At 59.1% G+C, this 115343-nt stretch carries 100 protein-coding genes and 2 pseudogenes (1 of these 102 cut by a window edge); 58 read left to right on the forward strand and 44 right to left on the reverse strand.

Features of this window, described 5'->3' with window-relative positions:
- Positions 1–316 precede the first annotated feature (316 nt).
- The 9 genes from bglX to BLR16_RS06110 all read left to right on the forward strand — a co-directional run bounded on the left by bglX (position 317) and on the right by BLR16_RS06110 (position 15002).
- Positions 317–2614, forward strand: a complete 2298-nt coding sequence (gene bglX / locus BLR16_RS06065; protein ID WP_074804958.1) for a beta-glucosidase BglX — start codon at positions 317–319, stop codon at positions 2612–2614.
- 69 nt (positions 2615–2683) lie between these two features.
- Positions 2684–4441, forward strand: a complete 1758-nt coding sequence (locus BLR16_RS06070) for an ATP-binding protein (RefSeq protein ID WP_060708218.1) — start codon at positions 2684–2686, stop codon at positions 4439–4441.
- A gap of 6 nt (positions 4442–4447) precedes the next feature.
- Entirely contained in the window at positions 4448–5782 is a 1335-nt protein-coding gene (locus BLR16_RS06075) for a sigma-54-dependent transcriptional regulator (protein ID WP_044308889.1), read from the forward strand.
- Positions 5783–6005: 223 nt separating this feature from the next.
- Complete coding sequence (locus BLR16_RS06080; protein WP_074804961.1) at positions 6006–8381, forward strand: PAS domain-containing protein; 2376 nt, start codon at positions 6006–6008, stop codon at positions 8379–8381.
- Between the two features lie 166 nt (positions 8382–8547).
- The gene (locus BLR16_RS06085) at positions 8548–10242 is read left to right on the forward strand and encodes a molecular chaperone HscC (protein ID WP_074804964.1); all 1695 of its coding nucleotides are present in this window, start codon (positions 8548–8550) and stop codon (positions 10240–10242) included.
- Positions 10239–11786 (forward strand): J domain-containing protein, encoded by a 1548-nt coding sequence (locus tag BLR16_RS06090; RefSeq protein WP_074804966.1) that lies wholly within the window; start codon positions 10239–10241, stop codon positions 11784–11786. Before BLR16_RS06085 ends, BLR16_RS06090 begins: the two co-directional genes overlap by 4 nt.
- Positions 11787–12001: 215 nt before the next feature.
- On the forward strand, positions 12002–13327 hold the full coding sequence (locus BLR16_RS06095) for an MFS transporter (RefSeq protein WP_003363806.1): 1326 nt from the start codon (positions 12002–12004) through the stop codon (positions 13325–13327).
- A gap of 590 nt (positions 13328–13917) precedes the next feature.
- Complete coding sequence (locus tag BLR16_RS06105) at positions 13918–14235, forward strand: hypothetical protein (protein WP_003363807.1); 318 nt, start codon at positions 13918–13920, stop codon at positions 14233–14235.
- 143 nt (positions 14236–14378) lie between these two features.
- Positions 14379–15002 (forward strand): flavin reductase family protein, encoded by a 624-nt coding sequence (locus BLR16_RS06110; protein ID WP_003406312.1) that lies wholly within the window; start codon positions 14379–14381, stop codon positions 15000–15002.
- Here BLR16_RS06110 and BLR16_RS06115 read toward each other — a convergent pair whose 3' ends face one another.
- Positions 15003–15242, reverse strand: coding sequence for a hypothetical protein (locus BLR16_RS06115; RefSeq protein WP_003406313.1), 240 nt, complete (start codon positions 15240–15242; stop codon positions 15003–15005).
- Between the two features lie 165 nt (positions 15243–15407).
- On the opposite strand from BLR16_RS06115, the gene BLR16_RS28530 reads away from it, so the two are divergent.
- Complete coding sequence (locus tag BLR16_RS28530) at positions 15408–15578, forward strand: hypothetical protein (RefSeq protein ID WP_164989056.1); 171 nt, start codon at positions 15408–15410, stop codon at positions 15576–15578.
- 109 nt (positions 15579–15687) lie between these two features.
- Positions 15688–17202, forward strand: coding sequence for an MDR family MFS transporter (locus BLR16_RS06120; protein ID WP_371123818.1), 1515 nt, complete (start codon positions 15688–15690; stop codon positions 17200–17202).
- Between the two features lie 14 nt (positions 17203–17216).
- Here the strand turns inward: BLR16_RS06120 and BLR16_RS06125 are convergent, their stop codons facing one another.
- The 3 genes from BLR16_RS06125 to BLR16_RS06135 form a co-directional block, all read right to left on the reverse strand.
- Positions 17217–18350 carry a DUF3396 domain-containing protein gene (locus BLR16_RS06125; protein ID WP_074804976.1) on the reverse strand — a complete coding sequence of 378 codons (1134 nt, stop codon included), beginning with the start codon at positions 18348–18350 and terminating at the stop codon, positions 17217–17219.
- A complete protein-coding gene (locus tag BLR16_RS06130; RefSeq protein ID WP_003363818.1) occupies positions 18331–18534 on the reverse strand; it encodes a hypothetical protein in 204 nt (67 codons plus the stop codon). The genes BLR16_RS06125 and BLR16_RS06130 overlap by 20 nt, the downstream gene beginning before the upstream one ends.
- Positions 18535–18826: 292 nt before the next feature.
- Complete coding sequence (locus BLR16_RS06135) at positions 18827–19486, reverse strand: auxin-lysine conjugate-binding transcriptional regulator PmeR (protein WP_003363819.1); 660 nt, start codon at positions 19484–19486, stop codon at positions 18827–18829.
- 254 nt (positions 19487–19740) lie between these two features.
- Between BLR16_RS06135 and BLR16_RS06140 the strand changes: the two genes are divergently transcribed.
- From BLR16_RS06140 to BLR16_RS06150, 3 genes are read left to right on the forward strand one after another with little or no spacing between them, the layout of a single operon-like run.
- Complete coding sequence (locus BLR16_RS06140) at positions 19741–20901, forward strand: efflux RND transporter periplasmic adaptor subunit (RefSeq protein ID WP_003363822.1); 1161 nt, start codon at positions 19741–19743, stop codon at positions 20899–20901.
- A gap of 3 nt (positions 20902–20904) precedes the next feature.
- Positions 20905–24039: an efflux RND transporter permease subunit gene (locus tag BLR16_RS06145; RefSeq protein WP_044308897.1), complete on the forward strand. Its 3135-nt coding sequence runs from the start codon at positions 20905–20907 to the stop codon at positions 24037–24039.
- Positions 24036–25496, forward strand: a complete 1461-nt coding sequence (locus tag BLR16_RS06150; RefSeq protein ID WP_058396743.1) for an AdeC/AdeK/OprM family multidrug efflux complex outer membrane factor — start codon at positions 24036–24038, stop codon at positions 25494–25496. The genes BLR16_RS06145 and BLR16_RS06150 overlap by 4 nt, the downstream gene beginning before the upstream one ends.
- 67 nt (positions 25497–25563) lie before the next feature.
- On the opposite strand, the gene BLR16_RS06155 is transcribed toward BLR16_RS06150, so the two are convergent.
- The 5 genes from BLR16_RS06155 to pcaR all read right to left on the reverse strand — a co-directional run bounded on the left by BLR16_RS06155 (position 25564) and on the right by pcaR (position 30912).
- The gene (locus BLR16_RS06155; protein WP_003431380.1) at positions 25564–26865 is read right to left on the reverse strand and encodes an MFS family transporter; all 1302 of its coding nucleotides are present in this window, start codon (positions 26863–26865) and stop codon (positions 25564–25566) included.
- Positions 26866–27077: 212 nt separating this feature from the next.
- Complete coding sequence (pcaF, locus tag BLR16_RS06160) at positions 27078–28280, reverse strand: 3-oxoadipyl-CoA thiolase (protein WP_170846024.1); 1203 nt, start codon at positions 28278–28280, stop codon at positions 27078–27080.
- Positions 28277–29059 carry a CoA-transferase subunit beta gene (locus tag BLR16_RS06165; protein ID WP_170846028.1) on the reverse strand — a complete coding sequence of 261 codons (783 nt, stop codon included), beginning with the start codon at positions 29057–29059 and terminating at the stop codon, positions 28277–28279. Before BLR16_RS06165 ends, pcaF begins: the two co-directional genes overlap by 4 nt.
- On the reverse strand, positions 29056–29913 hold the full coding sequence (locus tag BLR16_RS06170; protein WP_003363839.1) for a CoA transferase subunit A: 858 nt from the start codon (positions 29911–29913) through the stop codon (positions 29056–29058). The genes BLR16_RS06165 and BLR16_RS06170 overlap by 4 nt, the downstream gene beginning before the upstream one ends.
- A gap of 156 nt (positions 29914–30069) precedes the next feature.
- Positions 30070–30912, reverse strand: a complete 843-nt coding sequence (gene pcaR, locus BLR16_RS06175; protein ID WP_003363842.1) for a pca regulon transcriptional regulator PcaR — start codon at positions 30910–30912, stop codon at positions 30070–30072.
- A gap of 857 nt (positions 30913–31769) precedes the next feature.
- Here pcaR and BLR16_RS06180 point away from each other — a divergent pair.
- Both BLR16_RS06180 and BLR16_RS06185 read left to right on the forward strand, forming a co-directional pair.
- The gene (locus tag BLR16_RS06180) at positions 31770–31967 is read left to right on the forward strand and encodes a hypothetical protein (protein WP_002554967.1); all 198 of its coding nucleotides are present in this window, start codon (positions 31770–31772) and stop codon (positions 31965–31967) included.
- Between the two features lie 205 nt (positions 31968–32172).
- Positions 32173–33645 carry an inorganic phosphate transporter gene (locus BLR16_RS06185; RefSeq protein WP_092194166.1) on the forward strand — a complete coding sequence of 491 codons (1473 nt, stop codon included), beginning with the start codon at positions 32173–32175 and terminating at the stop codon, positions 33643–33645.
- Positions 33646–33694: 49 nt separating this feature from the next.
- Here the strand turns inward: BLR16_RS06185 and BLR16_RS06190 are convergent, their stop codons facing one another.
- Together BLR16_RS06190 and purU are read right to left on the reverse strand one after the other, a co-directional pair.
- Positions 33695–33895, reverse strand: a complete 201-nt coding sequence (locus tag BLR16_RS06190; RefSeq protein WP_003363849.1) for a hypothetical protein — start codon at positions 33893–33895, stop codon at positions 33695–33697.
- A gap of 76 nt (positions 33896–33971) precedes the next feature.
- Entirely contained in the window at positions 33972–34823 is an 852-nt protein-coding gene (gene purU / locus BLR16_RS06195) for a formyltetrahydrofolate deformylase (protein WP_003363851.1), read from the reverse strand.
- A 358-nt stretch (positions 34824–35181) separates the two neighbouring features.
- Between purU and mvaT the strand changes: the two genes are divergently transcribed.
- Entirely contained in the window at positions 35182–35562 is a 381-nt protein-coding gene (mvaT, locus tag BLR16_RS06200) for a histone-like nucleoid-structuring protein MvaT (RefSeq protein ID WP_002554971.1), read from the forward strand.
- A gap of 73 nt (positions 35563–35635) precedes the next feature.
- Here mvaT and sbcB read toward each other — a convergent pair whose 3' ends face one another.
- Positions 35636–37066, reverse strand: a complete 1431-nt coding sequence (sbcB, locus tag BLR16_RS06205; RefSeq protein WP_054082079.1) for an exodeoxyribonuclease I — start codon at positions 37064–37066, stop codon at positions 35636–35638.
- A 180-nt stretch (positions 37067–37246) separates the two neighbouring features.
- On the opposite strand from sbcB, the gene BLR16_RS06215 reads away from it, so the two are divergent.
- The 4 genes from BLR16_RS06215 to BLR16_RS06230 are packed head-to-tail and all read left to right on the forward strand — an operon-like array spanning position 37247 to position 41739.
- Entirely contained in the window at positions 37247–37972 is a 726-nt protein-coding gene (locus BLR16_RS06215; protein ID WP_074804984.1) for an RDD family protein, read from the forward strand.
- The gene (locus tag BLR16_RS06220) at positions 37969–38949 is read left to right on the forward strand and encodes a stage II sporulation protein M (protein WP_058396746.1); all 981 of its coding nucleotides are present in this window, start codon (positions 37969–37971) and stop codon (positions 38947–38949) included. The genes BLR16_RS06215 and BLR16_RS06220 overlap by 4 nt, the downstream gene beginning before the upstream one ends.
- Entirely contained in the window at positions 38936–40525 is a 1590-nt protein-coding gene (locus tag BLR16_RS06225; RefSeq protein ID WP_074804987.1) for a DUF4129 domain-containing protein, read from the forward strand. Before BLR16_RS06220 ends, BLR16_RS06225 begins: the two co-directional genes overlap by 14 nt.
- Entirely contained in the window at positions 40522–41739 is a 1218-nt protein-coding gene (locus BLR16_RS06230) for a DUF4350 domain-containing protein (RefSeq protein WP_074804989.1), read from the forward strand. Before BLR16_RS06225 ends, BLR16_RS06230 begins: the two co-directional genes overlap by 4 nt.
- A gap of 154 nt (positions 41740–41893) precedes the next feature.
- Here the strand turns inward: BLR16_RS06230 and BLR16_RS06235 are convergent, their stop codons facing one another.
- The 8 genes from BLR16_RS06235 to speB form a co-directional block, all read right to left on the reverse strand.
- The gene (locus tag BLR16_RS06235) at positions 41894–43321 is read right to left on the reverse strand and encodes an aldehyde dehydrogenase family protein (protein WP_074804992.1); all 1428 of its coding nucleotides are present in this window, start codon (positions 43319–43321) and stop codon (positions 41894–41896) included.
- Positions 43322–43452: 131 nt separating this feature from the next.
- The gene (locus BLR16_RS06240) at positions 43453–45054 is read right to left on the reverse strand and encodes a 5-guanidino-2-oxopentanoate decarboxylase (protein WP_058416570.1); all 1602 of its coding nucleotides are present in this window, start codon (positions 45052–45054) and stop codon (positions 43453–43455) included.
- On the reverse strand, positions 45051–46568 hold the full coding sequence (locus BLR16_RS06245; RefSeq protein ID WP_074804995.1) for an amino acid ABC transporter permease/ATP-binding protein: 1518 nt from the start codon (positions 46566–46568) through the stop codon (positions 45051–45053). The genes BLR16_RS06240 and BLR16_RS06245 overlap by 4 nt, the downstream gene beginning before the upstream one ends.
- A gap of 174 nt (positions 46569–46742) precedes the next feature.
- Positions 46743–47537, reverse strand: a complete 795-nt coding sequence (locus tag BLR16_RS06250; RefSeq protein WP_003363874.1) for a transporter substrate-binding domain-containing protein — start codon at positions 47535–47537, stop codon at positions 46743–46745.
- Between the two features lie 35 nt (positions 47538–47572).
- A complete protein-coding gene (locus BLR16_RS06255; RefSeq protein ID WP_054082073.1) occupies positions 47573–48607 on the reverse strand; it encodes an isopenicillin N synthase family dioxygenase in 1035 nt (344 codons plus the stop codon).
- Complete coding sequence (locus BLR16_RS06260) at positions 48604–49464, reverse strand: sugar phosphate isomerase/epimerase family protein (RefSeq protein WP_074804998.1); 861 nt, start codon at positions 49462–49464, stop codon at positions 48604–48606. Before BLR16_RS06260 ends, BLR16_RS06255 begins: the two co-directional genes overlap by 4 nt.
- A gap of 42 nt (positions 49465–49506) precedes the next feature.
- Complete coding sequence (locus BLR16_RS06265) at positions 49507–51009, reverse strand: purine-cytosine permease family protein (RefSeq protein ID WP_092194168.1); 1503 nt, start codon at positions 51007–51009, stop codon at positions 49507–49509.
- A gap of 369 nt (positions 51010–51378) precedes the next feature.
- Positions 51379–52338 carry an agmatinase gene (gene speB / locus BLR16_RS06270; protein ID WP_044308907.1) on the reverse strand — a complete coding sequence of 320 codons (960 nt, stop codon included), beginning with the start codon at positions 52336–52338 and terminating at the stop codon, positions 51379–51381.
- A gap of 281 nt (positions 52339–52619) precedes the next feature.
- Between speB and BLR16_RS06275 the strand changes: the two genes are divergently transcribed.
- The 3 genes from BLR16_RS06275 to BLR16_RS06285 all read left to right on the forward strand — a co-directional run bounded on the left by BLR16_RS06275 (position 52620) and on the right by BLR16_RS06285 (position 56097).
- Positions 52620–53513, forward strand: coding sequence for a LysR family transcriptional regulator (locus tag BLR16_RS06275; protein ID WP_003363886.1), 894 nt, complete (start codon positions 52620–52622; stop codon positions 53511–53513).
- Between the two features lie 185 nt (positions 53514–53698).
- Complete coding sequence (locus tag BLR16_RS06280; RefSeq protein WP_074805005.1) at positions 53699–54757, forward strand: AAA family ATPase; 1059 nt, start codon at positions 53699–53701, stop codon at positions 54755–54757.
- Entirely contained in the window at positions 54754–56097 is a 1344-nt protein-coding gene (locus tag BLR16_RS06285; protein ID WP_054082068.1) for a DUF58 domain-containing protein, read from the forward strand. Before BLR16_RS06280 ends, BLR16_RS06285 begins: the two co-directional genes overlap by 4 nt.
- A 28-nt stretch (positions 56098–56125) precedes the next feature.
- Here BLR16_RS06285 and BLR16_RS06290 read toward each other — a convergent pair whose 3' ends face one another.
- Together BLR16_RS06290 and BLR16_RS06295 are read right to left on the reverse strand one after the other, a co-directional pair.
- Positions 56126–56485 carry a PilZ domain-containing protein gene (locus BLR16_RS06290; protein WP_054082067.1) on the reverse strand — a complete coding sequence of 120 codons (360 nt, stop codon included), beginning with the start codon at positions 56483–56485 and terminating at the stop codon, positions 56126–56128.
- 203 nt (positions 56486–56688) lie between these two features.
- A complete protein-coding gene (locus tag BLR16_RS06295; RefSeq protein WP_003363891.1) occupies positions 56689–57084 on the reverse strand; it encodes a tetratricopeptide repeat protein in 396 nt (131 codons plus the stop codon).
- A gap of 176 nt (positions 57085–57260) precedes the next feature.
- On the opposite strand from BLR16_RS06295, the gene pyk reads away from it, so the two are divergent.
- On the forward strand, positions 57261–58712 hold the full coding sequence (gene pyk, locus BLR16_RS06300) for a pyruvate kinase (RefSeq protein ID WP_074805011.1): 1452 nt from the start codon (positions 57261–57263) through the stop codon (positions 58710–58712).
- A 147-nt stretch (positions 58713–58859) separates the two neighbouring features.
- On the opposite strand, the gene BLR16_RS06305 is transcribed toward pyk, so the two are convergent.
- Complete coding sequence (locus BLR16_RS06305; RefSeq protein WP_003431401.1) at positions 58860–59798, reverse strand: iron-sulfur-binding ferredoxin reductase; 939 nt, start codon at positions 59796–59798, stop codon at positions 58860–58862.
- 179 nt (positions 59799–59977) lie between these two features.
- Here BLR16_RS06305 and BLR16_RS06310 point away from each other — a divergent pair, with 179 nt between their 5' ends.
- The 3 genes from BLR16_RS06310 to BLR16_RS06320 all read left to right on the forward strand — a co-directional run bounded on the left by BLR16_RS06310 (position 59978) and on the right by BLR16_RS06320 (position 62807).
- The gene (locus BLR16_RS06310) at positions 59978–61501 is read left to right on the forward strand and encodes a fumarate hydratase (RefSeq protein ID WP_003363897.1); all 1524 of its coding nucleotides are present in this window, start codon (positions 59978–59980) and stop codon (positions 61499–61501) included.
- A gap of 402 nt (positions 61502–61903) precedes the next feature.
- Positions 61904–62344: a type VI secretion system amidase immunity protein Tai4 gene (locus BLR16_RS06315; RefSeq protein ID WP_003431402.1), complete on the forward strand. Its 441-nt coding sequence runs from the start codon at positions 61904–61906 to the stop codon at positions 62342–62344.
- A gap of 22 nt (positions 62345–62366) precedes the next feature.
- The gene (locus BLR16_RS06320; RefSeq protein ID WP_058416564.1) at positions 62367–62807 is read left to right on the forward strand and encodes a type VI secretion system amidase immunity protein Tai4; all 441 of its coding nucleotides are present in this window, start codon (positions 62367–62369) and stop codon (positions 62805–62807) included.
- 76 nt (positions 62808–62883) lie between these two features.
- Here BLR16_RS06320 and BLR16_RS06325 read toward each other — a convergent pair whose 3' ends face one another.
- The gene (locus tag BLR16_RS06325; RefSeq protein ID WP_003431403.1) at positions 62884–63369 is read right to left on the reverse strand and encodes a hypothetical protein; all 486 of its coding nucleotides are present in this window, start codon (positions 63367–63369) and stop codon (positions 62884–62886) included.
- A 432-nt stretch (positions 63370–63801) separates the two neighbouring features.
- Between BLR16_RS06325 and BLR16_RS06330 the strand changes: the two genes are divergently transcribed.
- Positions 63802–64035, forward strand: a complete 234-nt coding sequence (locus tag BLR16_RS06330) for a DUF6124 family protein (protein WP_003313478.1) — start codon at positions 63802–63804, stop codon at positions 64033–64035.
- Positions 64036–64076: 41 nt separating this feature from the next.
- On the opposite strand, the gene BLR16_RS06335 is transcribed toward BLR16_RS06330, so the two are convergent.
- The 4 genes from BLR16_RS06335 to BLR16_RS06350 form a co-directional block, all read right to left on the reverse strand.
- On the reverse strand, positions 64077–65234 hold the full coding sequence (locus BLR16_RS06335; RefSeq protein ID WP_046719033.1) for a phospholipase D-like domain-containing protein: 1158 nt from the start codon (positions 65232–65234) through the stop codon (positions 64077–64079).
- 1 nt (position 65235) lies between these two features.
- A complete protein-coding gene (locus BLR16_RS06340; protein WP_011268811.1) occupies positions 65236–65817 on the reverse strand; it encodes a YceI family protein in 582 nt (193 codons plus the stop codon).
- 89 nt (positions 65818–65906) lie between these two features.
- Positions 65907–66236, reverse strand: a complete 330-nt coding sequence (locus tag BLR16_RS06345; RefSeq protein WP_003363909.1) for a hypothetical protein — start codon at positions 66234–66236, stop codon at positions 65907–65909.
- A complete protein-coding gene (locus BLR16_RS06350) occupies positions 66233–67339 on the reverse strand; it encodes a serine hydrolase domain-containing protein (protein WP_003363911.1) in 1107 nt (368 codons plus the stop codon). The genes BLR16_RS06345 and BLR16_RS06350 overlap by 4 nt, the downstream gene beginning before the upstream one ends.
- Positions 67340–67572: 233 nt before the next feature.
- On the opposite strand from BLR16_RS06350, the gene olsB reads away from it, so the two are divergent.
- A complete protein-coding gene (gene olsB / locus BLR16_RS06355) occupies positions 67573–68328 on the forward strand; it encodes an L-ornithine N(alpha)-acyltransferase (protein ID WP_003363913.1) in 756 nt (251 codons plus the stop codon).
- Positions 68328–69122 carry a lysophospholipid acyltransferase family protein gene (locus BLR16_RS06360; RefSeq protein WP_046719031.1) on the forward strand — a complete coding sequence of 265 codons (795 nt, stop codon included), beginning with the start codon at positions 68328–68330 and terminating at the stop codon, positions 69120–69122. Before olsB ends, BLR16_RS06360 begins: the two co-directional genes overlap by 1 nt.
- On the opposite strand, the gene BLR16_RS06365 is transcribed toward BLR16_RS06360, so the two are convergent.
- Positions 69080–69679, reverse strand: a complete 600-nt coding sequence (locus BLR16_RS06365) for an acyl carrier protein phosphodiesterase (RefSeq protein ID WP_003363917.1) — start codon at positions 69677–69679, stop codon at positions 69080–69082. The two genes, BLR16_RS06360 and BLR16_RS06365, sit on opposite strands and share 43 nt — an antisense overlap.
- A gap of 164 nt (positions 69680–69843) precedes the next feature.
- Between BLR16_RS06365 and BLR16_RS06370 the strand changes: the two genes are divergently transcribed.
- The 4 genes and pseudogenes from BLR16_RS06370 to BLR16_RS06385 all read left to right on the forward strand — a co-directional run.
- Entirely contained in the window at positions 69844–70158 is a 315-nt protein-coding gene (locus BLR16_RS06370) for an ArsR/SmtB family transcription factor (RefSeq protein WP_003363918.1), read from the forward strand.
- Between the two features lie 28 nt (positions 70159–70186).
- A complete protein-coding gene (locus BLR16_RS06375; protein WP_003431415.1) occupies positions 70187–71353 on the forward strand; it encodes an MFS transporter in 1167 nt (388 codons plus the stop codon).
- Between the two features lie 80 nt (positions 71354–71433).
- Positions 71434–71796 (forward strand): annotated as a pseudogene (locus BLR16_RS28795) (alkene reductase); the annotation flags it as partial.
- A gap of 55 nt (positions 71797–71851) precedes the next feature.
- A pseudogene (locus BLR16_RS06385) lies at positions 71852–72811 on the forward strand (alkene reductase); the annotation flags it as partial.
- Between the two features lie 126 nt (positions 72812–72937).
- On the opposite strand, the gene BLR16_RS06390 reads toward BLR16_RS06385, so the two are convergent.
- From BLR16_RS06390 to BLR16_RS06400, 3 genes are all read right to left on the reverse strand, one after another.
- Entirely contained in the window at positions 72938–73789 is an 852-nt protein-coding gene (locus tag BLR16_RS06390) for a hypothetical protein (RefSeq protein ID WP_003363925.1), read from the reverse strand.
- 98 nt (positions 73790–73887) lie between these two features.
- Positions 73888–74880 (reverse strand): NAD-dependent epimerase/dehydratase family protein, encoded by a 993-nt coding sequence (locus BLR16_RS06395; RefSeq protein WP_003363927.1) that lies wholly within the window; start codon positions 74878–74880, stop codon positions 73888–73890.
- A gap of 74 nt (positions 74881–74954) precedes the next feature.
- Positions 74955–75854 (reverse strand): LysR family transcriptional regulator ArgP, encoded by a 900-nt coding sequence (locus BLR16_RS06400; RefSeq protein WP_003431419.1) that lies wholly within the window; start codon positions 75852–75854, stop codon positions 74955–74957.
- 94 nt (positions 75855–75948) lie between these two features.
- On the opposite strand from BLR16_RS06400, the gene BLR16_RS06405 reads away from it, so the two are divergent.
- From BLR16_RS06405 to BLR16_RS28800, 7 genes are all read left to right on the forward strand, one after another.
- Positions 75949–76551: a LysE/ArgO family amino acid transporter gene (locus tag BLR16_RS06405; RefSeq protein ID WP_074805018.1), complete on the forward strand. Its 603-nt coding sequence runs from the start codon at positions 75949–75951 to the stop codon at positions 76549–76551.
- A 192-nt stretch (positions 76552–76743) separates the two neighbouring features.
- On the forward strand, positions 76744–77325 hold the full coding sequence (gene sodB / locus BLR16_RS06410; protein ID WP_003313497.1) for a superoxide dismutase [Fe]: 582 nt from the start codon (positions 76744–76746) through the stop codon (positions 77323–77325).
- A gap of 403 nt (positions 77326–77728) precedes the next feature.
- On the forward strand, positions 77729–79777 hold the full coding sequence (locus tag BLR16_RS06415) for a putative bifunctional diguanylate cyclase/phosphodiesterase (RefSeq protein WP_092194170.1): 2049 nt from the start codon (positions 77729–77731) through the stop codon (positions 79775–79777).
- Between the two features lie 179 nt (positions 79778–79956).
- Positions 79957–81315 carry an imelysin family protein gene (locus BLR16_RS06420; protein WP_003431423.1) on the forward strand — a complete coding sequence of 453 codons (1359 nt, stop codon included), beginning with the start codon at positions 79957–79959 and terminating at the stop codon, positions 81313–81315.
- A 192-nt stretch (positions 81316–81507) separates the two neighbouring features.
- Positions 81508–82395, forward strand: coding sequence for a DUF4123 domain-containing protein (locus BLR16_RS06425; protein ID WP_003431424.1), 888 nt, complete (start codon positions 81508–81510; stop codon positions 82393–82395).
- Positions 82392–85862 (forward strand): toxin VasX, encoded by a 3471-nt coding sequence (locus tag BLR16_RS06430; protein ID WP_092194172.1) that lies wholly within the window; start codon positions 82392–82394, stop codon positions 85860–85862. Before BLR16_RS06425 ends, BLR16_RS06430 begins: the two co-directional genes overlap by 4 nt.
- A 151-nt stretch (positions 85863–86013) precedes the next feature.
- Complete coding sequence (locus BLR16_RS28800) at positions 86014–86901, forward strand: DUF6708 domain-containing protein (RefSeq protein WP_332874507.1); 888 nt, start codon at positions 86014–86016, stop codon at positions 86899–86901.
- Between the two features lie 43 nt (positions 86902–86944).
- On the opposite strand, the gene BLR16_RS06440 is transcribed toward BLR16_RS28800, so the two are convergent.
- Positions 86945–87574 (reverse strand): pyridoxamine 5'-phosphate oxidase family protein, encoded by a 630-nt coding sequence (locus BLR16_RS06440; protein WP_065350489.1) that lies wholly within the window; start codon positions 87572–87574, stop codon positions 86945–86947.
- Between the two features lie 208 nt (positions 87575–87782).
- Between BLR16_RS06440 and BLR16_RS06445 the strand changes: the two genes are divergently transcribed.
- From BLR16_RS06445 to BLR16_RS06455, 3 genes are all read left to right on the forward strand, one after another.
- Positions 87783–89210 carry a di-heme oxidoreductase family protein gene (locus tag BLR16_RS06445; RefSeq protein ID WP_074805026.1) on the forward strand — a complete coding sequence of 476 codons (1428 nt, stop codon included), beginning with the start codon at positions 87783–87785 and terminating at the stop codon, positions 89208–89210.
- 61 nt (positions 89211–89271) lie between these two features.
- On the forward strand, positions 89272–90336 hold the full coding sequence (locus BLR16_RS06450; protein ID WP_003431429.1) for an imelysin family protein: 1065 nt from the start codon (positions 89272–89274) through the stop codon (positions 90334–90336).
- 16 nt (positions 90337–90352) lie between these two features.
- Positions 90353–91459 carry a DUF1513 domain-containing protein gene (locus tag BLR16_RS06455; RefSeq protein ID WP_074805030.1) on the forward strand — a complete coding sequence of 369 codons (1107 nt, stop codon included), beginning with the start codon at positions 90353–90355 and terminating at the stop codon, positions 91457–91459.
- A gap of 20 nt (positions 91460–91479) precedes the next feature.
- Here the strand turns inward: BLR16_RS06455 and BLR16_RS06460 are convergent, their stop codons facing one another.
- From BLR16_RS06460 to colR, 5 genes are all read right to left on the reverse strand, one after another.
- Positions 91480–91707, reverse strand: a complete 228-nt coding sequence (locus BLR16_RS06460; protein ID WP_003363953.1) for a hypothetical protein — start codon at positions 91705–91707, stop codon at positions 91480–91482.
- Positions 91704–92426, reverse strand: a complete 723-nt coding sequence (locus BLR16_RS06465; protein WP_003363955.1) for a lipopolysaccharide kinase InaA family protein — start codon at positions 92424–92426, stop codon at positions 91704–91706. The genes BLR16_RS06460 and BLR16_RS06465 overlap by 4 nt, the downstream gene beginning before the upstream one ends.
- Before the next feature lie 4 nt (positions 92427–92430).
- The gene (locus tag BLR16_RS06470) at positions 92431–93111 is read right to left on the reverse strand and encodes a class I SAM-dependent methyltransferase (RefSeq protein WP_003405955.1); all 681 of its coding nucleotides are present in this window, start codon (positions 93109–93111) and stop codon (positions 92431–92433) included.
- A gap of 200 nt (positions 93112–93311) precedes the next feature.
- Positions 93312–94601 carry a sensor histidine kinase gene (locus tag BLR16_RS06475; protein ID WP_003431432.1) on the reverse strand — a complete coding sequence of 430 codons (1290 nt, stop codon included), beginning with the start codon at positions 94599–94601 and terminating at the stop codon, positions 93312–93314.
- Positions 94591–95274 carry a two-component system response regulator ColR gene (gene colR / locus BLR16_RS06480; protein ID WP_002555020.1) on the reverse strand — a complete coding sequence of 228 codons (684 nt, stop codon included), beginning with the start codon at positions 95272–95274 and terminating at the stop codon, positions 94591–94593. Before colR ends, BLR16_RS06475 begins: the two co-directional genes overlap by 11 nt.
- 177 nt (positions 95275–95451) lie before the next feature.
- On the opposite strand from colR, the gene BLR16_RS06485 reads away from it, so the two are divergent.
- Positions 95452–96192: a phosphatase PAP2 family protein gene (locus BLR16_RS06485; RefSeq protein ID WP_003363961.1), complete on the forward strand. Its 741-nt coding sequence runs from the start codon at positions 95452–95454 to the stop codon at positions 96190–96192.
- 82 nt (positions 96193–96274) lie between these two features.
- Here BLR16_RS06485 and groL read toward each other — a convergent pair whose 3' ends face one another.
- From groL to BLR16_RS06500, 3 genes are all read right to left on the reverse strand, one after another.
- Positions 96275–97918 carry a chaperonin GroEL gene (gene groL / locus BLR16_RS06490; protein WP_002555022.1) on the reverse strand — a complete coding sequence of 548 codons (1644 nt, stop codon included), beginning with the start codon at positions 97916–97918 and terminating at the stop codon, positions 96275–96277.
- Between the two features lie 49 nt (positions 97919–97967).
- Entirely contained in the window at positions 97968–98261 is a 294-nt protein-coding gene (locus BLR16_RS06495) for a co-chaperone GroES (protein ID WP_003304675.1), read from the reverse strand.
- A gap of 256 nt (positions 98262–98517) precedes the next feature.
- A complete protein-coding gene (locus BLR16_RS06500) occupies positions 98518–99012 on the reverse strand; it encodes an FxsA family protein (protein ID WP_092194174.1) in 495 nt (164 codons plus the stop codon).
- A 278-nt stretch (positions 99013–99290) separates the two neighbouring features.
- Here BLR16_RS06500 and BLR16_RS06505 point away from each other — a divergent pair, with 278 nt between their 5' ends.
- A complete protein-coding gene (locus tag BLR16_RS06505; RefSeq protein ID WP_003413327.1) occupies positions 99291–100049 on the forward strand; it encodes an SDR family oxidoreductase in 759 nt (252 codons plus the stop codon).
- Positions 100050–100103: 54 nt separating this feature from the next.
- Here BLR16_RS06505 and BLR16_RS06510 read toward each other — a convergent pair whose 3' ends face one another.
- Positions 100104–101111: a DUF481 domain-containing protein gene (locus tag BLR16_RS06510; RefSeq protein WP_003431433.1), complete on the reverse strand. Its 1008-nt coding sequence runs from the start codon at positions 101109–101111 to the stop codon at positions 100104–100106.
- Positions 101112–101270: 159 nt separating this feature from the next.
- Here BLR16_RS06510 and BLR16_RS06515 point away from each other — a divergent pair, with 159 nt between their 5' ends.
- The 10 genes from BLR16_RS06515 (at position 101271) to BLR16_RS06560 (ending at position 112936) form a co-directional block, all read left to right on the forward strand.
- On the forward strand, positions 101271–101627 hold the full coding sequence (locus BLR16_RS06515; protein ID WP_003363976.1) for an MGMT family protein: 357 nt from the start codon (positions 101271–101273) through the stop codon (positions 101625–101627).
- Between the two features lie 54 nt (positions 101628–101681).
- Positions 101682–103232 (forward strand): AmpG family muropeptide MFS transporter, encoded by a 1551-nt coding sequence (locus BLR16_RS06520; protein WP_003363979.1) that lies wholly within the window; start codon positions 101682–101684, stop codon positions 103230–103232.
- A 28-nt stretch (positions 103233–103260) separates the two neighbouring features.
- Positions 103261–103593 (forward strand): hypothetical protein, encoded by a 333-nt coding sequence (locus tag BLR16_RS06525; protein WP_003363981.1) that lies wholly within the window; start codon positions 103261–103263, stop codon positions 103591–103593.
- Positions 103594–103905: 312 nt separating this feature from the next.
- Positions 103906–106467 carry a type VI secretion system Vgr family protein gene (locus BLR16_RS06530; protein ID WP_058396762.1) on the forward strand — a complete coding sequence of 854 codons (2562 nt, stop codon included), beginning with the start codon at positions 103906–103908 and terminating at the stop codon, positions 106465–106467.
- The gene (locus tag BLR16_RS06535; RefSeq protein WP_074805033.1) at positions 106464–108524 is read left to right on the forward strand and encodes a T6SS effector phospholipase Tle3 domain-containing protein; all 2061 of its coding nucleotides are present in this window, start codon (positions 106464–106466) and stop codon (positions 108522–108524) included. The genes BLR16_RS06530 and BLR16_RS06535 overlap by 4 nt, the downstream gene beginning before the upstream one ends.
- Positions 108521–110200 (forward strand): type VI lipase adapter Tla3 domain-containing protein, encoded by a 1680-nt coding sequence (locus BLR16_RS06540; RefSeq protein WP_161458412.1) that lies wholly within the window; start codon positions 108521–108523, stop codon positions 110198–110200. The genes BLR16_RS06535 and BLR16_RS06540 overlap by 4 nt, the downstream gene beginning before the upstream one ends.
- Positions 110197–110466, forward strand: a complete 270-nt coding sequence (locus BLR16_RS06545; protein WP_003350919.1) for a PAAR domain-containing protein — start codon at positions 110197–110199, stop codon at positions 110464–110466. Before BLR16_RS06540 ends, BLR16_RS06545 begins: the two co-directional genes overlap by 4 nt.
- 45 nt (positions 110467–110511) lie before the next feature.
- Complete coding sequence (locus BLR16_RS06550) at positions 110512–112074, forward strand: type VI lipase adapter Tla3 domain-containing protein (RefSeq protein ID WP_074805039.1); 1563 nt, start codon at positions 110512–110514, stop codon at positions 112072–112074.
- On the forward strand, positions 112071–112340 hold the full coding sequence (locus BLR16_RS06555; RefSeq protein ID WP_060708245.1) for a PAAR domain-containing protein: 270 nt from the start codon (positions 112071–112073) through the stop codon (positions 112338–112340). Before BLR16_RS06550 ends, BLR16_RS06555 begins: the two co-directional genes overlap by 4 nt.
- 80 nt (positions 112341–112420) lie before the next feature.
- Positions 112421–112936 (forward strand): hypothetical protein, encoded by a 516-nt coding sequence (locus tag BLR16_RS06560; RefSeq protein WP_060708942.1) that lies wholly within the window; start codon positions 112421–112423, stop codon positions 112934–112936.
- A 175-nt stretch (positions 112937–113111) separates the two neighbouring features.
- Here the strand turns inward: BLR16_RS06560 and BLR16_RS06565 are convergent, their stop codons facing one another.
- Both BLR16_RS06565 and BLR16_RS06570 read right to left on the reverse strand, forming a co-directional pair.
- The gene (locus BLR16_RS06565; RefSeq protein ID WP_003363993.1) at positions 113112–113942 is read right to left on the reverse strand and encodes a mechanosensitive ion channel family protein; all 831 of its coding nucleotides are present in this window, start codon (positions 113940–113942) and stop codon (positions 113112–113114) included.
- Positions 113943–114063: 121 nt separating this feature from the next.
- Positions 114064–114543, reverse strand: a complete 480-nt coding sequence (locus tag BLR16_RS06570) for a YajQ family cyclic di-GMP-binding protein (protein WP_003304827.1) — start codon at positions 114541–114543, stop codon at positions 114064–114066.
- A 168-nt stretch (positions 114544–114711) separates the two neighbouring features.
- Between BLR16_RS06570 and BLR16_RS06575 the strand changes: the two genes are divergently transcribed.
- Positions 114712–115343: the 5' portion of a putative 2-dehydropantoate 2-reductase gene (locus tag BLR16_RS06575; protein ID WP_074805042.1), read on the forward strand. Its footprint extends 289 nt past the window's final position; only the first 632 of its 921 coding nucleotides appear in the window; it begins with the start codon at positions 114712–114714; its stop codon lies off the right edge, out of view.

Here is a 115343-nt window from a genome sequence, read left to right on the forward strand (position 1 = left end):
TGTGAAACAGACTTCAAAATCCAGACCTCCGGTGTTTTTTTGAATCCATTGAAACGACACGCCTTAGCCAAAACACAAGTTCCCCGGCATAATCCACCGCCAACACCTGATGCGGTCACTATTTGATCGACAGGGTCTGTACAAAAATCAATCAAACCGCCATTTTCGTACACACCTTGGGGAGACTTCGTACAGTGAAGCGGATAGCAACTATCCTTGCATCCCGTGCGAACCATAACGCCAAAGGTCCATAACCCAAAAACTGGCTGTCGGACATTAAACGCGAGTTACTGACAAAAGCCTTGAGAAATCATTCATGAATAAGCTGTGTTTATTAGGTTTGCTGGTCGGTATGGCCAGTCAGTCGGTGATGGCCCAGACCGTTTCCGCCACGGACAATACAACGCTTCAAGCCAAGAATGCCTTCATCGGCAAACTCATGAAACAAATGACTCTGGACGAAAAGATCGGTCAGTTACGACTCATCAGTATCAGTTCGGAAATGCCACAGCCGCAAATTCTCAAGGAAATTGCCGCCGGAAGAATCGGCGGAACGTTCAACTCCATTACCCGTTCGGAAAATCGTCCGCTGCAGGAAGCCGCAGTCGCCAAAAGCCGTCTGAAAATTCCGATGTTCTTTGCCTACGACGTGGTTCACGGTCATCGCACGATTTTCCCGATCAGCCTGGGCATGGCCGCCAGCTGGGACATGGACGCCATCGCACTGATGGCCCGGGTCTCGGCCAAAGAAGCCAGTGCCGACAGCATCGACATGACTTTCGCCCCCATGGTGGATATTTCCCGCGACCCTCGCTGGGGCCGCAGCTCCGAGGGCTTCGGTGAAGACACTTACCTGGTGTCACGCATTTCCGACGTGATGGTCAGGTCCTTCCAGGGCAAGAACGTCGCAGCCAATGACAGCATCATGGCTGCCGTCAAACACTTCGCCCTGTATGGCGCAGTAGAAGGCGGACGCGACTACAACACCGTGGACATGAGCATGACGCGCATGTACCAGGACTACCTGCCGCCCTACAAGGCCGGCATCGATGCCGGCGCCGGCGGCATCATGGTCGCACTCAACTCGATCAACGGCGTGCCGTCGACCTCCAACAAATGGCTGATGCAGGACCTGTTGCGCAAGGACTGGGGCTTCAAGGGCGTGACCATCAGCGACCACGGTGCGCTCAAGGAACTGATCGACCACGGCGTGGCCAAGGATTTCCGCGAGGCCGCCAAGCTGGCGATCAAGGCGGGCGTCGACCTGAGCATGAACGACGCGGCCTATGGCGAGCAATTGCCTGGCCTGGTGAAAGACGGCGAAGTTTCCATGAAGGAAATCGACAACGCCGTGCGTGAAGTGCTGGGTGCCAAGTACGACATGGGTCTGTTCGCCTCGCCTTACGGCCGCATCGGCGTCGCTGCCGATGACCCTGCCGATACCTATTCCGATGACCGCCTGCACCGTGCCGAAGCTCGCGATGTGGCGCGCAAGACACTGGTACTGTTGAAAAACCAGAACGAGACACTGCCGCTGAAGAAACAAGGCACCATCGCAGTGATTGGCGGACTGGCACAAAGTCACCTCGACATGCTCGGCAGCTGGTCGGCAGCGGGTCGTCCCAACCAGTCGGTGACGGTGTATGAAGGGCTGGCCAACGCGGTCGGCGACAAGGCCAAGCTGGTTTATGCGCGCGGTGCCAACGTCAGTGACAACGAACACGTCCTCAACTACCTGAACTTCATCGAGAAGGAAGTAGAGGTCGATCCGCGCCCGGCGCAGGAAATGATCGACGAAGCGGTCAAGGTCGCCGAGCAGGCCGATGTGATCGTTGCCGTGGTCGGCGAGTCGCGCGGCATGTCGCATGAGTCGGCCAGCCGCAGCAGCCTGGACATTCCGGGCAAACAGCGCGACCTGATCAAGGCGCTCAAGGCCACTGGCAAACCACTGGTGCTGGTGCTGATGAATGGCCGTCCGCTGGTTCTGGTCGACGAACAGGAACAGGCTGACGCCATGCTCGAAACCTGGTTCCCGGGCACCGAAGGCGGCAACGCAGTGGCTGATGTGCTATTCGGCGACTACAACCCGTCGGGCAAGCTGGCCATGTCGTTTCCACGCTCGATCGGTCAACTGCCGGTCTACTATGCGCACTTGAACACCGGCCGTCCGTATCACGAAGGCAAGCCAGGCAACTACACCTCGCACTACTTCGAGGAGCCCAATGGCCCGCTGTTTCCGTTCGGTTACGGCCTGAGCTACACCCAGTTCGACGTCTCGGACATCAAGTTGTCGGACGCCAGCATGACGCGCAAAGGCAAGGTGACTGCCAGCGTGACCGTGAAGAATACCGGCAAGGTGGCCGGTGCAACCGTTGTGCAGTTGTATCTGCATGACGTGGCAGCGTCGATCAGCCGTCCGGTAAAAGAACTGAAGAACTTCGAAAAGGTAATGCTTGAGCCCGGAGAAGAAAAAGTCGTGACCTTCACCCTCAGTGAAGACGATCTGAAGTTCTACAACAGCGAGCTCAAGCACGTGGCGGAACCTGGCGAATTCAAGGTCATGATCGGTCTGGACTCGCAAGCAGTGAAAGAAGCGACCTTCAATCTGTTGTAAACCCTGCGCGTGGCGCGTTCGTGAGCATTCGCTCGGGAACGCGCCGACAGGGTCCGATCAGGCTGCGACATGACGCTCAAGCATCGCTACTGGCGCATTACCCTGTACGTGCTGCTGATCCTGGCCGGTGCGGCCCTGTGCGCCGGGCTAGCGATGCGTCAGGCGCAGCGTCACGCCATGTCGGAAGATGCCGCGCGTGCCGAAGGACAGCTGGCACTGTATGCCAATACCCTGCACACCCTGATCGAGCGCTATCGCGCCCTGCCCTCCGTTCTGGCGCTGGACCCGGAAATTCGTGCCGCGCTGAGCGGCCCGGTGACCGGTGAGGTGCAGAACGCCCTCAACCTCAAGCTGGAAAAGATCAACAGCGCGGCTCATTCGTCGACGCTGGAGTTGCTCGACCGGCAGGGTCTGGCGATTGGCGCGAGCAACTGGCGCACGCCCAATAGCTATGTCGGCCACAACTACGCTTTTCGACCCTACTTCCTGCAAACCCGCGCCAAGGGCACCGGGCGTTTCTATGCGGTCGGTGTGACCACCGGAATTCCAGGGTACTTTCTGTCCAGTGCGGTATTGAACGATACCGGCGGGTTCATGGGGGCGATGGTCGTGAAGCTGGAGTTCCCGAGCCTTGAGCAGGAGTGGGATCAGGGTGAGGACCTGCTGCTGGTCAGCGATGAGAAAGGCATCGTGTTCATCGCCAATCAACCAGGCTGGCGCTATCGCGAGCTGCTGCCAATCTCGGTGGAAGATCGTGCCAGCCTGTTGCGCACCCGCCAGTACGACAAGAAGGTATTGTCACCGCTACGCAGCCGGGTCCTCGACAGCTTCAGCGAAAACAGTCATTTGAGCCGTGTCGAAGGCCCGGACGGCACCACGGATTATCTCTGGCAGTCGCTGCCCCTTGCGGATGAGAACTGGACTCTGCATCTGCTGCGCAAGCCGCCCGCGGCCAGTGAGGACGTTCGCAATGCAGGACTGGCCGCCGCGGGTATCTGGCTGGCGCTGGTATTTCTGAGTCTGTTTCTCTATCAGCGCTGGCGACTGGCGCGACTGAGAGAGCGCAACCGGGATGAACTGGAGCGCCTGGTGCAAGAACGCACGCGTGATCTGCAAACCGCGCAGGACGGTCTGGTGCAGTCGGCCAAACTGGCGGCGCTGGGGCAGATGTCGGCAGCGCTGGCCCACGAAATCAACCAGCCGTTGACCGCCCAGCGCATGCAACTGGCGACCCTGCGGCTGCTGCTCGATCAGGGCCGAATCGATGAAGCCTGCAAAGCACTGGTTCCCGTCGATCAGCAACTGACACGAATGGCCGCCTTGACCAGCCACCTGAAGACCTTCGCACGCAAGAGCCCCAGCGGACTGCGCGAACGGCTGGACCTGGCCACGGTGGTCGATCAGGCCTTGTTGCTGCTCGACCCGCGCCTGCGCGAGGAGCACGTCGACTGCGTTCTGCATGTGTCACGTCCGGCATGGGTGCGCGGCGACGCCATCCGCCTGGAACAGGTACTGATAAACCTGCTGCGCAATGCGCTGGACGCCATGCGCGAGTGCCGCTCCAGGCGCCTTGAAGTGCGTGTCGACGCCGTGGACAACCAGTGGCGGCTCAGCGTCAGGGACAACGGAAGCGGGATCGCTGCGAAGGATCTGCCGAGCATTTTCGATCCGTTCTTCACCACCAAACCGGTAGGCGACGGCCTGGGCCTTGGCCTGGCTGTGTCGTACGCCATCATTCATGAACTGGGCGGACAACTGACGGCGCAAAACCATGCGGACGGCGCCGAGTTCTGGTTCAGCTTGCCCAATGACTTTCTGGAGGCCTGACCCGGCATGTTGAATTCGGTCATCGTGGTAGACGACGAGGCGCCCATTCGGCAAGCCGTCGAGCAATGGCTGACGCTGTCGGGGTTCGAGGTGCAGGTCTTCGCCCGCGCCGAAGAGTGCCTGGACCGTATACCGGAGCACTTCCCCGGCGTCGTGCTGACCGATGTGCGCATGCCGGGCATGAGCGGCCTGGAGTTGCTGACCCGGCTGCAAGGCGCAGACCGCGACCTGCCAGTCATCCTCCTGACCGGCCATGGCGACGTGCCGATGGCTGTGGAGGCGATGCGCGAAGGGGCCTATGACTTTCTGGAAAAACCCTTCAGCCCGGAAACCCTGATCAGCAACCTGCGGCGCGCCCTCGAGAAACGCCAACTGGTGCTGGAAAACCGCCGCCTGCATGAGCAGGCAGATGCCAGAACCCGCCTGGACGCCACGTTGCTCGGCGTATCGCCCGGTATGCAGACCCTGCGTCGCCAGGTGCTGGAACTGGCGCAACTGCCGGTCAACGTGATCATCCGCGGGGAGACCGGCAGCGGCAAGGAGCTGGTCGCTCGCTGCCTGCATGATTTTGGGCCGCGCGCCGCCAAACCTTTTGTCGCACTCAACTGCGCGGCCATCCCGGAGCACCTGTTCGAAGCCGAGCTGTTCGGCCACGAGAGCGGCGCCTTCACCGGCGCACAGGGCAAGCGCGTCGGTCGCCTGGAATATGCCCACGGCGGCACGGTGTTCCTTGATGAAATCGAGAGCATGCCGATGGCGCAACAGGTCAAGCTGCTGCGCGTTCTACAGGACAAGCGCCTTGAGCGGCTGGGCTCGAATCAGAGTATCGACGTCGACCTGCGAATCATCGCGGCGACCAAGCCTGATCTTCTCGAAGAAGCGCGTGCCGGGCGCTTCCGCGAAGACCTGGCCTACCGCCTCAACGTTGCCGAGCTGCGCCTGCCGCCGCTGCGCGAGCGCCTTGAAGACATCGCGCAACTGTTCAGCCACTTCGCCCGCGCCGCCGCCGAACGTGTAGGCCGGGAAGCGCCAGCGCTGGATGCCGCACATCTAGGTCAGTTGCTCGGCCATGACTGGCCAGGCAACGTGCGCGAGCTGGCCAATGCCGCCGAGCGCCAGGCCCTGGGGCTGGAGCAAGCCCTGCCGCAACCTGATACGCAATGGCCGGGGCACTCGCTGGCGGCGCGTCAGGAGGCCTTCGAAGCACAATGCCTGCGCGCCTCGCTGGCCCGTCACAAAGGCGACATCAAGGCGGTGCTCAATGAATTGCAACTGCCTCGAAGGACGCTGAACGAGAAGATGCAGCGCCATGCTCTGGTACGCGAAACGTTCCTCGAATGAGGGCTGCGCATATTCCGTACAGCTTGTTCCGGCGATAACCGAACATTTCCCGCAGCGCCGGGTCTGCATACTGTCACGGCCATGTGCGGTCGTGATGGCTGGATACTGGCAAGGCATAATGACATCATACCCGCCTGGCTATTCAGCTCATTTTGACAGTCCGAAAGATGGGGCATTTTCTACCGTGAATACTCCCCTCGACCTCCCATTGGGAGGCGGCGAAATGGGTCGGTTTATCCGAGAGACGGACTGGTCTACGTCCGCGCTTGGACCGAAGCAAGCATGGCCCGCAGCGCTACTGTCTTCAATGAACCTGATGCTCAGTTGCCCGGATAGCATGTACCTGCTCTGGGGCCCTGACTACATTCTGTTCTTCAATGACGCTTACTCTCAGGTGCTGCCCATTGCGGCACGACAGGCGCAGGGCCAACCCATTGCCTCGGTGTGGGGCGATGCCTGGGACGCCGTGCGGCCACTCGCCGAGCACGCGCTGGCCGGACAAAGCCGCCGATCCGACAATATTCAGCGCACCATCGTCCGTAATGGCAAGCCCGAGCAGACCTGGTGGTCGCTGTCCTATTCTCCACTGTACGGCGATAGCGGCCTGATCGAGGGGGTATTCTGCCGGGTCAACGAAACCACTTCGCAGGTCATGGCTGAAGCCCGTCAGTCGGAGAACGAAGCGTTCACGGACCGTGTGCTGTCGAGCATCAACGACTGCATCAAGGTGCTGGACCTCGACTCGCGCCTGACCTTCATGAGCGAAGGCGGCCAGCGGATCATGGAAGTCAGCGATTTCAACGCGATTCGCGGCTGCCCCTGGCCCGACTTCTGGCAGGACCAGGGCAATCTGGACGCCATCGCTGCGGTCGAAGCGGCCAGATCGGGTCAAAACGCCAGCTTCACCGGCTCGGCGCAGACCATGGCCGGTACCACCAAGTGGTGGCATGTGCAGGTCAGCCCGATTTTCGGCAAGGATGGCAAACCGGAAAAGATTCTGTGTGTTTCCCGAGACATGACCCAGCTCAGAGACGCTGAAGAAGCGTTGCTGTCGCTCAACGAGACACTCGAGCAGCGCGTGATCGAACGCACCCAGGACCGTGATCGTATCTGGCGGCTGTCGACCGACCTGATGCTGGTGGCGCAGTTCGACGGGATCGTCTCGGCGGTCAATCCGGCCTGGAATCAGGCTCTGGGCTGGTCGGAAGAGCAACTGCTCAACAGCCAGTTCCTGGCACTGGTGCACCCTGAAGACGTGGAAAGTACGCTGGCCGCCATGAGCGGGCTGGAGAACGGCCGCACTATTCCTCACTTCAAGAACCGCTATCGCCATCTGGACGGGTCGTACCGGACCATCTCCTGGACTGCCGTGCCGGACAAACAATTCATCCATGCCGTCGGCCGTGACATTCAGGCCGAGGAAGAGGCCAATGAAGCGTTGCGGCTTTCGCAGGACGCCCTGCACCAGGCGCAGAAGCTGGAAGCCATCGGTCAACTGACCGGCGGCGTGGCGCATGATTTCAATAACCTGTTGACGGTGATCCGCTCCTGCAGCGACCTGTTGAAATCGCCTAACCTCGAAGAGTCCCGTCGCGTTAAGTATGTCGAGGCCATTTCCAGCACGGTAGACCGAGCTGCTCGCCTGACCGGACAGTTGCTGGCGTTTGCCCGCCGCCAGGCCTTGCAGCCGGAAGTGTTCGATGTCTGCAAGAGTGTGGCGCGCATTGGCGAGATGATGGACACACTTACCGGCGCACGTATTCAGGTCAGCATCGACCTGCCTGCCGAGCCGTGCTTCATCTTTGCCGACGGCAGCCAGTTCGACACAGCGCTGGTCAACATGGTGGTCAACGCCCGCGATGCCATGTCCGGCGCGGGTAAGTTGGTCATAAAGGTTGATTGCGCTGCCTGTGCTGCCGACGATCAACCCGCTTCACTCGGTGAGGGTGATTATGTAAGGGTATCGCTGACCGATACCGGCGCAGGTATCGCCAAGGAGAAGCTGGGGCTGATCTTCGAACCGTTCTATACCACCAAGAGTGTCGGCCAGGGCACGGGGCTGGGGTTGTCGCAGGTATTCGGTTTTGCCAAACAGTCGGGCGGTGAAGTTCTGGTTGAAAGCGAGCTGGGCAAGGGCAGCCGCTTCACGCTGTGCCTGCCCAGCGCACAACGCCACGAAGTGATCCAGGAAGATAATCACCATATCCTCCCCCCATTGCCAGGGATGTGCGTGCTGATGGTCGAGGACAATCAGGACATCGGCACCTATACACGCCCGATGCTTGAGCAATTGGGCTTTCAGGTGCTCTGGGTGAGCAGTGCCGCCGAGGCGCTGAAAGAGCTCTCCGGCAACCCGGAAAACTTTCATGTGGTGTTCTCGGACATCGCCATGCCGGGCATGAGCGGACTGGAGCTGTACGCCGAAATCGAAGCGCGCTATCCGTGGATGCCGGTGGTTCTTACCACCGGGTACAGCACCGAGTTCGCGACGATCGCTCAGGACGAAACACACCGCTTCGACCTGATGCAGAAACCCTATTCCAAAGATGATCTGGCGGCGATTCTGCACAAGGCCGTGAGTCGTACCGGCGAGCACTGATGGTGTGAATTGGTCTGAATCCATCATGCCAGCGGATTCACTGATGCCTGATACGCATGAGTGAACCCCGGCACTTCCCACGCATAAAACCAAGACAACACCGGTTGCCTTGATTCAGAATCACGCAAAACATCGCAACACTCTTAGAGCAGGGAGCATTTTCGAGATGATCGTTGGTATTGATCTGGGGACTACCAACAGCCTGGTGGCTGTATGGCGCGACGGCAGCAGTGAACTGGTGACCAACGCACTGGGTGAAACTCTCACCCCCAGCGTTGTCGGGCTGGACGATGACGGGCAGATTCTGGTCGGCAAGGCGGCCCGCGAACGACTGCAGACTCACCCGGAAAAAACCACGGCCCTGTTCAAACGCTACATGGGCAGTGCCCAGGAAATTCGACTGGGCTCTGCTACTTACCGCCCGGAAGAGTTGTCCTCGCTGGTCCTCAAAAGCCTGAAAGCCGATGTCGAGCGCGCGTTTGGCGAGCCTGTCACGGAAGCGGTGATCAGCGTTCCGGCCTATTTCAGCGACGCTCAGCGTAAAGCCACGCGTATTGCCGGAGAGCTGGCGGGGCTCAAGGTCGAGAAGCTCATCAACGAGCCGACAGCGGCGGCACTCGCGTATGGCCTTCACCAGAAGGAAGGCGAAACTTCGTTTCTGGTCTTCGATCTGGGTGGTGGTACGTTCGACATCTCGATCCTCGAACTCTTCGACGGCGTGATGGAAGTGCGTGCCAGTGCGGGCGACAACTTTCTGGGGGGTGAAGATTTCGACCAGGTCATGGTCGAGCACTTCGTGAACCTGCACCGCGATGAGCCGGACTTCCCGTCAACGGAGCTGATTGCCCCGGCCTTGCGGCGCGAAGCCGAGCGAGTGCGCAGGGCTTTGGGTCAGGACGGAAGTGCCGACTTCGTATTGCGTCACGCCGAGAGGGAATGGCGCAAGACCATTACTCAAGAGCAGATGAGCGATTTTTATGCGCCCCTGCTTAACCGCCTGCGCGCTCCGGCCGAGCGTGCGCTTCGAGACGCGAGGATACGCGTCGCCGATCTGGATGAGATTCTGCTGGTGGGCGGCACAACGCGGATGCCACTGATCCGCAAGCTTGCCGCGAGCCTGTTCGGGCGCTTCCCTTCCATTGCACTCAACCCTGATGAAATCGTCGCACAGGGCGCCGCGGTGCAAGCGGCGCTCAAGCAGCGGGACGCAGCGCTGGAGGAGATTGTCCTCACCGACGTATGCCCTTACACGCTGGGAATCGAGACCATCGCGCAAATTGCCAATCGCTATGAAAGCGGTCATTACCTGCCCATTATCGAACGCAACAGCGTCGTACCGGTCAGCCGGGTAAAAACAGTTCAGACCGTCAGTGATGATCAGGAACACGTCATGGTGCGGATCTTTCAGGGCGAAAGTCGCATGGTCAAGGACAACATTGCGCTGGGTGAGCTCATCATTCCGATCCCCAAAGCCAAGGCCGGCGAAGTAGCGCTGGATGTGCGCTTTACCTATGACAACAACGGCCTGCTGGAGGCCGATGTGATGACACAGCTGACCGGGGAACGTCACAAGCTGGTTATCGAAAACAACCCTGGCGTGATGACGCCTGATGAAATACAGGAACGCCTTCAGGTACTCGAAGCGCTCAAAGTCCATCCACGCGAACAGCAGGCCAACACTCACCTGATCGCCAGACTTGAACGCCTGTACCAGGAATGCCTGGGCAGTGATCGAGAACTTATCGGTCATTGGACCAGCCAGTTTCAGCATGTGCTGGAGACACAGGACGAGCGGCAGATCAGCGAAATTCGCAGGCAACTCAAACAGGAAGTCGACACGTTCGAGCAGGGCGCAAGATGATCGACTGTTGGTCCGTACTTGAGCTGAATAACGATGCCGACGAGCGCAGCATCAAACGACAATATGCCCGGTTATTGAAGGTCAACCGTCCTGATGAAGACCCGGCAGCTTTCCAGAATCTGCGTGATGCCTATGAAGAGGCGCTGCAGCTGGCACGATCACGCGCGGACGAAGATGACCCGCCCGTCATGCTGCGCCAGCCTTTGCCTGAGCCCTCGCCTGCCCCCCTCCTGACAACGACTGTTATCGAGCAGCCCGATGGCATGGACTGGCTTCAACAGGTCAGGCAGACCACTGCGCAGAATCTGCCCGAGCAACAGCAGATCGCCATGGAGCACGGACAGGCGGAGCGCTTTCAACAACTGTTGCTGCTGGAGTGCCTGAACGACTCGGCGCGCCGTGTCGAGTTGATCAAAGCTGCATTTCAGCATTTGCGCTGGCTGACGGTATGGCAAAGCATTCATATCAGCAGCTACCAGCAGCACGCCTTGGCAGAGGCGATATTGCGCGAGGCGTTCGAAGCGTTCAGCGCACTCATCGAGAACGGGCAGCATGCGCGCTTCATTGAAGAACTTCGGGCGCTGGAACAACAGCCTTGGCTGACAGAACTGGAGCGTCGCGAGCATTTGCAATGCAGGTGCATGGTCTTGCTGATTGCCAGCCATCCTGTGACCTCCGACCTGCTGGAACACACGCGCGCGGTATTTGGCTGGAACCTGCAGCAAAACCTCCACCCCGGTCCCGAAGACCTCTGGCAGGCGCTGCGCCAGCGATACGAAGAAGTGGAATATGCCGAGCATCTGCAACGCCTGCTCGATGCCAAACCGAGCACTGCCGAAGGCAAGGCCGCGCACTTGATGTTCAAGCCGCCACGTCTGGCCGCGCGGAGCCGTACCGCAGTCAAGCAAGACGCTTCGGTGTGGAACGCCTGCGCGCATATTCAGGAGCAGTTAACCGTTCACTACCCCGACGTCCTCAAGCGCTACCCCGAAGCGGACCTGAGCGCCTGGAAACTCATGCGTGAGCAGAGCGACTTCACGCCGCTCATCTGGGTCTACATAGGCGCGTTTCTGCTGGCGTTGCTGGCACCCCCGCTGGCGCCTGAAGGTGTGGAGTACGATCCGGGAACGCGGGTCCTCGTGCTATTCCTGTCACCGCTCTGGACAACCGTCGGCTTCTTCATCTTCATCTGCATATGGCGTCCGCTGATGGTTCTGGCAGAGCCAGCCGATGCGTGGCTGAGCAGCAAGTTACTGCCCAAGGTGCTGAGCTGGCCCGGTGCCCAGGCGCTGGTCTTGCGGCATGGCCTCCCCTTTTTGTTTCTGGGCCTTGTCCAGGTGCTCGACGGCCCGCGGACACTTCTGGCTTATCTGGTGCTGGCGGTGCTGTGGGTCGCCCTGTCGCCTTATCGCTACCTGTTTCAAACAGCGCCTATCCGGCAAAGGATTCGGCAGTTTTATGCAAGGCACACGATCATGGTGATCATCGGCACGCTGAGCATCGTCATGGCGGCGCTGTTGCTCTCCTCCAAACTGAGCGCTTGAGCGGTCTTCTGTCGGCAATCGACCAGAACGCCCTGCTGCGAGCGCCCCCATCGGCAAGAATCCGCTTACCTCAACCGGGCAGATAAGCGGATTCTTGCTCATCAAAGATTCCCGACGGCTCTAGAACAAGCCCTCATGGTGTGGCACAGCTCCTGCTATGTAACAGGTAGGGCACCCAATGCCTCCTTCCAAAAATAATGAAAACAAGGAACATCATGGAAACCTCCAATCCCGCCTCCCATGGGTCGGCTGCTACTGCTGCTGGCCAGAAAACCACCTCCAGCCGTCTCAAATCGATTTTCAGTGGCTCGGTCGGCAACATGGTCGAGTGGTACGACTGGTACGTCTACGCCGCCTTCTCGCTGTACTTCGCCAAAGCCTTCTTTCCCAAGGGCGACACCACCGCGCAGCTGCTTAACACCGCCGCGATCTTCGCCGTCGGCTTTCTGATGCGGCCCATCGGTGGCTGGCTGATGGGGCTTTACGCCGACTACAAAGGGCGCAAGGCTGCGCTGATGGCCTCGGTGCTGCTGATGTGCTTCGGCTCGCTGATCATTGCCCTGACACCAGGCTATGAAAGCATCGGCGTCGGTGCTCCGATCCTGCTGGTGTTCGCCCGCTTGCTGCAGGGGCTGTCTGTCGGCGGTGAATACGGCACGTCCGCCACCTACCTGAGCGAAATGGCCACCAAGGAACGTCGCGGCTTTTTCTCCAGCTTTCAGTACGTGACGCTGATTTCCGGCCAGCTCATCGCACTGGGCGTGCTGATCGTGCTGCAACAGACGCTGACCACCGAGCAACTGTATGCCTGGGGCTGGCGCATCCCGTTCGTCATCGGTGCCCTGTGCGCAATCGTCGCGCTGTTCCTGCGTCGTGGCATGGAAGAAACCGAATCGTTCACGCGCAAGAAGAAGGAAAAGCCCAAGGAAAGCCTGATGCGCACGCTGATGCGTCATCCCAAGGAACTGATGACCGTCGTCGGTCTGACCATGGGCGGGACACTGGCTTTCTACACCTACACCACTTACATGCAGAAGTATCTGGTCAACACCGTCGGCATGAGCATCACCGACTCGACGTCGATATCAGCGGCAACACTGTTTCTGTTCATGCTGTTGCAACCGGTCGTCGGCGCGCTGTCCGACAAGGTCGGGCGTCGTCCGATCCTCATTGCGTTCGGCGTGTTGGGAACGCTGTGTACCGTACCGATCCTGACCACGCTGCATACCATTCAGACATGGTGGGGTGCGTTCTTCCTGATCATGGCGGCGCTGATCATCGTCAGCGGTTATACCTCGATCAACGCAGTGGTGAAGGCCGAGCTGTTTCCGACCGAGATCCGCGCGCTGGGCGTCGGCCTGCCTTACGCCCTGACGGTATCGATCTTCGGCGGTACTGCGGAATACATCGCGCTGTGGTTCAAGAGCATCGGTATGGAAACCGGTTACTACTGGTACGTCACTGCCTGTATCGCCTGCTCGCTGCTGGTGTATGTGTTCATGAAAGACACCCGCAAGCACTCGCGCATCGAAACTGACTGATCGGATTGCGACGATTCTCGTGCCCAGGCTCCGCTCTCATCGTTATATATAAATCTCGTAGGAGCGAGCTTGCTCGCGAAGAGGCCGGTACAACCTCCAGAAATAGAGCGTTATGACTGACTCTTCGTGAGCAATGGGATCGCCGCCCCGTTCACTCCATTTTTCGGGCTTATCGAGACCTGTGTATAACGCTGAGGACTCTGCCAAGGCACGAGAGTCATCAAGCTCGCTTACAACGATCAATATCATCGTCCGCATCGATACATCAGCCGCTACAAAACAATCAATTACATCCATGACCTGCAACAGAGTGTTACAGGGCGGTGCATCATTTAGCTAACTTTCAGTAATAACCACTTGAATTAGCTGTACTTTTAATTTGTCAAGGGCATTTATTACAAGACTTTTCAAGAATTGCACCACAATAATGCAACCCCGCCTGAAAGGCCCGAAACCAGAGCATTACAGCCAACTATCATTTTCAGCGATGATCGCTAGCAATCCTATTAACTTCTTAATAATCCGCTGGCGCGTAGCATTGCCTCCATACCGGGATGACAACTCACCCGACACTCATTGGAGACATCATCATGAAAACCAACACATTGATCTTTGGCCTGGCTATCTCTGTTCTGGCTTCCAGCGCATTTGCACTTCCAGTCACCCACGTTCAAAGCGACCTGTCCAGCGCCACCCTCGTTGCTGAAGGCGGTACCAAACATACCAACGTCGGCTCGATCCGCGTATCTGCTGACGGCGCCGATCACGTCGGTGCCAATCGTCTGGCCGCTGATGGTGCAGATCGCGTCGGTGCCAACCGTCAGGCTGCCGATGGTGCAGACCACGTCGGTGCCAATCGTCTTGCGGCAGACGGTGCAGATCGCGTAGGCGCCAATCGTCTGGGCTGATCGCTCACGCAACATCCCAAGCCCGGCCAATGTCGGGCTTCTTCATGTCTGGCTCAGAGTGAAACACGCGAACTGCTCTGGCATCCTCTGCAAATGCGCAGCACTATGCTGACATCCATTATTGAGCCCATCAGGAACCGAGCATGTCAGACGCTATTCACTCCTACGAGCCTTCCAAGGGTCACGGCCTGCCGCACGACCCGTTCAACGCGATTGTAGGCCCACGCCCGATTGGCTGGATTTCGTCGCAGGATGCCAACGGCAAACTCAACCTGGCACCTTACAGCTTCTTCAATGCGTTCAACTACGTGCCGCCGATCATCGGGTTCTGCAGCGTGGGTCGCAAGGACAGTCTCAATAATATCGAGCAGACCGGCGAGTTCGTCTGGAACCTGGCGACCCGCTCGCTGGCCGAAGCCATGAACCAGAGCTGCGCACCGGTAGCGCCGGATGTCAGCGAATTCGAGCTGGCAAACCTGACACCACTGGCCTCGCAGATCGTCTCGGTGCCGCGTGTACTCGAAACGCCGGTGTCGTTCGAGTGCAAGGTCACGCAGATCATTCAGTTGCAACGCGCCGACAAGGAACTGGTGCCCAGCTGGTTGATTCTGGGCGAGGTCGTGGCGGTGCACATCGACAAGTCACTGCTCAAGGACGGCGTTTACGACACTGCCGCCGCCGAGCCGATTCTGCGCGGCGGCGGCCCGGCGGATTACTTCCAGCTTGGCCCGGAAGCGCTGTTCAAGATGTTCCGCCCAGGCGCCTGATCAGGCGTCAGCCCAGACCGGTTCGCCCTCTGCATCAATATCGACCAGCCGCTGCAGCTCTTGCACAGCGGCCAGGTCGGCATCATCGGCGGTCTTGAATTTCTGGTCCGGCAGCAGCGCATGGAAGCGCGGTGCGCCGCCGGCACCCAGCGCCTTTACGGCAATCGCCGCGTTATAACCCTGCTCGGACGGCATCACTGCCGAGACCACTTCAAACCCGTTGTATTCCTTGCGTGCCATGTGTCTCAACCCTGCCAATACGTCAAAGCGCGAATTCTAGCGCGTCTTCCGGTTCGTCCGACATGCGGCATTCAGCGATAACGGCAGCCGACGCAAAACCCAACCTTGTCCTACACTCTAATCAGTTCTTTCAAACTGCTCTGTAGCCGAGGTAAGGAGTGCGTCATGAAAGCAATAACAAGAAAATGCATGGTTGTCGCAGGAGCTCTGGCGGTATTGGCCGTCTACACCGCCGGCGCCTATCGTAACGAACTGGCGCGCCAGGCCCCTTATGTCTCCAGCTGTACGTTTGGCCATTGCGTGCCAACCGATGCCACCTTCAGCGCCTTGCGATGAGGCTCGCACAGCGTGAATTGCATCGCCATTCCGCAAAGGCACCTATCGATTAGCAAGCTATCGGATTAGACTGGCCAGACTCTCCTGCCACACTTGCGGCGGGTCAACACTGCCATCAGGTTTTGCCTTGACCAGTCTTACTCATACGCCTCCGGCCATTCGTAGCATCCTGTTTGCGTTGATGATGGCAGTCCTGCTCAGTGCGCTGGACCAAACCATCGTCGCGGTCTCGATGCCTGCCATTTCCGCCCAGTTCAGGGACATCGATCTACTGGCGTGGGTTATTTCCGCCTACATGGTGTCGCTGACCGTGGCTGTGCCGATCTACGGCAAGCTCGGCGATCTTTACGGGCGACGTAAACTGATGCTGTTCGGGCTGGGGATTTTTACCCTGGCCTCGCTGTTCTGTGGTCTGGCGCAAAGCATGGAACAACTGGTGCTGGCGCGCGTCCTTCAGGGTATCGGTGCGGGCGGGATGGTTTCGGTCAGCCAGGCGATCATCGCCGACATCGTTCCACCTCGTGAGCGCGGCCGTTATCAGGGTTACTTCAGCAGCATGTACGCCGTGGCCAGCGTCGCCGGGCCGGTGCTCGGTGGCCTGATGACTGAATACCTGTCATGGCGCTGGGTGTTTCTGATCAATCTGCCGTTGGGGGCCGCCGCGCTGATCGTCGCGTATCGGACCCTCGTCGGCCTGCCAGTACCGCAACGCAAGCCGATTATCGATTATCTGGGTACCGTGCTGATGATCATCGGCCTGACAGCGCTGCTGCTGGGGATTACCGAGATTGGCCAAGGGCACGGTCTGGACGATACCGAGGTTCAGTTGTTACTGGGCACCGCCCTGCTGACACTGGCTATTTTCGTCTGGTATGAACGTCGCACGGCCGAACCCTTGCTGCCCATGCATCTGTTCACCAACAAGAACACGGTGCTGTGCTGGTGCACCGTGTTCTTCACCAGCTTTCAGGCCATCTCCCTGATTGTCCTGATGCCGCTGCGTTACCAGACCGTCACCGGTGGCGGAGCAGACAGCGCCGCCCTGCACTTGCTTCCGCTGGCGATCGGCATGCCGATGGGTGCCTATTTCGCCGGGCGACGCACCGCGCATACCGGGCGCTACAAGCCGCTTATCCTGACCGGTGCGCTGCTGATGCCGATTGCGATTCTGGGCATGGCCTTCACGCCGCCGCAATCGCTGATAGTGATGAGCCTGTTCATGATTCTCACGGGGGTTGCCACCGGCATGCAGTTCCCCACCTCATTGGTGGGCACTCAGAATTCGGTTCAGCCGCAGGATATGGGCGTGGCCACCAGCACGACCAATCTATTCCGCTCGCTGGGTGGCGCCGTGGGCGTGGCACTCATGTCGGCGCTGCTGCTGGCCATGTTGCAGCACACCGGCGTCGGTCAACTCGGTGCAGGGGCGCTGGGTGGCGAAGGCAGCTCCGGCAACGTCCTGCTCGACAGTCTGAACGCGGCCACCGGACCCGCGCTGGAAACCTTGCGCGCCGAACTGGCACTGACCTTTAGAAACCTGCTGATCACCAGCGCGGCCATTTCGCTGCTCGGCCTTGCGGCAGCCGCAGTGATGCCCAATACGCTATTGCGAGGACGGGACTGATTCGCTTCTCGGGCTCAGGAAGGCATCCCGGCCCAGAACCACTGCGTTTTCTTGCTCTTTATATGGGCAAACGCAGGCATCAGTTCGCCCTCATCGAAGTGTCGACGGGAGCCTGACTGAGCGCTGCTGAACCAGCTGCCTGAGCGAGGGCATACTTGCCCGGCATCGACCGGCGGCAGCGGCTTTTCATCGAATCGCGCATACCACTGCGCAGTGGTTTCATCGGTAAAGCCAATTCCTGGAGCCAGGTAGGGATGAAGATTGCCGGTGTCCTGCAAGCGGATTGGCTTGATCATCCTGTTGACCGTCACATAAGGCTTTGGCGGCGGCAGCCCTCGCCCACCCAGCTCGGGCACCTCACCGGCGCGAATGATCAGGCCGTTGCGGTAGGTGTGGAACACGATCTCGCTGTGTGCACTCATCTCGCCGCGCATTTTGTCGCTGCCTCCCAACTGCCTGACGAACGCATCACCGAGCACGGTGTACCAACTGACACCCTTGATACGGTCCAGCAGGCGCAGGCTTTCAATGTGCGGGCCGGGGTCGACCATCAGCCCGCTGTAATCCTGAGCCAGCCGATATTCCCAAGGCAAATACTGATGACCGTCACACGGCAATACGCAGGCAAGACCACCAAAGCCGTGCTCGGCCTGCAGTTCGCTGCTGAGGTACCTGATCCAGTTCTCGTAATGCTTCAACCCCTCGGGCTCGGTCAGATACGACCAGGGCAAGACCATTTTCAGACACGATCGATCGTTGTCGGCCTGCCCCTCCGAGGTGTTCATCACAAACAGGCTGTAGGTGGCGACTTCAGCCTGAGTCGCACTGGCGATAGACCAGATGAACTGCTCGTCTGGCGGACTCTCGACAATCTGACGCCGGGTCGAGGCAAACCCGGCGCCGCTCAGGCGCCGCATGCGTTTGAACAGTTGCCATTTGAGTTTCGTTTTGAACGCGTCATAGAAGCGCGAAAAACAGGCCTCGACGCGACGCTTCATCTCCACGCTGTGGCCGTTGCGAAAATACAGCGTGGTGATCAACCCCAATCGAATGACCGGTGTGCCCAATACGGAATCCATGGCCACACGCTCGGATTGTTGCGTGATCCTGGCCAATAACCTCACAGCGTCAGTTGCAGTGTCCGACATGCTCCGCCCTCCCATTATTCGCGGAAGTCAGGTTTTTGCGCGTGCGTGCATGCCCTTCACAGGTTTTGATCAGCCCGGAAATCTCCCCGCTCATGGGGTAGCCGAGACCCTGCCCGCCCGATTGGACATCAACGTAACTGGCGATGATTTCAGGGCACATAAGCGCAAGATCCGGCAAAAACATGCAACTTTCCTCTCTTCTGTTCTTTCAGGGGGCGAAGAGTGAAGGGAGTTTTCCTGCGGAGCAATACTCGGAATTTACTTTGGGAAATCAGCTACATGTATCAGGAAATGTCCTACCTGCTTCCTACAATATCTTGTCAGATCAACGCTCGCCGATGCTTACACGGCGAGCGCAATCCATGAATACCGATAAACGATCGGTAAACCCGCTATATAAGAGGCACGAATTGGAGTTAGGCTCTGCACAGAGTCGCTGGGAGGCGGAACCGGCGGGTGCCGCCGGTCGTGTTTAGTCAGACGCCAGTCGTTGAGCGAGTGTCATTGATCAGCAACGTCGGACTGAAGCGCAGCATGTCCAGACACACGTCGACCAGTTGCTCGGCCTCTGCGGGCAACGAGAAGCTGTCCGGGACCAGCAGCCACTGATAGATGATGCCATTGACGTAGGCAAACAGGGCCACTGCAGCCCGGGCCGTGTCCAGCCCTTTGGGCAATTGTCCCTGGCGTACGGCATTGTTCAGCCCCAGGGTGATACGGTCGTGGCACTGTATGGCGTTGTCCTGGCGCTGACGACGAAAATCACACATCTCGTCGGTAAACTCGCACTTGTGAAACAGGATTTCATTGATGCGACGGGTTTTCGGGTCCAGTGCGAGTTCATGAAACAGGTGAATCAACAGATTTCTCATGCAGCCCAGCGGGTCTTCCTCGTCCTCGCTCTGACTGGCCTCCGCCATTTCGTCGAGAGGCTCCTGAAGACTGTCGAGCATGGCCTGCACCAGATCGGCCTTATTATTGAAGTGCCAATAAATGGCGCCTCGCGTCACACCGGCAAGCGTCGCAATATCGGCCAGCGTGGTGCGGGCGACGCCTCGCTCATAAAAAGCCTGCTCGGCAGCCTCCAGGATCTGGCTGCGAGTGATCTGAGCTTCCTCTTTGGTGCGACGAACCATGGCAATAAGACCTCAAAAAATTCACCTCAGGCACGCGTCTTGCGTCATGCCTCGAGATATGGCCGGGCGGCATTTGTCTCGCCTTGTCCCGAATCGGCTCCCGGCTCCCTGAATAGTGGCCGAATGCGCATTGCGGTGTTTACAAACAGCCGCGAATGTAAGTATATTCCTTAGCATGCTACTTATCTAGCCGAAATATTTTTTTACACTTCAACGTACTGTTGAGATAACAGGCTCCTGCCCCGAGGATCTTCATGCAATTCAAGCCAGCTGTTACCGTTCTGGTCACTGCCGTCGCCCTGGCAACCCTGCTCAGTGGCTGTAGCAAGAAGGAACAGGCCGCCCCGCCTGCGCAAACCCCTCAGGTAGGCGTCGTTACCATCAAAGCACAGCCGTATACCCTGACCACCGAGCTGCCAGGCCGGACCACCGCCTTCCGCGTCGCCGAGGTTCGCCCTCAGGTCAACGGCATCATTCTCAAGCGTCTGTTCACCGAAGGTGGCGATGTCAAAGCCGGTCAGCAGCTCTATCAGATCGACCCGGCTGTCTATGAGGCCAACGCCAACAGCGCCAAGGCCACCCTGCAGTCCGCCAAGTCGATGTCCGATCGCTACAAGCAACTGGTCAGCGAGCAAGCGGTAAGCCGTCAGGAATACGACACGGCGCTGGCCTCCACCCAGGAAGCTCAGGCTAGCCTGCAGACCGCCCAGATCAACCTGCGCTATACCAAGGTGCTGGCCCCTATTTCCGGCCGTATCGGTCGCTCTGCGGTGACTGAAGGCGCATTGGTGAGCAGCGCGCAGACCGACGCGATGGCAACCATCCAGCAGCTCGATCCGATCTATGTCGACGTGGTGCAGTCGTCTGCCGACATGCTCAAGCTGCGCAGCGATCTGGACAGCGGCAAGCTGCAGAAAGCCGGCGACAACGCCGCCAAGGTCAAGCTGACACTGGAAGACAACAGCGTCTACGGCCAGGAAGGCAAACTGGAATTCGCCGAAGTGTCGGTTGACCAGACCACCGGCTCCGTGACCCTGCGTGCCGTGTTCCCGAACCCTGAACACCGTCTGCTGCCGGGCATGTTCGTTCACGCCCAATTGCAGGCTGGCGTCAACTCGAAAGCCATTCTGGCACCGCAGCAAGGCGTGACCCGCGACCTGAAAGGCACGCCGACCGCCATGGTCGTCAATCAGGACAACAAGGTTGAAATGCGTACGCTGGTGGCCAATCGCACCGTGGGCAGCGACTGGCTGATCGAAGACGGCCTGAAGGAAGGCGATCGTGTCATCACCGAAGGCTTGCAGTACGTCAAACCCGGCGCCGAAGTGAAAGTCGCCGAAGCGACCAACGTCAAAGGAGCAAACCCGGCACCTGCCCCGGCCACTGATAAAGCCGCAGGCAGCAAAGGGGAGTAACCCATGTCGAAATTTTTTATTGATCGACCCATTTTTGCCTGGGTTATTGCCCTCGTGATCATGCTGGTCGGCGCGCTGTCGATTTCCAGCCTGCCGATCAATCAGTACCCGAGCATCGCACCGCCTGCCATCGGTATCCAGGTCACCTATCCGGGCGCGTCTGCCCAGACGGTGCAGGACACGGTGGTTCAGGTCATCGAGCAACAGCTCAACGGTATCGATAACCTGCGTTATGTCAGCTCGGAAAGTAACTCCGACGGCAGCATGACCATCACGGCGACCTTCAATCAGGGCACCAACCCGGATACGGCGCAGGTGCAGGTACAGAACAAGCTCAACCTCGCCACCCCGCTGCTGCCGCAGGAAGTGCAGCAACAGGGTATCCGCGTCACCAAGGCAGTGAAGAACTTCCTGATGGTGATCGGCCTGGTGTCGGAAGACGGCAGCATGGGCAAGGAAGACCTGGCCAACTACATCGTGTCGAACATGCAGGACCCGATCTCGCGGACCTCCGGTGTGGGTGACTTCCAGGTGTTCGGTTCGCAGTACGCCATGCGTATCTGGCTCGATCCGGCCAAGCTGAACAACTTCCAGCTGACGCCAGTGGACGTGAAAGACGCGATCACCGCGCAGAACGTCCAGGTGTCGTCCGGCCAGTTGGGCGGCCTGCCATCGATCAGCGGCCAGCAGTTGAACGCCACGATCATCGGCAAGACCCGTCTGCAGACCGCCGAGCAGTTCGGCAATATCTTCCTCAAGGTCAACACCGATGGCTCGCAGGTTCGCCTGAAAGACGTCGCCACCGTGGGCCTGGGCGCAGAGAACTACAGCACCGACTCGCAGTTCGACGGCAAACCGGCTTCCGGTCTGGCCATCAAACTCGCCACCGGCGCCAACGCACTGGACACCGCCAAGGCCATCCGCGCGACCGTTTCCTCGCTGGAGCCGTTCTTCCCGCCTGGCATGAAAGTCGTGTACCCGTATGACACCACACCGGTGGTCAGCGAATCGATCAACGGCGTGGTGCACACCCTGATCGAAGCGATCGTGCTGGTGTTCCTGGTGATGTACCTGTTCCTGCAGAACTTCCGCGCAACCATCATCACCACGATGACGGTTCCGGTGGTCTTGCTGGGTACGTTCGGTATCCTCGCGGCCTTCGGCTTCACCATCAACACCCTGACCATGTTCGGTATGGTGCTGGCCATCGGCTTGCTGGTGGACGATGCGATTGTCGTGGTGGAAAACGTCGAGCGGGTCATGGAGGAGGAAAAGCTCTCCCCGCGCGACGCCACGATCAAATCCATGACTCAGATTCAGGGCGCGCTGGTCGGTATTGCACTGGTGCTCTCGGCGGTTCTGTTGCCAATGGCGTTCTTCGGCGGCTCCACCGGGGTGATCTACAAGCAGTTCTCGATCACCATCGTCTCGGCCATGGCCCTGTCGGTCGTGGTCGCGCTGATCTTCACCCCGGCGCTGTGCGCCACCATGCTCAAGCCCATCGATCACGAGAAGCACGGGCAACCGAAACGTGGTTTCTTCGGCTGGTTCAACCGCACCTTCGACCGCAGCGTTCTGAGTTACGAGCGCGGCGTCGGCAACATGCTCAAGCACAAGTGGCCTGCGTATCTGGGTTACATACTGATCTGTGCGGGCATGGTGTTCATGTTCATGCGTATTCCGGCTGCGTTCCTGCCCGAAGAAGACCAGGGCGTTATCTTCGCCCAGATCCAGACACCGGCCGGCTCCTCGACCGCGCGTACGCAGGAAGTCATCGATCAGATGCGTGAGTACCTGCTGACCAAGGAAAGCGGCGCAGTGAAGTCGGTGTTCTCGGTAAACGGCTTCAACTTCGCGGGCCGCGGTCAAAGCTCGGCGATTGCTTTCGTGATGCTCAAACCGTGGGAGGAGCGTGATTCCAATAACAGCGTCTTCGAACTGGCCAAACGGGCTCAGGGCTATTTCTTCAGCCTGCGCGACGCGATGGTGTTTGCGGTCGTCCCGCCTTCGGTACTCGAACTGGGTAACGCCACCGGCTTCGACGTTTACTTGCAGGATCAGGGCGGCGTGGGTCACGACAAGCTGATGGAAGCGCGTAACCAGTTCCTCGGCATGGCCGCACAGAGCAAGATTCTGGCGGGCGTACGTCCGAACGGGCTGAACGACGAACCGCAGTACCAACTGATCATCGACGATGAGCGCGCCAGTGCATTGGGCATCACTCTGTCGGACATCAACAACACCCTGTCCATTGCGTTGGGTGGCAGCTACGTCAACGACTTCATCGACCGTGGCCGTGTGAAGAAGGTGTACATCCAGGGCGATGCAGGTGCGCGTATGACACCTGAAGATCTGAAGAAATGGTACGTGCGCAACAGCGCGGGTGAGATGGTGCCGTTCTCGGCCTTCGCCAGCGGCAAATGGTCCTACGGCTCGCCGAAACTGTCACGCTACAACGGCGTGGCGGCAGAGGAAGTGCTCGGTACTCCCGCCCCTGGTTACAGCAGCGGCGAGGCAATGGCTGAAGTCGAGGCGCTGGCCAAGAAGCTGCCACAAGGCATCGGCATTTCGTGGACCGGTCTGTCCTACGAGGAACGCCTGTCCGGATCGCAGGCCCCTGCCCTGTATGCCCTGTCGTTGCTGGTAGTGTTTCTCTGTCTGGCGGCGCTGTATGAAAGCTGGTCGATTCCGATCGCGGTCATCCTCGTGGTGCCACTGGGGGTTATCGGTGCACTGATGGCAACCAGCCTGCGCGGTCTGTCCAACGACGTGTTTTTCCAGGTCGGGCTGCTGGTGACGGTAGGTCTGGCGGCGAAAAACGCCATTCTGATCGTCGAGTTCGCCAAAGAGCTTCACGAACAGGGCAAGAGCCTGGTCGACTCGGCGATCGAGGCCTGCCGAATGCGTCTGCGCCCGATCATCATGACCTCCATGGCCTTCATCCTCGGCGTTGTACCGCTGGCGATTTCCTCGGGCGCAGGTTCGGGCAGTCAGCATTCGATCGGTACAGGCGTAATTGGCGGTATGATCACCGCAGTTATTCTGGCGATCTTCTGGGTGCCCCTGTTCTTCGTAACGGTTTCGGGGCTCTTCAAGAGCAAGCAGAAACATATTTCACACGATGAGGCTGGCCAATGAGCAAGTCATTGATCTCACTTGCAGTTACCGCGTTCATTCTCGGCGGCTGCTCTTTGATCCCCGATTACAAGCAGCCGGAAGCACCGGTCGCCGCACAATATCCGCAAGGGCCGGCGTACTCGCCGGTCGAAGGCGCCAAAATGGCCGCCGCGGAACAAGGCTGGCGGCACTTCTTCAATGACCCGGCGCTGCAACAGCTGATTCAGACTGCACTGCTCAACAACCGTGACCTACGGGTTGCGGCGCTGAACATCGACGCCTACCGCGCCCAGTACCGTATCCAGCGCTCGGACCTGTTCCCTGCTGTTTCGGCCACCGGCAGCGGTACACGTCAGCGCGTGCCAGCCGACCAGTCGCAAACCGGTCAGGCCGGCATCACCAGCAGCTACTCGGCCAGCCTGGGCGTCAGCTCGTACGAGCTGGACCTCTTCGGCCGGGTCCGCAGCCTCAGCGAGCAGGCGCTGGAGACCTACTTCGCCAGCGAGGAAGCGCGTCGCAGCACCCAGATCAGTCTGGTGGCCAGCGTCGCCAATGCCTACATGACCTGGCAGGCCGACAAGGAACTGCTCAAGCTGACGCAGGACACCCTGAAGACCTACGAAGAAAGCTTCCGTCTGACCTCGCGTGCCAGCGAAGTCGGCGTTTCTTCGGCACTGGACCTGAGCCAGTCGCGCACCGCCGTCGAAAGCGCGCGCGCCAAACTGGCCCAGTACCAACGCCTGGTTGCCCAGGATCAGAACAGCCTGGTGCTGCTGCTCGGCACCAGCCTGCCTGACAACCTGCCGGCCAGCCACTTGCTCGATTCCGACATGCTGACCGAAATGCCGGCAGGCCTGCCGTCCGACCTGCTGCAGCGTCGTCCGGACATTCTGGAGGCCGAGCACTCGCTCAAGGCGGCCAACGCCAACATCGGCGCGGCACGTGCAGCGTTCTTCCCAAGCATCAGCCTGACGGCCAGTGCCGGGACCAGCAGCAGCGAGCTGTCCGGCCTGTTCAAGGGCGGATCGGGTGCCTGGCTGTTCCAGCCAAGCATCAACATCCCGATCTTCAACGCCGGCAACCTGCGCGCCAGCCTGGACTACTCGAAAATCCAGAAGGAAATCAGCGTCGCCAACTACGAGAAGGCGATTCAGACCGCCTTCCAGGAAGTGTCCGACGGCCTGGCTTCACGCAAGACCTATGACGAGCAGCTCCAGGCGCAACGCGACTTCGTCGCGGCCAACCAGGACTACTATCGTCTGGCCGAGCGTCGCTACCGGATCGGCATCGACAGCAACCTGACCTTCCTCGACGCCCAGCGCTCGCTGTTCAGTGCGCAGCAAACGCTGATCACTGATCGCCTGTCGCAGCTGACCAGCGAGGTCAACCTGTACAAGGCCCTCGGCGGCGGCTGGTATGAAAGAACCGGACAGACCGAAACCATCTCCAAGGAGAAGCCTTCGGTTCAGCTGTTCTGATTGACAGCGGCACACAAAAAAACCACCTGATCAGGTGGTTTTTTTGTGGCCGAAACAAACCCTGCGATCAATGATCCTGATGCAGGTACTTGGGCTCTTTGGGCAAGCGCAGACTGAACAGGAACGCTACCGCCATCATGGCCGTCACGTACCAGTAAAAACTGTTCTCCATCCCGGCACTCTTGAGTTTCAGCGCAACCCACTCAGCCGAGCCACCGAACACCGCGTTGGCCACCGCATACGCCAGCCCCACGCCCAGTGCGCGAACCTGAGGTGGAAACATCTCGGCTTTGACCAGCCCGCTGATCGAGGTGTAGAAGCTGACGATCGCCAGCGCCAGGGTAATCAGCACAAAGGCAATGAACGGGTTGGTGGTGGTCTTGAGCGTCATCAGGATCGGTACTGTACACAGCGTACCCAGCGCACCGAACAGAAGCATCGAATTGCGGCGGCCGATGCGGTCCGCGAGCATGCCGAAAAACGGTTGCATGCACATGTACAGAAACAGCGCGCCGGTCATGATGTAGCTGGCGGTCTTCGCTTCCATGCCTCCGGTGTTGACCAGGTATTTCTGCATGTAGGTCGTGAAGGTGTAGAAAATCAGCGAGCCACCGGCGGTGTAACCCAGCACTGTGATGAAGGCTGCGGCATGATGCTTGAACAGTGCCGCGATACTGCCGGCGTCCTTGTCCTGCCGGCTTTCGGCTGTGGTGGTTTCGTTGAGGGTGCGACGCAGCAGCAAGGCGATGACCGCTGCGGCAGCACCGATCACGAAGGGGATGCGCCAGCCGTAGTCACGCAACTCTTCAGTGGTCAGGAATTGCTGGAGGATGACCACCGTCAACACCGCCAGCAGTTGCCCGCCGATCAGAGTCACGTACTGAAACGAAGCATAAAAGCCACGCTGGCCACGCAACGCCACTTCACTCATGTAAGTGGCCGTGGTGCCGTACTCGCCACCCACCGACAGGCCTTGCAGCAGGCGCGCCATCAGCAACAAGGCCGGCGCCCAGGCACCAATCGATGCATAGGTCGGCAGACAGGCAATGATCAATGATCCGGCACACATCATGGTGACCGAAATCAGCATGGAGTTCTTGCGGCCATGTTTGTCTGCGACACGACCAAACAGCCAGCCGCCAATCGGACGCATCAGAAAGCCAGCGGCAAACACACCTGCGGTGTTGAGCAACTGAACGGTCGGATCATCGGAAGGAAAGAAAGCCGGTGCGAAATAAATCGCGCAGAAGGCGTAGATATAAAAGTCGAACCATTCGACCAGGTTGCCGGATGAAGCACCGACAATGGCGAAAATTCTTTTGCTTCGCTCCTCGCCGGTGTAATGCGGTGCTTTTGATGTTGTAGTCATTATTTTCCCCAAGCAGAACTGTCCATAAGAAACAATCTGTAACACCGTCTTTAATCGAGCACAATAAGTCAGAGCAATTCAGCCACCAGCAAAAATCGGCAGGGTTGAACATCCAGTGCCCGGACGAACAACAACCCGGATCATCGGCCCGCCTTTTCGTGGAGGCAGACAAACGATCCGGGTTGCTGGACAACAGGTTGAAACGGGAGGGCTTACCGCTCGATGGCCAGCGCCAGCCCCTGCCCGACGCCGACGCACATGGTTGCCAGGCCTCTGCGCCCGCCGGTTTTCTCCAGATGATGCAGCGCCGTCAGCACCAGCCGCGCGCCACTCATGCCCAGCGGATGGCCAAGGGCAATTGCCCCGCCGTTGGGATTGACCTGCGGCGCGTCGTCTGCAAGTCCCAGTTCGCGTAGTACCGCAATACCTTGGCTGGCAAATGCTTCATTGAGTTCGATGACATCGAAATCGGTCACCGCCAGGCCCAGCCGCTCGACCAGTTTACGCACCGCTGGCACCGGGCCAATGCCCATCACCCGAGGTGCAACCGCCGCGCTGGCCATGCCAAGTACGCGGGCACGGGGTGTCAGGCCATGCTTTTTCACCGCTTCGGCCGACGCTAGAATCAGCGCCGCAGCACCGTCGTTGACCCCGGACGCATTACCAGCAGTCACTGTGCGGTCCGGGCCGTTGACCGGCTTGAGTTTGCTCAGGGTTTCCAGACTGGTATCGCCACGCGGATGCTCATCCTTGTCGACAATGGTTTCGCCCTTTTTGTGCGCGACCCGCACCGGCACGATCTCTTCCTCGAAAAAGCCCGCAGCCTGGGCAACGGCAGTGCGTTGCTGGCTGCGCAGGGCGAAAGCGTCCTGATCGGCTCGAGAAATCCTGAAGTCGGTTGCAACGTTGTCGCCGGTCTCGGGCATTGAGTCCACGCCGTACTGCGCTTTCATCGCCGGATTGATAAAGCGCCAACCGATAGTGGTGTCTTCCAGCTTCATGCTGCGCGAAAACGCGGCATCGGCCTTGCCCATCACGAAGGGCGCACGAGACATCGACTCGACGCCTCCGGCGATTGCCAGCTCGATTTCACCTGACGCGATGGCCCGGAAAGCGGTGCCGATGGCGTCCATTCCGGAAGCACACAGGCGATTGAGGGTGACGCCCGGTACGCTTTCCGGCAGCCCGGCCAACAGAGCAGCCATGCGCGCAACGTTGCGGTTGTCCTCACCGGCCTGGTTGGCACAGCCGAAGAACACTTCGTCGATCTCTTCCCAGTTGACCGACGGGTTGCGCTCCATCAGCGCCTTGATCGGCACCGCGGCCAGGTCGTCTGCACGCACTGAAGACAACCCGCCACCAAACCGACCGATGGGCGTACGAATCGCATCGCAAATGAATACTTCACGCATCACGCTTCTCCCGCAACCTGACCGTGAGCCGCAGCGGTTCGTGCTTCCAGATCACGCAGCGCCGTCAGTTCGACGTCAGTAGGCTCTTCGGACACAACAACGGTGTCGGCAAAGCGGATCGCCCAGCCGGTTGCGGCAATAACCTGCTCGCGGGTCACGCCAGGGTGCAGCGTGGTCACGACGAACTCATGGGTGCCGGCTTCCGGCTCCATGATGCACAGGTCGGTGATAATGCCCACCGGGCCAGCACCGGGCAGACCCAGACGCTTGCGCGAATCGCCGCCTTCGCCATGGCCAACCGAGGTGATGAAGTCCAGCTTGTCGACGAACGAACGCGCCGACTGCTTGAGAATGATCAGCACTGACTTGGCCGACCCGGCGATCTCCGGCGCACCACCGGCTCCCGGCAGACGCACTTTTGGATGATGGTAATCGCCGACCACGGTGGTGTTGATGTTGCCGAAACGGTCGACCTGCGCCGCGCCGAGAAAGCCGACATCGACACGGCCGCCCTGCAGCCAATAACGAAAGATTTCGCTGGTGGATACCACTGTGTCTGCGGTTTCAGCCAACTCGCCATCACCGATAGACAGCGGCAACACCGTGGGCTTGGCGCCGATCGGACCCGACTCGTAGATCAGTACCACGTCGGGCGCAGAGGTCAGACGTGCCAGATTCGCCGCCTTCGAAGGCAGGCCGATGCCGACGAAGCACACAGAACCATTACGCAAGCGACGGGCTGCGGCAACGGTCATCATTTCACTGGTGGAGTAAGTCATTATTTGGCCTCCGAAGCGCGAGCCAGCTTGCTCTGGAATTCACTGAAGTCTGCGGTGCCGTGGATGTATTCATCGATCCACGCCGTGAACGTCTCCCGGTCTCGGGCGATCGGGTCCCAGGCCTGATAGAACGGATTGTCACGCTCGTAGTAGCCGTGCGCATAAGACGGGTGAGCGCCACCTGGCACCAGGCACACCGCACTCAGCGCCCAGGTTGGCAGCACGCAGGAATTCATCGGTGCCTTGAGGTCATCGACGATTTCCTCCACCGTCACAATGCAACGCTTCGCAGCCAGCGCGGCTTCTTTCTGCGCACCGAGAATGCCCCACAACAGCACGTTGCCCTTGCGGTCGGCTTTCTGCGCATGAATCACGGTGACGTCGGGACGTACCGAAGGCACCGCTGCCAATACTTCGCCGGTGAACGGGCAGGTGACCGTCTTGATCAGCGGGTTGACCTTGGGCAGGTCGGACCCGGCATAAGCGCGCAGCACCGCAAACGGCAGACCGGATGCGCCAGCGACATAGGCGTTGGCGAGGTCGGCGTGGCTGTGCTCTTCAATTTCCATTTCACGCGGCCACTGTTTTTCAACGGCGTCGCGCAAACGGTGCAAGGAGCCAACCCCAGGGTTGCCGCCCCACGAAAAAATCAGCCGCTTCGCACAACCGGCGCCGATCAACTGGTCGTAGATCAGGTCAGGCGTCATGCGCACCAGGGTCAGGTCTTTTTTACCCTGACGGATGATTTCATGGCCGGCGGCCGTGGGGATCAGATGAGTGAAGCCTTCCAGCGCAACGGTGTCGCCATCGTTGACCAGTTGCTTCACCGCATCGCGTAGAGAAAGAATGTCTGCCATGAGGTGCTCCGAACCCAACATCACGTTCAATGATCAGCGCGAAGACCTGCGCCGGAATGAAAATGAGGTTATGCCTGAGCACGAGGGCAAACAATCCGATAATCGACTAAACGTTCGGTAATCGAACGAATTCAGTCAGTCGAAAACACGGCCACGTCAGGTAAACAGTTGCGTGCTCAGGTCACGACTGGCATCGAGCATGATCGGCAAAAAGCGCTGCTCCAGCTCGCTGCGTGCCACACGCCCGGCACTGGTGCTGACATTCAGCGCGGCCAGCACTTGGCCCGACGCATCATAGACCGGCACGGCAATCGAACGCAGCCCCTGCTCCAGTTCCTGATCGACAATGCACCAGCCCTGCTGCCGAACCAGTTGCAGACATTCGAGCAGGGCTTCCGGCGTGCGAATGGTGCGGCTGGTCTTGGGCTGCAGATCCACATGGTCAAGGTATTCATGCAACGACACGTCATCGAGTGCGGCCAGCAGAATGCGGCCCATGGACGTGCAGTACGCTGGAAGACGGCCGCCCACGGAGAGGTCGACCGAGATCAGCCGCTGCGTCGTGGCAGAGCGCGCTATATAAAGAATGTCGTCGCCTTCCAGCGTGGCCATGTTGCACGCCTCATGCAACTGGTCACTCATACGGTCCAGATAAGGCTGCGAAGACGTTGCCAGTGGCGTCGATGACAAATAGGCGTGGCCCAGGGTCAGCACCTTGGGCAGTAGCGAGTAGGTACGGCCGTCAGTGGTCGCATAACCGAGCTTGATCAGCGTGTGAAGGCAACGGCGAACTGCCGCGCGGGGGATTTCCGTGCGGTGGCTGATCTGCGCAATGGTCAGGTGCCGCTTGCGCTCTTGAAAGGCGTGAATCACGGCCAGCCCACGCGCCAGCGACGTCATGAAATCCGGGTCACCGGTCAGCGCCTGAATGCGCTTTGCGGGCGATGCCACGATGGGCGGTGCCAATGAGGCAAAAGATTTACGCAGTTCGTCGTTCATTGACACACCTTATGTAACTGCCTTGAAGCCCTGTAAACCGCAGGTTTCAGCTCTTTTTAGAGAAGCGAAACCCGCACCCACTTGTGCGATTATCGAACAGGTGGCCGATAATCGCAATTGACCCCATGTAAATATACTTATACCTTTACCTCTGCCATGAAGTGACTTCTTGGAAATACTGGTCAGGTACCCACTGAGAAGTCCAAGGCAGCGGCCTTGCTCACCAAGCAAGGCCGTTTTCATTATTCAGGCACCTTCCGCGCGACAGACGCTTGCGACCCCCTCCTCGTCATCCCGTTCCCGGTCTGTGCCCGCCGCGTAACTCCACACATCCTGCATATAAAAGGCGTTGAATTTCTTCGCCAACATTTTGTCGTCGAAAGTGAAAACTGTTTTATAAAACTTATGTCATATAAACGGCTCACTGAAACTTCGGAACAATCGTACAAAAAAACCAGACCTGTGAACTCATTCAACCTCTGTTGTTGACGTAGCAGAAGTTCTTGGAGATAGTATCCGTCAGTTGGTCGGCATTACCCTCGCAACGATTGATCCGTTCACCCGATTCCCGCCTCGACTGTCCTGTCGGCGCGTTGTCGCGGTGCACCCTCGCAGCGAGACCTTAAGCAGGCCTGCCAGCGCAAGCCCTGCGCTTGAAATCAAACGAGTGTCGCTACGACAGGTGTTTTTCTCTGGTGCACGTAGCCGCAGACAACAACAGGCATGTCCGGTAAACCTTTCGCGCAATTGTCCGAACAGGTCGCTGACTGTATTGGGTATACAGCCAGACTGGAGTGAACATACTTGCAATGTTTTGCGTCATCGCCAGAGCCCATTCGACTCAAACAGGTATTAAAGTGACTAAAGATGAACTGCGCGCGGAACTTGAGCGCCAGGAGCAACGCTACAAGGATGTCTACGGCGGTGAAATCACCACCTACGCCGCGCAACCGGAACCGGAACGCAAGCCCTGGCGCAAAAGAGCCAGCCTGCTGGACCAGGCGTTCAAGCAAGAACTGCAAAAAATGGAAGAAGGCCTGAAAGAAGAGCCGTGACAGCGCGGGTCTGATGACCCAGCCCGATTCGCCTCTCACTTCCAGCACCCTGAATTACACGCCTTACTGCCTCATTGAGCATTCAACGGGGCGGCGCTCATGCGTCTTTTTTTTGGTTTGAGGCGACACCTGGCGGTGACGACAAGTCGTTCGGTATTTTTTCTGTCATAATCGCGCCCCCTTCAGACCCGGTCAGAAAACCTACATGATCGATTTATTCAGCGGGCTTGATGCCTGGGTGCTTGTGAGCCTGTTGCTCGCCCTGGCTTTCGTCCTCACCTTCGAGTTCATCAACGGCTTTCATGACACCGCCAACGCGGTGGCGACAGTCATTTACACCAAAGCGATGCCGCCTCATCTGGCCGTGTTCTTTTCCGGTGTATTCAACTTTCTCGGCGTGTTGCTGGGCGGCGTAGGCGTTGCCTATGCCATCGTCCATCTGCTGCCGGTCGAGCTGCTCATCAACGTCAACACCGGACATGGCCTGGCCATGGTGTTCTCGCTGCTGGCGGCGGCGATTACCTGGAACCTCGGTACCTGGTACTTCGGTATTCCGGCCTCCAGTTCGCATACGCTGATCGGCTCGATACTCGGTGTGGGTCTGGCCAATGCGCTGCTCAACGATATCCCGTTGGCCGATGGCGTGAACTGGCAAAAAGCGATCGATATCGGTGCTTCGCTGGTGTTCTCGCCGCTGGCCGGCTTTATCGTTGCGGGTCTGGTGCTGGTTGCCCTGAAATGGTGGCGCCCGCTGTCGAAGATGCACAAGACCCCCGACCAGCGCCGCAAGCTGGATGACAAGAAGCACCCGCCGTTCTGGAACCGTCTGGTGCTGGTCATTTCCGCCATGGCGGTCAGCTTCGTACACGGTTCGAATGACGGCCAGAAAGGCATTGGCCTGATCATGCTGGTGCTGATCGGTATCGTGCCCAGCCAGTTCGTGCTTGACCTCACCAGCACCACCTATCAGATCGAACGCACCCGCGATGCGACCCAGCACCTGAGCCAGTTCTATCATCGCAACAGCAGCACGCTGGGTGAATATCTGGCGATGGGTAAAGCTGAAAAAGGCGACCTGCCGTCCAGCTCCGCCTGTAATCCGAAGCAGACCGAACCTACCATCGACGCGCTGCTCGACCGCCTGAAAGGCGTGTCCGACTACCACGCGCTGGCCCCTGAAAGCCGCATCGAAGTACGTCGCTATCTGTTGTGCCTGGACGACACCGCCCGCAAGGTCGGCAAACTTCCGGACCTGTCTGCGCGTGAAAAATCCGACCTGGAGAAACTTCGCAAGGACCTGACCACCACCACCGAATACGCACCGTTCTGGGTGATTCTCGCAGTGGCACTGGCGCTGGGCATCGGCACCATGGTCGGCTGGAAACGCGTGGTCCTGACGATCGGCGAGAAGATCGGCAAGCAGGGCATGACTTACGCACAAGGCATGTCGGCGCAAATCACCACCGCCTGCGCGATTGGTCTGGCCAACGTGTTCAGTCTGCCAGTCTCCACCACGCACATTCTGTCTTCAGGTGTAGCTGGCACCATGGTCGCCAACAAGAGCGGCCTGCAAGGCGGAACCGTGCGCACCATCCTGCTGGCCTGGGTGCTGACCCTGCCGGCGACCGTCGCCTTGTCCGCAGCGCTGTTCTGGCTGGCTTCCAAAGCCCTGGCCTGATCTGAAACCCTTTGGGCGGTGCATGCACGGCGCCGCTCAAGGGTTTGACTCACTTCCCCTCTTGCGTCCCCTCCTCCTCAAGCCCTTCATCAGGCGCTTGCGCTTGCTGCAGCTCGCGCCACAGTGCTGCGGCTCCGTCGAAATCAGTGCCGTTTTCCGCAGTCAGTTCAGCAGGGTCATAGCGGCTCAGGCAGCCTTCGCCAAGCGTTGCCGGAGCGGTGGAAGTGGCTTTGTCGAGAGGATCGGTCATTGGCGGTCACCTTGCGCGTTGCACCATTGCCGACATTGAGTCGGGAGCGCGACGGGCGCGCTCCGGAAAAGATAGATCAGTCGAAGACGACTGTCTTGTTGTCGTGAACCAGAACGCGGTCTTCCAGGTGAGCGCGCAGGCCGCGGGCCAGCACCATTTTTTCCACGTCGCGGCCGAAACGCACCATGTTTTCGATGCTGTCACGGTGGCTGACGCGCACGACGTCCTGCTCGATGATCGGACCGGCGTCGAGCTCTTCGGTCACATAGTGACAGGTCGCACCGATCAGTTTGACGCCACGCAACGAGGCCTGGTGATAAGGCTTGGCGCCGACGAACGATGGCAGGAAGCTGTGGTGGATATTGATGACCTGATGGGCATATTCACGGCACAGCTGTGGCGGCAGGATCTGCATGTAACGCGCCAGAACCACGACGTCGGCCTGGTGATGACCGACCAGACGCGATACCTCGGCGAACGCAGGCTCCTTGTCTTTCGGGTCCACCGGAACATGGTAGTAAGGGATGTCATGCCACTCGACCATGCTGCGCAGGTCCTGGTGGTTTGAAATCACACAGGCGATGTCGCAGTCGAGTTCGTCACTGTGCCAACGGTGCAGCAGGTCAGCCAGACAGTGCGATTCACGACTTGCCATGAGCACGACGCGCTTCTTCTGCGCCGAGTCGGTAATGCGCCAGTCCATCGAAAACTCTTCGGCGATCGGCGTGAAGGCCTCACGGAACCCGTCCAGGTCAAAAGGCAGGGTGTCGGCACGAATCTCGTGACGCATGAAAAACCAGCCGCTGAGATTGTCCGAATGATGACTCGCTTCGGTGATCCAGCCGTTATGGGACGCCAGAAAGTTACTGACTTTGGCAACGATGCCTACACGGTCCGGGCAAGCAATCACCAGACGAAAAGTGCGCATTAGGGGAAACTCCAGAACTTCGCAAAGCCGCTATTCTAGCGGCTGCGCAGCAAAACTGCAGTATCTCTGTTGCCTGAATTCAGATGCCGAAAAAGCACACCGCCAAGGCCAAAGATTGCACCTTGCCAGTATGGCTTTTTACGGGGTCCGCCGCTAAACAAAACCTGTAATAAGGAGGGCTTTATAGCGGCGATCTTTTGAAGGACGCACGGCCCACCCCTAGTTCAGAGGTCTGTAGGACGCGTGTATATTGCTAAATAATTCAAATAAAACTTTTATTTAATGTTTACTTGCTCATTTACAGTGACTATTATTGCCGCACTGTATCCCTGCAACCCTCACAACATAAGGTCTCCTCATGTCCCTGATCAACGAATACCGCGCCACAGAAGAAGCCATCAAAGAACTGCAAGCCCGTTTGAAGAACCTGTCGCAAGACGACAAACTGCAAACCGAGCTGGAATTCGAAGGCAAACTGCGCACGCTGATGGGCGAATACCAAAAGTCGCTGCGTGACATCATTGCCCTGCTGGATCCGGATGCCAAGGTAAACAAGGCCCCTCGTGGCGGCGCTGTTAAACCTGCCGGCACCAAACGCGCGCGCAAGGTCAAGCAATACAAGAACCCGCACAACGGTGAAGTCATCGAAACCAAAGGTGGCAACCACAAGACGCTGAAAGAGTGGAAAGCCAAGTGGGGCAGCGACGACGTTGAAAGCTGGGCCACTTTGCTGGGCTAAGCTTCACAAGGTCGCGGTTCATCGCGATTGCAAAAACGCCAGCTTGCTGGCGTTTTTTATTGCCCGGTATTTTCTATACGCCCAGACGGTTACTCAGTTCGTTTGCATAATCCTGCCATTGCCGCAACACCTCCAACTGCTCTGGCGCGGCACTAAGGGAGCATTTTATCAATGCGGCCGTAAAGTCATGCAGGGTGTTGGGAGCGCCCCATTCCGGGCTGCGCAATCGCTGCTGACAGAAATCCCGCCAGCGTGTTTGCTCTTCGCCACTCAAGGTGTCAGGAAAGTTACGAGCGCGATACCGGAATAACAATTCAGGCAATCGGGCATCATCAAACGGCCAGGCGTCACGCGCCAATTGTTCGGGTTCGGCCTGCCGAACTTGCTCACACAGTCGACGATCACGGTCCCCCATAAAACCATCATATAACTGCTGTTCGGGATCTTCACTTGCGGCGAAATCGTCCTTGCCGTAAACGGCCGCCAGTTTATCGTGCCAAACTTCGCGGTGTTCACTCAATTGCGTCGCGCGTGCCTGATAGCCGGCCATGTCCAGTTGCAGCCGCTGCTGATCTTCGCTACGCAGCACCCCCAGCGGCGCGATCACCGGGCAGCGGTTTATATGCAATAGTTTGAGCGGCACGGGCAATTCGCCGTCGCCCAGCGCATCGTGCCGCGTATATAAACGCCGTTTGAGTATTTCAGCGTCCTCGTGCAACAACGGTGAATGATCCAGGTGCAGATCACACACGATCAGCGCATTGCGATTATGCGGGTGCCATGCCAACGGCAGCACCACGCCGAGGTAATTGCGCGCCGCAGAAAAGCGTCCGGAAATATGCACCAGAGGCTGCATCAGGCGAACCTGCTCCTGGACTTTCTGTTTGCTGCGCAATGCAAACAAATAGTCATAAAGCTTCGGCTGCTTTTCACGAATCAAACGGGCCAGAGCAATAGTTGCACGCACATCGGATAACGCGTCGTGCGCCTGTCCATGATCAATACCATTGGCAGCCGTCAGCCGCTCCAGTTTCAGCGTGACCCGACCGTCCTGTTCCGGCCAGACAATGCCATCGGGGCGCAATGCATAGGCAGCCCGGACAACATCGATCAGATCCCAGCGACTGTTGCCCCCCTGCCATTCGCGGGCATAGGGGTCGAAGAAGTTGCGATAAAAACTGTAGCGCGTGACTTCGTCATCAAAACGCAAGGTGTTGTAACCCGCGCCACAGGTACCCGGTGCCGACAGTTCGGCATGTACGCGCGTCATGAAATCGGCCTCGCACAAGCCTTTTTCTACCAGCGTGGCTGGAGTGATTCCGGTAATCATGCAGGCGGCAGGATGAGGCAGGATGTCATCGCTGAGCTGGCAGTGCAGATTGACCGGAGCCGCGATTTCATTGAGGTCGGTATCCGTGCGAATCCCGGCCATCTGCAGCGCACGATCATTGCGCGGGTTGATACCGGTGGTTTCGTAGTCGTACCAGAAGATGCTGGAAGTCACGGGCTGATCCTGAACAAAAGACCCGCGAAGTGTAGGGCGTGACAGGTGTCATTGGCTAATCGGGTCGTATCCGGCGCACCGGGAAATGTTTTCTTACGGCCCGCGTATTGAATGGTCGGTTGCTTAGCTCCGCTGCGGTAGCTAGCATCAGTTTTCGTTTTCAGGCGCGTCCTTCCGACAATGTCATCCCGTCCCGCTTCGCCAAGGAATGCAGCGCTGCCCACGCCACTGGACACGCGCATTGAAATCGAAACGCCAGAAGGCATCGACATGCTTCTGCGCCCTGCCGGGCTGGTTTCCCGCGCACTGGCGTTCGGCATCGACTTTGCTATTCGCGCAGCCCTCATCGGCGTGTTCTTTGTGCTTCTGCAACTGTTCGACAAGCTCGGCATGGGTCTGGCCGCTTTGGTGTTTTTTCTGCTGAACTGGTGGTACATGGTGCTGTTTGAAGTGCTCAACCAGGGACGCACACCCGGAAAGCGCCTGCTCGGGCTGCGGGTGGTGCATGACGACGGCACGCCCATAGACTGGTCTTCGTCGCTGATCCGCAATCTGCTGCGCTTCGTCGACATGCTCCCGCTGGGCTACGGGCTGGGGGCGATCACTTGTCTGAACCATCCGCTATTCAAACGGCTGGGTGATCTCGCCGCCGGAACGCTGGTGATTTACAGCGACCGGCCGGTGGCGCGCCCTACCCTGCCGCAGGCCGAACCGGTCATGGTGCCCTTTGCCCTGCATCTGGATGAACAGCGGGCGGTGCTCGGCCTGGCAGAGCGGCAGGGTGAACTGTCCAGCGCACGAACCCAGGAACTGGCGGCCATCCTTGCCGAACCCTTGCGTATCCCCGCCGACACGGCGGTCGCTCATGTCAACGGCATCGCCCACAACCTGCTGGGGCCGACATGAAGCAGAGCCTGTTTGAAACCCGCCATCAGCAGGAGTGGCAACGCTTTGAGCAGCGCCTGACGGCCCTTGAACAGGGCAAGGGCGATGTCAGCGACGGCGAGAGCTTTCCCGGCGATTATCGACGCCTCTGCCACCATCTGGCGCTGGCCCAGGAGCGCGGCTACAGCAGCCATCTGGTCGACCCCCTGCACCAATTGGCCATGCGCGGTCACCAGCAACTCTACCGTCACCGCAGCACTGCCGGGGTACGACTGCTGAGCTTCGTTCTGAGCGGCTTTCCGCGACGCGTGCGGGCCGAGTGGCGCTTTGTACTGGTTGCCAGCCTGCTGCTGTTCGGCAGCCTGATCGGCATGGCGTTGCTGGTGTATGGTTTTCCACAACTGATCTACAGCGTCGTCAGCCCCGAACAACTGGCAGACATGCAGAGCATGTATGACCCGTCGGCCAGCCGGGTCGGACAGCCCGTCGAGCGGGGTTCCGATACGGACTGGATGATGTTCGGCTACTACATCATGAACAACATCGGTATCGCCTTCCAGACCTATGCCAGCGGTTTGCTGTTCGGACTGGGCAGCCTGTTCTTCCTGCTCTTCAACGGGTTGATGACCGGCGCAATCGCCGGGCACCTGACAGACATCGGATACGGACAGACCTTCTGGCCCTTCGTCATTGGTCACGGCGCCTTCGAGCTGACGGCCATCGCCCTCGCCGGGGCGGCGGGTCTCAAGCTGGGCTGGGCCTTGCTGGCCCCCGGAAGGCTGAAGCGCAGTGCCGCGCTGCGCATCGCCGCGCGGGCCAGCATGCAACTGGTCGGCGGGGTAATCCTGTTTCTGCTGATCGCAGCCTTCATCGAGGCGTACTGGTCATCGATGACCTGGCCCGGACCACTTCTCAAGTACGTGACAGGTACCGTCCTGTGGGTGATGGTGGCCGCGTATCTGACTCTGGCAGGACGTACACCTCATGCGCCTGACTGAGTCGACCGTTGCCATACGCCCGCGCTTGCCCTGGGAAGCCATCGACCTGGGCGTGCTGCTCGCCGGGCGGCACCGCCGCGTGCTGATGAGCAGTTGGGCGATCGTCACCCTGCCCTTTTTCGGCATCCTCAGTGCGTTGCTCTGGGATTACCCCACGGCCGCCATCCTGCTGTTCTGGTGGCTCAAACCTGCGTTCGAACGGTTGCCGCTGCTGATCCTTTCGCAGTCACTGTTCGGTGCCACGCCGACATTACGACAGGCCCTCAAGGCATGGCCGGCGACCCTGAAGGAGCAACTGCTGCCCAGCCTCCTGTGGCGACGTCTTTCCCTGAGTCGCAGTTTCCAACTGCCGGTGCAGCAACTGGAACATCTGGCAGGTACCGAGCGCGCCCTGCGCATCAGCCTGCTCAGCCAGAAAGACCTGCGTGCCGCACAGCTGCTCACCATCGTTGGCGCACACCTGGAATACGCACTGTGGATAGGCCTGCTGATCCTGCTCTACGCCCTGATACCGCAGCAGATCCAGATCGACTGGCACTGGATGAGTCTGCTCGACGTTGAAAACCAGTGGCTGTGGATCGACCACCTGACCAACCTTTTCTATGCCCTGGCGCTGGTCATCTGGGAGCCTGTGTATGTCGCCTGCGGCTTCACCCTGTATTTGAATCGCCGCACGGTTCTTGAAGCCTGGGATATAGAGCTGATCTTCCGGCGCCTGCGGCAGCGCCTGATCGGCACGGCCTATGCGGTGTTGATGGGCGTCGGGCTGGTACTTTCTGCAGCGCCAGCACCGGCTTGGGCCGATCAACCCAGCTACAGCTGCCCATTTCCGGAAACCGCTCAGACGGACCCTGACCCGTCCATGGCCGCGCCCGACACACCGCGCCTGACCCGCCAGTCCCTGACCAGCGAAGCGGCACGCAGCCAGATCCAGGACGTTCTGCAACAACCGCCCTTCCGTAATCCAAAGACTGAAACCGGCTGGCGCTTTCCTGAAAAACAGAAAGGCCAGTCTGCGGCTCGGGACACGCGCGACCAGAGCTGGCTGATGACCTGGCTCAATCGGCTTCTGCGCGCAGCGAGCGCCCTGGCCAGCCTGATTGAAGTGCTGCTGTGGGCCGTGGTCATCGTGCTTGTGGGGCTGGTGATCTTCCGTTATCGGGACTGGTTCAGGACCTTCGCAGGCCGAGAGGTCAGCAAGGTAAAAACCACCCGCCCGGCGCCGGAGCAACTTTTCGGCCTGCAAGTCAGTGCCGAAAGCCTGCCCGACGATGTTGCCGGCCGGGCCGAACAGCTCTGGAACAGCCAGCCTCGCGAAGCGCTGGGTCTGTTGTACCGCGCCCTGCTCAGCCGCTTGCTGAGCGACTATCGATTGCCATTAAAAAATGCCGATACCGAAAGTCAGGTGCTGGAACGTATCGCCGCGCTCAACCAGCCGCGGCTGAGTGAGTTCAGCCACACGCTGACCCTGCACTGGCAGAACCTCGCCTATGGACATCGCCTGCCACCGGCCCATGCCCGGCAGGAACTCTGCGATGGCTGGCGTCGTCTGTTCAGCCAGGCAGCGCAGCCATGAGCCGCCGCACCGGCCTGCTGATCGGGCTGCTGGCCCTGTTGCTGCTGGCAGGCGGCGCGCTGTTTCTGAGCACTCAGCTCGAGCGCTACGAGAAAACGGTCGATCAGGGCCCCTCGCCACAGGCGAAGGCCAATCCCTGGCTGGCGGCCGAACATTTTCTGCGTGGCCGCTCCATCACGGTCAATACCATCGACACGCTGGCTCAACTTCCCGACCCGACTCAGAGCACCCAGACCCTGCTGCTGCTCGATGACCGGGAAGACATGACCCCGGCGCAAACCCAAAAGCTGCTGAACTGGGCCGAGGCAGGCGGGCACCTGCTGTTCGTCGCCGAACAACTTTGGGACGAACAAAAAGGCCGCAGCGGCGATCTGCTGCTGGACAGTCTGCAGATTCATCAGTACCTCACCAAAGACATCAATGCCAAGGAACAGCAGTTGACCGACGCTCAGCCGCCACTGCCCATCCCGCTGATGACGCCCGCCCCCAAACGCAAGAAAATGCCCTGGCCGGAGCTGACCCGCCTGTACCTGGAAAACGAAAGCGCCCCGGCCTACATGAGTTTCGATCCAGCGTTTCACCTCGAAGACCCGGAAGATCACGCTCAATCCTGGGCCAACAGCGCCGATGCCACACACCTGCTGCAAATAAGCCGGGGCAACGGGCTGATCACCGTCGTCACGGACGCCAACCTGTGGAAAACCCGCTCGATCGGCCACTATGACAATGCCTGGCTGCTCTGGTATCTGACGCAGGACAGCCAAGTGACCCTGGTGCTGCAAACCGAACACGACAACCTGCTGAGCCTGTTGCTGCGCAACTATCGTCAGGCGCTGCTGACGCTGGCACTGCTGATCGGCCTGGGTCTCTGGCACATCGGTCTGCGCGAGGGCCCGTTGCGCAGGCCCGCGCCACTTGCACGCCGCCAACTGACCGAGCACCTGCGCGCCAGCGCCGAGTTCCTGCGCAAACACACCGGGCAGCAGGCGCTGATCAAACGCCTGCAACAGGACATCCTGCGTCGCGCCCGCCAACTGCATCCCGGTTTCGAGCGGCTGGTCGTTGCCGAACAGTGGCAAGTGCTTGCACGCCTGACCCGTCAGCCCACCAGCGCCATCAGCGACGCACTGCGCCCTCGCCCGCCGCAACGCCTGTCACACAGCGAATTCACCCGCCAGGTAGCCCACCTGCAAACGCTCAGGAATGCCTTGTAACCCGGCACCCGCAGAGGGCCGTTTTTCTGTACATCAATCACCCGGTGTGTGAATGCCAGGCCGAATAGGGATCATTCCAGTGAGCCCTGTCCGATAAACCACGTCCAGCAGCGTATAAAGAATAAAGGGAGGCTCTTTCCAGGCAGAAAGAGACCTACCCCAGGCACCGGGTCACATGCTTCACCGCCTGATAGGCCGCCAGTCCCCAAGGCCCGAGCTCACGCCCGATACCGCTGCCCTTGTTGCCGCCCCACGACGTTTCGACAAATACCGCCTGGATCGAGTTGATCCACACATGCCCTACTTCCAGCGCATCGGCCACCCGTTCGGCGCGCTCGATATCAGCACTGGCAACCGTCGCCACCAGCCCAAAGCAGCTGTCATTGGCCAGGTCGACAGCTTCCTGTTCAGTGCTGAAACAGCGGAGGCACAGCACCGGACCAAAGATTTCTTCACTCCACAGGCGACTGCTGACAGGCACGTCGCGGTACAACGTCGGGCTGACGAACCAACCATCACGTGCCAGTGCTGTTCCACCGGTCAGACACTGCATACCCTCCTCCCGGGCAACAGTGAAATACTCACGGACCTTGTGCCACTGCGCCTCACTGCTCAGTGGTCCCATGTCGACGTCTTCAGTCAGCGGATTACCGACCCGCAGCGCTTCGAATGCCTTCTGCAAACGAGGAATCAATGCCTCGGCGATGCCCTCTTGAACCAACAACCGCGAGGTGGCCGAGCACATTTGCCCGGCGTTCCAGCAAATGCCTGCGACGATCCATTCCACCGCCTGATCCGGGTCGCAATCGTCGAATACGATAATCGCGGATTTACCGCCCAGCTCCAGCGTCACCGGGCGACAATACGCCGCTGCGCTGTGCATGACCTGGCGGCCCACACCGCTGCTGCCGGTGAACGACAGCTTGTCCAGACCTGGATGGTTGCTCAACGCTGCGCCGGTATCAGCCCTGCCGCTGACGATATTCAGCACTCCGGCGGGCAAGCCGAGCGCGTCGGCAATTTCGCCGTAAACCTGCTCGATCAGGGGCGTGACCTCCGAGGGCTTGAGCACCACAGTGCAACCGGCAGCCAACGCCGGAGCGAGTTTCCAGGCACTGGTGACCAGCGGAAAATTCCACGGCACGATCAGACCCACTACGCCCACCGGCTCCAGGCGGGTACGCGAAGTAAAGCCGGAGGCGGCCAGTTCAACCTCGCGATGGGTGGGCTGAGCCTCGATCAGGTGGGCGAAGTAACTGAACGTTGCCACGGCGTCATCCAGATCGACTTCGGCTTCATGACGAGGCTTGCCGTTATTGCGCATCAGCAGCGCAATCAAGGCTTCGCGGCGCTGCGCGAGGTGATCAGCAAAGCCGCGCAGCAATGAGGCACGTTCGGCAGCAGGCGTATTTTTCCAGACGGGAAGCGCGGCGCGGGCAGCGGCGACAGCCTGATCGACCTGCGCGCTGCTGGCGCTGATCACTTCGGCGAAGGGCTGGCCCAGAGCGGGCTCGTGGACGATCAGAACGTCGGCACCCTGGCCTTCCAGCCAACGACCGTTGATGTAATGCGGGGTGTTCATGGCAGAGCTCCATCAAGAATCCCATGCAGGGCGCAATTGCAACGGGCAGGCTTTATCCGCCAGGCAGACGCCACCGATTTGCGGCTGAAGCGGATTGGCTCGCAGCGGCGGCGGTGACGACGCGTGGCGGCTCAAGGCGCAAACGGCGGCGCCTCTTCGATTTCGATAATCAGCGGCCGGTCATCCGGCGCTTCACGCAGCAGCGCCTGCAGGTGCTGGTAATCCCGAGCACGTTCAGCCACACAGCCGAACCCTCGGGCGATGGTCAGAAAGTCCGGCGTATGGATGTCCACGCCCAGCGGCGTGATGTCGCGGCGCTCCATGTAGCGCTTGATCTCGCCGTAGCCCTGGTTATTCCACAACAACACAATAATGCCGACCCGCGCCTCCACGGCGCTGGCAAGTTCCGGCAGGGTGAACTGAATGCCGCCGTCGCCCATCAGGCTGATCACCGCGCGCGAGGGCTCAGCCAGTCTGGCCCCGATGGCCGCAGGCAAGCCGTAGCCCAGGGTGCCGTAACCGGTAGAGGCATTGAACCAGCGACGTGGGCTGTCCAGCTCGACCAGGTGATTGCCGCTGTACACCGTCTGCGTCGAATCGCCGACAAAACGCGCCTCGGGCAGCACTTCAAGCACGCACTCGAACAGTTTTCGGTAGTGTGCCCAGGCGCTGAAGCCTTCGGCCAGTTGCTCCTGCGCCGCTGCGGTTCGTTGAGCACCCGGGCTGGCTTTATTGGCCGCACGCACTGGCAACTCGGCAAGCAAGACACTTATTGCCGCAGTGGCATCGCTGAGGATCGCCAGACTCGGAGGATGGTTGCGGGTCAACTGCCCGGCATCGATATCGATGCGAATCAACTCGCCGCCAATCCTGAAATTGCCGTCGAACACCACATCGTAATCGGTCTCGCCCAGCTCGGTGCCAATCGCCAGCACCACATCGGCGTCCAGCGCCAATTGCCGAACCGGCATCAGCGACTGGTTGCTGCCCAGCAGCAACGGGTGCCCGGCCGGCAGCAGGCCTTTGGCGTTGATGGTCAGGGCCGTCGGTGCATCCAGCCGGGCTGCCAGCTCGCGCACTTGCTCCATCGCTGCGACACAGCCACCGCCGAGCAGCAACAGCGGACGCCGGGCCGAGCGCAACCGTGCAGCGGCCCGGGCAATGGCTGTAGGGTCCGGCGCGGGTCGATCGATGATCTGGCGCGGCTGCAGTGTCATGTGCGCGGCGCTGGCGACGATAATGTCCAGCGGCAGCTCGATGTGTACAGGCCGTGGACGCTGGCTGTCGAAGACGGCAAAGGCCCGTGCCAGAACCGCAGGCAGTTCCTCGACGCTCATCAGCGTGTGGCTGAAGGCACTGACCCCGGCGACCATCGCGCGCTGGTTCGGCAACTCGTGCAGATAGCCATTGCCCAGCCCCAGCCGATGACGTTCGTTGACGCTGGAAATCACCAGCATCGGGATCGAGTCCGCATACGCCTGGCCCATTGCCGTAAGGATATTGGTCATGCCCGGGCCAGTAATGATAAAGCACACCCCGGGCTTGCCGCTGACCCGTGCATAACCGTCGGCCATGAAGCCCGCGCCTTGTTCGTGGCGCGGCGTGATATGTCGAATGCCACTGCCCGGCAAGCCGCGATACAGCTCAACCGTATGCACGCCGGGGATGCCGAATACCGTGTCGACGCCCCAGGCGCTCAGTTGTCTGACCAGAAACTCTCCACAGGTGGTCATGCTGCGCGCTCCTGTTCCAGGCCGATAAAGCGTCGCACGCGCGGATCGCCGTCCTGGCGGATGGTCGCGGGCGAGGCATCAGTGACCACATGGCCGTTCTCCATGAACACGATGCGATCGGAAATCGACAACGCGAAATCCATCTCATGAGTGACGATCAGCATGGTCATGCCCTCGGCAGCCAGATCCCGAATGACGTTGAGCACGTCGCCGACCAACTCCGGGTCCAGCGCCGAAGTCGGTTCGTCGAAGAGCATGATGTCCGGCTCCATCGCCAGCGCACGGGCAATCGCCACACGCTGCTGCTGGCCGCCCGACAATTGATGCGGGTATTTGTCGGCATGCGCCAGCAACCCGACACGATCCAGCAGCGCATGGCCCTTGCGACGCAATTGAGCGGTGCTGGCCAGGCCGTGATAACGCGGCGCGAGAATGACGTTGTCGAGAATGGTACGGTGCGGGAACAGGTTGAAGTTCTGGAACACCATACCGATGCGCCGGATGCCCTGCCGGATCACCGGAGAGTCGGCGCGTTCTCCTGCGCGAATGAAGTCATTGCCGAACAGGACAATCTCGCCCTGATCGATGCTTTCCAGATTGTTGATCGTGCGGATCAACGAAGTCTTGCCGGAGCCGGACGGACCAATGATCGAAATGACTTCACCGGGCCTGACCAGCAGGTCGATGCCCTTGAGTACTTCGTGGTTGCCATAGCGCTTGTGGATACCGCGCAGCAGCAGGGCATCGGGTTGCCCCGGAACCGGCACGCAACGCGGCTTGCCAGACCCTGCTGGTTGGCGCAGGGCATCGGTCTGCGCATCCTCCAGGGTCTGTGCGCTTTTGCGCGACAAGTCCAGATGACGCTCGGCCCATTGCAACAGCCAGCCAAACAGCGTGACGATCAGCACGTAGTACATCGCTACTGCCGCCAGGGTTTCCAGCACCAGAAAGTTTTGTGCGTAAAGGCGCTGGCCAACCAGCAGCAACTCGTTGAGCGAGATCACCGACACCAGCGACGTCAGTTTGACGATGGTCACGTATTCGTTGGTCAGCGTTGGCAGCGATATACGAATCGCCTGCGGAATGACAACCAGACGCTGCGCGCCCAGACCGCGAATGCCCAGCGCTCTGGCGGCTTCACGCTGGCCCTTGAGCACTGACAGCAGCCCGCCTCTGTGAATCTCGGCCATGTACGCCGTTTCGGTCAGTACCAGGGCGATCAGCCCGGAATAAAACGGTTGCGACAAGACACTGCTTGAGGCCGGAAACAGTTGCGGCAGGTTGTAAACGAACACCAGCAGCACCAGCAACGGGATGCTACGAAACAGCCAGATGTACAGACTGGCCGGCACGCGCAACCACGCATGCGTCGACAGCCTGGCGCTGGCCAGCAGGAAACCCAGTGCCAGACCTGCCGTCCAGGACAGGACGCTGAGCTGAACCACCGTCAGGCAGGCTTTCCAGAGAGCCTGTACGGAGAACAGCGAGAAAAAATAGGCCCATTCGAATGCCATGATGACCTCGGTGCAGCAGATGGATGGCGAAGGCCGAGCGGCGAACCGCTGTCGCCGCAGGACCGTCTCTGGCCGTTAAACAGGCACCGCATTCGCGCAAGCAGCTCTTTGCCGGCTGCGCGATGCGCGCGTGACAAAAAGCCGCTTGCTGTGAAGTGTGCGGGCAGCCGTGACTTACGCCGGTTCCAGGTTGTACTTGCTCAGCAGCTCACGGTACGCATCGCTCTGCTTGTAGCGCTCGACCACATCGCGCAGTTTTTCAATCAGTTCGCCGTTGCCCTTCTTCACATAGATGCCCAGCGTCTGCGGATAGAGGGACTTTTCAGAACTGATCACGATGCGGCCACGGGCCTTGTCGACGATCATTTTCGCCGCCGCCGAGATCTCCAGATGTGCCTGAATATTGCCGGAGATCAGTGCCTGCGACGCCTCTGCCGTGGTCGGAAACTCACTGATCGCGATTTCGCCCTTGTTCTGCCGGACGCAGTAATCGGCTGACACGGCCTTGAGCTGATTGATCCAGTTGGTGCCTTGCTGCAAACCGACCTTCAGGCCGCACAAGTCTTCAGGCTGCTGGGGTTTCGCGGTGCTGTCGCTGCGTACCATGATGGCTGCGCCCACCTGCGCATAGGGAATCGCCTCGGCCTGCCGGGTCCGCTCATCAGTGATGTACATGCCGGAAATGATGGTGTCGAAGCGGTTGGCGTTAAGGCCCAGGATCAGATTCGGAAAGCGTGTGTCGACGAACTCGACCTTCATACCGCCCAGTTGCCTGGCCAGCTCGTTCGCCACCTCGGGGTCAAAACCCACCACCTTGTCACCCTCGTAGGACTCGAACGGCGGATAGGAAATCTCCATGCCGACTTTCAGCGTACCGGGTGTGGCGGTGGGCGCAGCCTGAACGCTGCCGGCAAACAGGGCCAGGCCCAACAGACATGTGGCGAAGCGCGAAAACGTGGTGTTTGGCATAGTCGTCATTCCAGATTGAGGGAAAAGGCAGATCACTAAGTCACGCTCTGGTTTTTCAGGTGCCCGAAGCTTGAAGGCTTTCTGGCGTGCTGAGGCAGGGCAAGCTGCCCATCGGCAACACGCTGGCGAAGGTATTGGTAGGTCTGCAAAGCCTGAGCCCACATGTGCTCGCCAATGGCGACAGGCGCGTAGTTCTGCTCGCCGTCCGCGAACTGCGGCAGGGGTTTGATCAGGGTGTGGTAGTCGCAGGCATAGAAAAGCGGGAACGAATAACGCTCTCGCTGGATCTTGCGCACGCGGTGCGCCGTGGCGACAAATGCACCCGCGGTCATTACCTCCAGCATGTCGCCGATATTGACCACAAAGGCCCCTTCCACCGGCGGCGCATCGATCCACTCACCCCGCTCGTTCATGACCTCCAGACCCGGCTGATCGGCCTGAAGAATGGTGAAACACTCATAGTCAGTGTGCGCGCCAATGCCTGGCGCGTCCTGGGCATCGCCATCGAACGGGTAGTGGATCAGGCGCAGCTTGGAAGGTGGAAAGCGGGCCATGTCATCGAAGGCATGCTCGTCCAGGTCAAGCGCCAGAGCAAAACCGCGGAACAACTGATGCCCCAGGGCGAATACCGCCTGATAGTAGGCCTGCACCGCCGCCCGAAAGCCCGGCAAGGCCGGCCAGTCGTTTGGCCCCAGCAGCGGTGTGCCGGCGAGTACCAATGGGTTGTCGGCGGGCACTTCAAAGCCGATGTCGAACGCCTCTTTATGGTCCGGCTTGCCAGTCCCGTACACTTCCTCGCCCTCGGGAACGAAGCCTTTGTGGCTCTGCGAAGCGCCGATGTAATGTCGCATCTTGGCGTCCAGCGGCTGGGCGAAATACTGCTCGGCAGCGCGGTGCAGATTCTCGATCAGTTCAGGCGCGATACCGTGACCGGTGATATACACAAAGCCCACACGCCGGGCCGCTTCGCCGAGAGCCTTGGCCACTGCCTGGCGATCGTCCAGACGTTCGCTGAACAGGCCGTGGATATCGACCAGCGGAACGTGGGTGAAAGCAGAAGGTTGACTCATGGCAGCAGGCTCCCCGGGCGGTTGAAAAGCGCAGAAAAGTGTTCACGCTCGGTACGGCCCATCCAGGCGTTAAGGCCCCACAGATCGGCTACTGGCACATTGGTGAACGGTAAATGATGCAGGTAGCCATCAGGCCCGAACTCCGGCGTCAGCGTGGTGCCGGCAAAGCCACGGGCGCGCTGCGAGCGCCAGATCGCTGCCCAGTGCTGCTGATGGAATGCCAGAGCGGCGGCGTATTCCGGCGCGCCCGGGTGCGGCACTTGCGGCCCTTGGTCATAACCGACCCGGGCCTGAATGTGGTGCACACGCTCGACGAAAGCGCTGAGATCGTCGGCCGGGTCATCGAGCAAGCGCTCACAGGTCACCACCCAATGGCTGATATCACTGGTGAAACGCAGATCCGGCACCTGCTCGATCAATTGCAGGGTCAGCCATGGGTTGAACAGTGAGCGCGCGCGGTGCGTCTCGAAGCTGCAGGTCAGGCCGCTGCGCCGGGCGATTTCCAGCGCTTCGCCAAAGAAATCCACTTGCTGAGCCAGCGGCCAGCGGTCGTTGCCGGCCAGCACATTGACAAACCGCGGCGCCAGTTCGGCAGCCTGTTGCAGCTTGCCGGCGAAATCCACCAGATGCTCGGCAGGCGTCGCCGCCTGCACCGGCAGCACTTGGCTGGAGGTGAATAGAGTGGCGATGTACGGCACACAGTTATCCCGCAGGAACGCCGCGAACGCTGCACGCTCGGCTGCCTGCTCGGGGACGCGCGCCTCGAAGCCCTCGAAGCCCGCTTCACGCGCCTCAAGCAGCGCCTGCTGCCAAGTGCCGTGATAGCCCCACAGTGTGCGAAAGAGTTCCAGTTTCATGGGCAAACCTCGCCGCCTGTGCCCGCAGTGGCACAGCGCGGATCACGAATGGGCGGTGGCTGACGGGGTGGCGCTGCTGATGGCCTTGCGCCCCAGCATCGGGGGCGCCCCCTTGGGGCCATACACTGACACTGGCTCCGGAAACGAGCGCAGCAAGGTCAGGTACAGCAGCGCCGCCAGGCCCAGAGTGATCGGCAGACTGATGTCGATGCCTGCGGCCAGCTCGCCCAGCGGCCCGACAAACTGGCCAGGCAGATTGACAAAGCACAGGCCCACCGCCGCACTCGGAATCCACGCGCCCAGCCCGCGCCAGTTCCAGCCGTGGTGAAACCAGTAACGCCCGCCACGCTGGCCACGGGTGAACACCTGCAAGTCATCGGCGTGGTAAAAACCGCGACGACTGATCAGGCCGAGGATCATCACCACCATCCATGGGCTGGTGCAGGTAATGATCAGCACTGCGAAGGTCGACACGCTCTGCACCAGATTAAAGGTGAAGCGACCTATGAAAATAAAGGCAATCGCCGCCACACCGATCAACAGCGTGGCTGCGGCTCGGTTGAGTAGACGCGGGAACATGCTCGACATGTCCAGTCCGGTGCCATACAACGCCGTGGTGCCGGTAGACAGCCCTCCGATCACCGCAATCAGGCACACCGGTAAAAAGAACCAGCCGGGTGAAATCGCCAGTAAGCCACCGACATAGTTGTTGGACTCGATGTACTGCGGCGCCTGAGTCGCGACCAGCGTCGCGGTGCACAGGCCAAACAGAAAAGGGATCAGCGTGCAGGCTTGAGCCGCGAGCACTGCCAGCATGATGTGCGATCTGGAGGTGTCGCGCGGGATGTAGCGCGACCAGTCGCCGAGAAAGGCGCCGAACGAAACAGGGTTGCTCATCGCCAGCAAGGCCGACCCGGTGAAGGCCGCCCAGAAGCCCGGTTGCAGCAGATTGACGCTGCCGGCATAGCCCGGATCGAACGGCCCTGCAAAGGCCAGGATGCCCGACAGAAACAGCAGGCTGGATGCCCAGACCGCGACCTTGTTGATCCACAGCATGAAGCGAAAGCCGAAGATGCATACGATCAGCGCCAGCACTGCGAACAGCCCGTAGGCCAGCCCCAGGCTGGTATTGTTTTCCGGCAGGCCGACCAGCCGCTGAGCGCCGCCGACCAGCGCATCGCCAGAGCTCCAGACCGAAAGGGAAAAGAAGGCCACTGCGGTCAGCAGTGACAGAAACGAACCGATGATGCGCCCGTGCACACCGAAATGCGCGCCGGAAGATACCGCGTTGTTGGTGCCATTGATCGCACCGAACAGGCCCATCGGCGCGAGGATCAACGCGCCCATTGTCACGCCCAGAACGATCGCCCAGACGCCGGCCTGGAACGACAGCCCGAATAACACCGGAAAACTGCCCAGCACCGCCGTGGCAAAGGTATTGGCACCGCCGAAGATCAGACGAAACAGATCGATAGGGGAAGCATCGCGTTGGGTGTCGGGTATCTGTTCCACACCAAAGGTTTCGATACGCGTCGAATGGCTCATGTGTTGCTCCAGCGCCTGTCACGGTTGTTGTAAGGCCAGCGCAGGCACGCTGACCCTTTATAGCCGCCCGTTAACCACGGACGGAGGGTTTTTCCATTCAATCGACTTCCGGCACACTTCCAACGTCAGCACGCGACTACACCGGTGCGTGAGTCTTGCCCACCGGTTCGCGAACCACATTCGCTCCCGCGAATGAAACGTGTGTCGTGCTCATTGTTATTGTTGCGAACAAACCGTCCTTAAACCGATGTCACCACCGACAAGCGTGCGTGCCAGGCCAGCCATTGCCCGCAGCCGTAGCCGAACACAATCGTCTCGCACGCCTGCAACGACGTTCCTCAGCCGTACGGATCAACCCGGCTTCGCGAATCACCGGCGTATCACACCAGGCAGCACACAGAGCATCTCGTAGAGCAGATTGGCACCCAGCAGCGAGGTGTTGCCGGTGGTGTCGTACGGCGGCGACACCTCGACCAGATCGCAACCAATCAAGTCCAGCCCGTGACAACCGCGAATGATTTCCAGCGCCTGAATCGTGGTCAGCCCGCCGACCTCCGGTGTCCCGGTGCCTGGCGCCCAGGCCGGGTCGATACCGTCAATGTCGAACGACAGATACACAGGACCGCCGCCGACCTTCTCGCGCACTTCTGCCATCAGCGGTGTCAATGACTTGTGCCAGCACTCTTCGGCCTGCACGACGCGGAAGCCCTGTTTACGGCTCCAGTTGAAATCCTCAGCGGTATAACCCTGCGCACGCAGACCGATCTGCACAACACGGTTGCTGTCCAGCAGGCCCTCTTCCTGCGCACGGCGGAATGTGGTGCCATGGGCGATCTTTTCGCCGAACATGTGATCGTTGACGTCGGCATGCGCATCAATATGCACCAGCCCGACCTTGCCATGCTTCTTGTGGATGGCGCGCAGGATCGGCAGCGTCAGCGTGTGATCGCCGCCCAGCGTCAGCGGCACGATGTCGTGGCCCAGAATCCGGTCATACTCCTGCTCGATAATGCGTACTGCGTCCAGCAGGTTGAAGGTATTGATCGGCACGTCACCGATGTCTGCCACGTTCAGCGAATCGAACGGCGCGGCCCCCGTGGCCATGTTGTAAGGACGAATCATCACCGACTCGGCGCGGATCTGCCGTGGCCCGAAACGAGTGCCGGAACGCAGCGAGGTGCCGATGTCCAGCGGAATGCCGACAAACGCGGCGTTCAGCCGGTCGAGCTCTTCAGCGCTCTGCACATGCGGCAAACGCAGCATGGTGGCGATACCGCCAAAACGAGGCATCTCGTTGCCGCTCAGGGGCTGGTGGAAAGTCGTGTCCACAGGAGTGCCTCACCGTGTTGTCATTAATGTGAGGCCATTCTGGTGACGCCTGGCAGCCGGAAGAATCGCTGCAGACAAAAAATCAGTTCAGAGATTTCTAAACTATCCATGGATACACTCTGCCCCTGATCCTCTCCACACTCCCGCCGGCTTTACACCTGCGTGAAGGGGCTCAGCCCACGGCAAGAACGTTACATACCCACTGCCTGAACATAGATACACGCCAGCCGGCCTGAACCGGAAATACCCGAGCCACGCTGCGCCTGCCATCGGAGACGCCAATGTCCTCTGTCCTGCCTGACATCAAATTGCTGCGCATCTTCGCCAGCGTTGTGCGCCATCAGGGCTTCGCCGCCGCGCAGCAGGAGCTCAACCTCTCCACGTCTGCAATCAGCACCTACATGAGCCAACTCGAAAGCCAGCTTGGTCTGGTTCTCTGCCATCGGGGCCGCGGTGGATTCAGTCTGACCAGCAAAGGCGAATTGTTCCACCAGGAAACCCTGCGGCTGCTCGCTGAACTGGAGGGCTTCGAACGCTACAGCGCTGCCCTCAAGGGTGAACTGCGCGGCACCCTCAACCTCGGCGTTCTCGACTCCACTGTCAGCGACCCGGCCCTGCCGCTCGCGGACGTTATCGGCGCCTACAGCAAGGAGCACCCTGCCGTGCACTTGCACCTGAGTGTTCTCAGCCCGGCGCAGTTGCAACTGGGCGTACAGGAAAATCGCCTGGACCTGGCCATCGGTGCCTTCTCGGTTCGTATGAGCGGCCTGATGTATCAGGCTCTCTATCGCGAACAACACTGGCTGTATTGCAGCGATCGCCATGAACTGTTCGACCAGCGCCGCATTCCGGCAGAAGTGATCACCCGGCAGCGTATGGTCGGACGCGGCTACTGGAGCCAGGCAGAACTGGCGCGGCATGGGTTCAAACATAGCGCCGCTACGGTGGAGTCGATGGAGGCCCAGCTGATTCTGGTGCTGTCGGGGGCGTATATCGGCTACCTGCCCGAGCATTACGCGCAATTCTGGGCGGATCAGAAACGCTTGAAGGTGTTGCTGCCGACGACGTTCGGCTATCAGGCACCGTTTTCTCTGGCGTTGCGTAGGGGCAGATCGAGGGAACCGTTGATACAGAGCTTTCGTGATCGGCTCAAAGGCTGGTTCGAGGCGGGGTGACAATGCGCAGCGGAGGCAATCGTCGCGCTCGGAGATAACCCGGGTACAAGTGCAATTTCACACGGAGTGGTAGACCGCTCCCCCCTCTTTTCAGCACACTGAGAAACTTGAAAAAAGCCAAATCAGCTTAGCGCCTGATTTACCGACGATAAACACAGGCAACCGTCAACAGGACGCCGGAACGCATGAGCGAGCAAACGCCCGACCCATCGGTAAGCACCGAGCCATTTATCGAGCCCTGCATCGAGCCTGTCAGCCCGACCGTTGCGGCAAGCACCCAGTTGCAACAGCGTCAACGCGCCAGCCAGCTGGCCCAGGCGTTGCGCAACGAGCTGCAAAAGGCCGTGATCGGACAAAATGCGGTTATCGACGACGTGTTGACCGCGCTGATCGGCGGCGGACATGTACTGCTGGAAGGTGTTCCGGGGCTTGGCAAGACGCTGCTGGTTCGGGCGCTGGCCAGTTGTATCGGCTGCGAATTCGCCCGCATCCAGTTTACGCCGGACCTGATGCCGAGCGATGTCACCGGCCATGCGGTGTACGACATGCAGACCGAGCAGTTCAAGCTGCGCAAGGGGCCGCTGTTCACCAACCTGCTGCTGGCCGACGAAATCAACAGAGCACCGGCCAAGACCCAGGCCGCATTGCTCGAAGCGATGCAGGAGCGGCAAGTCACCCTTGAAGGGCGCGCCCTGCCGATCCCGCAGCCATTCATGGTGCTGGCGACCCAGAACCCCATCGAACAGGAAGGCACGTATCCACTGCCTGAAGCCGAACTGGATCGTTTCATGCTCAAACTGCGCATGGATTATCCCGAAGCGCAGGAAGAGCTGAACATGGTGCGTCAGGTCACCCGCTCGTCCCGGGCTGACATGCTGGACGTGCGACCGCTCAGGGTCATCATGCAGGCCCGCGAGGTTCAGGCGTTGCAACGTATTGCCAGCGAACTGCCCATCGATGAGCAGGTGCTGGACTACGCCGTGCGGCTGGCACGCAGCACGCGCACCTGGCCGGGTCTGAGTCAGGGCGCTGGCCCCCGTGCTTCGATTGCGCTGGTGCGTGGCGGGCGGGCCCGAGCCGTATTGCGTGGCGGCGAGTTCGTGACCCCGGACGATATCAAGGGCTGTGCACTGGCGGTGCTGCGACACCGGGTCAGGCTGTCGCCGGAGCTGGACATCGAAGGGCTGTCGGTGGATCAGGTGCTCAGGCAGATCCTCGATCAGGTCTCGGCCCCGCGCCTGTGACACAGGTCCTCAAGCCGTCGATAACGCTGCTGCGCTGCCTCGGCGGACTGATGGGCGTGGCCTTGCTGCTCGGCACGCTTCGTGCGCTGAGCATCGAGTATCCGGCAAAAATCGATGACCTTTACTGGGGAGCCTTGCTGGCCCTCGTTGCCGTGAGCCTGCTGGATGCAATCTGGCTACTCAGAAGCCCCTCGCCACGCGTGCAGCGCGAGCTGGCGGGCAGTCTGGCGCTGGACCGCTGGAACGAAGCCCGACTCGACGTGCAACACGACGGTGGCCGACCCGTTACCGTGCGGCTATTCGATCATGTGCCGCACGGGCTGGAACACGAAAACCTGCCTCAGTCCCTCACCCTGGCCGCACGCGGAAAAGGCAGCATCGGCTATCGCCTGCGCCCCTCAAGCCGGGGTCATTTCACGTTTGAACGGTGCGAAATCAGCCTGCCGGGGCCTTTGCGCCTGTGGACAGTACGACGCTACCTGGCAGTGCCCGGCACCACGCGGGTCTATCCGGATTTCGCCCGCTTCTGCGGCGGGCAATTGGTGGCGGTGGATAACTGGCTAAGCCAACTGGGTGTGCGCCAGCTGCAACGTCGCGGGCTGGGCATGGAGTTCAACCAGTTGCGTGAGTTTCGCGAGGGCGACAGCCTGCGCCAGATCGACTGGAAAGCTACCGCCCGCCAGCGAGCGCCCATTGCACGGGAGTATCAGGACGAGCGGGATCAGCAGATCGTTTTCATGCTGGATTGCGGACGCCGAATGCGCAGTCAGGACGGCGAACTGTCTCACTTCGATCATGCGCTCAACGCCTGCCTGCTATTGAGTTATGTCGCGCTGCGTCAGGGTGATTCTGTCGGCATTGCGACCTTTGCCGGCGAGCAGGATCGTTATCTGGCGCCGGTGAAGGGGCCCGGGCAGTTGAATCGCGTGCTCAACTCGGTCTATGACCTGCAGACCACCCGGCGCCCCGCTGACTACAGCGCCGCTGTGCGCCAGCTGATGGTTCGTCATAAGAGACGCTCACTGGTGGTGTTGATGACCAACTTGCGCGATGAAGACGATGAGGAGCTGCTGGCCGCCGCCAGACAGCTTGGCAAACAGCATCGGGTACTGATCGCCAGTCTGCGCGAAGAAGTGCTCGACGGCCTGCGTCAGTCACCGGTACACACGTACGATGAAGCGCTGAGTTATTGCGGGACAATCGACTTTCTCAACGCCCGTACTTCGCTGCACGACCGTTTGAGTGCGCAAGGCATCGTGATCATGGATGCGCGACCAGGAGAACTGGGGCCACAGCTGGTCAACCGTTACATGAGCTGGAAAAAGGCAGGGGCGTTATGAACGACGTCCTGCCCGTCAGGCAGCAGCCTCAGGCAGAGGCTTCATAGGAAGGGTAAAAACAGAAGTACTGTCGCAACAGCTGCACGAACTCCAGATACTCTGTCGAGACCTGGCACAATTCAAAACCGGAGTCATAACTGCCAGGTGTCTCATCTTCATTACACCAGAGGCACGTGGCGCTCACGTCGATGGGCTGTCCGACATTGCCATTCGGCAATTTCAGACACAGATCGAACCTGGCGCCCACCAGGATCGGCAGGCTGCTGATAAGCATCAGCCCCTCACCGGACACATTCCCCAGACAGCCCATCAGCTTGCCAGTATGGCGATTGAAAACCTGCAGATAATCCTGCAGTTGATGGCGTTCGATTTTCCGCTCTTTATACATGGCAGGCTGCCTTCCGAGTCGGGTGTTGCGCCCAGGCAACACCGTGTATTCGTTGCGGACTTCAACTGCGCTGCACTACAGAAGCGATCCAGGAAACAGCCTCGACCCGGTGCCCTGCAGCTCGTCCAATGTGTGACCTCAGCCTAGCTCAGAATTATTCGAAAGCCACCCGAACACAACGCCTTCCATTCAAACGAGGGTAATTATTTCGATACAGGAGCGTTTCGAACAGGTACAGGTATGGTTCTGGCCGGCTGAGCCTTGGGATAAAGACCCGTTTGTGCCAGCGTGTCGAGTCTGGCGCGTGCACGGAAGGCGTATTCGCTCTCTGGATACTGGGCCATCAGAAATTGATAAGTCTGCGCTGCATCGACGTACAATTTCTGCCGTTCCAGGCACTGGCCGCGCAACATCGACACTTCCGGCTGGACATAACGGCGTGAGCGGCTCTGGCGTTCGACCTTGGAGAGATCGAGCATCACCCGATCACAATCACCTTCCTGATAGGCACGGTAGGCGTGATCAAGGTTGGAATTCATCGCCCAGCGGGTGCAACCGCTGAGCGCAGTCAGTAATACAACAATCGTTACAATACGCATGGGACTCTCCTGTTCTCTGCCCTGTATCGGCGTCACGGCCTGTTTCTTCAGGCCAATAGAGCGCCGGTTGTCAGCCGATTGCCCTCCCTGACCCTGACACGGTAGTGCAAAGGAACAATGACTAAAGACCCAGACAGGAGTAGCCTCTCGCTGCGCTTCAATTAAGGAGTTTGTGCATGACCGTTCGCCGCACCAAAATCGTCGCCACACTTGGCCCTGCCAGCAATTCGCCGGAAGTCATCCAACAACTGATCCTTTCGGGTCTCGACGTTGCTCGTCTGAACTTCTCTCACGGTACTCCGGACGAGCACAAGGCTCGCGCCAGGCTGATCCGCGAAATCGCCGCCAGACACGGGCGCTTCGTCGCTCTGCTGGGCGACCTGCAGGGTCCGAAGATCCGTATTGCAAAGTTCACCGACAAGCGAATAGAGCTGAAGGTCGGTGACAAGTTCACCTTCTCTACCGCTCATCCGCTGACCAGTGGCAATCAGCAGATCGTGGGTATCGACTACCCGGATCTGGTCAAGGATTGCGGCGTAGGCGACGAGTTGCTGCTCGACGATGGTCGCGTGGTCATGCGCGTCGACACCCAGACCGCCGACGAACTGCACTGCACCGTGCTGATCGGTGGCCCGCTGTCCGATCACAAGGGCATCAACCGTCGTGGCGGTGGCCTGACGGCGCCGGCACTGACCGAAAAAGACAAGCAGGACATCAAGCTCGCTGCCGAGATGGACCTGGATTACCTGGCCGTTTCCTTCCCGCGCGATGCCGCCGACATGGAATACGCTCGCCAGCTGCGCGACGAATCCGGTGGTACGGCCTGGCTGGTGGCCAAGATCGAACGTGCCGAAGCCGTTGCCAACGACGAAGTGCTCGATGAGCTGATCCGCGCCAGTGATGCGGTCATGGTCGCTCGTGGTGACCTGGGCGTTGAAATCGGTGATGCCGAACTGGTCGGCGTACAGAAACGCATCATCCTGCACGCTCGTCGCCACAACAAGGCGGTGATCGTCGCCACGCAGATGATGGAGTCGATGATCTCAAGCCCGATGCCGACGCGTGCCGAAGTGTCCGACGTGGCCAACGCCGTGCTCGACTACACCGACGCCGTGATGCTGTCGGCCGAAAGTGCTGCAGGCTCCTATCCGATCGAAGCGGTTCAGGCCATGGCCCGTATCTGCATCGGCGCTGAAAAGCACCCGACCGGCAAGACTTCCAGCCACCGTATCGGTCACTCCTTCACCCGTTGTGATGAAAGCATCGCGCTGGCGGCCATGTACACCGCCAACCACTTCCCGGGTGTAAAGGCGATCATCGCACTGACCGAAAGCGGCTATACCCCGCTGATCATGTCGCGCATCCGCTCTTCGGTGCCGATCTACGCGTTCTCCCCGCACCGTGGCACTCAGGCGCGTGCAGCGATGTTCCGTGGTGTCTACACCGTGCCATTCGACCCGGCAGCCCTGCCGCCAGGTCAGGTCAGCCAGGCCGCAGTCGACGAACTGCTCAAGCGTGGTCTGGTCGAGCAAGGTGACTGGGTCATCCTCACCAAGGGCGACAGCTACCACACCATCGGCGGCACCAACGGCATGAAGATTCTGCACGTCGGCGACCCGTTGGTCTGATCGCAGCACACTGCAAGCCAAAGGCCCCGTCTCGCAAGAGCCGGGGCCTTTTTGCATTGTGTCAGCCAGGGAAGTTGGGCTTTCAGGCTTCTGCCCGTAGGGCGTGGGAGCAGATGGAACGAGAGCTTTAACTAACGTGCCTTTTATTTATTCGCGCGCCACAAACACATCCGCCAGCAACTGATTACGCGGCAGCCCGGCCAGATACAGCCGTTTGGCAAACATCTCGACGCTGTCAGCACTGCCGCACACCAGCGCCATTGCGTGCCGCGACAACAGGCGCAGTTCAGCCAGGGTTGTTTGTAGCGTCTGCGGAGTAACCAGCTGAACATGCAGCTGGGGATAACGTTCAGCCAGGGCGTGCAGTTCATCGGCCAGATAATGCTCCTGGCTGTCGCGGGCCAGATGAATCACACGTATGGCGCCCTGATGGTCCTGGCGCAGCGCCTCGCGCAACACACCCCATAAAGGGCCAAGCCCGGTGCCGGCGGCCAGCAGCAATAAGGGTTTTTCCTGCCAGTCCGGGTCGTAACGCAGCGCCCCGCCACGCAACTCGCCGAGCCTCAGGGCGTCACCCACCTGCAACTGGCGGGCAACATCACGGAAGGCCCCGGGCTGCAGGCAGTCGATATGAAACTCCAGAAACGCATCCTCGCCGGGAAGGCTCGCCAGCGAGTATGGTCGCGCAACACCGCTATCAGTCCACAACACCTGATGCTGCCCGGCGCTATAGCGCAGTGGCCGCGCAGGCTCCAGACGCAGGCGCAGCACCGACGCAGAGAGCCAGTCGCAGCCTGCTACTGTGGCAGGAAGGCCATCGCGCTGCGGGTCAAACACCTCGACAGCCAGATCTCCTGCCACTCGGCACTGACAGGCGAGCCGCCAACCCTGCTGGCGCTTTTCAGCAGGCAGCGCGTCGGGCAACGCGTCTTCAGGCTCGCCCTTTACGACGCGCACCAGACACGCGTGGCAACTGCCGGCACGGCAACTATAAGGGACCGGAATACCGGCATGGTTCAGGGCGTCGAGCAGATTGCTGGCCGACGCCACCGACCAGCTAAGCTCACCCACATGCAATTGAGGCATCAAAACGGCCTGTGCAGAAAATAACGGCGATTGTACAGACTGGCCTGTCGGGCGGGTTATACTGCCGCGCCTTTTTGCGCCCGCTACGGCCAACCTGACAGCTCTGGTTCAAGCCGCAGTTCCAGACTGCCGCCGATAGCGTAATTGAATGTTCCCGTCCTTACAGAGGAGCGCGCCGCATGACCGTGATCAAGCAAGACGACCTGATTCAGAGCGTTGCAGACGCACTGCAGTTCATTTCCTATTACCACCCCGTAGACTTCATCCAGGCCATGCACGAGGCGTATCTGCGTGAAGAGTCGCCTGCCGCTCGTGACTCCATCGCCCAGATCCTGATCAACTCGCGCATGTGCGCGACCGGTCACCGCCCGATCTGCCAGGACACCGGCATCGTCACGGTTTTTGTGCGCGTGGGGATGGATGTTCGCTGGGACGGCGCCACCATGGGCCTGGACGACATGATCAACGAAGGCGTGCGTCGCGCTTACAACCTGCCTGAGAACGTGCTGCGTGCCTCGATCCTTGCCGATCCGGCAGGCGCTCGCAAAAACACCAAGGACAACACCCCGGCCGTCATTCATTACTCCATCGTCCCGGGCAACACCGTGGAAGTGGACGTCGCGGCGAAAGGTGGCGGCTCGGAAAACAAATCGAAGATGGCGATGCTCAACCCTTCCGACTCGATCGTCGACTGGGTTCTGAAAACCGTCCCGACCATGGGCGCTGGCTGGTGCCCGCCGGGCATGCTCGGTATCGGTATCGGCGGCACCGCAGAAAAGGCTGCGGTCATGGCCAAGGAAGTGTTGATGGAGTCCATCGACATTCATGAGCTGAAGGCTCGCGGCCCGCAGAATCGTATCGAAGAGATGCGTCTGGAGCTGTTCGAGAAGGTTAACCAACTGGGCATTGGTGCTCAGGGCCTGGGCGGTCTGACCACCGTGCTAGACGTCAAGATCATGGATTACCCGACCCATGCTGCGTCGCTGCCGGTGTGCATGATCCCCAACTGCGCCGCCACCCGCCACGCGCACTTCGTACTCGATGGCAGCGGCCCTGCTTCGCTGGAGGCTCCATCGCTGGACGCCTACCCGGAAATCGTCTGGGAAGCCGGCCCATCGGCCCGCCGCGTCGACCTCGATACCCTGACCCCGGAAGAAGTGCAGAGCTGGAAACCGGGCGAAACCGTATTGCTCAATGGCAAGATGCTCACCGGCCGCGACGCCGCGCACAAGCGCATGGTCGAAATGCTCAACAGGGGCGAAACGCTGCCGGTGGACCTCAAGGGTCGCTTCATCTACTACGTCGGCCCGGTTGATCCGGTACGCGAAGAAGTCGTTGGCCCGGCAGGCCCGACCACGGCCACCCGGATGGACAAGTTCACCCGTCAGATCCTCGACCAGACCGGCCTGCTGGGCATGATCGGCAAATCCGAACGCGGCCCGACCGCCATCGAAGCGATCCGTGACCACAAGGCCGTGTACCTGATGGCCGTTGGTGGTGCTGCCTATCTGGTGGCTCAGGCGATCAAGAAATCCCGAGTCGTGGCGTTCGCCGAACTGGGCATGGAGGCGATCTACGAGTTCGAGGTCAAGGACATGCCGGTTACCGTTGCGGTGGACAGCAACGGTGAATCCGTTCACATCACCGGCCCGCAGATCTGGCAGAAGAAGATCAGCGACAGTCTGGCGGTGGAAGTGCAGTAAGCTTTGATCTGCAAGACAATAAAAACCCGGCGCAAGCCGGGTTTTTGCTGAGTAACTGATTGAACCTGAAATTGCGATCGGCTCAAATAGACGCGTCAGTCTGTTGCCAATATAACCCGGTAACTTACTCCCTGAATAATACGGCACAGTGGCTAGAAACATCGTGCCCTTGCGATCAGTCCGTAATACATTTCAGACAACAAACCGAGATGGTTCGGTACCTTCCTGAGGCTCATTGCCCCTGTCCCTCCTCGCAACACAGCTTATTCTTCTGCTGGCTGTAAACCACTGGACTCATGAAAAATAAATTTTTTTTTTTGCATACCGGGTGAAGCACTGGATGATCACTACAAGGACTGTGTCGAGATTGCTAGCCATGACAAATTTCTGGAGCCTTACGCAATGAAATCACTTTTTACGACCGTACTGGCCTGTTGCTCGCTCACCGCGCTTACTATTCATGCATCTGCTCAGCCATCATCGCCAGAAGGCATGTATAGAACCCACGCACAAAACTATAAAGACATGGTTCTTGCCACCTGCATTGCGAGCGCTTACAAATTCAGTGACAACGTCGGGACTGACGCTGGCAGCAGCGTCACAGCGTTGCGCGAGTGGGCCAACTATGATTGGGAAAAAAGTCCTGAGAAACCCAGAGAATTCGTAGACAACTACCTCGCAAGAAACTACACAAACCCTCTTGTCGAGTCCGAAATAAAAGGTGTGAAATTTGACTTGCTTAAGTGTCTTGATCTTTACCACAGCAAAGAGCTGGAAGCACAGACAAAAAAAGCCGTAATAAACCCTACACATACCGACGCGCAAGACTACAAAAAACCCTAAACACCAAATGGAGTTAAGTGCAATGAGGCTACCTCTTGCAATCAAGACAGTATTTCTTGTATTCGCGACAACCAACTGTTTTGCAGACACACTACCTTCATCACCGGAAGGCATGCATAGAAGCTATGCACAGAACTACAAGGACCTGGTGCTCGCCAACTGTATAGCAAATGCCTATGCATATGATGTCAAGGTAGGAATTGACGCGGGCAGTAGTGCCACCGCAATGGAAGACTGGGCAAACTACGATTGGGAGGAAGGTCCAGATGAAATCAGAGCGTTGGTAAAAAAATACCTCGCGCGCGACTACACAAACCCTTTGGCCGAATCCCAGATCAAGGGTATAAAATTCGACCTGCTGAAATGCCTGGACATGTATCACAGCAAGGAACTGGACGCGTTGACGAAGAAAGTCGTTACAGAACCAAATCATACCTACATGCAGAATATCAAAAAGCCTTAACTACTTCCTTCAGCAACAAGCCTGTCCAGCAAACGCTGCACAGGCTATTTTCATTGCAAGCACTCTACCCCGCACATTATCTGTAGGGCGGAGACACATCATGCTGATTCAATGTGATCCGATAGCTTTTTAACGTCACCCCCTCGGTGATGTACTGCTTGCTGAAATACTGATAAACAGCGCCAGTCACTTCTACACCAACACCATTTGGCGTGTCGAAAATCTTCACATCACTCAGAGCGCTGTCAGTCAGCAGAAAAAGATTAGAGTCGTTCAACTGCTTCAGCACTTGCGAGTCGCTGCCATCCAGACGTTTACTGATGTAAAAACGCAAGGTGTCCTGATCTGTTGCGGGTGCGCCGTAGCGAGTGATGTAGAGCCAGTCACCCTGTGGCAGCTCGCGCTTCATGACTACTTCGTCCGCGCCCGAAGGGCTGTCCAGATAGTCGAACAGTGTGAGTTTCAAAACCACTATCGAGAACAGCAGCCAGAAGAAGAATTTATAGTTGAATTTCAGATTGAGGCTTTCCGGCTGTTGCCCATCGTTCCCTATATTATCCATTCCTGTCCTTAGCGCTGAACACGTCTTTGTGACGTAGAAAAGAGTGTACCCACGTTTACAAGGCAGGCAACGAAACATCCTCAGAAAACCTTTTTCGATAACTCTTGTAAGAATTAACCGCAGGACGCCTCCCTTCCAATTGAAGGAAATTTCCGAGAAAATCCCGGCCTCTTGCGCTTGGCTATTCAGGTCTCTAGCCTTCATCGGTCGCTGCCCAATCAGCGATCAGGTTTGGTAGACCTGCTTTTGCTGGCGCAATGTGCCACCTCCGCGAGGCGATCTCTTTCGTCCCGTTTTCATGGTGGCCGTGCGCATGGCATCTTCGGATGCACCGGGTGCCAGCAGCCGGTCTACCAACTTGCACACGGCCGCCACCTTATCGTTTGGTAGCGATCAGTGACGGCTCCCACAAGTTCTGCTGGAGTTGCAAACATGCCCGATAAAATCGTCCCCGACCCGCCCACCGCCCTGTTCACCGTCAACGCATCCGTCAGCCAGGAAGAAGCGCTCAACTACGCTTCGGATCTGCTGCGCTGCATCATCACGACGGCCTATGAGTCCGGCGACAGCACCCAGGGCACCAGCCGTGATCTGGCGTTTTCGGTGCTGCACATGGCCGAGATGGCCAAAGCCATGGTTGATCGCTCACTGGAATGCATCGTTTGACCGGATGACAACCCGGGGCCACGCTCGGCCCCGCGCAAACCTCAGTTACGCTGATCCAGCAAGTTCACCACCAGCCTGTCGATCCAGCCCCACAAGCGCTGCTTGACCCGTCGCCACAGCGGTCTGGCCTTCCAGTCTGCCAGCGTGGTCTCGGCGCTCAGGGCGAAGTCTTTTTCAAAGCTGGCGACCACGTCTCGGGTCAGTCCGGGGTCGAGGGCTTCGAGGTTGGCTTCCAGGTTGAAGCGCAGATTCCAGTGATCGAAATTGCACGAACCGAGACTCACCCAGTCGTCGATCAGGACCATTTTCAGGTGCAGAAAGCACGGCTGGTATTCGAACACCTTGACCCCGGCACGCAGCAGGCGCGGGTAGTAGCGGTGACCGGCGTAGCGTACGGACGGGTGATCGGTGCGCGGCCCGGTCAGCAGCAAACGCACATCAACGCCACGTGCCGCCGCCCGACGCAAGGCGCGGCGAACTTTCCAGGTGGGCAGAAAGTAAGGGGTGGCCAGCCAGATCCGCTTTTGCCCGGTGTTCAGCGCACGTACCAGCGACTGCAGGATGTCGCGGTGCTGGCGGGAATCAGCATACGCGACACGACCCAGGCCCTCGCCGGTTATCGGGGCCTTGGGCAGATGATCAAGGCCGAAGTTTTCTTTCGGACGCCAGGCGAAACGCCGGGCGTTGGCGTGGAACTGCCGGTTGAACAGCGCCTGCCAGTCGATCACCAACGGCCCGGTGATTTCGACCATCACTTCGTGCCACTGGCTGGCGTCCTTGTCCGGCTCCCAGAACTCGTCGGTCACACCGGTGCCGCCCACCACGGCCAAGGCCTTGTCCACCAGCAGCAGTTTGCGATGGTCGCGGTAGAAGTTACGCACGCCGCGCCGCCAGTGGATCGGATTGTAGAAACGCAGAATCACACCGGCATCGGTCAGTTGCTTGCGCAGGCCGGCGTCGAAGGCTTTGGAACCGAAGTCATCGAACAGACAGCGCACAATCACGCCACGCCTGCCCGCTTCGACCAGCGCGCGCACGATAGCGTCGGCGCAGGCCCCGGCTTCGACCAGGTACAACTCCAGATCGACCTGCTGCTCGGCGCGATCGATGGCTGCGATCATGCGCGGAAAGAACGCAGGGCCGTCGATCAGCAATTGAAAGCGGTTGTTTTCACGCCACGGAAAAATCGCACCGTTCATATCAGCGCGCCGTGAAGATCAGGACAGCCCCGACCGGGACCGAGAGGCTCACCGCCGACAATCCTGCGGCGTTGCGCAAGGCCTTGAAGTCCGGGGCCATATCGAAATCCTGGGCATGGATCACCAGCGGCTCGAGCGTCACGACCTGAAATCGCCGCTCGTCGAGACGCGTCGCCAGCAGCTCGGCGTTATAGCTGTGGGTCTTGCCGCGCAGGCTGACGGTCAGCGGTAAACGCAGTTCCAGTTGTGCGCCGGGCGCGAGGTTATTGATCGGGCGCATGTCTAACTGCGCATTGATCTGAGCAGCCGGAAACTTGCGCACCTGAAACACCTGCTCTCGAAGGCGCTCGTCGCGCAGCGGAATGCCGGTGCTGACTGAATCGGTTTCAACTTCCACTTCAGCCAGCCCCTTGGCGTCGACTTTGCCGTGCAGCACCAGAAAGCGATGCACTTCGGCAATATCGGCATTTTTAGTCGAGGTGAACGAGAGTCGCGACGACTCGTTATCCAGATACCAGTTCGCATGGGCAGGTAACGCCACTGCGGCCAGCATGACCAGCAGCAGGCGATTCATAGTGAGCATGCAGACTCCAGACGTGCAATTGAGGGCCACCTTATCCGCCTGTCTGACCGCTGGCAAACGCCCGCGTTCGGCGGCAATTCATCAGGCCCTCATGGCAGCAGGCGACAACCCTGTCGCTCACCCTGCCAGGACGCGCTGCTGGTGCGTCCCAGGCCGCTGGCAATGACCCGTTTTTGACTGCTGTCGTCGACCAGCGTGCTGGGCAGATACTGCTTGATGTAGCCCTGGCAATACGCTTCGGAATTATTCATGACGTACCTGCACGAGCAGTATTCCTTGGCGGTGTAGGCACTGATGATGGTCGGGAACGCCTGCAGGTTCACACGGTACTGCCAGGCGAGCACGGCAAGTGCGGCAACCATCAGCAACAGCAGGCTGCTGAAGGGACGGCGCAGGATGAACATTCGGCGCGTGCTCATTGACCGCCCTCCTTGCCAAACGCGGCCTGTACGCGCTTGAGCATCTCATTGTGGTTGTAGGTAGCGTCGCGGTCATCGGCATAGCGCACGATCACCAGCTTCTGATCGGGAATCACATACAGCGCCTGCCCCCAATGCCCCAGTGCCGCGAAGGTGTCAGGGGGAGCGTCCGGCCACGGTCCTTTGCCGCCATCGGCAGTACGGTTGAGCCACCATTGGCCTGCGGGCACTTCAACACTGGCATCCACGCCCTCACCGGCAAACGGCGTCAGCACGAAGCCCATCCACTCCTTGTTGAGCAACTGCCGATCCTGCCATTGCCCGCCGCGCTGCATCAGCAGGCCGATGCGGGCCAGATCGCGGGCGGTCATGTAGGCATAGGAAGAACCTACAAATGTACCCGCGCCATCGGTTTCCCAGACCGCACTGCGGATGCCGAGCGGGTCGAACAGCGCGGTCCATGGGTAACCCGGATAGGCCTCATCGCCGACCATCTTTTTCAAGGCCGCCGCCAGAACGGTGCTATCACCGCTGGAGTAGAGGTAAGTCTTGCCGGGGGGGTGGGCAGCGCGGTGATCGGCGGTGAAGCGCGCCATGTCGTCGCGCCCGCGGGTGTAGAGCATGGCGACCACCGAGGAGTTGAGCGGTGCGTATTCGTAGTCTTCCTGCCAATCCAGACCCGAAGCCCAGTGCATCAGGTCTTTGATGGCGATATCGGGGTGCGCCTTGAACGGCGGGTAGAACTTCGCCACCGGATCATTCAGTTGAAAGCGTCCTTCTGCAAACGCCCCCCCCAGCACCGTCGCCATGATGCTTTTGCTGATCGACCAGGTCAGGTGCGGCGTTTGCGCGGTGGTCACACCGCCGTAGCGCTCGTACACAACGTCGCCATCACGAATCACCAGCAGCGCATCGGTGCGAATGCCCTTGCGCGTGGCGTCTTCACGGGGCGGGAAGGCGTAGGCCTCGAGCTCTTCGATGGCCACAGATCGCGGTACAGACTGAGAAGGCCATTGCTCTGTCGGCCATGTTTGAGCAACGACGCCTTGGGTACTGAAACCCAGAATCAGAACCAGACACAGACGGACAAATCCACGCGGCATGACAAGGCCTCTACAGAATGATCCGCACACCGTATCAGCGTTTCATGACAGTCAGCTATCAACCCAAGAGCAGACGCAGAGGAAATGGCCACAGCGTTTCCCGTCACACAACCATCACCAAAGCTTCACAGGCATGACACGCCATCTCCCTAGCCTGCAAGTACGGCAAAGCGCCTGGACAAATCAGTCACCAGCCCTTTCTGCATCTGCAAGGCTGGCTCATGGAGATTCGTATGACCCAGATCGCCCGCATTCGTGACAACACTTCTGAACGTCGTCTTCAGGCCGAGCGCCTGATTGGAGCGTGCGCCTTGCAGGAAGCACAGGCGTTGCGTTTCAGTGTGTTCAGCGAAGAGTTCAACGCCCGTCTCAACGGCGCTGAACAAGGCCTGGACATCGACGATTACGATGTTCACTGCTCGCATATCGGGGTACGCGACCTGAACACCGGGCGCCTGGTTGCCACGACCCGGCTGCTCGACCATCAGGCCGCCAACACGCTGGGACGCTTCTACAGCGAAGAGGAATTCAGCCTGCACGGGCTGGTCAATCTGCAAGGGCCGATCCTCGAACTGGGTCGCACCTGCGTCGATCCGGCCTATCGCAACGGCGGCACCATCGCGGTGTTGTGGAGCGAACTGGCCGAGGTGCTCAACGAAGGCGGTTATAGCTACCTGATGGGCTGCGCGAGCATCCCGATGCAGGACGGCGGTATTCAGGCCCATGCGATCATGCAACGCCTGCGCGAACGCTACCTGTGCAACGAGCACCTGCGCGCCGAGCCGAAGAATCCGCTGCCGACCCTCGACATCCCGAGCAATGTGATCTGCGAGATGCCACCGCTGCTCAAAGCCTACATGCGTCTGGGGGCCAAGATCTGCGGCGAACCGTGCTGGGACGAAGACTTCCAGGTGGCCGACGTGTTCATCCTGCTCAAGCGCGACGACTTGTGCCCGCGCTATGCCCGCCACTTCAAGGCGGCCGTGTGATGAGCCGGTTGCGCGGCTATGCCCGCGTAGTCCGGGTGCTACTGGTCGTAGCGCTCGGTTTGACGATTGCCAGCGCGTTCGCGGTCCTGGAACGCACCAGGATCGGAGGCTCGATGGAGCGCAGGCAGCGCTGGAGCCGCTGGTTCATGGCACGCCTGACCAATGCCCTGCCGTTTCGCGTCACCGTGACAGGTCAACTGCCAACCCAACCCATGCTGTGGGTCAGCAACCATGTGTCATGGACCGACATCGCCCTGCTCGGCATGCTCGCGCCGCTGTCGTTTCTGTCGAAGGCCGAAGTGCGGACCTGGCCGGTAGCGGGCTGGCTGGCGCTGAAGGCCGGTACGCTGTTCATTCGTCGCGGATCGGGCGACAGCCGTCTGATCCAGAAGCAGATGTGCAACCATCTGCAGCAAGGCAACGCGCTGCTGATCTTCCCCGAAGGCACCACCACGGACGGCAAAAGCCTGCGCACCTTTCACGGTCGTCTGCTGTCCAGCGCCATCGACGCTGGCGTGCCGATCCAGCCGGTGGCCATTGGTTACTCGCGTGACGGCAAGCCGGACCCGATCGCCCCGTTCATTGGCGACGATGACTTGCTGTCGCACTTGCGCCGACTGTTCGCCAACGAGCAGAGCGATGTGCATATTCACCTGCTGACACCGATTCCGACCGCTGACCAGGAACGCGCCGCACTGGCCTTCAAGGCCCAGCAGGCCGTTCAGGTGGCGTTGTTTGGCGAGCCGCCGGTTCAGCCGAGCGACGTGGTTTCGCGTCCGGCCCGAGCGGCCTGAGCGAAATCCTCAAGTAGCGGATAGAACTCGGCGAAATCCGCACTCAAGGGCTGGTACAGCGCCTGCAGTTCCTGCATGCCGCCGGCCAGCCCTTCGGGTTTTGAGAGGCGTCGGGATATCCCGCTCAACACCTGCTCCAGCACTCCGAAATCCCGATACGACCCCAGCCAGTCCTGCGCCGCCATGCGCGGTGCGATCAGCGCCAGCCGCTCGGGCAATTGTGGCTCGGCAGCCAGCGTGCCATAGACCTTGCGGGTGAATGCGTCCAACGGCAGGTCGGCATAACGATGCCAGTCGCGCGCCAGGCAGTGATCGAAAAAAACATCGAGCATGATGCCGGCATAGCGCCGTCTCTGGAGCGGAAAACGGGCAATGGAGGCCTTGATCAGCGGATGACTGTCAGTGAAGGCGTCGATGCTGCGGTGCAGACGAATCGCCGCCTCCAGTTCCGCAGGAAAACGTCCCGGCAGCGGACCTTTGACGAAATCGCCATACAGGCTGCCAAGCAATTGGGCGGGCCGGTGCCCGCCAAGATGAAGATGTGCCAAGTAGTTCATGGCTGCAAGCCTAGGCCGCTTTCGGGCCCGCTGTCCATATATCGTTATAACCCGATATAGCGATTTGGCTGATCCTAAGCACATAATCATATTTGTATATCGCGAAATATAGATATAAGGTTCGCTCTATCGCGATATATCGCTACACCGCCTGTGAGAACGACATGCAGATCGACCTCGACGACATAATAAAAGCCCTGGCCCACCCGGTCCGCCGAGAAATCCTGACTTGGCTGAAAGACCCGCGTGCGAGCTTTCCCGCCCAGGAGTACTCGATCGAACACGGCGTGTGCGCCGGACAGATCGATCAGCGTGCGGGATTGTCACAATCCACTGTCTCGGCCCATCTGGCGACCTTGCAACGCGCTGGTCTGATCAGCAGCAAGAAGGTCGGCCAATGGCATTTCTTCAGACGCAACGAAGAAGTCATACAGGCATTCGTTCAGGCGCTGGTTGAAGAACTGAACAACCCGACCTGATTTTCCAACGTTTACCAGGAGTTGCCCCGTGCCTCTTTCGCTACTCATTCTGGCTCTGAGCGCCTTCGCCATCGGCACCACCGAATTCGTCATCATGGGCCTGCTGCCCGATGTGGCAGCCGACCTCGGCGTATCGATTCCCGGTGCAGGCTGGCTGGTGACCGGCTATGCGCTGGGCGTCGCTGTCGGTGCACCGTTCATGGCCATGGCCACGGCAAAACTGCCGCGCAAGGCCGCGCTGGTCACGCTGATGGGGATTTTCATCATCGGCAATCTGCTCTGTGCGCTGGCCAGTGACTACAACGTCCTGATGTTCGCCCGCGTGGTGACTGCACTGTGTCACGGTGCGTTCTTCGGCATCGGCTCGGTGGTTGCCGCAGGTCTGGTGCCCGCCAACCGGCGTGCCTCAGCGGTGGCCTTGATGTTCACCGGCCTGACACTGGCCAACGTACTGGGCGTGCCGCTGGGTACTGCGCTGGGTCAATACGCGGGCTGGCGCTCGACCTTCTGGGCCGTCACGGTCATCGGGGTGATTGCGCTGATCGGCCTGATCCGCTTCCTGCCGACCAACCGCAACGAAGAAAAGCTCGACATGCGCGCTGAACTCGGCGCCCTCAGAGGGGCCGGCATCTGGCTGTCGCTGACCATGACTGCGCTGTTTTCAGCGTCCATGTTCACCCTGTTCACCTACATCGCCCCACTGCTCGGCGAAGTCACCGGCGTATCGCCCAACGGCGTGACCTGGACCCTGCTGTTGATCGGCCTGGGCCTGACCGCCGGCAACGTGATTGGCGGCAAGATGGCCGACCGCCGCCTGGCGTCCACGCTGATTGGCGTATTCGTCTCGATGGCGGTGATCTCCACCGTACTCAGCTGGACCAGCACCGCGCTGATCCCGGCTGAAATCACGCTGTTCCTCTGGGCAGTCGCGGCCTTCGCCGCCGTCCCGGCCCTGCAGATCAACGTGGTGACGTTCGGCAAAGCCGCACCGAACCTGGTGTCAACCCTGAACATCGGCGCCTTCAACGTCGGCAACGCGCTGGGCGCCTGGGTCGGTGGCAGCGTCATCGCCCACGGTCTGGGCCTGACCAGCGTACCGCTGGCCGCCGCCATCCTGGCCGTGCTGGCGCTGCTGATTACCCTGATTACCTTTCGCCAGACCGGCAACCCCGAGCTGGCACCTGCTACGCATTGATCAATTACGAGGATTCGACACATGACGACTATCTTTGACCCGATCACCCTGGGCGATCTGCACTGCCCAACCGCATCATCATGGCCCCACTGACGCGCTGCCGTGCCGATGAAGGCCGTGTACCGAACGCGATGATGGCCGAGTATTACGTTCAGCGTGCCTCGGCGGGCCTGATCCTGACCGAAGCCACCTCTGTGACGCCAATGGGCGTGGGCTACCCCGACACCCCGGGCATCTGGTCCAACGATCAGGTGCGTGGCTGGAGCAACATCACCAAGGCAGTGCATAACGCCGGTGGCCGCATTGCCCTGCAGTTGTGGCACGTGGGCCGTATTTCCCACCCTGCCTACCTGAACGGCGAAACCCCGGTCGCGCCAAGTGCAATCGCAGCCGAAGGCCATGTCAGCCTGATGCGCCCGATCACCCCATTGCCAACCCCGCGGGCGCTGGAACTGGCGGAAATCGGTGACATCGTCGAGGCCTATCGCGTCGGTGCGGAAAGGCCGTGTACCGAACGCGATGATGGCCGAGTATTACGTTCAGCGTGCCTCGGCGGGCCTGATCCTGACCGAAGCCACCTCTGTGACGCCAATGGGCGTGGGCTACCCCGACACCCCGGGCATCTGGTCCAACGATCAGGTGCGTGGCTGGAGCAACATCACCAAGGCAGTGCATAACGCCGGTGGCCGCATTGCCCTGCAGTTGTGGCACGTGGGCCGTATTTCCCACCCTGCCTACCTGAACGGCGAAACCCCGGTCGCGCCAAGTGCAATCGCAGCCGAAGGCCATGTCAGCCTGATGCGCCCGATCACCCCATTGCCAACCCCGCGGGCGCTGGAACTGGCGGAAATCGGTGACATCGTCGAGGCCTATCGCGTCGGTGCGGAAAACGCCAAGGCGGCGGGCTTCGACGGCGTGGAAGTGCATGGCGCCAACGGCTATCTGCTTGAACAGTTCCTGCTGACCGGCACCAACCAGCGCACCGACGAGTACGGCGGTTCGGTGGAAAATCGTGCGCGTCTGCTGCTGGAAGTCACGGATGCCGTCATCGAAGTCTGGGGCGCTGGCCGTGTAGGCGTTCACCTCTCGCCTCGCTTCGACATGCACGACATGAGCGATGCAAACCGCGCCGAAACCTTCAGCTACGTGGCTAAAGAGCTCGGCAAGCGCGGTATCGCGTTCATCTGTGCCCGTGAGCGTGATGCTGAAGACAGCCTCGGCCCACAGTTGAAGAAGGATTTCGGCGGCGTCTACATCGCCAACGAGAAATTCACCAAGGACACTGCCAACGCCTGGCTGGCAGAAGGCAAGGCCGACGCCATTGCCTTTGGCGTGCCTTACATCGCCAACCCGGACCTGCCCGAGCGTCTGGCCAGCGATGCGCCTCTGAATGAAGCCCATCCGGAAACGTTCTACGGCAAAGGGCCAGTCGGCTACATCGACTACCCACGGATGTAAACCGCTGTCGTAAGACCAGAAACCCCGATTCGCAGGAATCGGGGTTTCTTCGTATCTGCACCTGGATTTACTGGCCAGCGCTCCCTCGGCGAACTGCCGCGCTGAAGGCGGCAGAGGATGCCAAGATCAACGGCGTGCGTTGAGCTGTTGCGACAAATTCTGGATCTGGCTGTTCAGGGTATTGATGTTACGAGTCACCTGAGCACGAAACGCATCGAACTCGGCCGTATTGGCTTCTGCCGAAGGCGCCGGGCGGTTTTCCTGTTCGCTTTTCAGCACCATCAGGTCCTGTTCCAGGCGTTCGACAGCGGCAGACGGGTTGCCCTGCTTTTTCAACGTGGCGACATCGGCCGCCACGCTTTTGATCTGCGCATCCAGCTTGCCCTGATCCGCCTGAGCGGTCTTCAGGTCAGGCAACGCGGCCTTGAGCGTGGTCAGTTCAGCGACAACGCTTTTGAGCTGTTCCTGCAACTGCGCGTTTTCACTCTGCTGCTGGGCGGTTTGCGCGGCCATCTGCTCCAGACGTTTGTCGAGACTGCCCTGCTGACCTTCAACGCCTTCGCGTTGTTTGTCCTGATCTTCCAGTTGCGCTTCCAGCAACTTGATACGCTGCTTGAGCGCCTCTCCATCACTGGAAAGCGCTTCGGTCGCGACCACCTTGCCGGAAATATCCTGCAAGCGCCCCGCCGCTTCTTCGCTGATGCGCGCAAAGCTTTCCTGAGTCGCCACCAACTGCTGCTCCATCAGGGAAACCTGCTGAAAGCTCCACCAGCCCAGACCGCAGAAAGCAATGAACAACGCACCGACCAATGCCCACAAAGGCCCGGTGCTCGGCGCCTTGACCTTGACAACAGGCGTGGTGCGCGAATAGACGGTGGTGCGCTCGCGTGCGCTATTGCTCGGCGCGAAGTCGTCATCATCGTCCTTGGCGCTCAGGCTGGGAACGTCATCGACGTCGTCGTAGGGATCGTTGCGCATGAATAACCCTTCAGGAAGCTGTTAAATCAAAGTTCGTAGATCAAAGTTGGGCAGTATAACAACAGCGCAGAATCAATCTCACTGTGCCACTACCGCATTCAGATCGCGTGCTGTGCCTGCCACCAGCCACAGAATTCATCCAGCGCCGTCCACAGGCTGACCTGGGGCTGATAATCCAGATAATGCCTGGCGCGGCTGATATCAAGCGTGAAATCCCTGTTCATGACCTGCATGCCCACTCTCGACAGGGTAGGTTCAGGTCTGCCCGGCCACAGCATACAGGCGGCCTCATTGATCGCCGCAGCGCTGTAGGCCAGCCCGTATGAACGATAACGGGTGGCCTGAGGCAAGTGCATCTGCCGCATCACATAATTGATCGCGTCCCACAGCGGGACCGGCGTGCCATTGCTGATGTTGTAGGCCTTGCCCAGTGCAGAACCCGTTGCCAGCAAGCTGCTCAGCAGGGCTTCGTTGAGGTTCTGCATGCTGGTGAAATCCACCACGTTCAAGCCGTTGCCGACAATCGCCAGGCGCCTCTTGCGCTGCATGTGCAGCAGACGCGGAAAAATGCTGTTATCGCCCGCGCCGGTGACAAAGCGTGGCCGCAGGGCAATGACTTCCAGCCCGAACTCTTCGGCACCGAAGACCTTTTGCTCGGCCAGGTACTTGGTGGCCGCGTAGTGATTGTGAAAGCGCTTGGGCACCTGCTCTTCCTTGATGCCACGGTGCGAGTGGCCATCAAAGTAGATCGACGGCGAAGATAGATGAACCAGCCTTCGCACCCTCTGTTTCAGGCAGCCCTCGACGATGTTTTCCGTGAGCTGCACGTTGCCCTGCATGAAATCCTGGCGACGTCCCCACGTACCGACCGAGCCCGCGCAATGCACGACCGCTTCCACGTCATCGCACAGTGCGCGCACCAGATAAGGATCGGCGAGGTCGCCCTGAATAAACTCGGCACCGCGCCTGACCAGGTGCTCGACACCTTCGGCACGACGGCCATTGATCCGCACGCTCATGCCCTGCTCAAGGGCAAAACGCGCAAAGCGTCCGCCGATGAAGCCGCTCGCGCCGGTGACCAGAATCTTCATTTACCGCTCCGTTAACGCGTCTGCAGGAAAGGCAAAACCCTGCCTGCATGGATTACACATGATCCTGTTGACGATCAGTCTTCGCTCAGCGGCACCAGCCAGTGAGCCGAATGTTGCGCAAGATGTTCGGTGAGGCGCGTCAGAAGCTGCCCACCATTGCGCCAATGATGCCAGTAGAGCGGCACATCGATGCAACGGTCCGGCAGTAATTCGAGCAGCGTGCCGTTGCGCAACTGGTCGCGCACCTGCAACTCGGGCGCCAGCCCCCAGCCCATGCCCGCCTCGATCATACGGATGAAACCTTCGGAGGAAGGACACAAATGATGCTCGAAACCGTCCTGAACACCCAACATAGCCAGATACCGATGCTGCAGAAGATCGTCCGGGCCGTATACCAAGGCAGCGGATCTGGCGAGCGTCTCTGGGCTGACACCGTCCGGAAAATGGCGGGCGATGAACGCGGGACTGGCCAGCGCCCGATAGCGCATGGCCCCCAGCAACTGGCTGCGTGCCCCCGCCACCGGACGCTCGCTGCCACACAGGCAGGCCGCCACCTCACCGGCGCGCATGCGCTTGAGGCCTACGTCCTGATCTTCGACAACCAGATCCAGCAGCAAACGGTGTTGCGTACAAAACGCGCCAATGGCCGGCGCCCACCAGGTTGCCAGACTGTCGGCATTCAAGGCGATTCGCAAACGCTCTGGCATGCCCTCCTCGTCCAGTGCCGGTACCTGACTTTGCAGATCGCGCTCCAGCAGGCGGACCTGCTGCACGTGATTGAGCAGGCGCCGGCCGATGTCGGTCGGGCTCGGCGGCGTGGCGCGTACCAGCACCGGCAGGCCAATGCGCGCCTCCAGCAATTTGATGCGTTGCGAGACCGCTGACTGCGAAAGCCCGAGCACCTGAGCGGCGCGCTCGAACCCGGCCTGCTCGATCACGGCCGCCAGCGCCGACAGCAATTTGTAGTCGAACATCAGTTTTCCTAATGAGCGATGAAGATTATTGGTTTTCCTTATAACCCTCACCCTCTGAGAATGGCTACCTGAATCTGCTCAATGGAACATCCTCATGTGGCAAAGCTACCTCAATGGCCTGCTGATCGCGGCAGGCCTGATTATGGCGATCGGTACTCAAAATGCTTTTGTGCTGGCTCAGGGCCTGCGTCGTGAACATCATGTGGCCGTGGCGATGCTGTGCATTGTCTGCGACGCCATCCTGGTGGCTGCAGGCGTGTTCGGTCTGGCCAATGTGCTGGCGCAGAATCCGCTGCTGCTGGCGGTGGCGCGCTGGGGCGGCGTGATATTCCTGAGCTGGTATGGCCTGCAGGCATTACGCCGCGCCTGCTCACGGCAGAGCCTGGAACACAGCGCAGCGGTTGGCAGAAAATCACTGCGCACCGTGTTGCTCAGCGCATTGGCCGTTACCTTGCTCAACCCGCATGTCTATCTGGACACCGTGTTGCTGATTGGCTCGCTGGGCGCACAACAGGGCGTGCCTGGCGCGTATGTCGCCGGTGCAGCCAGCGCTTCGCTGCTGTGGTTCTCGAGCCTCGCCCTGGGCGCGGCATGGCTGGCTCCCTGGCTGGCCCGACCTGCCACCTGGCGGATGCTGGACCTGATGATCGCAGTGATGATGTTCAGCGTGGCCGTGCAGTTGATCCGCTCGGCCTGACGGATTTCATGACCGCAGAGTCAAACCCGGGGGAACCTCTATCCCACACAGTTGTTGCGTGGTTAAGGCGCAGACCCGGTGCTATGATCCGGGGTCTGCGCCGCAAAAGAGTAAAACTCCCGGTGCATGCTGTATCTGGCCGCCCGTGATCGGCCGTGCGACTACCGCAATTGACCTGAAAGGAGATAAACCATGGCTTTTGAATTGCCGCCACTGCCCTACGCCAAAGACGCTCTGGTGCCGCACATTTCTGCGGAGACTCTGGAATATCACCACGACAAGCACCACAACACCTACGTCGTGAACCTGAACAACCTGGTGCCTGGCACCGAGTTCGAAGGCAAGACCCTGGAAGAGATCATCAAGACCTCCTCGGGCGGTATCTTCAACAACGCCGCTCAGGTCTGGAACCACACGTTCTACTGGAACTGCCTGGCTCCTAACGCTGGCGGCGAGCCTACCGGCGCTCTGGCCGAAGCCATCAACAAGGCGTTCGGTTCCTTCGACAAGTTCAAGGAAGAGTTCAGCAAGACTTCCATCGGCACTTTCGGCTCCGGCTGGGGCTGGCTGGTGAAGAAGGCTGATGGCTCCCTGGCACTGGCCAGCACCATCGGTGCCGGCAACCCGCTGACCAGCGGCGACACCCCGCTGCTGACCTGCGATGTGTGGGAACACGCCTACTACATCGACTACCGCAATCTGCGTCCGAAGTACGTAGAAGCGTTCTGGAACCTGGTGAACTGGGACTTCGTGGCCAAGCAATTCGCAGCCTGATTCCAGCCTCATCGAAAAACCCGGCCTCGCGTCGGGTTTTTTATGTTTCCCGGCCTGTAAGGGCCGCCTGCCAGACGTTTGTTTCACATATAGCGTCAACCGCCTGCCTGCCGGTCAGGCGAATCGCAAATCTTTTTTCGCCTGCCGCTCGTACTTTGTGTATTGTCGGAAAACGCTCGCTGACTCGTAATACAACTTAATTCTCTATGACGTAATTCTTTACAGTGTTCTGCTCTAGTTACCTACCTGGCCACCCGACGCATTGAGGTGGCTTTGGCCAGCAGGTGCAAGGAACGCGAAGATCAGCCAGGCGCACCGGTTGTGACAAGGTCACGGCGTGCGGGTCTGGTTTTTCGAGGGTCATGAGGCGATATGCCCTCCGACACTAACTAAGGAACGGCCATTGAAGCTGGAACTCAAGAACAGCCTGTCGGTAAAGTTGCTGCGCGTTGTGCTGCTTTCGGCGCTTCTGGTAGGCGTCCTGCTCAGCTGTGCGCAAATCGTCTTCGACGCCTACAAGACACGTCAGGCTGTGGCGAGCGACGCCGAGCGGATTCTCGGCATGTTCCGCGATCCGTCGACACAGGCCGTCTACAGCCTGGACCGCGAGATGGGCATGCAGGTCATCGAAGGCCTGTTCCAGGATGACTCGGTGCGCATGGCGTCCATCGGGCACCCTAACGAAAGCCTGCTCGCCGAGAAAGACCGGCCGCTGAAGACGTCCCCTACGCGGTGGCTGACAGACCTCATCCTTGGCCAGGAACGCAGCTTCACCACTCAACTGGTAGGCCGCAGCCCCTACAGCGAGTATTACGGCGACCTGCGCATCACGTTGGACACGGCCAATTACGGTGAAAGCTTTCTGGTCAATGCCGGAATCATCTTTGTCGCGGGCGTGCTGCGTGCGCTGGCAATGGGGCTGGTGCTGTATCTGGTCTATCACTGGCTGCTGACCAAGCCGCTGTCGAAGATCATCGAGCACCTGATCGCGATCAACCCCGACCGCCCCAGCGAACACCAATTGCCGTTGCTTAAAGGCCACGAGAAAAACGAACTTGGGATCTGGGTCAACACCGCCAACCAGTTGCTGGCCTCCATCGAACGCCACACTTACCTGCGCCATGAGGCCGAAAACAACCTGCAGCGCATGGCGCAATACGATTTCCTCACCGGTCTGCCCAACCGACTTCAGTTGCAGACCGGGCTGGACAGGATTCTGGACGATGCAGGACGCCAGCAACACCGAGTGGCGGTGTTGTGCGTGGGTCTGGATGACTTCAAAGGCATCAACGAACAGTTCAGCTACCAGTCCGGCGATCAATTGCTGCTCGCACTCGCTGACCGTCTGCGCGCGCACAGCGTGCGACTCGGGGCACTGGCGCGCCTGGGCGGCGACCAGTTTGCGCTGGTGCAATCCAACATCGAGCAACCCTACGAGGCGGCAGAGCTGGCGCAAAATATTCTGGATGAGCTGGAAGCGCCGTTCATCGTCGGTGATCAACAGATTCGACTGCGGGCAACCATCGGCATCACCCTGTTTCCCGAAGACGGCGACAGCACCGAGAAACTGCTGCAAAAAGCCGAGCAGACCATGACGCTGGCCAAGGCCCGCTCGCGTAACCGGTATCAGTTCTACATCGCCAGCGTAGACAGCGAAATGCGCCGCCGCCGCGAACTTGAAAAAGACCTGCGCGAAGCCCTGCCACTCAATCAGTTGTATCTGGTCTATCAACCGCAGATCAGCTATCGCGATCACCGTATCGTCGGCGTGGAAGCGCTGATCCGCTGGCAGCATCCGGAACATGGCCTGGTGCCGCCGGACGTATTCATCCCGCTGGCCGAACAGAACGGCAGCATCATCGCCATCGGGGAATGGGTGCTGGATCAGGCCTGCCGCCAACTGCGCGAATGGCTCGACCAGGGTTTTACCGACTTGCGCATGGCAGTCAACCTGTCGACTGTGCAGTTGCATCACGCGGAGTTGCCGCGTGTGGTCAACAACCTGCTGCAGATCTATCGCTTGCCACCGCGCAGCCTGGAACTGGAAGTGACCGAAACCGGGCTGATGGAAGATATAAACACCGCCGCCCAGCACCTGTTGAGCTTGCGACGCTCCGGCGCCTTGATTGCCATTGATGACTTCGGCACCGGCTACTCATCGCTGAGCTACCTGAAAAGTCTGCCGCTGGACAAGATCAAGATTGACCGCAGCTTCGTGCAGGACCTGATTGACGACGATGACGCCACCATCGTGCGAGCCATTATCCAGTTGGGCAAAAGCCTGGGCATGCAAGTCATTGCCGAAGGCGTGGAGACCGTCGAGCAGGAGGCCTACGTGGTGACCGAGGGCTGTCACGAAGGCCAGGGCTATCTGTACAGCAAGCCGTTGCAGGGTCGGGAGTTGCTGGCCTACCTCAAGCAGTCGCGTCAGGACCACGCCACCAGCCTGTGAGCCGACCTGCACACTTCCGGCCATTCACGTCATCTTGAAACCGACTGTTACAACCTGCCGGATGTCCGAATACGCCGACACAGGCTTTTTGCCTTTACACCGAATGCAAATCTTTCGCATTATGTCGCAGATTTTATGGGCGCACCCCGCCATCACCTTTATCGACGCAGGATTCCGTCATGATTCGTATGCCTCTGGCAACCGCTAGTCTGTTGGCCATCGCTATCTCTCTCGCCGGTTGTGGCGAAGGCAAGGACAAGGCTGCCGCCCCGGCACCCGCGCCAGCCGCTGCTCCGGCGACGCCGGCTGTGACGCCTGCGGCCCCTGCTCCGGCAGCCGCGGCCCAGACTGACGACGCGGCGGCCAAGGCTGTGGTCGCGAACTACGCCAACATGGTGTCCGCCGTGTTCGACGATGCCGAGGCAGGCGCGAAAAAACTCAGCACTGCCGTCGACGCCTTCCTGGCCAAGCCCAACGATGAAACCCTGAAAGCTGCCCGCGAAGCGTGGATCGCTGCGCGTGTGCCTTACATGCAGAGCGAAGTCTTCCGCTTCGGCAACACCATCATCGACGACTGGGAAGGACAGGTTAACGCCTGGCCCCTGGACGAAGGCCTGATCGACTATGTGGCCAAGGATTACCAGCACGCGCTGGGCAACCCGGGCGCCACTGCCAACATCATCGCCAACACCGAAATTCAGGTCGGCGAAGACAAGGTCGACGTGAAGGAAATCACCTCCGAAAAACTCGCCAGCCTGAACGAGCTGGGGGGTTCCGAGGCCAACGTCGCCACCGGCTACCACGCCATCGAATTCCTGCTCTGGGGCCAGGATCTGAACGGCACCGGCCCTGGTGCCGGCGCACGTCCGGCCAGCGATTACCTGGAAGGCGCTGGCGCGACCGGCGGCCACAATGATCGCCGCCGTGCCTACCTCAAGGCCGTCACCGACCTGCTGGTCAGCGACCTCGAAGAAATGTCCGGTAACTGGAAGGCCGGCGTGCCCGACAACTACCGCGCCACGCTGGAAGCCGAACCCGGTGAAAGCGGCCTGCGCAAGATGCTCTTCGGCATGGGCAGCCTGTCGCTGGGTGAACTGGCGGGCGAGCGCATGAAAGTCGCACTGGAAGCCAACTCCAGCGAAGACGAACACGACTGCTTCAGCGACAACACGCACAACTCGCACTTCTACAACGGCAAGGGCATCCGCAACGTTTATCTGGGCGAGTACACCCGCACCGACGGCAGCAAGGTCAGCGGGCCGAGCCTTTCGTCTCTGGTCGCCAAGGTAGATCCCGCCACCGACGCCACCTTGCGCGCCGACCTGGACGACACGCAGGCCAAGTTGCAGGTCATCGTCGATCATGCGAACAAGGGCGAGCATTTCGACCAGTTGATCGCTGCCGGCAACACCGCAGGCAATCAGGTGGTGCGTGACGCCATCGCCGCGCTGGTCAAACAGACAGGCGCCATCGAACAGGCGGCTGGCAAGCTGGGCATCACTGACCTGAACCCGGACAACGCCGATCACGAGTTCTGATCAACCGCGTTTGTTGCGATAACCATCGATGCCGGTCAGTTCGCTGACCGGCATTTTTTGTGTCTGATCGACCCGTAGGCCAAAGATCTTTCAGTGATCTTTGTAGGGCCTTTCCTAAACTGGTTTTCGGGTATTGAAGGCAGACACCACACCACCGAGTATCCGCGCCTCGTTCCCCTTCAAAGCGCGCTCATGTTTGAATTTGAATCCGGCCCTGATGATCTGCCATGGGCGAAAAACGCCTATCTGCTGCTCAACGCCATCAATCTTCCCGATCTGAGAAGAAAGCTTTTCGAGTGGAACCCCTCCCCTGTCTGCACACTGCTGTTCCTGCAAACCCGCTTCAGCGAATTGCTGGATATCTCGCCCGCCCTGATTCAGATCGATGGCCCATACGACCCGACATTTTCAAGTTTCCTGACTCACGCGCGCGAAGAATGGGGTCTGCTGCTATTCAGTGATGCCAGCCACAAGACGGTGGCTGACCATCTGCGCTGGCTGGTGTTCGTTGACAAACCAGCAGGCGAGGCCTGCTATTTGAACCTTTCAGACCCGCCCGTCGCAAACGCGCTGCTCGGGCTTCATCCGGCACATACCGATAATCGGTTGTTCGGCCCTATCGACAGTGTTTATGCAGCAGATGTCATCACTGAACACTGGATAAAGCACGAGCGTCATGGTGAGTCAGCCATTCATGACAACACGATCCTGTATCGGATGAGCGATCGGCAGATGGAGGCCATCAGTGACGTTGCGTTTCGCCTGATCGTGATCAGTCTTGACCTGCACCTGCGCACATTTTTTCCGGCCTACCTCACATCCACAGGTCTGAAGTCGCGATACGGCCATGTGCATGCACTGGCCTTCACAGCCTATGAAGCAGGCTTCAACAGCGAAGCGGATATTTTCCATTACGCCAACGTCATCTGCTTTCTGGCTACCCAGCCGGACGACTCGCATCCTGATATCAGAACGCTGATGGATGAAAAGTCCTCTCTGACGCCATCTCAGCGTATTCAACAGGCCAACTGGCTGGCAGTGAAACGCAGTCGCGAACAGCACGGAGCAACCCGGCCATGAGTCGCAAAACACTTTCGCCTGTAGACAAAGCCTATTGGGAGGCCAGAGCAAGAACCCATATTGATGCCCGCAACAGTACGAGTAACTGCCCTTTGATGGGCACCAAAGTCCAGCTATTGCCATTGCGTTACGGTCGCGTGGAACGGCTTCACAACCCGTCGGATACCGACGGCTACCGAGACTTGAAACGACCGCTCGGCTTGCGTCTGGTACGTGACGGCTATCTGTATGTGATTGATGAAAGCAGCGGCTATCTGCATGAGTATCGCCTTGAAAGCGGCGTACCGACCAAACTGCTCTGGCAGGACCGGGAAGTCGCTCAGGATGTCAGGCAGACCACGATTGGCGAGCACACCCTGATCTTTGCCCGCGATACGACGTTGCATGTTGCCTATGCCGAACTGCAATGGACAGCAGCCAAATGCACCCGCGTGCTGGACAGCGCAGCAGACCGTTTCTATTTCATGCAGAAAGTGAATCTGGCTGAAGCCGATTGCCAGCAAGGCGGCGTCCACCTTCGCGTCGAACAGCAAGTCAGAGAGCAGCTTGCCGAACTCGCCGAGTTGCCGGCACAACAATGCACTACACCCGATATGCCAGAGGAGGAACAACAGGACTATGTCTGGGAGCATCTGCCGCTGTTTCGCGAGGCGCATATCGGCGAGTTGAAAAACACACTCAACCCGTTCTACGAACTGAATCACCTGTATCTGGTACTCGACGACAGCATCGGCATGCTGCGCGATCTTGCGCAGGAACAGGACGAGGTGGTGAGTTGGCTCAACCAGTGGCGTGAGCGTAACGACAATGAAATGCGTTACATAACGGCCAGCTACATTGACATACTGATGAGCGTTGGCGACAACACTGCCCGGCAGACAAACCCGGACTCGAAACTGCTGAAGAACACCACGCCTGAACAACGCAGCCGCATTTATGATTACCTCAATGCGCGCAATGACTGGCACCGGGAACACCATCAGGGACCTGTGCCAGCGACTACTTCAGCGGGGCAGTATTCCGCCATGCGCGGGGGCGCCTACACCGAACGGCCGCGAGCCAGATTTGCCAGACTGAACATGGAAAACAAGCACTCACAGATGCTGCTCGCGCTTGGCCAACCACTCCATGAACAACTGGAAGACGACATTGAAGCGCTGGAAAAGAACAGCCAGGGCACGCTGAACGGCGTCGGACTCGGCTCACGAGGTATTTACGATCTCGTTCGCCACCAAGAAATGCACGCTTATCTGTCCCAGGAGCGCTCGCACCTTCAACGCTGGACGCAACGACTCGACGATATTACCCACGATCGCGTGAGCCTGTTCACTCAGGGGGAACTCTATCGAAGTGCCTGGTACTTCGATCCAGACCACCCCGACCAGTTGAAAAGCGCCTTGGCGATGGAGCTCAACTGCACCCGCGACCTGTGCCGCACCGACGAAAGCCTGCGGAAGGTCAGCGACTACTTTCACGATAACCCCCACTACATTCTGCCGGTGTTCTATGGGCGTCTGGACATGGACTTTCTGCGCGCCAAATCAGGCAACCTGCTCAAGTGGCTGGATGATATTCGCAACTTCAGCGACGGATTGGCCGATGCGCAAAGGCGCATCGCTGATATCAGCCACATCATGGGTAATCACTGGACCAACAGCCTGAACCTGGACCCCGCCGCACTACCGTTGCACCAAGCCGTCAATGCCAGCTACATCCCTGCCGTCGCCCTGCATCTGGAGCGTTGGCTGATTGAGATGCAACAGAAGCTGAACAGCCCGCAACTACGCCAGCATCTGGACAACTTCGGCAGAGCAAGCAATCGAGCCCAACGACTGGGCATGCTGGTGGCGCTGCAGCAGGAAGCCGTCACCCTGCGAATTGCCGACGAAGCCGACGTGACAAAATTTCGCGACAACTTCGCGCGCTTGAATCAGCTGCTTGCCAGCGAAGACGACCTCATCAGAGAACGCAACCGCCTTACCAAACTCATCAACCGCCGCACACTCACAGCGGATCAACATCAAGGTCTGCTTTACGAAAGGCAATACACCAACCAACGGCTGCTGCAGACCCGCAACACGCGAGACGCGCTGCGCCGAGACCTGGAAAAAGCCATTACCCCGACCGGTAACCCGCACAACGGCGCGATTGGCGTTCGACTGGATATCACTGACCCGCAACTGCACGCGCTCAATGACGAAATTAAAAAGCTGCGGGCGGGAGCATTTAAGGGGTACGCGACTCAAGGAGCAGCTGCGGCTGCGTTGAAGGGGAGTTTCTTTCCGTTACTGGCGGTGTGTCTGCAGGTTGGGAATCTGGGGGAGGTTTGGAGTGTTTGGAGAGGCTCTGACAATCGTAGAACCATTAAAGAAATTGTAATAGCTATCGGTGGGTTCAGTAGTGTGGCTTCGGCAGCGTTATCAGTCTTTCAAGCGGTGTACGTTGCAATGATCGATAATGCTCTCCGAGCCCTAGCGGTCGAAAGTTCTGAAACGGGAGGAAAGCTGCTCACTGCTCGTCTCGGAAAAATAGGATTGGGGTTGGGAGCATTTATTGCTCCGCTGAGTTTATTGGGCGGAGCAGGTACGGCATGGAATAATTGGGAAAAATGGCAAACAGCGCTGGTGTACAGCACATCGGGTGAAAAAATAGGAGCGCTCATGGCGCTGACAGGTGACGTTGGCGCTACCGGCGTGAACGCTGCCTTGACGCTACAGACCGGCAAAGAACTGATAGGCATATTGAAGGATATTTACCTTGATACCACTTACTCTAAAAAAGAAGTGGCAAGCATAGCGTGGTCTACCAGAGGACCAAGATTCCTAAGACTTTCGATTCAGCTCACACCTTGGGGACTCGCCTTCACCGCACTTCAGCTGGGCGGCGAGGCCCTATTCAACTACTCCAACCTGGAGGAACAGCAACAGTGGTTGCTCTACTGTATGTGGGGTAACGAGCCCCAAGCCTGGGATTGGAGCATTCATTCACAACGACTTGCAGAGATCAACCTGCTGCCTACTATTTTTGATAACGGTATTACTCATGGACTTACAGAGGGTGAATCTGTACGTAGTTTGCACCTGGTATTGCCAGGCTTGACCCAAGCCAGCTTTGAAGACACTTCACTACGGTGGGAAGCTGAGCTTAAACACTCATCTCATAAACAGAATGTTAGCGAGACGCTTCGAAATAAGCTGTCTGTTTTTTCTGTTTCACCTTTAACATTGGCGTTGGAAATCCCAATAGGCTGGCAGGGACACAATGCCATGTTGGCATTACACTTGGCTGTTAAGCCAGCATTAGCATCAACTTACTTAAACGCAGACAGAGGATATCTAACTTACCGCATAGCACTAGGTATGGATGTGCTAAACAAACCAATAAAAGCGGTACCAACCTACCAGACGGAGAAAATTGCATTGCCGACCGTTCAGATCAAAAGAGAGTTTCTGGATGACCAATTATAACTATAATCGCTCCCGTCAAGCTGGCGATACCGAACATCAATCCAGCACAAGTATTTTTTATCTTGCACCACTTCCTTTAATAACGGGCGTGGCGGTTACTAGCCCGCAACAACTCCATCAAGCAACCAATGAAGTTTATCTTGACTTTGCGATGGGCGTTCCAAAAATAGAATTTTCAGTTCGCTGTTACCTAGGCGTTATCGTGGGCATCGCTTTGTTCATTTTCACGATATGTCTTGGGCTCGGAGCCCTTGATCATATAAACACTGGGCGCCCGGTGTTCGAAATCGTAGTCACCGCCTTTTCACCTAATTGGCCTATCTGGGGGTTCTTTTCATTTTTGATAAGCAGCTACAGCTTATTTTTACTTCAAGCTATTCACCAAATCTCCACTCCCCCAATCCGCTTCAATCGCCAGCGTCGCGAGGTGGCCTATGTCGCCAAGCGCGGCCAGCCACCCCGGTTCATCCCGTGGGAAGAAGTTATTGCCTGCGTCAGCAGCAGCACAATTGCAATGCAGTACGGCACTCAGCAGAAATTCGCTTTGATGATCGGCTTCGTAGACGCCTCGGACGGCCAGGTGATGTGGCTCACGGTGCCTACCTTCACGCTCGGCATGGCAGTCAGCGAGTGGGAAGCGATCCGCGCCTACATGGAAGAAGGTCCAAGCGCCCTGCGAAAGCCCATGATAGGTACTGACCTGGAGGAAGGCACTGTGGCGTTTTTCCACATGTGTCGCCGTGACTACCTGCTTGACCACGGCTGCTTGCGCTACCTGTTCGGCTTTCTGCTGATCCAGTTTTTCAGCGGCTGGACGTTGCCCTGCCACGTCGCCAGCTGGGTCAAGCAACTGCCGAAAACGGCATTTCCCAAAGCAGTACAGGACTGGTCCAAACCCCTGCCCCGCGAACAATGGCAATCTCCTAGCGCCGAGCTGATCAAGGAAAGTGAAGAAGTCCGCAAAAGTCTTCGCAAGGGTATGAGTATCTTTGACTACTTTCTTGAGAAGGAAAAAAATCAGAGCAAAACCGGTGTCTGATCAAGACATGACCACAAGAGGCGCAATACGGTATCAGCCATGATCAATACAACGTATCCGCAATGCGTCCCGGCAAAGCCTTGTCATAGGCGTCACCATCGATCTGCTCGGCCGAAACCGCTTTTAGTATTTGCCCGGCAGTCGGCAGCGCGCTGCGTTCGATGTGCCGGGCTGCATCCCATAAACCGGACCTGATGGTTGCCCTGCTGCATTGGAAGTACACGCTGGTCACGGAGATGCGCAGCACCGACCTGGGCAGTTGGCCGTTCACCTCGAAACGCGACAACAGTTCGGGCTGAACCGATATCTGCGCTGTTCCGTTGACCCGCAAGGTCTCGCCCACGCCAGGGATGAGGAACAGCAACGCGACACGTGGGTCGCTGATGATATTGCGCAAGGTGTCGATGCGGTTGTTGCCGCGCCGGTCAGGCAGATAAAGCGTCTTGTTGTCCTCGATATGCACGAAGCCCGCCTGATCACCACGCGGGGACGCATCAAGGCCGTCAGGCCCGGCAGAGGCCAGCACAACAAAGGGTGCCGACTCGATGAAGGGCCGGTAAACCGCGTGAATATGGTCGACTTCCTTGGTCATGGAAGGAGGAGCAATCGGGCCATAGAGCGCTTCCAGTGCCTCGGTGGTGGTCACGAACGCGCTGTTTTCCGGGTTATCCATTGATGTGGTCTCTGCTGGGTGTTTTATCTGCGTGTGTGCTGTCAACTTCGACATGTGCAGCATAGGCAAAAATGCCGGTACCAGACCAGCCTCAGAGATTCGTAACAACGCATTACGTCAGAGCAGGCAAACGATAATCCCTCTTATTCAAACCGCACGAGGCTGCTAAGCTTGCACGCCCCGATTTTCGCCTCGTTGCAGGATGTGTATGAGTACGCGGCTCCGTCTATCCCTTGCCTTGCTTACGACTCTGGCCGTGAGCGCATGCGATGACGCCCCGCGTTTCACGCACGCCGAGCCGGGAGAAGCCTTGTCCGCTGGCAGCGCCACCGTCAGGAAGAGCGATCAGAACGCTTTCTCCATGCCCTCGGCCAATCTGTCCCCCGTGCGGCGGCTGGACTTCAGTGTCGGCAACAGCTTTTTCCGCAGCCCGTGGGTGATTGCGCCCTCGACTACCACGGCTCGCGACGGGCTTGGGCCGTTGTTCAACACCAATGCCTGCCAGAACTGCCATATCAAGGACGGTCGCGGTCATCCGCCGGAAGCTGGCGACAGCAATGCCGTGTCGATGCTGGTCAGGCTGTCGATTCCCGATGACCCGGCCTATGCCGACCTTATAAAGCGCAACGGTGTGCTGCCCGAACCGGTTTACGGCGGGCAATTGCAGGACATGTCGAACCCCGGCGTGGCCCCCGAGGGCAAGGTGCGGGTCGAGTACGACGCGCTGACGGTCGAGTTTCGCGATGGCACCGCCGTCGAGCTGCGCCAGCCGACCCTCAGGATTACCCAGCTGGGCTACGGCCCCATGCACCCCGATACGCACATCTCGGCACGCGTAGCTCCGCCGATGATCGGCCTGGGCTTGCTTGAGGCCATTGCCGATGAGGCCATCCTTGCCAATGCCGACCCCGATGACAAGAACGCCGATGGCATCTCGGGACGTCCCAACTGGGTCTGGGATGATGCTCGGCAAAAAGTAGTGATGGGCAGGTTTGGCTGGAAAGCCGGACAGCCGAACCTCAACCAGCAGAACGTGCACGCGTTTTCCGGCGACATGGGGCTGACCACCAGCCTGCGCCCTTTCGATGACTGCACGCCGGCCCAGACCGATTGCCTGGCCGCGCCCAATGGCAATGGTCCGGATGGCGAACCGGAAGTCAGCGACAACATCCTGCGTCTGGTGGAGTTCTACACCCGCAACCTGGCTGTTCCAGCACGTCGCAAGGTCGACGACCCGCAGGTGCTGGCAGGCAAGAACCTGTTTTTCCAGGCGGGCTGCCAGCAATGCCACACCCCCTCTTTCAAAACCCGTAGCGACGCCGCCGAGCCTGAGCTGGCCAATCAGGAGATTCGCCCGTACAGCGACTTGCTGCTGCACGACATGGGCGAAGGGCTGGCCGATAACCGTACCGAGTTCCAGGCCAGCGGAAGTGAGTGGCGCACCCCGCCCTTGTGGGGGCTGGGCCTGACCGGCACGGTAAGCGGACACACCCAACTGTTGCACGACGGTCGCGCACGTAACGTGCTTGAGGCGATACTCTGGCACGGCGGCGAAGCCCAGGCGGCAAAGCGCCAGGTTCTGGCTTTTGACGCACAGCAACGTGAAGCGCTGCTGGCCTTCCTGAATTCGTTATGATTGCGCCCTTTGCAGAATCTTCCTGTTCAAACATCGTTCTTTCAAAAATAAGGAGCCGGACATGTTCCGACCCAAGTTGTTGCTGACCAGCCTTGCGGCACTTGCCTTGGGTGCCTGCTCGCCATCCGATCCTCAGGCCGTGACGTCCGCAGCGATTGCCAAACAGGTCATCCTGCCGACTTACAGCCGTTGGGTGGAGGCTGATCGTCAGTTGGCAGCCAGCGCATTGGCGTTCTGCCAGGGCAATACTGATCTGGCCACAGCCCGCGCCGACTTTCTGAAAGCACAGAAGACCTGGGCAGAGTTGCAACCGCTGTTGATCGGTCCTCTGGCCGAAGGCAACCGCGCCTGGCAAATACAGTTCTGGCCGGACAAGAAAAACCTGGTGGGCCGTCAGGTCGAGCAACTGGTGACTGCACAGCCACAGATCACCGCTCAGGAACTGTCCAAGGCCAGTGTCGTGGTGCAGGGTTTGTCCGCCTACGAATACATCCTCTTCGACGCTGACATCGACATGGCCAATGCCGAGCAGAAAGCGCGCTACTGCCCGCTGCTGATGGCCATCGGTGAGCGCCAAAAGCTGCTTGCCGAAGAAATCCTCAACAGCTGGAACAGCACCGACGGCATGCTCGCGCAACTGAGCAAGTTCCCCAATCAGCGCTACGCCGACTCCCACGAGGCGATTGCCGAATTGCTGCGGGTTCAGGTCACCGCGCTCGACAGCCTGAAGAAGAAACTTGGCACGCCACTGGGTCGTCAGAGCAAGGGGCAGCCGCAGCCATTCCAGGCAGATGCGTGGCGCAGCAAGTCGTCGCTCAGCAGCCTGGAAGCCAGCCTGATCAGCGCCGAAACGGTGTGGACCGGTGTCGACAACAAGGGATTGCGCAGCCTGCTGCCCGCCGAGCAGAAACCGCTGGCCGACAAAATCGACGCCGCCTACGCTAACAGCCGAAAATTGCTGTCGGAACTCAAGCCGCCACTGGCCGACCTGCTGGCCACGGATGGAGGACGCCAGCAACTCAATGCGTTTTACGACAGCCTGAACGCCGTGCACCGCCTGCACGAAGGCGAGCTGGCCAAGGCACTCGGCATTCAGTTGGGTTTCAACGCCAACGACGGCGATTGATCAAGAGGTACATGTGATGTTGCGACGTCAGGCCATGGCGCTCGGCAGTCTTCTGCGCAGCGCCTGCACGCTGGGTGGCTGGACACTGTTCCGGCAAAAGAACACACGCCCCTTGTTGCTTTCCGCTCGCGACGATGGCGACGGCAAGCACTATGCGGTGGGTTTCAAGCTCGACGGGACGCAGGTATTTGCGACCCAGGTGGGCCAGCGCTGCCACGACATCATCAATCATCCCGACCTGCCACTCGCGGTGTTCATCGCCCGTCGTCCTGGCACTGAAAGCTACCTGATCGATCTGCGCGATGGCCGCTTGCTGCAAACCATCGTTTCGCAGCCTGACCGCCACTTCTACGGCCATGCGGTGATCCATCGCGACGGCGAATGGCTGTATGCGACGGAAAACGACACCCGTGACCCAGGCCGCGGCTTATTGGGCGTCTACCGCTTCGTTGACGAGCGCCTGGTGCACTCGGCCGAGATCCCCACGCATGGCATCGGTCCGCACCAGGTCTCGTGGATGCCGGACGGTGAAACGCTGGTGATCGCCAATGGCGGCATTCGCACCGAAGCGGAAAGTCGGGTAGAGATGAACCTCGATGCCATGCAACCCACCCTGGTCATCATGCAGCGTGACGGCACCTTGCTCAGCAAGGAAGCGCTTTCCCAACAGATGAACAGCGTACGCCACATGGGCATCGCCAGCGATGGCACCATCGTCGCGGGTCAACAGTTCATGGGCGACAGCCACGAGTTGGCCGAGCTGCTGGCAATCAAGCGTCCAGGCCAGCCATTCCAGGCGTTTCCGGTGGCAGAGGAGCAATTGCGCGCGATGGCCCACTACACCGCCAGCGTCGCAGTACACAGCGAGCTGCGACTGGTGGCCCTGACGGCACCCCGCGGCAACCGCTTCTTTATCTGGGATCTGGACAGTGGCGCATTGAAACTGGATGCGCCCTTGCCGGACTGCGCGGGCGTGGGGGCTGTGACCGATGGCTTTGTCGTTACCTCAGGCCAGGGACGCTGCCGATTTTATGATTGCCGCAAGGCGCAGCTGCTGGCCCAGCCATTGGACCTGCCGGCCGGGCTGTGGGACAACCATCTTCACCTGGCTGAGGTGGGTTAGATACCGGGCCTGTGAGGGCTTCAGTTTTTAACCCCGGTACCCTGCGCCAGGCTGTACATGAACAGCAAAAGGTCGTGGTCCGGCTGTACGTTCACCAGACTCTTCGCCACGCGTGGCAGTGGGCAGTAGCCCTCGCCATGCTGTGTGGTAAGTATGCGGGTGGACGGTTGTTCAAGCGCCGCCACGGCGACGGTGGCAACTGCCAGCGCACCGAAGATAAACAGACCTCTTGCCATTTCTAGCTTCATGACTCTAAACCTTTGATAGAGCTGCCAAACGCTGCTTGATAAAAGTAGATCAACTTCTGCCAGTCTGCAGCGCTGAATGACGAATGGCGTCGTAGCTGTTTCATGTCGTGTTGGGCTGCGCCTTGCGCGGTAAGGCGACGACGGCCCTTTTCGAGATCGAGCAAGGCGACCTCGACGTTGGCGTCCGGCCCGTCCCCTGTCACCCGCACGAAAATGTGCTTGATGTACAGACAGCTGTGCTGCCAGCGGCCAAGGTGCATGCGGGCCAGAGTGTCTGCCACTTCCTTGAGCACGCGCTCATAGAACAGCTCGCCATGGCGCTCGCGCCCTCCGGCAGCCTGCCATTTTTCAATTTCCTCGAAGCCCTCCAGCGCCACCGTCACCAGCAATGCCCGCCAGGCATTGTCCTCGCCCCGCTCGGCACCGCAAAACACCACTTCGGGGACGACGACGCCAAGCTTGCGAAGCCCCTCAAGCGCCTCGCGCTCACGCAGCACGGTAGGTCGGCCCAGCGGGTGCAGCAGGCTACGGTAGATGTGACCTGTCTGACGTTTGGCATAGAGGGTCTGCCCATCGTCCATGACCAGCCGCTGCACACCACTCTCTCCACCGCGACGCACATTGGGTTCTTCAACCCATTCGCCACGCTGGCTCCAGAACTGATCGAACTCATTCTGGATCGGGTTCACAACTGGTTCTTTCACGGACTGCAAACCCATCTTTTTACCTTTTACGTAGGACATAGACTCGCCACATGGCGTACATGGGCAGGAAATCCATTCGGTTCTGAATGCGAAATCCTGCCTGCTCAAATTCGGTTTCTGCGGTAACAACAGGTAACACAAAACGATTCTGGTAACTTTCCCGCCCAGTTTTCTGCTGACGCTTGTTCTCCAGACGCGCACGCTTCCATGCCTTGAAATTGCCATCCACCCAGAGGGAGACGATCACGCTGTCACGGGTTACGCGTTGAAACTCGCGCAATAGAGCCATCCGGTCGCTGGACTGACCAACATGGTGCAACAAGCGCATGCAGAAGATGCTGTCTACTGCGTTATCAGGCAGGTCGATGGCAAAGGCAGATGTCTGCAAAGGTTGTACCCTTTTTACAACGTCTGCCGGCTGCGAGGCACAGGCGGTGCTGAGCATGTCTGCGGAGTTATCGGCACCGATGATCGAGCGGTTCGGCTTCTCGGCCAACAATGGCCAGAAGCGTCCCGCACCACAAGGCAGGTCCAGCACCAGGCCCGGGTCCCCGGCCATGTGCAGAGCCTTTCTCGCCAGCTGTTCATCGCGATGATGCGACAGCTTGCGCCAGATACCGTCCTGATGCTTTTCCAGGTACTGGCGGGCATGTGTCTTGTCGTACTTTCGGGAAAACTCGAGTTCGATGCGATCGCTCATGAGAGCAGCTCCTGATGTTGATGGGGGCCAAACTAAAGGCACCGCCGTCACCGTCAGGTCATCTGAATGTGAAAAAAATGTTACCTTTTAACGTCAGGTGTTTCGAGATTTTACAGAGAGTTAGAGGCAGTGTGTGGCCAATCGACGAAGTGCAGTCAATTGGCCGCTACCCAATAAGGCCGGTCTACTCGAGAGGAAGGTCAGGGTTTGACCACGTTGAGCGTCACCTTGAACCGGCAACCATGGGGTTCCATAGGGGTGAGATCGACGCTCCATCCCTGATTGGTGCAAATGCGCTGCACCAGTGACAGCCCGAGGCCCAGCCCCTCTCCGCGCTGCTCGTTGCCGCGTACGAAAGGCTCGAACATCGCCTCGCGTTTTTCCTCGGGAATGCCCACGCCACTGTCCTCCACGGTGAAGCTTTCAGCGTGCAGGGTCAGCGCAATGAATCCGTGATCGGTGTAATGCAGCGCGTTGCGCAGCAGGTTGCCCATCACGGCATGCAGGAAGGTCGCGTTGTAACGAATATCGGACAGCTGGTCATCGGCAGGCGGCGTGTAGGTCAACTGCAGCCCCTTGCTCTCTATCGGGTCACGCCACTGGGAGATCAATTGCTCGGCCACCCCGACCAGCGTGGCCTTGGGCGTCATGGCCGGGTCTTCGCGCTGGGTGCGCGCGAGCATGAGGAAGGTTTGCACCAGATCGCGCATTTCTTCGCAGGCACGGCCGATACGCTCTACCTGACGACGGCCTCGCAGATCGAGCGCAGGGTTTTCCAGCAGCAGCTCACAAGAGCTGGCCAGCACCATCAACGGCGTACGCAGTTCATGACTCACATCGCTGGTAAACATACGCTCACGGATCAGCGCCTGCCGCAAGCGACCCAATGTTGCATCGAAGGCCACCGCCAACTCGCCGACTTCGTCAGCGGCATAGTCGGGCGCCAGTGGCGGTGCCAGTCCAAGCAGCTGGTCACGGTGGCGAACCTGCCGGGCCAGACGTACGACAGGCGCCATGACCCGGCGCGCCAGCACCCAACCCAGAAACACCGCCAGCGCCAGCGCCAGAACGAAACCGACCAGCACGACGGCGAACAGCACCCGCTCACGCTCTTCAAAATCGCTCTGATCCTGCAACAGGGCGTAATGCCGGCCATCCACCACCTCGATCATGGCGTGGTAGGACAACGGCCCACGGAACACCTCGTGGAAGCCTGGCTCGAGGTGACGAATATCCTTGGGCAGATCGAAGTCACCCGGACCATTGCTGAAGTAGAACAACTGGTCGGGCTTGGGCCGGTGGCTCCAGTCGCTGACACTGTCCATCAGCATCAGGCGGTTGAGGTCACCCCCGAGGCCGGCGGAAATCAGCTTTTCTTCGACCAGGTGAACGGTGGAAATGATTCCGATGGCGAACGACCCGGCGACCAGTGCACTCATCAATGCAAAGGCAATGATGATCCGTTGGGCAAGACTCTGTTTAAACTCCATCCCGGCCCTCGGCCAAGCGATAGCCCACGCCATGCACGGTCTGCAACAGCGGTTTGCCAAACGGTTTGTCGATCACCTGACGCAACTGGTGCACATGGCTGCGCAGGCTGTCGCTGTCCGGGCAATCGTCGCCCCACAGGGCTTCTTCGAGAATCTCGCGGCGCAGTACGTGCGGGCTTTTCTGCATCAGCACGGCGAGCAGCTTGAGCCCGACCGGGTTGAGCTTGAGCATGCGCCCCTCACGTGTCACCTCGAGGGTGTCAAGGTCATAGACCAGATCGGCCACCTGCAAGGTACGCCGCCCGCCGCCTTGGGCACGACGCAATACTGCTTCGATCCGCGCGGCCAGTTCAGACAGGGCGAATGGCTTGAGCAGGTAGTCGTCAGCACCGGAGCGAAAACCCTGTAGGCGGTCGTCCAACTGATCGCGGGCAGTCAGCATGATGACTGGCGTGTCGCGCCGGGCATCTTCGCGCAGGCGCTTGCACAAGGTGTAGCCGTCGATACCGGGCAGCATGATGTCGAGAACGATCAGGTCATAGTGCTCGGTGGCTGCCAGATGCAGTCCTGAGAGGCCATCCTGGGCGCAGTCGACGGTATAGCCTTTCATGCCCAGGTAATCGGCCATGTTCGCCAGGATGTCGCGGTTGTCTTCAACCAGAAGAATTCGCATAAAGCACTCTCATATGCAGTTTGGGCTGGCGCAGCTTAAGACGAAGTGGGCGTCAGGGCCAGCGCCGATATGGCATGACGATTTTTTCACCTATGATTCATAAGGCTCATGACACACTTTGAGACGAACCGTCGCACACAATAATCGCGGCATGCCCTTCAAAGATCTGGATTCGATATGTCGAAAACCGTCGCCCCACCCTACTCCCGTTCGATCAACCCGTGGATTTACCTGGGTATCCCCATTGCCGTGGCGCTGATCCTCATGCTGCTGGAACTGACGTCACTGGACATGGACATCGCCAAGCTGGCCTTCGATCCCGTCAGCGGGCAGTTCATCGGCAGGCACAGTTATTTTCTCGAAGACGTTCTCCACGACCGCGCCAAACAGCTGGTCATGGTATTCGGCGCTTTGGCCATGATCGGCTTCGCGGCGTCCTTCAAGGTAGAGCGCCTGATCCCGTGGCGCAGAGAGTTGGGTTGCCTGGTGCTGTCCATGGCGCTTTCCACCGCCTTCGTTACCCCGGTGAAAGTGGTGACTTCAGTGCAATGCCCCTGGAGCCTGAAAGAATTCGGTGGTCAGGAAACCTACAGCGAACTGTTGAGCCCACGCCCTGCGACCGATAAACCAGGACGCTGCTGGCCGGGCGGGCATGCGGCGACCGGCTTTACCCTGTTCGCACTGTTCTTCGCCCTTCGCGACCGTCGCCCACGGATGGCGAAGATGGGTCTGGCTCTGGCGTTTGGCCTGGGAACTGTTTTCTCTGTCGGGCGAATGCTGCAAGGTGCGCACTTCTTTTCCCATAACATCTGGACCGCAGTGTTCTGCTGGCTGATCTGCCTGGGGGTTTATTACTTCGTGCTTTATCGTCCCGAACCCAAGGGCCTCGCGAACAGCAACATACAACCGACGCACTGATTGGTCCGGCACAGAAAGGCCATAAAAAAACCCCGCACAAGGCGGGGTTCTTTATGGGCGTAGCTTAAGGGGTAAAGCCGGCTTACATCATGCCGCCCATACCACCCATGCCGCCCATGTCCGGCATGCCGCCGCCTGCTGGCTTGTCTTCAGGCACGTCAGCGATCATCGCTTCGGTGGTGATCATCAAGCTGGCGATGGAGGACGCGGCCTGCAGAGCAGAGCGAGTCACTTTGGCCGGGTCAAGGATACCCATTTCGATCATGTCGCCGTATTCGCCGGAAGCAGCGTTGTAACCGAAGTTACCCGAACCCTGCTTGACCTTGTCAACAACAACGCTTGGCTCGTCACCGGAGTTGGCAACGATCTGGCGCAGAGGCGCTTCGACTGCACGACGCAGCAGAGCGATACCGACGTCCTGATCAGCGTTGTCGCCTTTCAGACCTTCGATAGCCTGCAGGGAGCGAACCAGTGCCACGCCACCGCCAGGTACCACACCTTCTTCAACGGCTGCGCGGGTTGCGTGCAGGGCGTCTTCAACGCGGGCTTTCTTCTCTTTCATCTCGACTTCGGAACCGGCACCGACCTTGATCACTGCAACGCCGCCAGACAGCTTGGCCAGACGCTCTTGCAGTTTTTCCTTGTCGTAGTCCGAGCTGGTGTCGCCGATTTGCTGACGGATCTGGGAGATACGCGAGTCGATATCGGTTTTCACGCCAGCACCATCGATGATGGTGGTGTTTTCCTTGTTCAGGATGACGCGCTTGGCATTACCCAGGTGTTCCAGAGTAGTGGTTTCCAGGCTCAGGCCGATCTCTTCGGAGATAACGGTACCGCCAGTCAGAACAGCGATGTCCTGCAGCATGGCCTTGCGACGATCGCCGAAACCTGGAGCCTTGACGGCTGCAACTTTCACGATACCGCGCATGTTGTTGACAACCAGGGTGGCCAGCGCTTCGCCTTCAACGTCTTCGGCAACGATCAGCAGAGGACGGCCAGCCTTGGCGACTGCTTCCAGAACCGGCAGCATTTCGCGAATGTTGGAGATCTTCTTGTCGACCAGCAACAGCAGTGGGCTGTCCAGCTCGGCAACCATGGTGTCCGGCTTGTTGATGAAGTACGGGGACAGGTAACCACGGTCAAACTGCATGCCTTCTACAACAGACAGCTCGTTTTCCAGACCCGAACCTTCTTCAACGGTGATAACGCCGTCTTTGGTCACTTTTTCCATGGCTTCAGCAATGATGTCGCCGATGGAGTGATCGGAGTTGGCCGAGATGGTGCCGACCTGGGCAATAGCCTTGGTGTCGGTGCATGGCTTGGACAGCTTCTTCAGCTCGGCAACAATGGCGATGGTCGCCTTGTCGATGCCGCGCTTGAGGTCCATCGGGTTCATGCCGGCAGCGACGGCCTTCAGGCCTTCGTTGACGATAGCCTGAGCCAGAACGGTAGCGGTAGTAGTACCGTCACCGGCGTCATCGTTGGCACGGGAGGCAACGTCTTTGACCAGCTGCGCGCCCATGTTTTCGAAACGGTCTTTAAGCTCGATTTCCTTGGCAACCGAAACACCGTCTTTGGTGATCAGCGGAGCGCCAAAGCTTTTCTCGATGATAACGTTGCGGCCTTTAGGGCCCAGGGTCGCTTTAACTGCGTCAGCCAGGACGTTTACACCGGCGAGCATTTTTTTGCGGCCAGAATCGCCGAATTTAACTTCTTTAGCAGCCATGATCATTATTCCTTGAATACTTAGTAGTAACGGAAGTCAGCGGGAGCACTCAGCCTTCGACGACAGCAAGAATCTCGTTCTCGCTCATCACCAGCAGGTCTTCGCCGTCTACTTTCACTGTGTTGCTGCCGGAATAAGGGCCGAACACAACCTTGTCACCCACTTTCACAGCCAGCGCACGTACTTCGCCGTTGTCCAGCACGCGGCCGGTACCCACAGCAACGATCTCGCCGCGGTTAGGCTTTTCAGCAGCCGAACCTGGCAGAACGATACCGCCGGCAGTTTTCGTTTCTTCTTCACTGCGACGGATGACGACGCGGTCATGCAGAGGACGAAGCTTCATTGTCGATCTCCTGATTATGTTTGTTTGATCGTCCGGTGAGTGCACCGGCCGGTTTAAATCCGGACTTGCCGGTTACGGTTCGACGCGCGAACCGCAGAATACGGTCTGGCCTTCAGGCCAGAAACCTTGCGGTGACCCATACATAAGGGCGAGCAAAGTGATTACAAGTCTTGGGTAGAAATTTTTTACACCCGAACCGGCTGGTCAAAACGAACGCGGCACCCTGAGGTGCCGCGCTGCCGGGGGGTGTGGAAGATTACTTGTCGCGATGCTCGAACTCGCCTTCGATGACGTCGGGCTCGCGGGTAGGCTGGTGAATCGCCGTCGGGCGATGACTCGACGCACCCTGATTGGCAGGTGTCTGCAAATCATCGGCGAAGGCACGCTGACGCATGGCCTGATCCTGGGCGCGCTGGCGGACCTTGTTGATCAGCAGACGACGGGTGATCGGCAGCAGGCAGATCACACCCAGAATGTCGCTGATGAAACCAGGCAACAGCAGCAGGCCGCCGCCCACGGCAACCGTCAGGCCTTCGAGCATTTCCTGCGCAGGCAACTCGCCACGCGCCAAGCTTTCGCGTGCACGCAGCGCCGTCGCGAAACCGGCCACGCGCATCACGAACAAGCCGAGCATCGACGTCGCGACGACCAGCAGGAACGTCCAGAGAAAGCCGATGGACATCCCGACACGAACCAGCAGAAACAGCTCAAGTACCGGGAATAATAGAAACAGCAGCAAAAAAACACGCATCAAATGAGTTCCTCAAGGGAAGAATGCCTTCCGAGTAGACCGTATGTGATGTCAGAAGATCGTTAATTCAAGCTCCCTGCATCTGGCTTACCGCTAAATTATGCGCACAAGTGAGCTGAACCAGGCCTTCACAAACGTGTATCGGTGTATTTCAGGGCTAGATGGCAGAGCCGAGACGAACGCGCAAAAACAGCCTATAACGTGCTCTGGCTATGGCATAAGCACTCGCAACCCGCCAGTGATGCCATGGAAACGATCAACTGTGATTGGGCACGCATATGGAATTGAAAGACAAGCTGATAATCATCACCGGCGGCTGCCAGGGGCTGGGCAGAGCCATGGCCGAATACCTGGCCGGCAAAGGCGCCAATCTGGCGCTATTGGACCTCAATCAGGAGAAACTCGATCAGGCTGTCGCCGCCTGTGAGGCACTCGGGGTCAAGGCTCGCGCCTATCTGTGCAATGTTGCCAATGAAGAACAGGTCGTCGACACGGTCAGCAAGGTCGCCGAGGATTTCGGCGCCATTCATGGCCTGGTCAACAACGCTGGCATTCTGCGTGACGGCCTGCTGGTCAAGGTCAAGGATGGCGAGATGACCAAATTGAGCCTTGCGCAATGGCAGGCGGTGATTGACGTCAACCTGACCGGCGTCTTCCTCTGCACCCGCGAAGTGGCGGCGAAAATGATCGAGCAGAAGAGTCAGGGCGCGATCATCAATATCTCGTCGATTTCACGTGCGGGCAATATCGGACAGACCAACTACTCGGCAGCCAAGGCTGGCGTGGCGGCTGCGACGGTTACCTGGGCAAGGGAACTGGCCCGCTACGGTATCCGTGTGGCAGGTGTGGCTCCGGGATTCATCGAAACCGAAATGACCGGCAGCATGCGTCCCGAAGCACTTGAGAAAATGACCTCAGCGATCCCGCTCAAGCGCATGGGCAGGCCCGACGAGATTGCACACTCGGTGGCTTATATTCTGGAGAATGATTATTTCAGCGGACGCATCCTCGAACTGGATGGCGCGATGCGAATCTAGTCAGCGCGTAAAAGCAGCGGGCGACGCACAGGGTGTGCGCCGCCCGCCCTTCGCTTACCAGCTTACGCCGAAGCCAGCGGTGTAGCGCGTCTTGTCGACATCGCCATTGCTCGAACCACTGATGACGTTCTTCTCGGCTTTCAGGTTAAGCGACGCCCAGTCGGTCACCTTGTAGCGCAGCCCCGCCTCGACATCCAGCGAGTAATCGGCAACGGAGCTCAGCGGCTTGCCCAGTTCGCCGTTGGTGAAGAATTCGACCTTCTTGCCAATCAGGTAGCGGTTGTAATCCCAGGTGCCGGCAACGGAATAGAAGTTTTCCTTCTCGTCGTTGGAGAACTCGAAATCGGTACGGTTAAGCAGCGCACCGACCTTGAATGCACCCAGTTCGTCATCCCACAGCTGGTAACCTGGACCGGTACCTACGACGCGCTGACGAGACAGATCCTCGACCTTGTCGCGTTTGTAGCTGACGCGGCCATCCCAGAAGAATTTCTCGGTCAGGAAGCGGTCCAGCGAGTACTCGGCGCTCCAGTTGTCAGTGCCAACCACATCGTCGGTGGTCTCGCGGTTGTAATCGCCCTTGGCGTTGTGACGCCAGTCGCCATGACGAGCCGAGGTCTTGAAGGCGACGTTGTAATCATTGGTATCGTTTTCGGCCTGCTGGAAATCCAGCGCCGCATCGATGTTGCCTTTCCAGACAAGATCCGTGATAACCGGCTTGGGCTTGATGATCTGATGGATACTTGCCAGATCGACGGTCTTGGGCGCATCGCCATTGGCCAGCACGACCTTGCCGTCATCCGCAGCCTGCAGCGAATTGGAGACTTCGCCGCCATGCTCATCCTGCTTGACCAGCAACGGCTGATCGCTTTTCAGGGTCTTGACCTGCTTCCAGTCCAGCGCGATAGCGCCGCCGTATTCGGTCTGCAGCAGCAGCTTGCCGCCGTCGAACACCTTGATTGTGCCGGTCAGGCGGTCGCCATTCTTCAACCAGACGGTATCGGCAAGCAATGGAGTGGAAACAGCAGTGATTGCAAGGCACAACAGGGTTCTGGACAACATAAGCGATAACTAGGCTCTGTAAGGCGGGAATCGGGCATTTTCCTGCGGGGGAGGTGACGGGACGATCCATGTACCACCAAGCACGGTGGTAACTGACAGCCCGGACAACCAAAAGTTCACTGAACGACAATCAATATCGTTTTTATACAGGATTATCGCGTGGCAGAACCGGACTTAACATTACTTTACCCGGCAGAACAATCGCCGAGCGAGGCGCGACGCACCGCTCTCTACCTGACGATGGCGCAGATACCGGAAGGCAAAGTGGTCGCCTACGGGCAGCTCGCCGAACTGGCGGGCCTGGGCCGAGCTGCACGCTGGGTGGGCCGTACGTTGAGCCAGCTGCCGGACGGCTCTTCCCTGCCCTGGCACCGGGTTTTGGGCGCCGGTGGTCGGCTCAGTCTGCCGCCCGGCAGCGTTTCCGGTGATGAACAACGGGCACGTTTACGCGCCGAGGGCGTGACCATTGTGAATAATCGGGTTGATATGCAGCGCCATGGCTGGCGTCCCCTATAGCACAGCGGTTAGAGTGCGCCCTTTGTTTTCGTAACCTGAGGCAGATTCCAGCCCATGCCCCGTAAAACCTGGCGCGCCGCGCTCGCCGCATATGCCAGCCCGTCGACATTAGTGTTACTGCTGCTCGGATTCGCTGCGGGCATGCCTTATATGCTGGTCTTTTCGACATTGTCCGTGTGGTTGCGCGAAGCCGGTGTCGCGCGCGAGACCATCGGCTATGCGAGCCTGATCGGCCTTGCCTACGCCTTCAAATGGGTCTGGTCGCCATTGCTCGACCAATGGCGTCTGCCCCTGCTCGGTAAACTCGGGCGACGTCGCTCCTGGCTGGTGCTGGCACAGAGCCTGGTGATTCTCGGCCTGATCGGCATGGGCTTCTGCGATCCGCAGAAGCATTTGTCCTGGCTGATCGCAATTGCCGTAGTGGTGGCCTTCGCCTCCGCAACGCAAGACATCGCCATTGATGCCTACCGACTGGAAATTGCCCAGGACACGCAACAGGCTGCCCTCGCCGCCAGCTACATGTCCGGCTACCGGGTCGCTGCACTGCTGGCGACCGCGGGTGCACTGTATTTCGCCGAGGGCTTCGGCTCGACGGGCTTTGCCTACAAGCATTCGGCGTGGACCGGTACTTATGTGCTGTTCGGTCTGCTGATGCTGCCCGCCCTGGTCACCACACTGATCATGCGCGAGCCGCCGGTGCCGCTGCGCACCCAGCTGTCGGCAGCGCGCTATGGCTTTACGCACCAGTTGGCCTCGGTGTTCGTGCTGATTGTGCTGCTGGTCTCCGTACCGGCGATGTTTACCCAACTTTACAATACCGACTTCGCCAGTGTGCTGTTCAACGGCACCAGCTGGATGGACCTGTTGCTGGAAGACCGGGCGTTTTTACGCGCGATTCTCTACACGCTCCTGACCATCGCCTGCCTGTCCTCGATGGGTCGCCGCGGACTGGCACCGGTGCTCACTCCGATCAACGATTTCATCATGCGCTACCGCTGGCAAGCGCTGCTGTTGCTGGGCCTGATCGCGACCTACCGGATGTCGGACACGGTGATGGGCGTCATGGCCAACGTGTTCTACATCGATCAGGGCTTTACCAAGGACCAGATCGCCAGCGTCAGCAAAATCTTCGGCCTGATCATGACCCTGCTGGGGGCCGGTATCGGCGGGCTGCTGATCGTGCGCTTCGGCATCATGCCGATCCTGTTCATCGGCGGCCTGACCTCAGCCTCGACCAACATCCTGTTCCTGTTGCTGGCGGACATGGGCCCGAACGTGAAGATGCTGATCCTCACCATCTCGCTGGACAACCTTAGTTCCGGGCTGGCGACATCGGCGTTCGTCGCCTACCTGTCGAGCCTCACCAACCTGAAGTTCTCCGCCACGCAATACGCCTTGCTCAGCTCCATCATGCTGCTGCTACCGCGCCTGCTGGGCGGCTACTCCGGTGTGGTGGTGGAAAAGTACGGCTACCACAACTTCTTCCTGATCACCGCGCTGCTGGGCATTCCGACGCTAGTGATGATCATCCTGCAATGGAACCGAGAGATACGCACGGCGAAGACCGAGCCGCCTCAAGAGGCTTCCGTTATCGACAAGCCCTGAGCCCTGGCCAACCCTTCAAGGAACAACATTGGACACCGAAAACAAAGCACGCGCTTTCAACCCCGTTCCCCTGATCCTTATCAGCCTGGGGATCTGGCTGCCCATCATCGGCACCCTGCTGACATATTATCTGTCGCGAGATGCTGATGCCCTGTCCGGGTCAATGGCGTTTGGCAGCGCCGTAGTGCTGCTCGCGCAGGTTGAAATCTTCGCCATCATCTTCCTGCTGATTTATGCATTCGCCGTAAAACCGTGGAGACTCTCCACAACCCTACGCACGGTGTTCTCGATCAACGCAGTCGCCGCCGTCGTCGCGGCAATCGGCATTATCGTTACGCTGGCCAATATAAGCCTGCAGTAATCGCCGAATAAAAAAGCCCTGACGCTCACCCGCCAGGGCTTTTTTCATATCGCGCGCCCTCCCCTTACAGTCTTTCCTCGTGGCGTCTCTCATTAAGCCGTAAGAAACGCACTACAGCTTCTTATGAATTGGCCGACGACATCGTTAGCCATTCCTCACTGCCTCACCGCGCCTTCAGGAGTAATGTCGCTCGGTAATGGCCCTTTGCAATTTAACTGTATGCCCCCGGAAAGAAGTCTATAGACTCACCCACCTCTCTATATCAGCACTCTCGCTCGGAACGAGCGGCTGGTTTTATATAACGGAGCAACAATGTTAAAGGATCTAACGGCGCTATTTGCGCCACAAAACCGTCGTCTGATCAAACTGACGACCGTTGCCCGTGACGAACAGGAACTCCTGCTGGAACGTTTTTCCGGCACTGAAAGCCTGTCCGAGCTGTTCAGTTTCGAGTTGTCGATGATCAGTCGCGATGCCGGCCTGGAGCTCAAATCGCAGATCGGCCAGCCTGCACAACTGGCAATAGAGCTGGCCACCGGCGAGTCGCGCTTCATCAATGGCTATATCAGTGCCTTCAGCCTGGAAGGCAGCGACGGCGGTCTGGCACGTTACAGCGCAACACTGAGCCCCTGGCTGTGGATGCTCTCGCGACGCGTCGACTCGCGCATATTTCAGGAACAGACCATCGAAGCCGTTATCCGAACGGTATTTGCGGTCTATGGCGCGTTGCCCGATTTCGAGTTTCAACTCAGCCAGCCACTCAAGACACACAGTTACATCACCCAGTACCGTGAAAGCGATCTGACCTTTGTATTGCGCTTGCTGGAACACGAAGGGTTGTTCTTCTATTTCGATCACAATCAGGAAAAGCACACGCTGATCATTCTTGATCACTCGCGTGACCTCTCGCCCCTGCCGCAACAGCCCACCATTCGTTATCACAGTGCATCCGTTACCGAGACAGCGGATTCGATTACCGAATGGCGCAGCCATCGACGCCTGCAGTCGGGGCGCATGTCCATTCAGACTTTCGATTACAAGCAGCCGCGCAATTCGCTGCCGGTTGGCATGCCGAGTCTCAACGAGCAGGGCAACGTCGATTCGTATGAAGTGTATGACGTGCTCGATCACTACAGCCACGGCACCTTCAATGACGGTGAACGCCTGGTACGTCAGCGTCTGGAGGCCATTGAAGTTCAGGGCAAGACATTCACCGGCAACAGTAACTGCCGCGCCATGTACCCTGGCCACACCTTTGAACTGACCCAACATTTTGATCATGACCGCGGCTCTGCTGAAGATCGCAGTTTTCTGCTGATATCGGTCAAGCATGAGGGCAGCAACAATTACCTGTCGGACGAAGGCGCGGGCTACACAAACGAGTTCGTGTGCATTCGCCACAAAATCCCCTACCGTCATCCGATCACCGTCCCGCGCCCGAGCATTCCGGGCCCTCTGAGCGCCATCGTGGTCGGGCCGGAAGGTGAGGAAGTGTTCACTGATGAACTGGCGCGGATACAGGTCAGGTTCCACTGGCAGCGCGGCGACAGCCTACCGCAAGGCACCACCTGGTTAAGAGTGGCGATGCCCAGTGCCGGTAGCGGCTTCGGGCATCAGTTCATGCCACGCATCGGCCAGGAAGTGCTGGTGACGTTTGTGGCAGGCGATATCGACCGGCCTCTGGTGACGTCGGTGCTCTACAACAACATTAATCTGCCGCCACGCTTCAGCAAGGCCTCGGGGCTGCCCGGCAACCGCACGCTGTCGGGGATCCGCACCCAGGAACACAAAGGCAGCGGCTTCAACGAACTGCTGTTCGATGACACGCCGGGCTCGCTGCGCGCTCGCATGGGCACGACCCATCAGGCCACCGCCCTCAACCTGGGCAAACTGACCGATCCGCGTACTGACGGCACCGCTCAGCCACGCGGCAACGGCGCAGAACTGCGCACCGATGCCGCCATCGCCCTGCGTGCCGCGCAAGGCATGTTGCTGACCACCTATGCGCGTACCGACGCAAAAGGCTCACAGCTGGATCGCGAAGAGCTGCTCAAACTGCTGGCCGAGTGCGGCGAGCTGTTCAAATCCCTCGGCGAAACCGCAGCCGCACGTGGCAGTCAGGCGGTGGATGTCAAAGGTATGGAAGCCTTGCGCCAGTCGCTCGACCAATGGCCCGCGCCGGACAATAACGGCCTGGGCGACCCGGTACTGGCCATGACCGCTGCCGCCGGCATTGCCAGCGCCACACCACGCTCGCAGGTTCACTATGCGGGTGAAAATCACGACACCACTGCGCAGGACAACCTGCAATTGACCAGCGGCGCGGCCATGCACCTGCAAGCAGGCAAAGGGCTGTCGGCCTTCGCTCAGGATGCAGGCATCAGCGCCATCGCCAACCGCGGCAAGGTGCTGGTGCAAGCGCAGGAAGACGACATCGCCCTCAATGCCCAGAAAAACCTGCACGTCTCGGCCGTCGAAGGCGAAGTGGTCATCACCGCGCCGACCATCCGCCTGGTCGCCGATGACGGCAGTTACATCAAGATTGGCGGCGGCGTCGAGATCGGCTCACAGGGCAAAGTCACCGTGCACGCCAGCGAACACGACTGGATCGGCCCCAAGACCGACAGCGCTGCTATCCCCTCTTTCGGCCGCGACCCCGCCGCCCAGCAGGTCACCTTCCACTACCCCGGCCACAGCGAACAAAGCCCGCGGGCAGCAGCGGATCACTCGTATGAAATCAAACTGGAAGATGGCAGCCTGGTGAAAGGAATGACGAACGCAGACGGACTGACCGAGCGCGTGGAACGCGAAATGATGCATCAGGCGCAAGTATCGGCACTGCGCAGCGGCACCCCGAAAGGAGGTGCGCAATGAACGGCGCCGATGAATACGCCGTTGCCCAAGGCAACACACGCCTGATCCCCAACCTCAACACCACCTGCAAAATGGAAGTGCCCGGCGATTTGCCAGGCGTAGTGATCTTTCTGCACGGTGTGAATGACCCGGGGGCGTCGTACAGCATGGTGGAGAGCGGGTTGTGTCAGGGGGTGAATGAGCGACTGGACCGGCCGGATCTGGTGCCGGGGCGATACGGGGCTGAGTACGACATCGCGAAAAAAAAACTCAGAGCCAAACAACAACTGGAAGATCAAGATAAACAGCTACTCGACGACCCAGACACCCATCTTTACAGACGTGATACTGACGACCCGAAAACGCGCAGCCTGCTGATTCCCTTTTATTGGGGATATCGGGCCGACCCCAGCGAAATCAGCCGGGACAAGAACAACGCCCCCACTAAACTGCGTGACCAGTATCAGGACATACAAGGTAATCGCCTGGATCGGCATTTTGGCAAGGCCGGTGGTTATTTTGTCAATGCCACCAATAACCTGCTGGAAATGTATGACAAGGGCCTGCCACTCACCATGCGCCTTAAGATTGCCCGAAAGACGCTACCCAACACACATTTTCTGGGGGATAACCCACATCGACGTTATTACGTGCTGGCTGCTCACCGGCTCGCGATGATGGTCAAGGAGATACGCAGGGTGTCTCCCGACGAAACCATCACGATCATGGCGCATAGCCAAGGCACGTTGATTACCCTGCTGGCGCAAGCACTGCTGGTGGACGGGGGGCATCGTTGCGCGGACACCATCATCATGGTGGACACGCCCTACTGCCTGTTCCCGGAAGTCACCCCCAAAGATCAAGACACGCTAACCACACTGATTCGCATCGTGGCACAGGTGACTCAGGCACCCCACACCCAGCCGCCGCTTTCAGACCTGTGCAACCCCGCAACCTACTGCGGAAGAAGCGGCCCGCAGTGGTCACCGACACAAGGTACGCGCAAAGACAAGGGCAAAGTCGGTAACCTGACGGTATTCCCTGAGCGTGATAACCGCGGCAAGGTATACCTGTATTTCTGCCCGGACGACACCACCGTTGCACTGGATGACGTAAGAGGCATCGGCACGTTTGGGGTGTGGGACATCCATGGCAAAGACAGTACTCGCAACCCTATGGCTGAATTGAAGGCCGTGCGCTTTTATCAACGCATGTGGACCAAGCGCTACCGTGACGATTCTCCGGTCATGGTTGGAAAGCCTCTAGGCTATGATCTGTTGCGCGCCAAAAACGAATCTCGCTATGCCGGCGACAGTTGGTTCGCAGGGCTCCTTTCGAAAGGCCCTACAGAAGAAGGGCATAGGATACTGATCAACGCTGAACAACTGTATCCACCACACGCCCCCGCTATGTTTGGCGGGGAGGAGGAGAATTACAGGGGCGATCAGAACAAATCAGGGCGTGACAGGCCCGATGACGCTAACAAAGCCAATGCCGTGGGCAACCCAAGGGCCAAGCTCAGATGGCACTTTGTGCGCAACCACACAGGATCGATAGACCTAGAGCGAGAGCTTGCCCAATGGAATATGGGCAAAGCGCCAGGTCAACAGACCCGCATCATAATCAAGCGAAGACTGACAGGCGACGGCGCACCAAGGCCTTCGGATACTTACGAGATACTGCGCGAGGACACGCCGGACGAAATACGTGAGTTCATGGATGAAAGCAATTCGACCGAGGTGCTGGACTTCAATAGCTATCACTCGGGCCTGTTGCGAAGCCCGGAAAACCATCAATGGGTAACGGCGATGGATATCGCGATTGGTCAGGCGAAATGCTTGGACGACCCGGCGATGCGTGATGTACTGGTGGCGATTGCGGATTGGAAGATGGACAAGAAGAAATTTGAAGTTGTTGAGAAACTGCCTGGCTGGATAAAACTTAGCGACGAAGCTCAGGCATTGGTGAAAGCCAGTAATGCTTACTACGAACGAGGCATATTCCCCCCGCCAGAGCTAGTACCATTAACACCGCCATCCTTACTCACAGGCTCTCAGATTAAGGGAGTCTCTAAATGACGGCGTACCCAAGGAAAGCCTTGATACGACCCAAGCTGAAGCCGTATATCTGGATAATAGGAATACTGCTTTCCCTCTGGATAGGATTTGTCCTGCTAGTCTATTTAAACGCACAGGAAAACAACATGGAACTCCGTGACATACACTCGGTAACGCGCTGGGGCATTGCGGCTATTTTTGGCACTGTGCTGCTGACCTACAGTGGTCACTGGTGGGGCAAAGCCGTTGCTCATGAAAAAGTCGAACTGGCGGCATACAAATCCAACGTTGCAGCACAGATATCAGATCAACAGGCCACTCAAAAACGAAATTACGCCTTGGAAATCCGGGGGGTAGGAATGGCAGTACATGGCTGGCATCAATCGTCAATCTGGCGAGAGATCGTTAAAAAAAATAGCAATTTCGTTTCAATATACTCGTCAGATGCAAAGGACTACAATCCCGGTCTGAGTTCACGCGAGACTACTAGAGACATCAATATACGCGTAGCCTTCCAACATTCTGCAGATGTGGCTGTGCCATATTGGCCCATCCCAACGTTTGCAATTGCCCCCCCAAAACAACCATCAGACACAGGTGCCGCCGACAACATTCTCAACGGGCGCAACGCCGCTACTTTAGGTGTGACGTTATTCTTGTGGCAAGACGCTGAAAACACTACTCACGCTCAAAAAATACTTAACCGTTTATTCAGTTTTTTTGAGGACAACCTGCAAGTACCTCAAGCGCTAATAGTAAGTGAAGACGGTGATGTCACGCGAAACGGATTACGCGTTGCAGGTACTCCGGGCATGCCAAAAAACGCTCAAGTAGTTCCAACGGTATTTGAAAGCATGACCGGCCTGCTGGTTACTCGATCGGATCGAGTGGATCACTACATCCGTCCCTATGCGACTAACGATTCAGATGACAATCAAAACAAAAGTAGCGATCTGGGCAAGCTGTGGGCTTTTTACTGGGAGCGTGACAAGAATCTGTATGAAGCAGGAGCAGGCACCTATAATCCCAAGGTACCGGATGCCCCGAGCACCATGTCCACCGCCTACTGGCAATCCCAGCTCCCCACCCTCTGGAAGACCATCAGCAATCGCGGCCCTGGCAACTTCGAGCCCTCCCCCTGGCTGCCAATCCGTTGGGGTCAGCATCAGGTCAAGGAGTTCGATGCTGCGCCGGTACTCGGCTATCTGCACCGCCCGATCAAGGCGCCCATGCAGGATGAAAACGGCAAGCGTCTGAAACCGGCCTTGCAAGCCAAAGCGTTGCAAGCCGCCTGGGTGCAGGCGCTGGATACTTTGCCAGATGGCCAGAAACCTGTGCGGGTGTTCTACGACAGCACCAACAACCCGGAAGCGGAAATCGCCCTGAACAACGCCCTGCACGACCTGAACAAGGACGGCCACGGTCTTGAGCTGGGCAATGTTGAAGAGGGCTACGACATCGGTCGTCGTCTGGGCAATACCGGGGTTAGTGGTGCACTGGTCGAGATCAATCTGGCGACCATCGCCAGTTACAAGGATGGCGGCGTCAGTGCCGTGGTCTACGCCGGCACCGATGGCAGCCTGACCGTACAAATGGTCCGCCCGCCCGATGAAGCCCGCAAAGCGAAGAACAGCCAGAACCGCGGCGCAGACCCGTTCACCTTCGGCTCGCCAACCGGCGGGGCACCTGCGGAGTGAGTTATCCCGTCTGCCTGGGCGACGCCACCAGCAGTGGTGGCCGAGTGGTGTCCTGCCAACTGGCAGGCACCCACACCCTCAACGGCAAGCCTCCGGCCGTGCTGGGCGACAAAGCCACCTGCCCGCTTCATTCAGGAGAATTCGCCTTTATCGAAGGCCACCCCACCCGAAAACTGAACGGCATACCGGTGGTCCTGCACGGCCACCGACTGGCGTGCGGCTGTCAGGGTGTGGCCAGCCACGCCATGAATGTGCGAGTGGTTTAGGATATTTCGTGATCAGGTCATGCAATGGAAGCACAGGAAAACCATATGGAATTGCGTGACATACATTCGATAACACGCTGGGGCATTGTAGGGATTTTAAGTGCGGTTCTGCTTAGCTACAGCGGGCATTGGTGGGGCAACGCGGTCGCTCATGAAAAAGCTGAACTGGCCGCTTATAAATCCGAAGTGATCACTCAGAATGCAGAACAGGAGGCTGCTCGACAGCGAACCTATTCACTGGAGATAAGAGGTGGCGGAATTGGCATCTATGAAGATCATCAGTCTGAAATCTGGGATTTCATAAAAAAGAAAAACAATAATTTTGTCTCTATCTTTTCACGGGATCCCAAGGATTATGACCCCTCACTCGACGCTAGAGAGATCAGCGCAGATATAAAATTACAAGTCGCTTTCAAACATTCAGCGTCTGAATCCGTAGCCTATTGGCCGATTCCAGTCTTCGCGCTTGGCCCACCTAATCCATATGAAAAACCCTACAGAGCCGCAAACCTGATCAACGCCGGTCGCAATGCTGCTACTCTCGGCGTCACGCTATTCCTATGGCAGGACGATGAGAGCACGAGCAATGCTCAAGCCATGATTGAGCGACTTTTCAAGTTCTTCAACGATAATCCGCAGGTCCCACAAGCATTGATCGCAAGTCAGGACGGCGACGTCACACGAAACATTTATCGTAAACGTGGTACCCCCGGCCTGCCCAAAAATGCTCAGGTCGTACCGACCGTGTTCGAAAGCATGACAGGCCTACTTGTCACCCGTTCGGATCGTGTAGACCGGTATATTCGTCCTTATGCGATAAGCGAAAAAGAAGACAATCAAAACAAAAATACCGATCTGGGCAAACTTTGGGCTTTTTATTGGAGCCGTGATAAAGCATTTTCAGACTGGTACGAAAGCGAGGAGAACGCCAAGGGGATTGAAAGCCCCTACGCTCCAGGCACCATGTCCACCGCCTACTGGCAATCCCAACTCCCCACCCTCTGGAAAACCATCAGCAATCGCGGCCCTGGCAACTTCGAGCCCTCCCCCTGGTTGCCGATCCGCTGGGGTCAGCATCAGGTCAAGGAGTTCGACGCTGCGCCGGTGCTTGGCTACCTGCATCGCCCGATCAAGGCGCCCATGCAGGATGAAAACGGCAAGCGTCTGAAACCGGCCTTGCAAGCCAAAGCCTTGCAAGCCGCCTGGCTAAAGGCACTAGACACACTGCCTGAGGGTCAGAAACCTGTGCGGGTGTTCTACGACAGCACCAACAACCCTGAAGCGGAAATTGCCCTCAACAATGCCCTGCACGACCTGAACAAGGACGGCCACGGTCTTGAGCTGGGCAATGTCGAAGAGGGCTACGACATCGGCCGCCGTCTGGGCAATACCGGGGTCAGTGGTGCGCTGGTCGAGATCAATCTGGCGACCATCGCCAGTTACAAGGATGGCGGCGTCAGTGCCGTGGTCTACGCCGGCACCGATGGCAGCCTGACCGTACAAATGGTCCGCCCGCCCGATGAAGCCCGCAAAGCGAAGAACAGCCAGAACCGCGGCGCAGACCCGTTCACCTTCGGCTCGCCAACCGGCGGGGCACCTGCGGAGTGAGTTATCCCGTCTGCCTGGGCGACGCCACCAGCAGTGGTGGCCGAGTGGTGTCCTGCCAACTGGCAGGCACCCACACCCTCAACGGCAAGCCTCCGGCCGTGCTGGGCGACAAAGCCACCTGCCCGCTTCATTCAGGAGAATTCGCCTTTATCGAAGGCCACCCCACCCGAAAACTGAACGGCATACCGGTGGTCCTGCACGGCCACCGACTGGCGTGCGGCTGTCAGGGTGTGGCCAGCCACGCCATAAATGTGCGAGTGATTTAGGATATTTCGTGATCAGGTCATGCAGCGCAAGTACAGGAAACGACATGGAACTGCCCCCTCAATTGGAACAAGGAAGAAACATGTACACGCGTTTTTGTCAGGCCGTCGTAGGGGTGCATTTAGTCGCCGGGATGGTTCTATTAGCGGGCTGTGCGCAAGAGTCAGTGTCCCCGTGTGACGAGTTGATTGGTGACTACGCCACAAAGCCCAAGAATCAGCCAAGGATTCGTATCGAGAAAAGCGGCGAGAAGTTCTTGTTCACGCATAGCGAATCGGGTGCACAGGTCAGTGAGCCGCTCACCCCCTTACCCAACGCCGAAATAGTGGAAATGTTTGAAGGCAAGATAGTCCCGCCTCGCTGCATTCTCACCGCTGATGGTATGAAGATAATGAAGCTCCCCGCTGGCAGCGGCGTTAATCCCACAGAGGATCCCGATCGGAAACTTTCGCAGTATCCCGAGCCGACCCCATTCCTCATGGGCATATCTGCGGGAATAGCGGCTGTACTGGGTCTTTACCCGGTGCCTCATCAAGAAAAACTCAAAGATATCAACGAGGAAGATGAGGACGACGACGGTTACATTTACAGTAAATAACCTACTTTTTGTGCCGGAGAGCTGAAAGGCATGTTCGTATCAACAGACGGTAAAGCGCCCGGGCATCGCTGAAGGCAGACAATCATCAATCATGAAAAGAGCCTTTTCCTGAACCTGCAAATAAAGAAAAGCCCCGACTCTCATGAGCCAGGGCTTTTTCATACCGCACTCACAACTATTCCTGAACCACCCGCACAATCCGTTGCGGCAGTGGGATCTCGATGCCTGCGTCCTTCAGGCGGTCGCGCGCTTCGATGTTGAACATCGACGTCACGTCGCCCATGTCGCCACTGCTGGTCCAGACGCGCAGGGACAAGGTAATTGCGTTCTCCCCCAGCGCAGCCACCACAGCCTGGGGGGCCGGGTCCTTGAGTACGCGTGGGTCGTCTGCCATGTCCAGCAGGACCTGCAATGCTTTCCTCAAATCCGCATCATGGCTGACGCCGATGTCGAAGGTGATCTTGCGGGTCGGCTGACGGTTGGTGTTGGTGATGATGCCGTTGGACAGGTTGCCGTTGGGAATGATCACCGTACGGTTGTCGCCGGTGCGCAGCACGGTGTGGAAGATCTGGATGTTGTCGACGGTTCCCGACACACCTTGGGCTTCGATCCAGTCACCGATACGGAACGGACGGAACAACAGAATCAGTACGCCACCGGCGAAGTTCGCCAAGCTGCCTTGCAGGGCCAGACCGATCGCCAGACCGGCCGCACCGATCGCCGCCACAAAGGAGGTGGTTTCCACGCCGATCATCGACGCGACGCTGACCACCAGCAGGATTTTCAGAATGATGTTGGCCAGGTTGCTGACAAAGCCCTGCAAGGCCAGATCGGCGTGTCGCAAGGCCAGCAAGGCGCCCAGTTTGCCGGTCAGCCGGTTGATCAGCCACCAGCCTACGCACAATGTAACGACTGCCAGCAGCAAGCGGCTGCCGTACTCCATGATCATCGGAATCCAGGCCTGCGACGCTTGCCACAGATGACCGACTTCTGCGTTTAAATCCATCGTTATCTCCTTACTCGTCACGAACTGCGATCAAAACCACGGCAGCATGCCGTCATTTCAATGCTCAGGGCGATTCGGACTGGCCAGGGAACGCAGGGTTCCCCGGCTTTCAATGCAACGATCAGTCGCGGAAGTTGTTGAATTGCAACGGCATGCCAGAATCGTAGGCACGCAGCGCTGCGATGGCTTCTTGCAGGTCATCGCGTTTTTTGCCGGTCACCCGCACCTGCTCGCCCTGAATGGCGGCCTGGACCTTGAGTTTGGCTTCCTTGATGTGAGCGACGATTTTCTTCGCCAGCTCCTTGTCGATGCCTTCACGCAGGATGACTTCCTGCTTCATCAATTTGCCGGAAGCATAAGCGTCCTTGATCTCAAGGCACTTCGCGTCGATCTTGCGTTTGACTAGCGCCAGCTTGAGGATTTCGATCATGGCCTCCAGCTGGAAGTCTGCTTCTGCAGTCAGCGTGACGGTCAGTTCCTTGAACTCGAACGTGCCTTTGCCTTTGAGGTCATAGCGACGGTCCAGCTCTTTGATAGCGTTGTCGACGGCATTCGTGACTTCGTGTTTATCCAATTCGGACACTACGTCGAACGAGGGCATGTATGTTCTCCAGATAAACGGCGTGCGCACAATTCGGGCACGCATGACTTGACGGTGTGAAAGAACGCTCATTATAACGAGACTTTTCCAGCGTTCACTGTGAGCCTCCATGCACATCCTTGTTTTCACCTTCTGCAGACCGCTTCAGCGCCATAACGTGCCGCTGTGATGGCGGTGACATGGCATGTTCTCGGTGCAGGCAGCCTGGGCAGTCTCTGGGCGACGCGACTGGCACGCGCGAATCTGCCGGTGCGGTTGATCCTTCGCAACGCTGATCGGCTGGCCGCCTATCAAGCCAATGGCAGCTGCGTGACGCTGGTCGAGAACGATATTGCCCATGCGTACCCGGTCGAAGCGCAGACCGCCGACCATCGACAACCCATCGAACGACTGCTGGTGACCTGCAAGGCTTACGAGGCCGAGCAGGCTGTCGCTCAGCTGGCTCCGCGACTGACGGCGCAGGCCGACGTCATCCTGTTGCAGAACGGCCTGGGCAGCCAGGACGCAGTGGCTGCGCAAATCCCCCACGCGCGCTGCCTGTTTGCCTCCAGCACCGAAGGCGCGTTTCTGGAATCGGACTGGCACGTCAGGTTCGCTGGCCATGGTTTCAACTGGCTGGGGGATGCATCCAACCCGACAGCCCCCGCGCTTCTGCAGGACTTGCACGACAGTGGCATTCCCCACCAATGGACGCCGGACATCCTGACCCGCCTGTGGCGCAAGCTGGCCCTCAACTGCGCGATCAACCCGCTGACGGTGCTGCATGACTGCCGTAATGGTGGCCTGCTCGAGCACGCCTG

The organism is Pseudomonas sp. BS3767, from assembly GCF_900099665.1.
Taxonomy (GTDB): Bacteria; Pseudomonadota; Gammaproteobacteria; order Pseudomonadales; family Pseudomonadaceae; genus Aquipseudomonas; species Aquipseudomonas cerasi.

What these genes read in the sequence shown, in the direction of transcription:
- bglX (WP_074804958.1), top strand. Translation starts at nt 317, where the DNA reads ATGAATAAGCTGTGTTTATTAGGTTTGCTGGTCGGTATGGCCAGTCAG.
- BLR16_RS06070 (WP_060708218.1), top strand. Translation starts at nt 2,684, where the DNA reads ATGACGCTCAAGCATCGCTACTGGCGCATTACCCTGTACGTGCTGCTG.
- BLR16_RS06075 (WP_044308889.1), top strand. Translation starts at nt 4,448, where the DNA reads ATGTTGAATTCGGTCATCGTGGTAGACGACGAGGCGCCCATTCGGCAA.
- BLR16_RS06080 (WP_074804961.1), top strand. Translation starts at nt 6,006, where the DNA reads ATGGGTCGGTTTATCCGAGAGACGGACTGGTCTACGTCCGCGCTTGGA.
- BLR16_RS06085 (WP_074804964.1), top strand. Translation starts at nt 8,548, where the DNA reads ATGATCGTTGGTATTGATCTGGGGACTACCAACAGCCTGGTGGCTGTA.
- BLR16_RS06090 (WP_074804966.1), top strand. Translation starts at nt 10,239, where the DNA reads ATGATCGACTGTTGGTCCGTACTTGAGCTGAATAACGATGCCGACGAG.
- BLR16_RS06095 (WP_003363806.1), top strand. Translation starts at nt 12,002, where the DNA reads ATGGAAACCTCCAATCCCGCCTCCCATGGGTCGGCTGCTACTGCTGCT.
- BLR16_RS06105 (WP_003363807.1), top strand. Translation starts at nt 13,918, where the DNA reads ATGAAAACCAACACATTGATCTTTGGCCTGGCTATCTCTGTTCTGGCT.
- BLR16_RS06110 (WP_003406312.1), top strand. Translation starts at nt 14,379, where the DNA reads ATGTCAGACGCTATTCACTCCTACGAGCCTTCCAAGGGTCACGGCCTG.
- BLR16_RS06115 (WP_003406313.1), bottom strand. Translation starts at nt 15,242, where the DNA reads ATGGCACGCAAGGAATACAACGGGTTTGAAGTGGTCTCGGCAGTGATG.
- BLR16_RS28530 (WP_164989056.1), top strand. Translation starts at nt 15,408, where the DNA reads ATGAAAGCAATAACAAGAAAATGCATGGTTGTCGCAGGAGCTCTGGCG.
- BLR16_RS06125 (WP_074804976.1), bottom strand. Translation starts at nt 18,350, where the DNA reads ATGTCGGACACTGCAACTGACGCTGTGAGGTTATTGGCCAGGATCACG.
- BLR16_RS06130 (WP_003363818.1), bottom strand. Translation starts at nt 18,534, where the DNA reads ATGTTTTTGCCGGATCTTGCGCTTATGTGCCCTGAAATCATCGCCAGT.
- BLR16_RS06135 (WP_003363819.1), bottom strand. Translation starts at nt 19,486, where the DNA reads ATGGTTCGTCGCACCAAAGAGGAAGCTCAGATCACTCGCAGCCAGATC.
- BLR16_RS06140 (WP_003363822.1), top strand. Translation starts at nt 19,741, where the DNA reads ATGCAATTCAAGCCAGCTGTTACCGTTCTGGTCACTGCCGTCGCCCTG.
- BLR16_RS06145 (WP_044308897.1), top strand. Translation starts at nt 20,905, where the DNA reads ATGTCGAAATTTTTTATTGATCGACCCATTTTTGCCTGGGTTATTGCC.
- BLR16_RS06150 (WP_058396743.1), top strand. Translation starts at nt 24,036, where the DNA reads ATGAGCAAGTCATTGATCTCACTTGCAGTTACCGCGTTCATTCTCGGC.
- BLR16_RS06155 (WP_003431380.1), bottom strand. Translation starts at nt 26,865, where the DNA reads ATGACTACAACATCAAAAGCACCGCATTACACCGGCGAGGAGCGAAGC.
- BLR16_RS06170 (WP_003363839.1), bottom strand. Translation starts at nt 29,913, where the DNA reads ATGGCAGACATTCTTTCTCTACGCGATGCGGTGAAGCAACTGGTCAAC.
- pcaR (WP_003363842.1), bottom strand. Translation starts at nt 30,912, where the DNA reads ATGAACGACGAACTGCGTAAATCTTTTGCCTCATTGGCACCGCCCATC.
- BLR16_RS06185 (WP_092194166.1), top strand. Translation starts at nt 32,173, where the DNA reads ATGATCGATTTATTCAGCGGGCTTGATGCCTGGGTGCTTGTGAGCCTG.
- BLR16_RS06190 (WP_003363849.1), bottom strand. Translation starts at nt 33,895, where the DNA reads ATGACCGATCCTCTCGACAAAGCCACTTCCACCGCTCCGGCAACGCTT.
- purU (WP_003363851.1), bottom strand. Translation starts at nt 34,823, where the DNA reads ATGCGCACTTTTCGTCTGGTGATTGCTTGCCCGGACCGTGTAGGCATC.
- mvaT (WP_002554971.1), top strand. Translation starts at nt 35,182, where the DNA reads ATGTCCCTGATCAACGAATACCGCGCCACAGAAGAAGCCATCAAAGAA.
- BLR16_RS06215 (WP_074804984.1), top strand. Translation starts at nt 37,247, where the DNA reads ATGTCATCCCGTCCCGCTTCGCCAAGGAATGCAGCGCTGCCCACGCCA.
- BLR16_RS06220 (WP_058396746.1), top strand. Translation starts at nt 37,969, where the DNA reads ATGAAGCAGAGCCTGTTTGAAACCCGCCATCAGCAGGAGTGGCAACGC.
- BLR16_RS06225 (WP_074804987.1), top strand. Translation starts at nt 38,936, where the DNA reads ATGCGCCTGACTGAGTCGACCGTTGCCATACGCCCGCGCTTGCCCTGG.
- BLR16_RS06230 (WP_074804989.1), top strand. Translation starts at nt 40,522, where the DNA reads ATGAGCCGCCGCACCGGCCTGCTGATCGGGCTGCTGGCCCTGTTGCTG.
- BLR16_RS06235 (WP_074804992.1), bottom strand. Translation starts at nt 43,321, where the DNA reads ATGAACACCCCGCATTACATCAACGGTCGTTGGCTGGAAGGCCAGGGT.
- BLR16_RS06240 (WP_058416570.1), bottom strand. Translation starts at nt 45,054, where the DNA reads ATGACCACCTGTGGAGAGTTTCTGGTCAGACAACTGAGCGCCTGGGGC.
- BLR16_RS06245 (WP_074804995.1), bottom strand. Translation starts at nt 46,568, where the DNA reads ATGGCATTCGAATGGGCCTATTTTTTCTCGCTGTTCTCCGTACAGGCT.
- BLR16_RS06250 (WP_003363874.1), bottom strand. Translation starts at nt 47,537, where the DNA reads ATGCCAAACACCACGTTTTCGCGCTTCGCCACATGTCTGTTGGGCCTG.
- BLR16_RS06255 (WP_054082073.1), bottom strand. Translation starts at nt 48,607, where the DNA reads ATGAGTCAACCTTCTGCTTTCACCCACGTTCCGCTGGTCGATATCCAC.
- BLR16_RS06260 (WP_074804998.1), bottom strand. Translation starts at nt 49,464, where the DNA reads ATGAAACTGGAACTCTTTCGCACACTGTGGGGCTATCACGGCACTTGG.
- BLR16_RS06265 (WP_092194168.1), bottom strand. Translation starts at nt 51,009, where the DNA reads ATGAGCCATTCGACGCGTATCGAAACCTTTGGTGTGGAACAGATACCC.
- BLR16_RS06275 (WP_003363886.1), top strand. Translation starts at nt 52,620, where the DNA reads ATGTCCTCTGTCCTGCCTGACATCAAATTGCTGCGCATCTTCGCCAGC.
- BLR16_RS06280 (WP_074805005.1), top strand. Translation starts at nt 53,699, where the DNA reads ATGAGCGAGCAAACGCCCGACCCATCGGTAAGCACCGAGCCATTTATC.
- BLR16_RS06290 (WP_054082067.1), bottom strand. Translation starts at nt 56,485, where the DNA reads ATGTATAAAGAGCGGAAAATCGAACGCCATCAACTGCAGGATTATCTG.
- BLR16_RS06295 (WP_003363891.1), bottom strand. Translation starts at nt 57,084, where the DNA reads ATGCGTATTGTAACGATTGTTGTATTACTGACTGCGCTCAGCGGTTGC.
- pyk (WP_074805011.1), top strand. Translation starts at nt 57,261, where the DNA reads ATGACCGTTCGCCGCACCAAAATCGTCGCCACACTTGGCCCTGCCAGC.
- BLR16_RS06305 (WP_003431401.1), bottom strand. Translation starts at nt 59,798, where the DNA reads ATGCCTCAATTGCATGTGGGTGAGCTTAGCTGGTCGGTGGCGTCGGCC.
- BLR16_RS06310 (WP_003363897.1), top strand. Translation starts at nt 59,978, where the DNA reads ATGACCGTGATCAAGCAAGACGACCTGATTCAGAGCGTTGCAGACGCA.
- BLR16_RS06315 (WP_003431402.1), top strand. Translation starts at nt 61,904, where the DNA reads ATGAAATCACTTTTTACGACCGTACTGGCCTGTTGCTCGCTCACCGCG.
- BLR16_RS06320 (WP_058416564.1), top strand. Translation starts at nt 62,367, where the DNA reads ATGAGGCTACCTCTTGCAATCAAGACAGTATTTCTTGTATTCGCGACA.
- BLR16_RS06325 (WP_003431403.1), bottom strand. Translation starts at nt 63,369, where the DNA reads ATGGATAATATAGGGAACGATGGGCAACAGCCGGAAAGCCTCAATCTG.
- BLR16_RS06330 (WP_003313478.1), top strand. Translation starts at nt 63,802, where the DNA reads ATGCCCGATAAAATCGTCCCCGACCCGCCCACCGCCCTGTTCACCGTC.
- BLR16_RS06335 (WP_046719033.1), bottom strand. Translation starts at nt 65,234, where the DNA reads ATGAACGGTGCGATTTTTCCGTGGCGTGAAAACAACCGCTTTCAATTG.
- BLR16_RS06340 (WP_011268811.1), bottom strand. Translation starts at nt 65,817, where the DNA reads ATGCTCACTATGAATCGCCTGCTGCTGGTCATGCTGGCCGCAGTGGCG.
- BLR16_RS06345 (WP_003363909.1), bottom strand. Translation starts at nt 66,236, where the DNA reads ATGAGCACGCGCCGAATGTTCATCCTGCGCCGTCCCTTCAGCAGCCTG.
- BLR16_RS06350 (WP_003363911.1), bottom strand. Translation starts at nt 67,339, where the DNA reads ATGCCGCGTGGATTTGTCCGTCTGTGTCTGGTTCTGATTCTGGGTTTC.
- olsB (WP_003363913.1), top strand. Translation starts at nt 67,573, where the DNA reads ATGACCCAGATCGCCCGCATTCGTGACAACACTTCTGAACGTCGTCTT.
- BLR16_RS06360 (WP_046719031.1), top strand. Translation starts at nt 68,328, where the DNA reads ATGAGCCGGTTGCGCGGCTATGCCCGCGTAGTCCGGGTGCTACTGGTC.
- BLR16_RS06365 (WP_003363917.1), bottom strand. Translation starts at nt 69,679, where the DNA reads ATGAACTACTTGGCACATCTTCATCTTGGCGGGCACCGGCCCGCCCAA.
- BLR16_RS06370 (WP_003363918.1), top strand. Translation starts at nt 69,844, where the DNA reads ATGCAGATCGACCTCGACGACATAATAAAAGCCCTGGCCCACCCGGTC.
- BLR16_RS06390 (WP_003363925.1), bottom strand. Translation starts at nt 73,789, where the DNA reads ATGCGCAACGATCCCTACGACGACGTCGATGACGTTCCCAGCCTGAGC.
- BLR16_RS06395 (WP_003363927.1), bottom strand. Translation starts at nt 74,880, where the DNA reads ATGAAGATTCTGGTCACCGGCGCGAGCGGCTTCATCGGCGGACGCTTT.
- BLR16_RS06400 (WP_003431419.1), bottom strand. Translation starts at nt 75,854, where the DNA reads ATGTTCGACTACAAATTGCTGTCGGCGCTGGCGGCCGTGATCGAGCAG.
- BLR16_RS06405 (WP_074805018.1), top strand. Translation starts at nt 75,949, where the DNA reads ATGTGGCAAAGCTACCTCAATGGCCTGCTGATCGCGGCAGGCCTGATT.
- sodB (WP_003313497.1), top strand. Translation starts at nt 76,744, where the DNA reads ATGGCTTTTGAATTGCCGCCACTGCCCTACGCCAAAGACGCTCTGGTG.
- BLR16_RS06420 (WP_003431423.1), top strand. Translation starts at nt 79,957, where the DNA reads ATGATTCGTATGCCTCTGGCAACCGCTAGTCTGTTGGCCATCGCTATC.
- BLR16_RS06425 (WP_003431424.1), top strand. Translation starts at nt 81,508, where the DNA reads ATGTTTGAATTTGAATCCGGCCCTGATGATCTGCCATGGGCGAAAAAC.
- BLR16_RS06430 (WP_092194172.1), top strand. Translation starts at nt 82,392, where the DNA reads ATGAGTCGCAAAACACTTTCGCCTGTAGACAAAGCCTATTGGGAGGCC.
- BLR16_RS28800 (WP_332874507.1), top strand. Translation starts at nt 86,014, where the DNA reads ATGGGCGTTCCAAAAATAGAATTTTCAGTTCGCTGTTACCTAGGCGTT.
- BLR16_RS06440 (WP_065350489.1), bottom strand. Translation starts at nt 87,574, where the DNA reads ATGGATAACCCGGAAAACAGCGCGTTCGTGACCACCACCGAGGCACTG.
- BLR16_RS06445 (WP_074805026.1), top strand. Translation starts at nt 87,783, where the DNA reads ATGAGTACGCGGCTCCGTCTATCCCTTGCCTTGCTTACGACTCTGGCC.
- BLR16_RS06450 (WP_003431429.1), top strand. Translation starts at nt 89,272, where the DNA reads ATGTTCCGACCCAAGTTGTTGCTGACCAGCCTTGCGGCACTTGCCTTG.
- BLR16_RS06455 (WP_074805030.1), top strand. Translation starts at nt 90,353, where the DNA reads ATGTTGCGACGTCAGGCCATGGCGCTCGGCAGTCTTCTGCGCAGCGCC.
- BLR16_RS06460 (WP_003363953.1), bottom strand. Translation starts at nt 91,707, where the DNA reads ATGAAGCTAGAAATGGCAAGAGGTCTGTTTATCTTCGGTGCGCTGGCA.
- BLR16_RS06465 (WP_003363955.1), bottom strand. Translation starts at nt 92,426, where the DNA reads ATGGGTTTGCAGTCCGTGAAAGAACCAGTTGTGAACCCGATCCAGAAT.
- BLR16_RS06470 (WP_003405955.1), bottom strand. Translation starts at nt 93,111, where the DNA reads ATGAGCGATCGCATCGAACTCGAGTTTTCCCGAAAGTACGACAAGACA.
- BLR16_RS06475 (WP_003431432.1), bottom strand. Translation starts at nt 94,601, where the DNA reads ATGGAGTTTAAACAGAGTCTTGCCCAACGGATCATCATTGCCTTTGCA.
- colR (WP_002555020.1), bottom strand. Translation starts at nt 95,274, where the DNA reads ATGCGAATTCTTCTGGTTGAAGACAACCGCGACATCCTGGCGAACATG.
- BLR16_RS06485 (WP_003363961.1), top strand. Translation starts at nt 95,452, where the DNA reads ATGTCGAAAACCGTCGCCCCACCCTACTCCCGTTCGATCAACCCGTGG.
- groL (WP_002555022.1), bottom strand. Translation starts at nt 97,918, where the DNA reads ATGGCTGCTAAAGAAGTTAAATTCGGCGATTCTGGCCGCAAAAAAATG.
- BLR16_RS06495 (WP_003304675.1), bottom strand. Translation starts at nt 98,261, where the DNA reads ATGAAGCTTCGTCCTCTGCATGACCGCGTCGTCATCCGTCGCAGTGAA.
- BLR16_RS06500 (WP_092194174.1), bottom strand. Translation starts at nt 99,012, where the DNA reads ATGCGTGTTTTTTTGCTGCTGTTTCTATTATTCCCGGTACTTGAGCTG.
- BLR16_RS06505 (WP_003413327.1), top strand. Translation starts at nt 99,291, where the DNA reads ATGGAATTGAAAGACAAGCTGATAATCATCACCGGCGGCTGCCAGGGG.
- BLR16_RS06510 (WP_003431433.1), bottom strand. Translation starts at nt 101,111, where the DNA reads ATGTTGTCCAGAACCCTGTTGTGCCTTGCAATCACTGCTGTTTCCACT.
- BLR16_RS06520 (WP_003363979.1), top strand. Translation starts at nt 101,682, where the DNA reads ATGCCCCGTAAAACCTGGCGCGCCGCGCTCGCCGCATATGCCAGCCCG.
- BLR16_RS06530 (WP_058396762.1), top strand. Translation starts at nt 103,906, where the DNA reads ATGTTAAAGGATCTAACGGCGCTATTTGCGCCACAAAACCGTCGTCTG.
- BLR16_RS06535 (WP_074805033.1), top strand. Translation starts at nt 106,464, where the DNA reads ATGAACGGCGCCGATGAATACGCCGTTGCCCAAGGCAACACACGCCTG.
- BLR16_RS06540 (WP_161458412.1), top strand. Translation starts at nt 108,521, where the DNA reads ATGACGGCGTACCCAAGGAAAGCCTTGATACGACCCAAGCTGAAGCCG.
- BLR16_RS06550 (WP_074805039.1), top strand. Translation starts at nt 110,512, where the DNA reads ATGGAATTGCGTGACATACATTCGATAACACGCTGGGGCATTGTAGGG.
- BLR16_RS06560 (WP_060708942.1), top strand. Translation starts at nt 112,421, where the DNA reads ATGTACACGCGTTTTTGTCAGGCCGTCGTAGGGGTGCATTTAGTCGCC.
- BLR16_RS06565 (WP_003363993.1), bottom strand. Translation starts at nt 113,942, where the DNA reads ATGGATTTAAACGCAGAAGTCGGTCATCTGTGGCAAGCGTCGCAGGCC.
- BLR16_RS06570 (WP_003304827.1), bottom strand. Translation starts at nt 114,543, where the DNA reads ATGCCCTCGTTCGACGTAGTGTCCGAATTGGATAAACACGAAGTCACG.